Genomic DNA, 113,876 nt, shown 5'->3' with positions numbered 1-113,876 from the left:
CGCAGACCTTCGGCGCGTTCCCTCCGCAGGCCGCGTCGACGATCAAGGACATGGGGCTCGCGGTCTTCATCGCCTGCACCGGCCTCGTCTCCGGGCCGCAGGCCTGGCCCCTGATCAAGCAGTACGGGGCGCTGCTGCCGTTCGCCGGGATCGCGATGGTGCTGATCCCCGCGACGGTCTCGCTGTTCGTCGGCCGCAAGCTCCTCAAGATCGAGAAACCGCTCCTGATCGGCGCCATCGCGGGGCAGCAGTGCTCGACCCCCGCGATCACCGCGGTCACCCAGGTGGCGCAGTCGTCGGTGCCGATGCTCGGCTACACGATCACGTACGCCCTCTCCAACTTCCTGCTCCCGCTGACCGGCCCCGTACTCGTCGGCATCCTCGGCCACTGAGAGGACGTCCCACGGCATGATCGACTTCTTCGTCCGGAACATCTTCCAGCCCTATCCGGAACTCCTCGTCTTCATCACGGTCGCCTTCGGCTTCCTGCTCGGGAAGATCCGCTACAAGGCCATCGCGCTCGGCGCCGTCACCGGCTGCCTCATCGCCGGCCTGCTGCTCGGCGCGTGGACCGGCGTCGAGATCGACGGCACGGTGAAGAGCCTGTTCTTCATCATGTTTCTGTTCGCCCTCGGCTACAAGGTCGGCCCGCAGTTCTTCCGCGGTCTCAAGACGGACGGCCTGCCGCAGGTGCTCAACGCCGTGGTGGTCTGCGTGTCCGGCCTGCTGATCTGCTGGCTCTTCGCCTCGCTGCTCGGCTACGGCCCCGGTCTTTCGGCCGGGCTGCTCGGCGGCGCGCTCACCCAGTCCGCCGTGATCGGTGTCGCGCAGGACGCCATCGGCACCCTGCCGGGCCTGTCCTCCGGGGACGCCAAGCACGAGGCGAACCTCGTCGCGATCGGCTACGCGGTGACGTACCCACTCGGCACCATCCTGTGCGCGATGCTCCTCGCCAACGTCCTGCCGAAGCTCTACAAGAAGGACCTCGCCGCCGAATCGGCGCAGATGGCCAAGGAGTTGGACGCCCCCGACAACGACCCGGACCTGGCCGAGGGCTACTACGAGGTGGTGCTGCGGGCCTACACGATCGAGCGTCCGGACATCGTCGGCCGCACCATCGAGGACTTCGAGAACCAGCAGAAGGAGCTGGGCCACCGCATCTACCTGACCCGGGTGCGCCGCGACGGGAAGATCCTCGACCACACCCAGCAGACCGTGCTGCGCGCGGGCGACGTCGTGGCGGTGAGCGCGCTGCGCGGCTCCCTCGTCGACTACGACGCCCGCACCCACATCGGCGGCGAGACCGACGACGTGGAGCTGCTCGGCTACGAGACGGAGACGCTGCACGTCGTGGCGTCCGAGAAGGCACAACTGGGCAGGACCGTCGCGGAGTTGCGGCGCGAGCCGTTCATGGTCGGCGTCTACATCGACAAGATCTACCGCTCGGGCGCCGAGTTCCCCTACCGGCTTTCGTCGAAGGTCGAGCGCGGTGACACGCTCGTCCTCACCGGACCCAAGCGCCTTGTGGACCCGGCGGGCGCGGCGATCGGCAAGCCGGTGCCCACCTCGTTCGCCACCGACATGATCTGGGTGGGGCTCGGCATCTTCCTCGGCGGCTGCATCGGCATCCCGGCGCTGACCGTCTCCGGCGTCCCCATCTCGCTGTCCACGTCGGGCGGCGCGCTCATCATGGGCCTGGTCTTCGGCTGGATCCGCGGCAAGTACCCGACGTACGGCAATGTGCCGCCGGGCGCCCAGTGGTTCATGGACACGCTCGGCCTGTGCCTGTTCGTCGCCGTCGTCGGGATCAACGCGGGCCCGAGCTTCACCTCGGGGCTCTCCGACGCCGGCTGGGGCCTGCTGGTCCTCGGCGCCGTCGCCACCGTCGTCCCGCTGATCGTCGGCTTCCTGTTCGGCCACTACGTGCAGAAGATGCGCTTCCCGCTGCTCATGGGCGTCCTCGCGGGCGGCCAGACCACCACCGCGGCGATCGGCGCGATCAACGAGGCCTCCCGCTCCCAGGTGCCGACCCTGGGCTACACGATCCCGTACGCCGTCGGCAACGTGCTCCTCACCATCTGGGGCGCCGTGATCGTCCTCCTCCAACACTGAGTCCCCGCACCGCACTTAAGGACCCCTCATGACCAAGACGACGTTCACGCGCGAAGAGATCCAGCAGTACGCCCAGCTCTCCCCCTTCGAGCTGAAGAACATCTTCATCGACCTCGCCGAGCAGGCGCAGGCCGACAAGCCGGGCCAGAAGGAGAAGTCCAGCCGCCAGATGCTCAACGCGGGCCGCGGCAACCCGAACTGGATCGCCACGGGCCCCCGCGAGGCGTTCTACGCCCTCGGCTACTTCGCCCTGGAGGAGTCGCGGCGCGTGTGGACCGCCGACAACCTCGGCGGGATGCCGGAGAAGCACGGCGCGTACGAGCGCTTCGACACGTTCGTGCGCCGCCACCCGGACCTGCCGGGCATCGAACTGCTCGCGCAGTGCGTGCAGCACGGCATCCAGCGCTTCGGGTTCGACAAGGACGAGTGGGTGCACGAGCTGACGGACGGCATCACGGGCGACAACTATCCGGTGCCCGACCGGATGCTCCACCACGGCGAGCAGGTGGTGCGCGGCTACCTCGCGGACGAGATGTTCGGCAAGAAGGCCCCGGCGGACAATCTGTCGCTGTTCGCCACCGAGGGCGGCACGGCGGCCATGTGCTACATCTTCGACTCCCTCATGAAGAACGGGCTGTTGAAGAAGGGCGACAAGATCGCGCTGATGGTCCCGGTCTTCACCCCGTACATCGAGATCCCCGAGCTCGACACCTACGAGTTCGACGTCACGTACATCTCCGCCGGCAGTTTCGCGGAGACCGGTGTGCGCGAGTGGCGGTACCCCGAGGAGGAGGTCGCCAAGCTGGAGGACCCGGAAATCAAGCTGGTCTGCCTGGTGAACCCCTCCAACCCGCCGTCCCTCGCGCTGAGCACGCGGGTCGCGAACCAGATCAAGGAGATCGTCGCGACGAAGAACCCGGACCTGCTGATCGTCACCGACGACGTGTACGGGACGTTCGTCGAGGGCTTCCGCTCGATCGCCGCCGACCTGCCGCGCAACACCCTGCTCGTCTACTCGTACTCGAAGCACTACGGGTGCACGGGCTGGCGGCTCGGCGTGATCGGGCTGCACGACGACAACGTCATCGACGAGCGGATCGCCCGGCTTCCGCAGGCGGAGAAGGACCGGCTGAACAAGCGGTACGGCTCGCTGACCCTGGAACCGGAGAAGATCAGGTTCATCGACCGGCTCGTCGCGGACTCCCGGCAGGTGGCGCTCAACCACACGGCGGGCCTGTCGCTGCCGCAGCAGGTGATGATGTCGCTCTTCTCGCTGTTCAACATGCTGGAGGAGGGACAGGCGTACAAGATGCGGATCCGCTCCATCGTCCAGCAGCGCCTCGACCTGCTCCTCGAAGGCGCCCAGATGAAGATCAGCGACGATCCGCACCGGGCCGCCTACTACATCGAGCTGGACCTCCTGGCCGAGGCCGAGCGGGTCCACGGCCCGTCGTTCGCCCAGTTCCTGGAGAAGAACTACGAGCCGGTCGACGCCCTGTTCCGGCTCGCCCAGTACACCGGTGTGGTCCTCCTCAACGGCGGCGGCTTCGAGGGCCCGGAGTGGTCGGTCCGCGTCTCGCTGGCCAACCTCGACAATCTCGACTACCTGAAGATCGGCCACCATCTGCGGGGCATCTTCGACGACTACGCGGAGGAGTGGCGGTCCTCGCAGACCTGAGCCCCTCGCACGACGGAAAGCCCCGGCCGGATGGGGGGTGAGCCGGTCGGGGCTTCCGCCTGTGGGGGGGCGGTGCTGGTCGGTGGTCAGCCGAGCTTCGCGAACGCCTTCTGGAAGGCGTTCGCCTCCTGCTCGACCGAACTGCACGTCGGCTGCGCCGAGTCGGCGGCCCCGCCCTCGCACTGCTTGTCGCGGGTCGCCGACCACATGGAGAGACCGCCGAGCCCCTTCTCCTGCGCGAAGGAGACGAGCTGCTCGGCGTCGTCGACCGTGAAGACCTCGGACGAGACGTCGTTGACGCCGATCATCGGGGTGAGGGCGACGGCCTTCCAGGCGTCCGCGTCCGACAGGCCGAGCGCCGACTTCACCTGCGCCTGTGTGGCGGTCGCCGCCTGCTCCGCGTAGTCGCCCATGTCGCCGCTGTACGACGCCCCGTAGTCCATCGCCATGATGTTGACGAGGTCGGGCGAGGCGCCGTTGTCCTTGGCGTTCTTGAGGAAGTTCACGCCGTCCTGGGTGAGGCCCTCGGGCATCACCGGCAGCGTCACGGAGACGTTCAGGCCGGGGTTGTCCTTCTGAAGCGTCGCGATCGCCTCGGCGCGCCGGGTGTTGGCCGCCGTGTCGGGCAGCGCGCCGCCCTCGATGTCGAAGTCGACCTTGGTGAGGTCGAACTCGTCGACGACCTTCTGGTACGCCGCCGCCAGGTCGGAGGCCGAGGAACAGGCCTGCGCCAGCTCGGTGCCGGTGGCGCCGCCGAACGAGACCCGCACATCGCCGCCCGCCGACCTCAAGTCGCCTATCTGCGAGGCGACCTTGTCGGCGCCGAGGTCGGTGGCGCCGCCCCACTTCGGCGCGCACGTACCGCCGGAGGTGATGAAGGCGAGCGTGTACTCCTTGACGCTGGTGGCCTTGGCGGAGCCGGCCAGGTCGAACGCCGGGGTGAGCGAGGTGTCGACGTACGGGGAGAAGCCGGCCTCGGCCGTCGGGGCCGCGGACGCGCCGAAGGAGAAGAGGAAACCGCCGCCGCCCACGAGCGCGGCGGCCACGACACCGCCCATCGCCTTCTTCTTGCCGCTGAACCTGCGCCGGTGCGTATTGCTGCTCATGGCGTGCCTGCCTTAGGTGTGCGTGGGGGGTGGACGCGCCCACGAGGACGAGGGGGCGCGGCAGCACGCTAGCGAGCCGGGAACCGGCAATTCGGGCAAGCGGGAAGGGTGTTGAGGATCTTAGGGTTCGCTTAAGTAAGGGATCGGGACCGGTTAAAGGTAGGGACCAATCCCTTGCGTTCCCGGCCGCGCCGACCGTGTCCGCGGCGCCCCGCGGCGGGCCGGTACCCCTCCAGCTGCAGCCAGATCCGCACCTCGGTGCCGCCGAGCACGGACGAGCCGAGGCGTACGTCGCCGCCGGTGGACTCCGCGACCCGGCGCGCGATGTCCAGGCCGAGCCCGGTCGAGCCGATCTCGGCGTCGTCCTTGCCGCGGGCCAGCGCGGCCTCCGGGTCGGCGATGCCGGGGCCCGCGTCGGAGACGAGCACGATCACGGCGCCGTCGGCCCGGTGCACGTCCACGGCGAACGCCGTGCCTTCCGGGGTGTGCCGGAACACGTTGCCGAGCAGCGCGTCGAGCGCCGCCGCCAGCTCGCCGCGGGCGACCGGTATCCGTACGGGACGGTCGACGCCGGCGACGCGCACCTTGCGCCCCTCGTCCTCGGCGAGCGCCGACCAGAAGTCCATGCGCTCACGGATCACCTCGGCGGCGTCGCAGCCCGCGCCGGGCCCGGCCGCCGCCGTCTGCGGCTTCGCCTCCCGCGCGGTGCGGATGATGGTGTCGACCTCGTGCTCCAGCTGCTCGACGGCGGCCCGCGTCTGCTCGGCGGCGGGCCCGTCCCCGAGCGAGGCGGCGTTGAGCCGCAGCACGGTCAGCGGCGTCCGCAGCCGGTGCGAGAGATCGGCGGCCAACTCCCGTTCATTGGCGAGCAGTTGCACCACTTGATCGGCCATCGAGTTGAACGCGACGGCGGCGAGCCGCAGCTCGGTGGGCCCGTCCTCGGGCACCCGCGCCCCGAGCTTGCCGTCCCCCAGGTCGTGCGCGGCGCCCACGAGCCGCTGCGCGGGCTGCACCATCCGCCCGCCGAGCCGGTCCGCGACCGCCACGGACCCGATGATCAGCGCGATCCCGACGCCGCCGAGGACGACCCACGCCGTCGTCACCCCATTGGTGACCTCGGCCTCGGGCACGTACACCTCGACGACGGCGATCTTGCCCGTGCTGACCGCGATGGGCTGGAGCCACACCGAGCCGCCCGGCACGTCCACGACGGCGGCCTGCCGGATGTCGAGCCGGTCCGAATCGACCCGCTGCTTGCCGAGCCGGATCTCCTGGTGCTCGCCCGCGGCGGGGACGTACACCGACATCCGGTCCTCGCCGCCGGTCTGCGCGGTGGCGAGGGCGCGGGCGAGCTGGTCGCGGTCGGTGGTGATGGAGAGGGTGGGGCCGATGGCGGCGGCGGTCCGCTCGGCGTTGGAGAAGGCCCGGTCCCGCGCCATCTCCTTGATCACGAGCCCGAGCGGTACGGCGAAGGCGACCACCACCATCGTCGTGACGGCGAGGCACACCTTCACCAGCGCCCACCTCATGCCGGCGGCTCCAGCTTCACGCCGACGCCGCGCAGGGTGTGCAGATACCGCGGCCGCGCGGCGGTCTCCCCCAACTTCCTTCGCAGCCACGACAGATGAACGTCAATGGTCTGATCGTCCCCGTACGACTGCTGCCACACCTCGGCGAGCAGTTCCTTTCGGGCGACGACCACACCGGGCCGCCCGGCGAGGAAGGTCAGCAGGTCGAACTCGCGCCGGGTCAGATCCAGCGGCGCCCCGTCCAGCTCGGCCTGCCGGCGCAGCGGGTCGATGGCGAGCCCGCCGACCCGGATCACCCGCGAGGGCGGCTCGGCGCCCGCGCTCCCCCGCGAGCGGCGCAGCACGGCGGCCATCCGGGCCGACAGGTGCTCGGGCGAGAACGGCTTGGTGAGGTAGTCGTCGGCGCCGTCGTTCAGCAGCCGCACGATCTCGGTCTCGTCGTCCCGGGCCGTGGCGATGATCACGGGTACGTCGGTGATCCCGCGCAGCATCTTCAACGCCTCGGCCCCGTCGAGATCGGGCAGCCCAAGATCAAGGATCACCACGTCGAACCGGAGATGGGCGACCTCGCGCAGCGCCTCCAGAGCCGTGCCGACACTGCGCACGGTGTGCGCGGCGTCGGTCAGATGCCTGATGAGGGCTGAGCGTACGAACTGGTCGTCCTCGACCACGAGCACACTTGCCATGGGACGGCACCGTACGCCATCCGGCGGTTTTCGGTTCTCTTCCGGGTGACGGGGATCCTCGCGGGACAGCGGGGGCACGTGTGGTGCAGTATGGCCCGCGATGCACGAGAACCCCACACCACCGCCACATCCCGGGTCGACGCAACCGCCCCGGCCCGGCCGTCGGCGACTGGTGCACGGCGCCGCGTGGCTGCTCGCCACCGGGGCCGCGGTGACGCTGTCGTGGTGGGGCGTGCACACGGTGATGTCCGGCACGGTGTACGACCCGCCGCAGGCGCTGCCCGTCGCGGCCACGCAGGACGAGCCGCAGGCGCGGTCGCCGGAGTCCTCGTCGACGCACCGCCCGGAACCGTCGGCGTCGACGCGCAAGCCCTCGGCCACCCCGAGCCGCACGTCACCGCCCCCGAAGCCCACGCCCACACCGCGCACGACGTCTCCCGCCCCACCGTCCACCGGCTCCGTGAAGAGCTATGCGACGGCCGGCGGCCGGGCGGTCTTCGACCTCCAGAAGACCTCGGCGACGCTCGTCTCCGCGACACCCGCGGCGGGCTGGTCGGTGCAGGTGTGGAAGCAGCCGACGTGGATCCGGGTCGAATTCACCTCGGGCGAGAAGAAGGTCTCCGCCTTCTGCACGTGGCACGACCACGAACCGACGGTGGAAATCGCGGACTACTGAGCCGGACACGTCCGGGGCGGAGCCGCGAGGCGTCGGCTAACGGAACACCGAGGGCGGCGGCGCCGGGGACGCCTTGGCCGAGTCGTCGGTCACCGCAACCGCCCCACCCGCGAAATCCACGAGCGCCTTGCCGTGCTCGACCCGCCCGGGATGCGAATCCCCGGCCGCCCGCCGGGTCAGCTCCCCCACGGGCAGCGCCACCGCGGACGCGACGAGCACCGCGTTCCCGAACCGCTTCCCCCGCAGCACCGTCGGATCGGCGACCAGCGCGAGCTCGGGGAAGACGGCCGCCGCGGTGGCGATCTGACCGCGCAGATACGCGAGCGGTGGCCCGTCGGCGACATTGGCGACGTACGTCCCGCCGGGCCGCAGCACACGCCGTACCTCGGTCAGGAACTCCGTACTGGTGAGGTGGGCGGGCGTGCGCGCCCCGCTGAACACGTCGGCCACGAGCACGTCGGCCCAGTCGTCGGGCAGCTTGCCGAGCACCTCGCGGGCGTCGGCGGTCCGCACCCGGATCCGCTGCCCCGGATCCAACGGCAGCGTCCCGCGCACGAGTTGCACCAGCGCCCCGTCGCGCTCCACGACCTGCTGGGTGGAGCGGGGCCGGGTGGCGGCGACGTAGCGGGCCAGGGTGAACGCCCCGCCGCCGAGGTGCACGGCCTGCACGGGGCGGCCCGGATCGGCGGCCAGGTCGATGACGTGACCTATGCGGCGCTGGTACTCGAAGGAGAGATGGGCCGGGTCGTCGAGGTCCACGTGCGACTGCGGCGCGCCGTCCACGAGCAGCGTCCAGCCGGCCGGCCGGTCCCGGTCGGGCACCAGCTCCGCGAGCCCGCCGTCGACCGTCTCGACGACAGCCTCCCGCACCCCACGCCCACGCGCCTGCTTCCCTCGTGACCTTGCCATCCGGCCATTAAGACAGGTCCACCGCCCCCGGGCCACTCCGGGGCCCAGGAGCCCCGCACGCACGGGGTCAGCGGCAGTTGTCGGCTGCTTCGATCGTGCGGGCTGCCTCGTCGAGGGCGGCGCGCAGCACCTCCGGGTCGGTGACCAGGTCCGTGGGTCCCTCCGCGGGGTCCGGCGGGAGCAGCCAGCCCGTGCCCTCGACCGGCGGGTCGGGCCGGGCGCCGAGCGCGAGGCCGCGGCCCTGCGTCTGCGTGCAGTCGCTGCCGGGCACGTCCCAGCCGTCGGCGGTGCCGGGCGGGACGAGGAAGCCGAGGGTGTCGCCGCCCCCGTCGTGCAGCACCGGGCCAACCGTTTCCGTACACCCTCGGCGCAGGATGTCGACCGCTTCGAGGCCCTGCCGGGCCGGCACGGTGACCAGGTCGCAGTCGCCCGGCGGTCCGGCGCTGCACTCCTCGCTCGGTCGATGCCGCGCCGTCGTGGGAGTAGTGGGAAGTGACACCGTGGGCTGGGCTGCGTCCAACACGTCGGCCCCTCCTCGCTCGTGGGGTTTCGCCACATGGTTCAACGTGCGCGCGATGTCAAGAGCAACGGCGGCACGCCGCCGCAAAGGATGGCAGTTCATGGCGGATCGTGGGTGAGATATCCGGTTTGTAGCCAAACCCAGCGTGTCGCGGCCGTCACAGCCGGTACCTTCGAGCCTCGCCGGAAGAAGGAAGTCGCGGCAGCACTCCCGCCCGGGATCCCGGGCGCTCCCCGCTTCCCTGCCGTCCGGCACGGTTCGCACGGGAGGACCCGCTCATGACGTCGTCGCCGATTGTCCCGGACACCTCGACGCCGCAGTCTCCACGACCGAACCTCGCCTTCCGAGAGCTGCGCGGTCAGCGCTCGCCGGGCGAGTTCGCGGCCGCGGTGCGGCGCGCGGCACGGGAGATCGGGGAGCGGGTCAGCTGCGACGCGCGCTACATCGGACGCGTGGAGGCCGGCGAGATCCGCTGCCCCAACTACGCGTACGAGCGGGTGTTCTTGCACATGTTTCCGGGCCGAGCCCTCGCGGACCTGGGGTTCGCACCCCGCTCCGCGGTACGTGGCAGGGGTGCGCGCCCCGCCGCCGCCCCTGACGGTTCGCAGGACACGCGTCCCAAGTACGACGAGGAGAGCGACGTGCGACGTCGCGCATTCATGACCGGCATGACCGGCTCGACGGCCACCGTGGCCGTCGCCGCCCTGGCGCCCTTCGGCGTCCCCACGCTTCCCGCGGACCTCGACCGGCATCCGGCGCGGGCCGGGATCGGTGCCGTCGAGGAGGCGATCCGGCGGATCCGGCTGCTCGACGACCGGCACGGCGCCGACGGACTGTACCGGCGGGCCTCGGCCCCGTTGCGTACGGCCTTCGAGCTGCTCGACGCGGGTACGGGGCACCGTGACGTCACCGAGCGCCTTCAGACGGGGGCGGGTGAACTGGCCATCTCCGTGGGCTGGTTGGCGCATGACTCGGGCCGCTTCGACGACGCGCGTTCGCACTACGCGGAGGCGCTCGCGACGGCGCGGATGGCGGGGGACGAGGCGCTGGAGGCGCACGCGTTCTGCAACACGGCGTTCCTCGCGCGGGACGCGGGGCGCCCGCGCGAGGCCGTACGGGCGGCCCAGGCGGCGACCCGGGTGGGGGCCCGGCTGGGTTCGCCCCGCCTGCTGTCCCTGCTCGCGCTGCGCGAGGCGGGGGGCTGGGCGGGACTGGGCGACCAGTCCTCCTGCGAGCGCTCACTGGCCCGTGCGCAGGCGCTGTTCGCGCGGGGGGCGGCGGACGGGGATCCGGAGTGGATGTCGTTCTACGGCGAGGCCGAGCTGGAGGGTCTTGAGGCGCAGTGCTGGTCGGCGCTGGGCGACTGGGACCGCGCGTCCCGGCACGCGCGGCGCGCGGTGGCCCTCCAGGACCCGCACTTCACCCGCAACATGGCGCTGTACACGGCCGAGTTGGCGGACGATCTGGCCCGCGCGGGGCAGCCCGACGAATCCGCCGCGGCGGGTCTGCGCACCCTCGCCCTCCTCAGGGACGTGCGCTCCTCCCGCATCGAGGGAATGCTGGCCACGACGGCCCGGGTCCTCCTCCCCCACCGCCGAGCATCAGGCGTCAACACCTTCCTGAACGCCCACGCAACCCCCCACCGCACCCGCTGACCCCGCCCCGACGACATTGCGGTCACGGGGCTCCGCCCCGGCCCCCGCTGCTCAATCGCCGCAGGGGCTCGAACTACCGAAACCGACCACGACACGACCTTTGGCCCCGCAGGGCCAAAGCCGTCAGCCCGCGCAGGTCGGCCGCACCCGCCTTGGGCAATCTGCCGCCTTGGGCGGCAGGGTGGGCAAGGCGGCCCCCGGTGCCGCGCAACGAAAACGGCAACCCTCGCCCCGACGACATTGCGGTCACGGGGCTCCGCCCCGGACCCCGCTGCTCAATCGCCGCAGGGGCTTGAATTACCGAAACCGGTCACGGCACGACCTTCGGCCCCGCGGGGCCGAAGCCCCCGGAGGGGGCGGGTGGGAGGGAGACGAGCGAGCCGCGGCCGCACCCGCGAAGGTGTGGGCGCCACCCCGGCACGGCAAGAACCCCGGCGCCGCGCTGGGATCACGACAACCCCGAACCAGCACTCCCTGGCCCCCGTGGGGCCGGAGCCCCCGGAGGGGGCGGGTGGGAGGGAGATGGGCGGGGGGCGGCGCAGCCGGAAAGGGGCGGCTCCGCGCACACGTCACCACTGGCGCCAACCCCGGCCCAGTCGAAGAACCCCGGTGCCGGTCGGCGGCAGACCAGGTCAGCCCGCCGCCAGGTGGCCCGTTTCGTTCCAGGATTCCAGGGCCGGCTCGCCGTATGCCCAGCCGAGTACGGACAGCGACGTCGGGTTCAGGCGGATGCGCGCCGCGAAGTCGAGCGGGAGACCGAGCCAGCGCGCGCCGATCGACCGCAGGATGTGCCCGTGGGCGAAGACGAGGACGTCCCGGTCGGCCGACCGCGCCCAGTCCACGACCTCGTCGGCCCGCGCCGTGACCTCGGCGATCGTCTCGCCCTCCGGCACCCCGTCCCGCCAGATGAACCAGCCGGGCCGAAGCTCCTGGATCTGCGCCGGCGTGAGCCCCTCGTACGCCCCGTAGTCCCACTCCATGAGCGCGTCCCACGTACTCGCCCGCTCCCCGAACCCGGCGAGCTCGCACGTCTCCTTCGCGCGCACGAGCGGCGACGTCCGTACCTCGACCCCGTCGAGCCCGTCGTACGGGGCCCGTCCGAGCCGCTCGCCGAGCAGCTTCGCTCCGCGTCGCCCCTCTTCCAGGAGCGGAATGTCCGTCCTCCCTGTGTGCCGCCCGGACAGCGACCATTCGGTCTGTCCGTGCCGGGCCAACAGGATGCGCGGTGCCATGAGCAGGCCTCTTTCGAAACTACAAGCAACTACAAGGCTTCAAGGGTGAACATGGGGCGAGCGGGAAGGATCGCCCCGTCCATCATCCCGCAACCAGGAGGGGAGCCGCCCGGTGGGCAACCCGCAGCCAGATCGCTGCGTCTAGGAGGGTCAGGGGTCGCCCACACAGAGCCCCACATACACCGTAAAGTGAGGCTGTGGCCAGAGGCCGCCGCGTGAGGGAAGAGGGGGAGCGGCCCGCATGTCGCAGACCGACGAGGCACCGCGCACGGAAGCGATACCCGGCGCCGGGCTCCGCTGGTGGACGGAACTGCCGCTGATCCTCCTGGTGTACGGCGCGTACACGGCCGGCCGGCTCCTCGCGCGCGGCGACGTGAGCCAGGCCGTCGACCACGGCCTCGCGATCCTCCGGGCCGAGCAGGCCGTCGGCCTCAACATCGAGCACCCGCTGAACCGTCTCTTCACCCGCGAACCGTGGCTCGGCGTACCCGCCGATTTCTGGTACGCCTCTCTTCACTACCTCGTCACACCCATCGTCCTGGTCTGGCTGTTCCGCCGCCGCTCCGAGATCTTCCGGGCGGCCCGCACATGGCTGATGACCTCGACGATGATCGGCCTCGTCGGCTTCGTCCTGCTGCCGACCTGCCCGCCCCGGCTGCTCGCCGCGAGCAACGGCTTCGTCGACACGATGGCCCACTACAGCTCGTACGGCTGGTGGGGCGGCGCGGCGAGCGCCCCCAAGGGCATGGGCGGACTGACGAACCAGTACGCGGCGATGCCCAGCCTGCACGTCGGCTGGGCGCTGTGGTGCGGCGTCCTGCTGTGGCGGCACGGCCGCTCCCCGTACGCGAAGGTGGCGGGCGTCGCGTACCCGCTGCTCACCACGGTCATCGTGATGGGCACGGCCAACCACTACTTCTTCGACGCGCTCGCCGGTGTCGCGGTGATGGCCGCGGGTCTCCTCCTGACGCGGCCGGTGCAGCTCCTCGCGGCGCGCCTGAAGGAGCGTGCGTACGTCGTGGTCGCGGCGGTCCGGACCACCCCGTCCGCCCCGCAGGCCCCGATTGTCAGTGGAGAGTGCCAGACTTTCCCGGGTGAGCGAATTCCCCGACAGCGCAAGGCAGCCACGTCGCAGGACAGCGGCGACGGGGCTGCGGCACCGGCTCGCTGAACTGCGCGGCCCGGACCATCCGCCGCGTCCGCTGGACGCCAGGGCCCTGGCCGCCCTGGCGTCGAATCCGGGCTGTCGAAGGCGGGCTCTCCTGGACGGCGCGGGGGTCGACAAGTCGCGCATAGCGGATGCGCTGGGCGCCCCGTCCTCGTTCGGCCAGTCCCAGTTCGCCCTGGCGCGTGGCAATGTCTTCGAGGCGCGGGTGAAGGCGGACGGCGGCGCGGACCTGCTGAAGCTGGTGCACGCACGCGTGGACGCGGCGGCCGCCGAGCCGGTCCCCGATCTCGTACGGGCCCCCGACCTGTCGGCGGTCGGCCCCGAGGGCCGCACGGCGCGCACGGCGCTCGCCCTCCGGGAGGCCGTCGAGTCGCCGGGGACGTGGACGTTCCTGGACCACCCGATGCTGGCGCTCGACGTGGCGGGCAGCCCGGCGTTCCTCGAGCCGGACGCGGTGGTGGTGCATCCGGACGGCAGCTGGACGGTCGTGGAGATCAAGTCCTTCCCGATGATCGACGGCGCGGCGGACGCGTCGAAGGTGGGCGCGGCGGCCCGGCAGTCGGCGGTGTACGTGCTGGCTCTTGAGGACGTCGCGGCGCGGATGCCGGACGCGGACGTCCGGGTGCGGGACCGGATCGTGCTCGTGTGCCCCAAGGACTTCTCGAACCTGCCGGCCGCGTCGGTGGTCGACGTGCGCAAGCAGCGTGCCGTGACGCGCCGCCAGTTGGACCGGCTGACCCGCGTCAAGGACATCGCGGCGGCGCTCCCGCCGGGCACGGTCTTCGACCCGGAGCTGCCGGCGGACGAGCTGACGGCGGCCGTCGAGTCGGTCCCGGCGACGTACGCGCCGGAGTGCCTGGCCGCGTGCGAGCTGGCGTTCCACTGCCGTGACCACGCGCGCGGGGAAGGCGCGGTGACCGCGCTCGGCCGCCCGCTGCGCGCCGAGTTGGGCTCGCTGACCACGGTCGAGGAGGTGCTGGCCGCGGCCCGCGGCGAGTCGGGCGACCCGGCGGACCCGACGGTGGCGGCACTGCGCCGCGCGGCGGCGCTCAGGGCAGAGGTACTCGGAGGCGCGCGGTGCTGACCCGGACCCCGCAGGCACACCCCGGAGAGCGTAAGGAGAGGCGCCGGTGAGCCTGATCAATCACCTGGCCCGGCTGGAAGCCACGGCGACGGGCCGGGCGCAGCGCAGCGCGACCGTGCGCCACCGCCATCTGTCCCAGCGCCCCCTGGTGGTCGTCCCGCTGACGACGGCGGGTGAGACCGGCGCCCCGCTCGGCGCGCTCGTCGGCACGGAGCGCACGTCACCGCGGCTCCTGGTCGTCCCGCAGCCCCGCGACCGCGACCTGCGCTTCGCGTTCCTGACGCACCTGGCCGACGAGGTCCTGCCGTACATCGACACGTACGCGGGCGACGTCGAGGCCGCGGAGCGCAGCGAGGTCGACGCGGAGACCGGCAAGAAGGTCAAGGTCGAGGTCGAACTGTGCGCGGACGCTCCGCAGTTGATCGTGCCGAGCCGCGCGGGCATCGAGTTCGTCCGCCTCCTCGGCCGCTCGATGCGCTTTCGCCGCACCGCGGAGCAGGACCCGGAGACGCCGTACCCCGCGCCGCCGCACGTCCCGCTCCTCGGCCGCTGGCTGACGCACTTCGGGGAGCGCGCCCGCGTCCCCGGCTCGTCCCTTCTCCTCGCGATGACGGACCTGCTGTCGCGGCACTGGGCGACGGGACAGTCGAGCCTGGAGGACCAGCACCTGGGCGCGCTGCTCGCCTGGATCGAGGCCCCGGAGGGCACGTCGGGCGCCGCGGCGGCGCAGAGCGCCGAGCTGGACCGCGACAGGCACGGCCAGCTGCTGTGCCCGCCGGCGGGCCCGGCCACGGACCCCGCGTTCGACAACAAACTGCTGGCGCCCGCGATCGAGCGCTACGACCGGGCCCGCACGCGCCACGCGGCGGCCGAGGACGCGATCGAGGCCGAGGACCGGCTCGCCGAACTGACGGCCGCGGAGCGGGAGATCCACGCCCTGGTCGAATCCCGCACCCGCCCCACGTGGGACGCGGTGTGGCGCGGCCTCGACCAGCTGTGCACGCTGCCCGAGGGGGCGTACGCGGCGGAGCGCTGGACCCGCGACCGCTGGTCGTTCACCGGGCACCGCGACCGGGTGACCGCGGGCGAACCCCCGCAGCCGCGCCGGGACGACGCGGTGACGGCGGCGAACAAGCTGGCGACGCGCGAGCGCGAGCAGGCCCGCCTGGACGCACAGGAGGCGCTCGACGATCCGCTGGTGATGGCGGGCCGCCGCCTCTCCGGCGAGGCGTTCGTCGGTGAGATCACCGAGGTGACACCGGCGTACAACGAGAAGAAGCGGCCCCGCCCGCTCGTCACGCTCCGCACGGACGACGGGCCGCGCCTCGGCGCGGGCGTGAAGGTGTACCGCTCCCTCGAAGGCAAGCCGCAGACCGCGGAGTTCGTGGAGTACGAGGGAGAGGGCGCGGACGCCTCGGTGGTGCTGCGGATCCTGGACAAGATGGGGCGCGGCAAGGAACCGGCCGAGGGCTCGCTGCCGGAGAAGGGCGACCGGGTGTGCTGGACGCTGTTCGAGCACGAGCAGCGCGGCGGGCCCAAGCTGCCGGAGCCGGAGGAGACGCCGTGGACGCACGGCGGCCCGCCGGGGACGGACGCGGAGGCGCCCGACACCGTGACTTCGGAGGACGTACTGTGACCGCCACCGCCACCACGCCCGCCGCCCTCAGCCCGTCGGAGGCGGCCGGGCAGGCCACGGCCGCCATCCTCCACGACACCCTGCACGGCACGGCGCGCGGCGTCGTTGTCGACTCGCCTCCCGGCGCGGGCAAGTCGACCCTGGTGGTGCGGGCGGCGCTCGAACTGGCCGACGTGGGCCGCCCATTGATGATCGTGGCGCAGACGAACGCGCAGGTCGACGACCTGGTCCTGCGCCTGCACGACAAGAATCCGCAGCTCGCCGTGGGCCGGCTGCACAGCAGCGACCCGGACGCGTACGACAAGTCGCTGGACGACCTGCCGAACGTCCGCCTGTCGACGAAGGTCGGCGAGCTGGCCCCGCTGCCGATCGTCGTCTCGACGGCCGCGAAGTGGGCGCACGTCAAGCCTTCCGACGCGGGAGGGCCGTGGCCGCACGCGATCGTCGACGAGGCGTACCAGATGCGCTCCGACGCTCTGCTCGCGGTGGCGGGGCTGTTCGAGCGGGCGCTGTTCGTGGGCGATCCGGGGCAGCTGGACCCGTTCTCGATCGTCGGCGCGGAGCAGTGGGCGGGCCTCTCCTACGATCCGTCGGCCTCGGCGGTGTCGACGCTGCTCGCCCACAACCCGGACCTCCCGCAGCACCGCCTGCCGGTCTCCTGGCGCCTCCCGGCGTCGGCGGCACCGCTGGTCTCCGACGCCTTCTACCCGTACACGCCGTTCCGCAGCGGCACGGACGAGGGCGACCGGGAGCTGACCTTCGCGGTGGCGTCGGACGGTTCGGGCCCGGACCGCGTCATCGACGAGGCCGCGGCGGCCGGTTGGGGCCTGCTCGAACTGCCCGCCGCGCACACCCCGCGCACGGACCCCGAGGCAGTACGGGCCGTCGCCCTGGTGGTGCGTCGACTGCTCGACCGGGAGGGCGTCACCCGTTCCGAATCGGGCGAGGGCACGCTGTCCGCCGACCGGATCTGCGTCGGCACCGCGCACCGCGACCAGGCGGCGGCGGTCCGGGCGGCGCTCGCCGAGCTCGACGTGCACGACGTCACGGTGGACACGGCGAACCGGCTTCAGGGCCGGGAGTTCGACGTCACCGTCGTCCTGCACCCGCTGTCCGGACGGCCGGACGCGACGGCGTTCCATCTGGAGACGGGCCGACTGTGCGTCCTCGCCTCTCGGCACCGGCACGCGTGCGTGGTGGTGTGCCGGGCCGGGGTCGCGGACCTCCTGGACGAGCATCCGTCGGCGGACCCGGTGCAACTCGGGGTGACGGTGAAGTTCCCGGACGGCTGGGAAGCGAACCATTCGGTGCTGGAGCGGCTGGGGAAGCACCGGGTGACCTGGCAGCCGTGACCGGCACCCCGGCAACCGCCCGAATGACGGCGACCCACGCCCTCCGTTCACCGGACGAAGTCCGGCACGCCGCCGGAGGCGGCCAATTGATGCAGCCCGGACGGCTGGGAGGCGAACCACTCGGTGCTGGAGCGGCTGGGGAAGCACCGGGTCGACACCTCGTGACCGTGCCCCCTTGCGGGCCGACGGACAATGGAAGGTGGCCCGGCATCGAACCGCGGGCCACCCCGGCAACAGGAGGCCGCACCATGGCGGAGCCCGACCGTACCCCGCAGCCCCGGCTGCGACCCGCCCCGCTGATCTTCGAACCGGCGGAGGCCGCCGCGGACCCGGAGCACTTCTTCGACCTGGAGTCCATCGAGGACCCCAGCGAACTGCTGACCCGCGCCACGGAGCTGACGCACGCGTTCCGCGCGGCGGCGGACCGGTCGATGGAGTTCCAGGCCGTCGCCGCGGCGCAGCTCGCCGACCCGCGCCGCTTCGACCGGCTCACCACGGCGGACATCGCGGAGCGGGCGGACTGGACCGAGGACTACGCGAAGAAGATGGTGGAGTTCGGCCGCGATCTGCTGCGCGGGAACCAGGAACCGACGACGTAGCGGGGCCGCCCCCAGGGCCGTACCGGGGACGCCGTAATGATCGTTTGGCATATGCCAGCGGGCAAGATACTCCACCCCGCCCCGCCGTGTCCCGATTTTCCGCAACCCTTTGGAACCGCCCCCTCACAAGCTGTAGATGTATGAGGCATGAGCACCGCGCCTTCGTACTCCCCCCACTACGCGCCGGCCGTGTCCCCCGCCGCGCGCGACCACTTCGACATCTCCGACGTCACGCCCGAGGGCGCCGCCTGGCTCGCGTCCACCGGGGCGTACCCCCGCTCCACGCTCGCCCACTGGGGCGCCAGGCCCGGGGCCCCCGTCGTCCTCCCCTGCGGCACCACCTTCGACGTGGTGAACGTGCCCGCGATCTTCGGCCGCCGGATGTTAGACCGGCTCTGGTCCCAGGGGCCCGGCACGGGACCCGTCGCCACGCACCGGGGCCGCATGCTCCTGTTCGCCGCGCCGGGCACGGCACAGCGGCTGCCGTCCCTCCTGCGCTGGGAGGAGTGGGGCGACGCGGTGCCGCCGCTGCTCTTCCACGGAGTGGGCGACGCGGTCACGGTCCCCTCCCCCACGACCTGCGCCGCGCTCCGCCCCGACAAGCACCGGGAGTCCCGCTGGCTGGTGGCCCCCGACACCCGTCACCCCTGGCTGCCGGGGCCCGAGGTCATGCGCTGGGCGTGCGTCCGGGCGGCCCGCGCGAGTGCGCAGGCCGCGGTGCGGATTTCGATTTTTCCTGCCAGGGATCCTGGTGCTAATGTCTACGACGTCAACCGGCGCCATTAGCTCAGTTGGTTAGAGCAGCGGACTCTTAATCCGCGTGTCCGGGGTTCGAGTCCCTGATGGCGCACGTTGTCGGTGGCGGCCTGTATTCGCGGAAAGCGCGAATACAGGCCGCCATCGTCGTTTTGCGCGGCTTCGCCGCGCGTTGTGGGGGCTTCGCCACCCACACCCCCACCAGGGAGTCGGGGTTGGGCCCCTGCTCAGCCGCCCGTGGTCACCTTCACCGTCCACGCCCCCGAACCCGTCCGGCCCTCCGCCTCCACGCGGATGTCCTCACCGGGCACGGTGAACGTTTCGCCGGAGCCGACCGGGGCGTCGGCCAGGGGCGGGTAGACCGATTCGCCGTAGCAGGCCTCCGTGCGGGGGTGGGCGTCGAGGACCTCCATGGGGCCGCCACCGGACGAGGAGTCGCTGCGTACGCGGTACACGAGGACACCCCGGCTGCACGTCGCCGCATCGTTGCCGGAACCCCCACGCGCCTCCAGGGCGATCGCACTGTCGACCCCGGTCCGGATCACGGCGAGCTTCGTACCGTCACCGGTACCGAACGGCGCCCCGGCCCCCCGCGGCGCCGTGCTGAGCGGCTCCAGGGTCAGCCGCGTCTCCCCGCTGCGCTGCACGCACGCCACCTGCCGCCGGTCCAGCCACCCCAGCTTCCACTTGTGCCAGCCGAACAGATCGGGCGAGAGCCCGAACTGGCTGCCCATGACGTCCCAGTCCCCCACGTACGTGTCCCAGTCGCCCTTGCCGTCGGTGGGCCGGTGGTAGAGGTCGGGCAGGTCGAAGACGTGACCGGTCTCGTGCGCGAGGACATTGCGGTCCGGCGGATGCCGCTCGAAGACCGTGACGATGCGCCGGATGTCGGTGCCGTCCGCGCGCATCGGCCGGTCGAAGTTCACGACCTTCGTGGCGTCGGAGTCGACGCCGGGCGCGTCCGGGTCGGCGACGAAGTACACGACGTCGTACTTGCTGAAGTCCGTGTGCGGATCCGCCGCCTTCAGGGCGTCGCTCAGATACGCGCCGCGGTGCCCGGCGTCCCAGTCCCGCTGTATGGCGTACGAGGTGGAGGCGTGCGGCATCTGGATCCACCGCCGCTGCGGGTGCGGCACCAGGGAGAACTTCCCGTACGAGGCCCGGTCGAAGAAGCGGCTGGTGGACGGGAAGTAGTCGGCGGCCAGCTCGTCGGGCGTGGTCAGGGGCCGCGCGTCGGGGAACGACAGGAAGACCATCACGGCGTTCAGGGTCTTCTTCGGCTTCGGGTACGCCGGGTTCCAGGTGTCCAGGCCCTCGGAGTGGTGGGCCGGGGTGCGCTCGAGAGCGCAGGGCCCGGCGAACGGAACGGCCGCGGCCGGCCCCGCGACAAGCCCCGTGGCGGCCATGGCGACAAAGGCGGTGAGCGCTGCCGCGAGCGCGCTTGGGCGGGTCTTGTCCACTCCCCCGAGTGGCTGCGGACGCGGCAAGTCGACCTCCGGGACGGGAATGCGGGGCACCCCACCCAGAGTGTTGGCTTATGCCATGTTTCGCCCTGTTTATCTGGCCCGGACGAGTGAGGGGCCGACACTCCGGCCGATCACGGAACGTCACAGTCGGTCGAGTCTCGATCCAAGTACGAAAGAGGGCGGGAACACCACGAGCAGAAACGATCTGCCGGAGGGAGATCCACCGGTCCGGACCCCCCACGCACCGCGGATCAGGCTGGATAGGCCGTCCGACCTGCCTCTATGATCGGCACACTTTCCTGCAGGGACCCGACCGCAGCAGACCACGCAACCAATCGACGCAACTCGGGAGCGAGCGGTGAGCGCACAGCCCGAAGGGCCCACGACAGCGCGCTGGGTGGCCCCGCCCGGCCGATGCCACGACTACCTCGCGGAGATCTCGGACAGCACGGAGAGTGACGGCGCCGGGGGTGACTGCTACCGGCCGGCGTTCGCCACGTCTCCGCTGGCCATGGCCGTCCTCGACCGCGACGGAGTGATCGTCGGCGCCAATGACGCCGCGTACGTACTCCTGGGCGAGGAGGCCGCCGGGCAGCTGCTCGGCCGCGCCGCCGACCAACTGCTTGACCTGCGCTCGGACGCGCGCACCGCGGACACGTACTGGGAGATCCTGCGCGGACGCCAGGCCCGGCTCAGCCGCACCCGCCGCCTCAAGTACCCCTCGGGCCAGTCGGTGTGGCTGCGCGTCACGGTGTCGCCGCTCCCGGACGCGGACGCCGTGCTGCTCTCGCTCAGCGACATCACCGCGCACCGCGGCCTCCAGGACCGGCTCCACCACCTGGAGCTGCACGATCCGCTGACCCGGCTGCCGAACCGCACCCTGTTCTTCGAGCGCGTCTCCGCGGCCCTGGAGACGGGGGCGTACGAGGGCACGGGGGCGACCGGGCGGGTGGGGCTCTGCCTGCTCGACCTCGACGGATTCAAGGCGGTCAACGACTCCCTCGGGCATCCCGTCGGCGACCGGCTGCTCATCGCCGTGGCCGAGCGGCTCACGCACTGCGCGAACCGCGCGCAGAGCGCCACTGGCGCCCCGCTGGTGGCCCGGCTCGGCGGCGACGAGTTCGCGCTGCTCGTCGAGGACTCCACCGGTACGGAGCAGCTGGCCGAGCTGGCGCGGGCGGTGCTCGACGCACTGCGCGAGCCGTTCGACCTGGCCGGGCACCGGGTGTCGGTCTCCGCCTCGATCGGCGTGGTCGAGCGGCAGGTCGCGGGCACCGGGACGACGGCCCTGATGCAGGCGGCGGACACCACGCTGTACTGGGCGAAGGCGGACGGCAAGGCCCGCTGGACCCTCTTCGACCCGGAGCGCAACGCGCACCGGATGACCCGCCAGGCCCTGTCGTCGAGTCTGCGGCCCGCGATCGAGCGGGGTGAATTCGTCCTGGAGTACCAGCCGTTGGTGGAGATGGCCGACGGCGGACTGCGCGGCGTCGAGGCGCTGGTGCGCTGGCGGCACCCGGAGTTCGGCCTGCTGACGCCGAATCGGTTCATCGGTCTGGCCGAAGAGGACGGCTCCATCGTGGAGTTGGGGCGGTGGGTGCTGCGGACCGCCTGTGCGCAGGCGCGGCGCTGGCAGGTGGAGCATCCCGAGGGGCCGCCGGTGTTCGTCAGCGTGAATGTGGCGGTGCGTCAGGTGTGGGACTCGGATCTGGTGGCGGACGTCGCGCAGATCCTCACCGAGACCGGACTCGCCCCGGAAATGCTCCAGTTGGAGCTCATCGAGTCCGCCGTGATGGGTTCGGCGGGGCGGCCGCTGCAGGCCCTCCGGGCGCTGAGCGACATGGGCGTGCGGATCGCCATCGACGACTTCGGCACCGGGTACTCCAACCTCGCGTACCTCAGCCGGCTCCCGGTGTCGGTGCTCAAGCTCGACGGGGCGTTCGTGCGGGGCTTCGAGGGGGACGGGGACGCGCCCGCCGAGCCGGCGGACGCGGTGATCGTCGAGGCGCTCGTGCAGCTCGCGCACCGGCTCGGGCTCACCGTGACCGCCGAGTGCGTGGAGACCGCGGAGCAGGCCGAGCGGCTGCGCCGGATCGGCTGCGACACCGGGCAGGGCTGGCTCTACTCGCGGCCGGTGGCGGCGGATCGTATCTCTGGGCTGCTTGCCGCACGCCAGTGATCCGCCGCCGTCACGCGGTCGCGGACTTCAGGAGCGCGGCAAACCGTAGGCGTCGGCGATGAGTTCGTAGGAACGCAGTCGTACGTCGCCGCCGTGGGCGTTGGCCGTGAGCATCAACTCGTCGGCGCCCGTGCGCTTTTGCAGGTCGTCGAGGCCCGAGCGGACCTCGTCGGGGGTGCCGTGGATGACGTTGGAGTTCCAGGAGTCGACGAAGTCCCGCTCCATCTCGTTGAACTGGTACGCCTCCGCCTCCTCCGGCGTCGGGACCAGGCCGGGACGGCCGGTGCGCAGGCGCACCATGTTGAGTGCGGCGGCGAGCACCTGGCGGCGGGCCTCGGTGCCGTCGTCGTCGGTCGCGAGGGCCGAGACGCCGATGAGGGCGTAGGGCTCGGAGAGGATCTCCGACGGGCGGAAGTTCTCCCGGTACAGGTCGAGCGCCGGGAGGGTGTTCTGCGCCGAGAAGTGGTGCGCGAAGGCGAACGGGAGACCGAGGGTCGCGGCAAGCCGGGCGCTGAAGCCGGAGGAGCCGAGGAGCCAGACCGGCGGGCGGTTCGGGTCCTGCACGCCGCCGGGGGACGTGGCCTGGACGGGGCCGGGGACGGCGTGGATCCGGGAGTACGGGTGGCCGTCCGGGAAGTCGTCGTCGAGGAAGCGCGTCAGCTCGATCAGCTGCTGCGGGAAGTCGTCGGCGCCCTCGTTCAGACGGTCCGTGCGGCGCAGGGCCGCGGCGGTCGCGCCGTCCGTGCCGGGGGCGCGGCCGAGGCCGAGGTCGACGCGGCCGGGGGCCATCGCTTCGAGGGTGCCGAACTGTTCGGCGATCACGAGCGGGGCGTGGTTCGGGAGCATGACGCCGCCGGAGCCGAGGCGGATGCGGTCCGTGTGGGCGGCCAGGTGGGCCAGGATCACGGCGGGGCTGCTGGAGGCGACGCCCGGCATGGAGTGGTGCTCGGCCACCCAGTAGCGGTGGTAGCCGCGGGCTTCCGCCAGGCGGGCGATGTCGACGCCGGTGCGGAGGGCTTGGCTGGCCGTGCGGCCGGCGCCCACCGTGACCAGGTCCAGGACGGAGAGGGGGGTGGGGGCGGTCCCGAGGGCTGCGCCGCGGATCACTGGTCCTCCTGCGTACGGTACGGCTGTGTGTGACTGGACCCCGCCATAACGGAGGCCCACTCCGCTTTATTCCCGGCACCGCGCCGGAAGCCCCCGTCCCCTCTGCGCGGCCCCGTGCGCCGCTCTCAGACCTGGACCACCGGTTCCTTGGTGAAGAGGGCGCCCAGGGAGGGCGCGTTCACGCGGCGGTCGACCAGGCGGAGGGCCTCCCAGACCGTGACCTGGTTCGCCGTGAGGACCGGCTTGCCGAGATCGGACTCCAGGTCGCGGACGTACGCCGCCGTGTGCAGGGCCGTGTCCGGCAGCAGCACCGCGTCCGCGTCGGGGTGGTCGCCCGCGCGGGCCATGGCGCGCACCTCGTCCCAGCCCCACGTGCCCACCTCGGCCGCCGTGATGATCCCGCTGCCACGGACGGCCAGGACCTCCGCCCCGGCCGCCTTGAGGAACGTACCGAAGTGGTCCGCGACGTCCTCCGGATAGGTCGCGGCGACCGCGACCCGCCGCGCCCCCACCTCCCGCAACGCGTGCGCGAAGGCGAAGGACGTACTGGAGGCGGGCAGCCCCGCCGCCATCGCGAGCCCGCGGACCTGCTCGTGCGCACCGTCCCAGCCGAAGACGAAGCTCCCGGACGTGCATGCCCAGACCACCGCCTCCGCGCCGGAGAGCCGCAGCTCCTCGACCCCTGCGGCCAGGCGGTCCTGCCCGCCCATCTTCAGCAGCGCGTCGACACGGTGCGCGTCCTCCCCGATGTCGGTGTGCACGACGGACAGGCGTACATCGCTGTCGATCAGCATCTCGATGCGCGGGTAGTCGTCCTCAGCGGAGTGTCCGGGGTAGAGAAATCCCAGTGACGTCATGCCCTATGCCCACCCTTCCTGTTCCCTCGGCCGTTCCCGGGGCAGCTCTTTCGGCACCTCCGGAAGCCCCGGAAGTTCCGGCGGGGGCCACACCCGCGCCGCCGGATCGAGCAGCGCCTGGTAGGGCCCCACGGCACGCGTACCCATCCGGGCGAGGGCTGCCCACATGGTGACCTGATTGGCCGAGATCACCGGGATCCGCAGCTCCGCCTCCAGCTGCGGGATGATGTCGTACGTCGGCAGGTTGGTGCAGCTGATGAAGAGCGCGTCGGCCCCGGAGCGCCCCGCCTCCCTGGCCATCGTCGCCACGTCCCGGTAGGGCACCTTCCAGATGTGGCTGGTCAGACCGAGATAGGAGCGCCCGGTGACCATGAAGCCCGCCTCCGCCAGGTACTCCTCGAGGGATTCGGTGACCGAGCGCGTATAGGGCGTGACGAGGGCGACACGGCGCGCGCCCAGTTCGGCGAGCGCCTGGACGAGGGCGCCGGACGTGGTCAGCGCGGGCAGCTCCCCGGCCCGCTGCATCGCCGCGCTGAGCGCCCGCTCCCCCGCGACGCCGCCGACGAAGCTGCCGGAGGCGCAGGCGTACGCGAGGACTTCCGGTTCGGCGGCGCCGAGCGCCCGGACGGCCTCACCGAGCGTCTCGTGCTCGCTGACCAGGCGCGCGAGATCGAGCCCGACGTCGACGGGCACGAAGGGGGTGCGGGTGAGGTGGAGGGAGACATGGTCGGGAACCCAGCGCCACAGTTCACGGTCGAGGGCGAAGTCGAACGGGGCGACGACGCCCACGCCGCACTGTGGTGTCGGTCCCCCCAGGAAAGAGACGTCCATGAGCAGGCCCCAAGTTCAGCTGACTGATCATTGCCGGTGTGATTCTTGAGCCGGCGAACCGCCGGGACGTCGGGACAGCGACACAGCGCGAAACAAGGTGCAGGAACCCAGTTGAGTACCTCTGTTGTCGACGGTAGGTTCCGGTGCCTGCGGGGTCAATCCACACATGTCGGCAGGTGCCGACGATCTTTCCGGTGTTCATGAAATGGCCGACCGTTCCCGACTTCTCGCGTCCAGGAAAGCGGATCTTCATTGCCGGACGGTTTCCCCGCGATGTCCGTGCCTGACGAGGTGAACCCGGGTAGATGCTCGGCAACATGTCGCGATCTCTGGTGGTGGAGGGCGGATGACCAGCGAGCTCATCGGACTGACCGCGCAGGACCTCGTCGAGGGATATCGCAAGGGGGAGTTCAGCCCCGTCGACGCGACCCGCGCGGTGCTCGCCAGGATCGAGGAGACCGAGCCGACGCTGAACGCGTTCGTGCGGGTCGACGCGGAGGGGGCGCTCGGAAGCGCACAGGAGAGCGCGCGGCGGTGGCGCGCGGGCGAGCCCGCGGGTCCGGTCGACGGGGTGCCGGTGTCCGTGAAAGACATCCTGCTGCAGAAGGGGGCACCCACGCTGCGCGGCTCGAAGACCGTGTCGGAGCAGGGCCCGTGGGGCGAGGACTCGCCTTCGGTGGCCCGGCTGCGCGAGCACGGCGCGGTCCTCGTCGGGAAGACGACGACGCCGGAGTTCGGCTGGAAGGGCGTGACCGACTCGCCGCTGTCGGGCGTCACCCGCAATCCGTACGACACCTCGCGCACGGCGGGCGGCTCCAGCGGCGGGAGTGCGGCGGCGGTCGCCGTGGGGGCAGGGCCGCTGTCGCTGGGCACGGACGGCGGCGGTTCGGTACGCATACCCGCCGCCTTCTGCGGGCTCTTCGGCCTCAAGCCGACGTACGGGCGGGTGCCGCTGTACCCGGCGTCCGCGTTCGGGACGCTGTCGCACGTGGGCCCGCTGGCCCGCACGGCGGCCGACGCGGCACTGATGATGGACGTGATCTCGGGCCCCGACCCGCGGGACTGGTCGGCCTCGGGCCCGCCGTCCGGCGGCTTCCGGGACGCGCTGCACGGCGGGGTGCGCGGGCTTCGGGTCGCGTACTCGCCGACGCTGGGCGGGCAGGTGGCGGTGCGGCCCGGCGTCGCCTCGGCCGTGCGCGCGGCGGTGACGCGGCTCGCCGGACTCGGCGCGTACGTCGAGGAGGTGGACCCGGACTTCACGGATCCGGTTGAAGCCTTCCACACCCTGTGGTTCAGCGGGGCGGCGCGCGTGGTGCAGCACCTCCCGGCGTCCCGGCGGCAGTTGCTCGATCCGGGCCTGCGGGACATCTGCACGCGGGGCGCGCGCTACAGCGCACTCGACTATCTGGCGGCGGTCGACGCGCGCATGGAGCTCGGGCGGCGCATGGGCGTCTTCCACTCGACGTACGACCTGCTGGTGACGCCGACGGTGCCGATCACCGCGTTCGAGGCGGGGGTCGAGGTGCCGCGCGGCTCCGGCCTGCGCCGATGGACGGGCTGGACCCCGTTCACCTACCCCTTCAACCTGACCCAGCAGCCCGCGGCCTCCGTGCCGGTCGGGCTCGACGGGGACGGTCTTCCGGTCGGTCTCCAGCTCGTGGCCGCACGGCACAGGGACGATCTCGTGCTCCGCGTCGCGCACACGCTGTACGAGTCCGAGGTCGCGCGGCAGATGAATCCCAACACCGCGTAGATCCAATGAAGTTAGGACATTGCCGGATTGCATTGAATTCAGGTCTCGGCTTTATCAAGGGCTGAAAACGATGGGCATATCTCCGGGGGCTTCGGGTATTGGCGCGCCATGGCTCCACCACTTGGTAACAATGAGGGATTCATCGCCAGACCAGTCCGCCGCCGCTCCCTGCTCTACGGTGCGGGAGCGGCGGCACTGGGTGTGTTCGGCGCCGCGGCCTGTACCCGCGTGCCGGAGGAGGGGAAGGTCGAGGGCGGGGATCTGCTGGAACGCCTGCGCGACGCGGGCGAGGTCAAGATCGGTGTGGCGGGGGAGGTCCCGTACGGATACATCGACGAGAACGGCGAGGTCACCGGAGAGGCCCCGGCGATCGCCAAAGTGATATTTCCGCGCCTCGGCGTGGCCAAGGTGAAAGCGGTGCCGACACAGTTCAGTGCGCTGATTCCCGGGCTGACCCAGGCGCAGCAGTTCGACGTGGTGTCGGCGGGGATGTACATCAATCCGGACCGCTGCGCTCAGGTGCTGTTCTCGGATCCGGACTATCTGATGCCGGATTCCTTCATCGTGCGCAAAGGAAACCCGCACGGCATCAAGACGTACAAGGAAATCGCGGACAAGAAGCTGAAGTTCGCGACGGGCACGGCCTACGCGGAGATCGAGTACGCCAAGGCCTACGGCATCAAGGACATGCTGATCCTGCCCGACCAGGTGGCCGGTCTGGACGCCGTGCGCCAGGGCAGGGTCGACGCCTTCGCCGGTACGGCCGTCACGGTCCGTACGGTGATCAAGGGCGCGAAGGGGGTCGAGGGCGTCGCGCCCTTCCAGCCCATCGTCGACGGCAAGCCGGCCTACGGAGCGGGCGGATTCGCGTTCCGGAGGTCGGAGAAGAACCTGCGCGACGCGTTCAACAAGGAGCTGCACAAGCTCAAGGACAGCGGTGAACTCCTGCGCATCATGGCGCCCTTCGGTTTCACGAAGAAGGAGATGACCGACCTCACGGTCGAGAAACTCTGTCCCCCTGTCGAGGGAGCCGCCTCATGATGTCCGCGAAGTTCTTCGAGAACTGGTTCCTGCCGGGCATCTGGATCACGCTCGAGGTCACGGTTCTCAGCGCGATCATCGCATTCGTCATCGCGTTCGTCATCGGTGTGCTGCGCACGTCCAATGTGTGGTTCGTGCGCTTCCTGTCCGGGGCGTACTTCGAGATCTTCCGCAGCACGTCGTCGCTGGTCTTCATGTTCTGGATCGCGTTCACCGTACCGATGCTGTTCCGGATCCAGTTCGAGCCGATGTTCGCGGGCATCCTGGCGCTCAGCATCACCTACGGCGCCTACGGTTCGGAGATCGTGCGCGGCGCACTCGCCGCGGTGCCGCCCGCCCAGCGCGAGGCCGGCATCGCCCTCAACTTCACGCGCACCCAGCGCCTGCGCCGCATCGAACTCCCGCAGGCCTGGCCGGAGATGATCCCGCCGTTCAACAACCTGCTGATCGAGCTGCTCAAGGGAACCTCGCTGGTCTCCCTGATCGCGGTGGCCGACATGACGTTCGCGGGCAACCTCCAGCGACTCGTCACCAGCGACAGCGCGCCGATCTACACGCTGCTGCTCGTCCTGTACTTCGTGTTCGCCTTCATCTTCACGCGCCTCATGCGGCTGCTTGAGCGGCACGCCAAGAGCCGTATCGGCCAGGCGCCCGCGCAGGGCGGTCTGCGCGTGATCCTCGGCGGGATGCGCTCCAAGTCGACGATCGACGCCGTCACCGGTGCCGGAGGTGCCAAGTGAACTGGGACTGGTCCAACGTCGCGGACTTCATGCCGCAGTTCTGGGACGGCCTGCTCGTCACGCTCCAGGCGCTCTTCTGGGGCGTGATCATCGCCTTCGCGCTCGGTCTCGTGTGGGCGATCCTGCAGCGCTCGGAGACGAAGTGGATCCGCTGGCCGGTGACGGCGGTCACCGAGTTCATCCGGAACACCCCGCTCCTTGTGCAGCTGTTCTTCCTCTTCTACGTCGTTCCCTCCATGGGCATCTCGATGTCCCCGCTGGTCACCGGCATCGTCGGGCTCGGCCTGCACTACTCGACGTACACGTCCGAGGTCTACCGGGCCGGTATCGAGGGTGTGCCCGTCGGCCAGTGGGAGGCGGCCACGGCGCTGAGCCTGCCCAAGGGCCGCACCTGGCGCGCGGTGATCCTGCCGCAGGCCGTGCGCAGGGTGATCCCCGCGCTCGGCAACTACGTGATCGTCATGCTGAAGGAATCGCCGCAGATCATGGCGATCGGCGCGCTGGACATGCTGGGCGAGGCCCAGGGCTTCAGCCAGACCACCTTCACCTACGAGGCCATCAGCATCGTCGGTATCGCGTTCATCGTCATCGCCTACCCGGCTTCTCTTCTTCTGCGAGTTTTGGAGCGTCGTCTTGTCCGCTGACAGCAGCACTTCCCAGGAAATTCCCAATCCTGCCGTCGACGGCAGCGAGCTCATCCGCTTCGACAAGGTCACGAAGCGGTTCGGCAGCAACACCGTCCTGGACGACCTGGACTTCTCCGTCGACTCCGGCAAGCACGTCACGCTGATCGGCCCGTCCGGCTCCGGCAAGACCACGATCCTGCGCCTGCTGATGACGCTGATGAAGCCCGACGAGGGCACCATCAAGGTCGGTGGCGAGTACCTCACGCACGAGCAGAAGGACGGCAAGCTCGTCCCGGCCGGCGAGAAGCACATCCGTGAGATCCGCAAGAACATCGGGATGGTCTTCCAGCAGTTCAACCTCTTCCCGAACATGAACGTGCTGCGCAACATCACCGAGGCACCGGTGAACGTGCTCGGCCTGTCCAAGGACGAGGCCGAGGAGCGGGCCCGCGAGCTGCTCGACATGGTCGGCCTCGGCGACCGCTGCGACGCGTACCCGACGCAGCTCTCCGGCGGCCAGCAGCAGCGGGTGGCGATCGCCCGCGCGCTGGCGATGCGGCCGCAGGTGCTGCTGCTCGACGAGGTCACGTCGGCGCTCGACCCGGAGCTGGTGGCCGGCGTGCTCGACGTACTGCGGGACATCGCGCACAGCACGGACATCACCATGCTCTGCGTCACGCACGAGATGAACTTCGCGCGCGACATCTCGGACCAGGTCCTGATGTTCGACTCGGGGCGCATCATCGAGTCCGGATCGCCGGAGAAGATCTTCAGCGAGCCGGAGCACCAGCGCACCCAGGAGTTCCTCAGCGCCGTGCTGTGACCAGCCGCTCACCGAGTGGTGCATGACTTTGGCATATGCCACGGTGGCGCGTTCCAGCTGAGAGGCATGGAACGCGCCACCAATCTCCCCAACCACCGCCCGCAATCGGGGTGTTGGCGGCTATCGTGGACGCAGCCCAGCTGTCCGAAACGGTTCCATGCAGGGGGATAACCGTGGCGCTGAAGCACGAGCACGGTGCGTCGCCGCACCAGCCGCACGATTCGGTGCAGCACGCGTTGCGCGTGCTGGAGACCGTCGCCCACCGGGGCGTCGGCGTCACCGACACGGAGCTGGCGCGCATCACCGGTTTGCCCACCGATCCGCTGACGACTCTGCTGCGCATGCTGCGCCGCGAGGGGTACGTACGGCAGAACACCGACGGCGCGTATGTCACCGGCGAGACGCTGACCAGCCTCGGCGCCGCCGAGGGCCGCGCCGCCGCCCTCACCGACAAGCTCCAGATCACCCTCGACCGGCTGCGCGACGACGTGGGCGCGGCGGTCTACATGAGCCGCTACGTCGACGGGGAGATCCGGGTCACACAGATGGCGACGGGGCCGGAGACACCCGCGGTCAACGAGTGGGTGGACTTCCGCGTCTCGGCGCACGCCAGCGCCATCGGCAAGAGCCTCCTCGGCCAGCTCGACATGAACGGGCGGCGGGATCACCTCTCCCGCCACAAGATGGCCCGGCTCACCTCGCGCACCATCACCAACGAGAAGGTGCTGCTGTCCCACCTCGCGGCGCAGCCGGCGACGGTGCCGGTGCTCGATCTTCAGGAGTACGCGGTGGGCACGGTGTGCGCCGCCGTTCCCATCACGGCGGGCGCGTCGGTGGGGTGCCTGGCGCTCTCCCTTCCGGTCGAGCATGCGCACCGCCTGCACGACGCGGCGGAGCAGCTCAACAAGGAGGCGGCGCCGGTCCTGCTGTCCTTGGCGATCTGAGGGTTCACCCGGCGACGGGGCTCCACAACCAACGACGAAGGCCCCCGCCGTGGCGGGGGCCTTCGTGTGCTTCTGTGCGCCATCAGGGACTCGAACCCCGGACACGCGGATTAAGAGTCCGCTGCTCTAACCAACTGAGCTAATGGCGCCGGTTGACGAGGTAAATACTACCTGGCCTCAGGGGGTGCTCCTGACCACCGGTGGGGCGGGTGCGATCAGAGGGTCGCGGCCGTGGTCCCGGTAGGCCGTCGTGAGGGTCTCGTGGTCCTTGGAGGTCAGGGGGCGGTAGGCGGGGGTGCCCGGCGGGCGCCACCAGAGGGTGCCGCCGCTCCAGAAGCCCTCGCGGCGCAGCTCCCCGCGGCGGACCTTGTTCGTCGCGGTCACCGGCATCCGTTCCACCACCCGGACGAACCGGGGCGCCATCTTCGTACCGAGGTCGGACTGGGCGAGGAGGAAGGCGTCGAAGCGGGCCGGGTCGAAGGCGAGGCCCTCGCGGAGCGCCACCGTCGCCATCACCTGGTCGCCCGCCACCGGGTCCGGCACCCCGTACACCGCGACGGCCGCCGCGTCCGCCCAGCGGGCCAGGATGTTCTCGATCATGGCGGGGGCGAGGTTCTCGCTGTCGACGCGGATCTTGTCGTCACCGCGCCCGGCGAAGTAGAGGAACCCGTCGGCGTCCCGGTAGAAGTGGTCGCCGGTCCAGTACCAGCCGTGCTCGCGGACGCGCTCGGCGTACGCGGCGTCGTTGCGCCAGTACCCCTCGAAGGGCGAGCGCCCCCGGTTGACCAGCTCGCCTATGGCGTCCGCGCCGTTGAGGAGGCGGCCGCCCTCGCCGAAGAGCGCGGGCGGGCACTCGTTCTTCGTCTCCGGGTCGAGGACCGCGAGGTCGCTGCCGGGGGCCGCCCGGCCGATCGCCCCCGCCGGGGTGTCGGCCGTGCGCTGCACCGCGGCGCCGCCCTCCGAGGACCCGTACCCCTCGACGAGCCGCACCCCGAACCGCTCCTCGAACCGTGCCGCGTCCACGGCCCCCGCCTCCGTGCCGAAGCCGACCCGGAGGGGGTTGTCGCGGTCGTCCGGCCGTTCGTCGGTGGCCAGGATGTACTGGACCGCGCGGCCCACGTACGTGAAGTACGTGGCACCGAACTTCCGTACGTCGCCCAGGAACTGCGACGCCGAGAAGCGGCGGCGCAGCGCGACCCCGGCGCCCGCCGCCACGGCCGGCGCCCAGTCCGCGATGACCGCGTTGCCGTGGAAGAGCGGCATGCAGATGTAGTGCACGTCGTCGGGGCGCACGCCGAAGCTGTCGACCAGGGACTGCCCAGCCGCGGCAAGCCGCCCCTGCGTGCACAGCGCCGCCTTCGGGGCGCCGGTGGAACCGGACGTGAAGTAGAGCAGCATGCGGGTGCCGGGCCCCACCCGGCCGGCGACCTCGGGCCCCGCGCCCGCGTACGGCGCGAGCAGCTCCTCGTACGCACCCGTGTCGGTCACCAGGATCCGTACGCCCGGCAGGTCGAGGCCGTCGAGCAGCGGGAGGTGGGCCCGCTCGGTGACCAGGACGCGGCATTCGGTGTGGGTGATGTCGCGGGCGAGCTCGGCGCCGCGCCGGGTCGGGTTGAGGCCCGCGACGGCGCAGCCGGAGAGGGCGGCCGCGCCCAGCCACTGGGGGAACTCGGGGATGTTGTCGAGGAGCAGGCCGATGTGGGGCTGCGCGGCCCGCGGCAGCAGTTCACCGAGGAGCGCCGCGCGGGCCGCCGCTCCGGCCGCGACCTGGTGGTGGCTGAGCAGCTGATCCTCGTACGCGAGTCCGGGCCTGTGGTCGTCCCACCGGGCCTGGACGAGTTCCGCGAAGGTGCGCGTCATGGATCCCATGGCCGCGCACCATAATTGACGCAGCGTCAGATGTGGAGACCCCGGTGCGCCGTGGGACGGGGCACCGGGGCGGCCTTCGGCTCAGAAGGTGACGTCAGAGCACGCGTAGAAGGCGTTGGCCGTGTCCGCGACCGTCCACACCGCGAGGATCACGTGGTGGCCCGACTTGCCGGAGGGCAGCGTGCCGGAGTGCGAGAGCGTCGCCGGCGGCTGACCGCTGTAGGGGACCGTGAGGAACGGCGCGGTCTGCAGGGCCGACCGGGTCAGCGGCTTGCTCTGGTCCCAGCCGTCCTTGGTGATGTAGTAGCGGAAGTCCGTGGTGGAGTGCCGCGCGGTGAACTGCCAGCGGAAGGTCTGGCTCTGACCGCCCGTCACCTTCGTGGTGGGCCAGGCGTTGCCGTTCGGCTGCTTGGGCTGGTCGAGCGCGCTGAAGTTGCCGTGCCCGGCCGAGCAGATCTTGCCGTCGGCGGGGCCGGCCGCCGGGAAGCCCTTGAGGCCCTCGACGCTCTGCGGCTCCCACTGGATGTCGCCGCAGCCGCTGACACCGCCGCCCGCACAGAGCTTCTGCCTGCTGATGGGCAGGTCGGTGTAGCCGTGGCCGCTGGCGCCGCCCGCGGAGAGCGCGAACGCCCCCGCGGTCGTCAGTCCGAGCAGGGCCGCGTACGCCTTCGTACGCTTCGAGGTCTTTCGCATGCTGCCGCTCCTGGGGGTGTCGTGGTGCCGGAAGCCGTGCGCACAGCGATTGTTCAGGTCTAGACCAACCAATAATCTAGAACCGGGAGTTGAGCATGTCCAGACCAATCGCAATTCCCGGCACCGGCCCTCGGCCACCCGCGGAGCGCCCCGGGGCGGCCCCCCGCTACTCCCCTCGTCCGGTGTAGAAGGCCACCGTCAGATCCTTCACGAGCAACTTGCGCTCGTAGTCGTCGAGATCCACGAGCCCCCGCGCCGTCAGCCGCGTCACGGTGTCCTCCACCGAGTCCACGACCGAGGTGAGGACGGTGTCGCGGTGCCGCGCGTCGAGCGCCGCGATCCGGCGCCGCCGCATCGCCGCGGCCACCTCCGGCTCGTACTCGATGCGGGTGGGCTGCGCGGAGAACACCTCGATGCCGACCGCCCCGGCGTCCTCGGCGATCCGCCGGGTGAGCAGGTCGCCGAGGGCCTCCGCGTTGCGCAGCACCGGCGCGTCCCGGTCGCCGACCTCGGCGGGCAGCCGGGACAGCACCCGCGCGAGACCCGTCTCCACGCATGCGCGCAGATACGCCTCGTGGTCCTCGATCCCCTGCGTCGCCCGCGCCGTGTCCGTGATCCGCCAGGCCACGAGTACGACGACGCGCAGCGCCTCGCCATTGGTGTCGACCGCGGGCAACGGCTCGCTGCGCCAGTGCCGCAGCCGCAGGTCGACCCGGCGGCGCAGGACCAGCGGGTTCAGCCACAGCAGCCCCGCCCTGCGCACGCTCCCCCGGTAGCGGCCGAAGCGCGTGAGCACCCAGGCCCCGCCGGTGCGCCCGCGCGCGAGCCCGCCGACGCCGAACAGGGCGAGCGCGCCGGACCCGGCGAGCGCCGCCCACTGCGCGGGCCCGAACCCGGCGCCCGCGTACCCGTCGAGGCCCGCGAGGTCCGTCAGGATCCGGGGCAGCGCCCCCGCCCAGCCGATCGTGGCCGCCGCCCCGGCCGCGCCCACGGCCCCGCCGGCCAGCCCGAAGACGCCGGGCAGCACCCGCCCGGCACGCTCCGCGAGTTCGGGGTCGACGGACGGCGCGGGGCGGGGCGGGGTGACGGCCACGGCGGGCCGGTTCGTCGTGCGTGGGGCCGTCGCGCCCCGGCGCTCGATCTGGGCCTTGGTGACCACGGCCGGTCGCAGCGGCACCGCCACCGGGTCCGGGTCGTCACGGAAGAGGAGGTGGACCGGGATCTCGGTGGTGGACTCGTTGCGGATGAGCCGCGCGGCGCGCGTCCCTCCGTCGGTTTCGCTCATGGAACCCTCCGCGTTGCGCGTCATGAGAACAGCCGCCGCCAGGTCTCGGGGCCGGGGTAGCCGTCGGCCGCCTTGCCCCGCCAGCCCTGGGCGCGCTGGAAGGCTTCGACGTTGCGCCGGTCCGCCTCGCTCCAGCGCGGTCCCGGGCCCGTCAGGTAGAACTTGCCGAACCCTTTCTTCACGAGCTGCTTGCCGAGCTTCGTGACGTCGGAGTTCTCCGCGCCGGGCCGGAACCTCGCCTTGCCGGGGAAGGCCTCCCCGGACCGCTCGGCACCCGCGCTGCCCCCGCCGGAGATGCTCCTGCCCTGGCCCGACGACAGATACGACCAGGTCGTGGGCCCCGGAATGCCGTCGGCGGCCTTGCCGCGCCAGCCCTGCGCGCGCTGGAACGCGCTCGTCGCCCTGCGGTCGGCATCGCTCCACTTCGGCCCCGGACCCACCCGGTAGTACCGCTTGCCGCCCCGCTCGACGAGCATCTTTCCGAGCCGCGTCACATACGCGTTGTTCTTGCCGGGACCGAAGTACTTGGCTCCGGGGAACTTCGTCGCCGACGGACTCGACCCCGCGCTGCCGCCCGTGACGCCCTTGTACCGCAGCGCGATGTAGCTGTTCGCGTGGCTCCAGTAGGCGTACGGGGTGGCCTGCACCCGTGTGCCGGGCTTGGTCTGCTCGTACGCGATGTACTGCGTGCGGGACGCGTTCGCCCAGCCGCCGAAGATCGTGACGTGCGAGCCCTTCTCCGGGTCGGCCGGGTTGTGGAAGAGCAGGATGTCGCCGGGCTGCAGCTGCGCCTTGGCGATCCGGGTGCCGTACTGGGCGAGGCTCCCGGTCCACTCGTTGCCCGACAGGCCCCACGCCATGGAGACGAAGCCGGAGCAGTCCTGGCGGTAGCCGTCCTTCCAGTACTTGTCCATGTTGTACGGGACCTTGGCCGCGATCCACGTCTTGGCGCGCTCGATGATCGCGGCCCGCGAGGTCTTGCGCAGCGCCGCGGTGCGGGCGAGCGACACGGACGACTGGGAGCCGGCGGCCGGGGCGGGCGAACCGTGCAGCGGGCCCGTGCCGCCCTGCGGGGTCGTGCTGCCCTCTTCGTCGTCCGGGGCCGGGGTGAGTGGTCTGACCTCGTGGTGTTCGGCCGCGGCCGACGGGGTGGTCTGGAGGCCGCCGATGACGGTGCCCGCGGCGGCGGCCAGGACCAGGGCGTGCCGCGCGCCGACCTTGGTCCGCACCGGGTGCGGCACGGCGCGCCGCCACTCGGCGCAGCCCGCGCAGTCGCAGTCGTCGGCGGGGTCGACGTCCTCGAAGACCGGGACGCGGGTCAGCTCCGCCGCGTCCCCGTGATCATTGCGCTCCGTGCGCTCCATGCGATTCCCCTCACACTCCGGTGCCGGACGTTGGAATATCGAGCCTCGATTTCGCACGCACGAAGCGTCTCAACTAACCCGACAAATCGCATGTTGACGGTCTAAATGATGGAAATCCACAGAAATCACCCATCCCACCGGCGTGTCGAGTGGTCAGGAGCACCCCGGAGGGTCGGGTAAAGTTATGCGGGTCGACAGGCGCCATTAGCTCAGTTGGTTAGAGCAGCGGACTCTTAATCCGCGTGTCCGGGGTTCGAGTCCCTGATGGCGCACCTCGCACGAAGGCCCCCCGCGGTAGCGGGGGGCCTTCGTCGTTGCCTTGGAGCCCTTGCGGCGATCGAGCCCCGGGAGCGCAACCACGGCGCGGCGCAAGTGTGGATCAAGGCCGGTAAACACCTTGTTTCGCGCCGTATCGGTCTTGCGATCATGAACCGGGTCACAGCACTCTGTCATGGAGCCATTGGCTCCCAAGATGCTTACGGTACAAGGCAGTTGAAGTGGGCTCCGTGTCATGCCGGGCCCGAGCCGGTTGCCGAGCGCGCGGGGAGGGGGCCCCGCCCATGAACCGATGTCGAGGGGGGCATCATGCAACCGGAAGGCCGCCGTACCAGTCTTATGTATGTAGGTAAGGGTGGGACGGTGGCCCGCCAGTGATACGTCCGGGGAGACGGTCGAGGGGAACCCGTCGTCCGGGCGCAAGACCGACGACCACGCGGTGACGCGTGCGGGGGGATGACTCATGACGTCGACGCCGACGGGCGCCCGACCGGAATTCGACCCGTCCGAGACGACCCAGTTGCGCGTGCCACCGCACCGCACGGGCGGATTCCGGCGCATCAGGAAATCGTTGCCACGGTACGACTACGAGCACTACAGCCGGCTCGCCGGACCGCTGACCCAGCCGGATCCGAACAAGCCGTACAAGGTGCGCTACCGCTCACTGCTCTCACAGGAACCGCACAGGATCAGAGCCGCGCTCATGCTGGGCGCGGCCCCGCTGCTCTCCCTGGTGCTGCTGTTCTGGCTGATGCAGCCCGAGCACTGGACCGAACGGGACTATCCGGCCTACGACTTCCTGCCGGCGCTCGACATAGTGATGCTCGTGGCGATCGGGCTCATCGAGTTCTTCCGCTGCATGAACGTGCTGTCGAACGCGCACGCGACCCTGGTCGCCCGCGACCCGATCCCGGTGGTCCCGGAGACCGGCACGCGCGTCGCGTTCCTCACCTCGTTCGTGCCCGGCAAGGAACCGCTCGAGATGGTGACGAAGACCCTGGAGGCGGCGGTCAAGCTGCGCCACCGGGGTCTTCTGCACGTCTGGCTGCTCGACGAGGGCGACGACCCCGCCGTCAAGGAGGTCTGCGCGCGCCTCGGCGTGCACCACTTCTCCCGCAAGGGAGTTGAGAAGTGGAACCAGCCGAAGGGCCCGCACCGCGCCAAGACCAAGCACGGCAACTACAACGCCTGGCTGGACGCGCACGGCGACGAGTACGACTTCTTCGCCTCCGTCGACACCGACCACGTGCCGCTGCCGAACTACCTGGAGCGGATGCTCGGCTTCTTCCGCGACCCGAACGTCGGGTTCGTGATCGGCCCGCAGGTCTACGGCAACTACGACAACTTCGTCACCAAGGCCGCCGAGTCCCAGCAGTTCCTCTTCCACGCGCTGATCCAGCGCGCCGGAAACCGCTACGGCTCCCCCATGTTCGTCGGCACGTCCAACGCGGTGCGCATCAAGGCGCTCCAGCAGATCGGCGGCCTGTACGACTCCATCACGGAGGACATGGCGACCGGCTTCGAGATCCACCGGCACCGCAACCCCGCCACCGGCAAGAAATGGCGCTCCGTGTACACCCCGGACGTGCTGGCCGTCGGCGAGGGCCCGAGCGCCTGGACGGACTTCTTCACGCAGCAGATGCGCTGGTCGCGCGGTACGTACGAGACGATCCTCAAGCAGTACTGGAAGGGCTTCTTCACGCTCCCGCCGAGCAAGCTCTTCAACTACACGATGATGATCATCTTCTATCCGATGGCGGCCATGAACTGGATTCTGGCGGCGCTGAGTTGTGCGCTGTTCCTGGGTCTCGGCGCCTCGGGTGTGAACATCGACCCGACGGTCTGGCTGATGCTGTACGGCAACGCGTCGGCGCTCCAGATCGGCCTGTACATCTGGAACCGCCGGCACAACGTCTCGCCGCACGAGCCCGAGGGCTCCGGCGGTGTGGCCGGCATGGTGATGTCCGCGCTGTCGGCGCCACTGTACGCGAAGGCGCTGTTCGACTCCGTACTGCGCCGCAAGAGCAAGTTCGTGGTGACCCCCAAGGGCGACTCGGCCAGCCCCGACCGCTGGTTCGGGACCTTCCGCTACCACTGGTACTTCATCCTCATCTTCGCCGCGTCCATCACCGCGGGCTTCGTCTATGGTCACTCCCACCCGGCGATGATCACCTGGGCCACGTTCGCCCTGCTGATCACGGCGGCCCCGATGTTCGCGTGGCGCTACATGCTCCGCCAGGAGAAGAAGAAGCCGAAGCCGGCCGAGGAGCCCGCGCGGCAGGAGCAGCCGGAGCGGGCGGCGCCCCAGCGGGCGCACACCGTGCCGCAGCAGAAGCCGAGTTGGGCCGCGCAGCCGCGCGCCGGGGGTGACGGCGGCAGCGGGGGCGACGGGGGCAACGAAGAGACCATGCAGATTTCCCTGGGGGGACGTAACAAGTGAAAGACGGTGCGAGCCGCCGCCGTGCCCGGCGCATAGTCATCGGCACGGTGGTGGTCCTGGCGCTGGCCGGGATGAACGGACCCTGGCTGTACCGCTTCGGATCGGCCAAGTACCACGAGTACAAGATCAACAGACCGGAGTACAAGGCCGAGAACGGGCACTGGGACGTCATCGACTTCCCTCAGGACATGCGCCTCAACACGATTCACGCGGCGCTGCTCCACACCGGAAAGATCCTGCTGGTCGCCGGCTCGGGGAACAATCAGAAGAACTTCGACGCGAAGAAGTTCGACACCCGGCTCTACGACCCGGTGAAGAAGACCATCAAGAAGATTCCCACGCCGAGTGACCTGTTCTGCACGGGACATACGCAGCTGGCGAACGGGAATCTGCTGATCGCGGGCGGCACCAAGCGCTACGAGAAACTCAAGGGCGACGTCACCAAGGCCGGCGGCCTGATGATCGTGCACAACGAGGACCCGGACGCGCCCAAGACCATCAAGGCGGGCACGGTCTTCTCCGGCAAGGAGAACGGGAAGTCGTTCGTCGCCAAGGACAACATCACGGTCGAGCGCGCCAAGAAGGTCTTCGACAAGGCGACCGGCCGGTTCCTGCGCAATGAGCCCGGCCTCGGCCGGGTGTACGTCGAGGCGCAGAAGTCCGGCGCCAAGTACGAGACCGGCACCCAGGACAACTACCGGGTGCAGGGCCTGACCGGCCAGGACGCCCGCAATGTGTACGGCATCGCGCAGAAACTCGCCCTGGACAAGAAGGACTTCCAGGGAATCAGGGACAGTTTCGAGTTCGATCCGGTCGCCGAGAAGTACATCAAGGTCGACCCGATGAACGAGGCGCGCTGGTACCCGACGCTGACCACGCTCTCCGACGGCAAGGTCCTCTCCGTGTCCGGGCTCGACGAGATCGGGCAGCTGGTGCCGGGCAAGAACGAGGTCTACGACCCGAAGACGAAGAAGTGGACGTACCTGAAGGACGTCCGCCAGTTCCCGACGTATCCCGCGCTGTTCCAGATGGAGAACGGGAAGATCTTCTACTCGGGCGCCAATGCCGGATACGGCCCCGACAACGTCGGCCGCAAGCCCGGTGTCTGGGACCTGACGACCAACAAGTTCCAGAAGATTCCCGGCCTTTCGGATCCCGACATGCTGGAGACGGCCAATACCGTCGAACTGCCGCCCGCACAGAACCAGAAGTACATGGTGATCGGCGGCGGTGGCGTCGGCGAGTCCAAGCTGTCCAGCACGAAGTCCCGGATCGTCGACCTGAAGGACCGCAGTCCGCGGTTCGTGGACGGGCCGAAGCTCGACAAGGGGACGCGGTACCCGCAGGCCTCGATCCTGCCCGACGACTCGGTCCTGGTCTCCGGCGGCTCCGAGGACTACCGCGGGCGCGGCGACTCCAACATCCTCGAGGCCCGGATCTACGACACGGAGAAGAACACGTACCAGCGGGTCGCCGACCCGAACGTGGGGCGCAACTACCACTCGGGCTCGCTGCTCCTGCCCGACGGCCGCGTGCTGTTCTTCGGCTCGGACTCGCTCTACGCCGACAAGGCCAACACCAAGCCCGGCACGTTCGAGCAGCGCATCGAGATGTACACGCCGCCTTACCTGTACCGGGACTCCAGGCCGTCCCTGGAGGGCGGGCAGCAGACGATCCGGCGCGGCGGCTCGGCCACGTACAAGACCGAGCACGCCTCGTCGATCAAGACGGCCCGGCTGATCCGGCCGAGCGCCTCCACGCACGTGACGGACGTGGATCAGACGTCCATCGCGCTCGACCTCAAGAAGGCGGACGGTTCGGTGACGGTGACCGTGCCGAAGAGCCGCTCGCTGGTGGAGTCGGGCTGGTACATGCTGTTCGTCACCGACGACCAGGGGACGCCCAGCAAGGCGCAGTGGGTGCGGGTGCCTTAGGCCGACCGGCGCGGGGCGGAGCTGGTCGTCGGTGACGACTCGGGGCTCCGCCCCGGACCCCGCTGCTCAATCGCCGCAGGGGCTTGATTTACCCACCCGCCAGCTTCAGCGCGTACTCGCCCCACCACTCGCCGGCCTTCGGACCGCCCTTGCAGGTGCCGTCCGACTCGCCCGGCCGCTTGACCCACAGATAGGCCTTCACCTGCGGATCGCCGGTCTTGGTGGTCGGCTTCTCGCCGAGGGCCCGGCCCGGCGGGTTGCACCAGCGCTCGTCCGCGGCGCCGCCCGTGTACGGCCCGTTGCCGTTGCGGCTCGTGTCGACCACGAACGGCTTGTTGCCGATCTTCGCCGACAGCTCCTTGCCGTACTTCACCGACTCCTCGGTGGAGTAGAAGTTCGACACGTTCACCGAGAATCCGTCGGCCTGCTCGACGCCGGACCACTTCAGCGGCTCGTAGATCTGGTCCGGCTTGCCCCAGCCCGCGTTGCCCGCGTCGAGGTAGACCTTCGTGTCCTTCAACGACTTGAGCTTCTCGATGGCGCCCTTGAGCAGGTCGTAGCGCTCCTCGTGGAACTCCTCCGGCGTGCAGTTGTCCACCATGTGCTGCACCGCGTCGGGCTCCAGGATCACCGTCGCGGGCCGGTCCCCGATGCCCGCGGCGACCTGGTCGATGAACTGCCGGTACGCGTTGCCGTCCGCCGCGCCGCCGCCCGAGTACTGGCCGCAGTCGCGGTGCGGGATGTTGTAGACGACCAGCAGCGCGTCGCGGTCCGCCTTCTGGGCGGCCTCGGTGAAGCCGCGCGCCTGGTCCTCCGCGTTCTCCGGCAGAAGCCATTCGCCGCTGGGCTGCTCGGCGATCCTGCGGACCTTCGCGGCGTCCTCGTCCTTGCCGTCCTTCGCGAGGGTCGCCGCGGCCTTCGCCGCCTTGCTGTCGGGATTGACCCAGAACGGGTCCGCGCCCTTGGGCTGCTGCCGCACAGGAGACTGCGCGTCGTTCCCCTCGTCGCCCCCACCGCCTGAGGAGCACGACGAAGCCGCCGCCACGAGCAGAGCCGCCCCCACGACCGCTGCCCCAGCCCTCATTTTCCGGTACATCCACTCCCCCTTGGGTGCACTGCCTGGCTTTCAATCGTGGCACACGCCCCTGTCGTGCCACGAGCTCCGGTCCTGCTTGTCAAAGACCTGTTACAGCGTGCGCGGCACGGGTAGACGGCGGCCAGGAACACTCTGATACGCGGGGTGAAAGGGGGCGTCCCTTGTCCAGTGGGACACCTGAACTGCGCCTGGCCACAGCCCTGTTGGAGTACTTCGACACCATTCGTGACAGCTTCGACCCACCCCGCTATCTGTGCCGGCTGACCGACCACTGCGTGGAACTGCTCGGCGCCCTGGGCGCGGGCGTGCTCCTCGCCCGCCCGTACTTCCCGGCACCGGCCAGCCAGAGCGGCGAAAAGGCCGATTTCATCCAGGAGTTGGTGGCCTCGGACGGTCCCGTGAGTCCGGCGCGCGAAGCCCTGCGGACCGGACGGGCGGTGGCCCCCGTGGACCTGGCCGCCTCGACGACCGCCTCACGCTGGCCCGCGTTCACGACGATCGCCCGGCGCCGCGGGATCGCCACCGCGTACGCGGTGCCGCTGCGGCGGGCCGACGACATGGTGGGGGCGCTCGCCGTCTTCCGGGCCGCGCCGCCCTCGCCCAACGAGGTGGCGATCGCCCAGACCCTCGCGGACGCGGCGACCCTCGGGCTGCACAACCACCGTGCGCACGCCCGGTACCAGGAGCTGACCGAGCAGTTGCGCGGTGCGCTCGCCAGCCGGGTGCGGATCGAGCAGGCGAAGGGAATACTCGCCGAGCGCTGGGAGACCGCGCCGGGCACCGCGTTCACGGAGCTGCGCAAGTACGCGCGCGCCCACCGGCTGCCGCTCGACGACGTCGCGTCGGCGGTGATCCGCGGCACCCTGCCCAACGTCCTGGCGCGCCCCGACTCGGCGTGAACCGTCGGCCACGCTCTGTGCTGGACCGGCAAACAGTTCTAGAGTCGGGGTGAGTGGCCCCAGCCCTTGGCCTGTCCGAACCACCGGACGCACGAAGCCTCCCGCGCCGAGGCCGGGCAACTCCCGCAGCCCCGCCCGCGCGGTCGAGGACCAGTCCGGCCGGCGGCTCCGGGGGGAGCGGGCTGCCGGCCGGACAGGTCTCTCAGCCCGCCGTCCGCGGCGCCCCTTCCACGTCCGACAGATACGCCGACACGACCACGTTCGCCGTGTACGTGCCCGCGGCCTTGTCGAAGGTCCCGCCGCAGGTGATGAGGCGCAGTTCCGCCCGGTCGGCGCGGTGCGGTCCGTACGCCTTGGCCGGGTCGAAGTTCTCGCGGGAGAACACCCGCACGTCGTCGACGGTGAACTCGGCGACGGAGCCGTCGTCCCGCGTCACGCGCACCGCGTCGCCGGGCTCGGCCTCGCTGAGGTGGTAGAAGACGGCGGGCCTGGTCTCGGTGTCGACGTGCCCGACGAACAGGGCGGTGCCCCGCTCCCCCGGCTTCGCCCCGCCGCCGTACCAGCCGACGACGCCCGCCCGCGCGTAGGGCGGCGGGTCCACGGCGCCGCCCGCGTCCAGGCCGCGGGCCACGACGGGCGCCCTGACCCGCAGCGCCGCGATGTCGACGCGCGCCGGGGCCGCGCCCGCGACCGGCCGGTGGGCTGCGGGCAGCTCGACGCCCGCGGGGCGGCCGACGGCGGCCGCGTCCCCGGTGGTCGGCGAGGACAGGCTGACCTCGGTGGCGCCGCGGCCCCACAGCCACAGGCCGAGCAGCAGCACCGCCCAGGCCACTCCCGTCAGGAGCCGCCCGGCACTCTGCGGCCGGTCACCCATGGCGGAGTCAGCGCCTCGTCGACGAACCGGTGGCCTTGCGGCGGCGGACGCTGCGCACGGCCACGGCGACGGCGGCGATCGCGGCGAGGCCCAGACCGATGAGCGCGTGCCGGTCGCCGGGGCCCTCGCTGGGGGCGGCGGACGGGGGGCGGTGGACGGCGAGCGCCTGCCGTTCGGTGGCGGTGCCGCCGCCGCCCGCGTGCACGGGGGCCGTCGGGGTCGGGGTGGGCGTGACGTCCGCGTCGAGGACCTGGACGGTGCCGGTGACCTTGCCCTCGGCGCCGTCGCAGGTCACCGAGATCGGGTAGGCGTCGGGCGCGGCGGTGGAGCTGACGCGGGCCTCCGCGAACAGGGTGGGTTCGTCGGCGGAGGGCGCGAGCCGGGCGGGGGCCACGAAGGCCTCGGAGCGTGCGCTGCCCGTGGTGCCCGCGCAGCCGGTGACCCGCAGGTCGACCTCGGTGCCCGCGGGCGCGGAGCGCGGGGTGACGGTGATCGATCCGCCGCCGTCGGCCGCCGGGGCGGCGGTGGCCGGTGCGGTCGCCAGGACGGCCGCCCCGGTGACACTGACAGCAAGCAGTCCTGCACGCATCGTGAACCTCCTCTAGGCAGGGTCACGCTTCGTGGGGCGTTCCGCATCCCGAGAGGCTCCGGTGGTGCGTTTCACCTGGCGGGGCGGGTGAATACGATGGCAGTCAGTCGATCTGAGCCGAGGAGTCCGCACACATGGCAGAGCACAAGCCCATCGAATCGTGGCTGACCGACATGGACGGGGTGCTCATGCACGAGGGGGTGCCGATCCCGGGCGCGGACGCGTTCATCAAGAAGCTGCGGGACTCCGGCAAGCCCTTCCTCGTCCTGACGAACAACTCGATCTACACGGCCCGTGACCTGCACGCCCGGCTGAACCGGATCGGCCTGGAGGTCCCGGTCGAGAACATCTGGACCTCGGCCCTCGCGACCGCCCGGTTCGTCGACAGCCAGCGGCCGAACGGCACGGCGTACGTGATCGGCGAGGCCGGTCTGACGACGGCGCTGCACGAGGTCGGGTACATCCTGAGCGACTCGGACCCCGACTTCGTGATCCTGGGCGAGACCCGTACGTACTCGTTCGAGGCGCTCACCAAGGCGATCCGGCTGATCAACGGCGGGGCCCGGTTCATCGCCACCAACCCCGACAACACGGGCCCCTCCACGGAGGGCGTGCTGCCCGCGACCGGCTCGGTGGCGGCGCTGATCACCAAGGCGACCGGCAAGGACCCGTACTTCGTCGGGAAGCCGAATCCGCTGATGATGCGGACCGGGCTGAACGCCATCGGGGCGCACTCGGAGTCCAGCGCCATGATCGGCGACCGGATGGACACGGACGTGCTCGCGGGCCTCGAGGCCGGGATGACGACGTACCTCGTGCTGACGGGGCTCACGAGCGAGTCGGACGTCGACCGCTTCCCGTTCCGGCCGACCACGGTCGTCGACTCGATCGCGAACCTCGTCGACCTGGTCTGACGCCGGCCCCGGTACGGCGGCCGGTGCTGCTTCTCAGCTGCCGGTCGCCGTCTTCCAGTCGTCCACGTACGTCTGGAGGTTCTTGGCGACGTCGTTCCAGTCGGGCTCGAAGATCTGCACGCCGTCCATGATCTTGGCGAGGGCGACGGCGTTGTCGTCGGCGGCCTTCACGTCCGCGCGCGGCGAGAAGCCGCCGCCCACCGAACTCACCTGCTTCTGCTGCTCGGTGGCGAGCATGAAGTCCAGGAGCTTCTTGCCGTTGGCGGTGTGCGGGGCGTTCTTCACGAGACCGCCCGCGTACGGCAGGGCGAAGGAGGTCGGCTTGCCGGAGCCCTTCTTCGGGAACCAGATGCCGAGGTTCGGCATGTCCTTGGACTGGGAGTGGTTCATCTGTACGTCGCCGTTGGCGACGAGGAGTTCACCCTTGTCGACCTTGGGGGCGAGCTTTCCGGTGGAGGCGGACGGGCCGACGTTGTTGGCCTGGAGCTTCTTCAGGTAGGCCATGGCCTGCTGCTTGCCGCCGAAGTCGTGGATCGCCTTGACCAGCAGGGCGGTGCCGTCACCCGCGACGCCGGGCGTGGAGTACTGCAGCTTGTTCTTGTACTTCGCGTCGAGGAGCTGCTCCCAGGTGGTGGGCGGCGTCTTCAGCTCCTTCGTGTTGTGGATGAACCCGAAGTAGTTGTTGACGACGGACGTCCAGGTGCCGTTCGCCGCCTTGTCGGCGCCGTCGACCTGGTCCGAGCCCTTGGGCGCGTACTTCGCCAACAGGCCCTTGCTGTCGGCCTGCTGGATGAACGGGGGCAGCGTGACGAGGACGTCGGCCTGGGTGTTGACCTTCTCGCGGACGGCGCGCTGCACCATCTCGCCGGAGCCGCCCTCCACGTACTTGACCTTGATACCGGTCTTCTTGGTGAAGTCCTTGAATATCTTGTCGTACCAGCCGTCGCCGTTCTCGCCCTTGAGGCCGTCGGCGCTGTAGACGGTGACGACCTTCTCGTCGGAGGCGGCGGAGCTGCCGCCGCAGCCGGTCAGGGCGGCGGCGAGGGCGAGGCTGCCGGTGACGGCGGCGACGGTGGTGAGCGTGTTCTTGCGCATGGCGAGGTGAACTCCCTTAGTGCGTCAGGGTCGTTGAGGGGGTCTAGCGGTACGAGGCCTTGGTGCGGATCCGCGAGGCGGCGAGCAGGACGAGCAGCGTGGCGGCCATGAGGATCACGGCGATCGCGGAGCCGGTGAACAGGGAGCCGCGGTCGGTGGTCGCGTAGATCTGCACCGGGAGCGGCATCCAGTCGGGCGGGTAGAGCATCATCGTGGCGCTCAACTCGCCCATGGACAGGGCGAAACACAGGCCCGCGGCGGCGTTCAGGGAGGGCAGCAGCAGCGGCAGCTTCACCTTCCACAGGACGTACGCGGGGCGGGCGCCGAGCGAGGCCGCGGCCTGTTCGTACACCGGGTCGAGGCGCCGGAGGGCGGCAGAGACGGACTGGTAGGCGAACGCGGTGACCAGGATCGTGTGGGCGATGATCACGATCCAGCGGGTGCCGTTGAGCAGCATCGGCGGCCGGCTGAACGCCACGAGGACGGCGAGGCCGACGACCACGGACGGCACGGCGACCGGCAGCATGAACAGGGCGTCCAGCACGCGCCGCCCCCGCTTCCTCAGCGCGGCGGCGGCCAGCGCGGCCCAGCCGCCGACGACGAGCGCGAGCACGCTCGCGGTGACGGCCGTGACCAGGCTGGTGGTCAGGGCGGTGAGGGAGTCGCCACTGGTGGCGGCCTCGTAGTGCCCGCCGGTGAACCCGGAGGGCAGGGCGCCGGACCAGTTCGTGGCGAAGGACGCGGCGACGACGACGAGGAGCGGAAGGGCGAAGAGGGGCAGAAAGAGCACGAAGAAGACGCCCCAGGTGATCCACTTCGCGGGCTTGCTATGCACGAGCACGAGGATTCGCCTCCCGGTGGAACGAGGTGCCCCGAAGGGGCGCGGGGAACTGCGCGACCGGCCACGGCGAAACCGCACTCGGCGTCGAATCAGCCACCGACACGACGGCTCACCACCCGGTAGAGGCCGTAGAGGCCCACGGACACAAGGACGTTGACGACCGCCACGACGCAGGCCCCCGGGTAGTCCGACTCCAGGATGGCCTTGCTGTAGACGAGGGTCGGGAGGGTCGTGACGTCCTTGGCTCCGGTGAACAGGACGATCCCGAACTCGTTCAGGCACAGGACGAGGACCAGCGAACCGCCGGCGGCCAGCGCCGGGAGCGCCTCCGGCAGGATGACCTGCCGCACGATCCGGGCGGGCCGCGCCCCGAGCGACGCGGCGACCTCCAGCTGCCCCGTCTCGACCTGGGAGAACGCGGCGAGCAGCGGGCGCATCACGAAGGGCGTGAAGTAGGTGATCTCCGCGAGCAGTACGCCCCACGGCGTGGTCAGGAACTGGAAGGGCCCGGTGGCGGCGCCCGTGAGATCCGTCCACAGCCCGTTGGCCATGCCCACCTGCCCGTAGACGAACAGCAGGGCGAGCGTGATCAGGAAGGACGGGAAGGAGAGGAACACGTCGATGAACCGGGCGACGGCCCTGCCGCCGGGGAACGGCACGAACGCGACGATCAGCGCGAGCACGAAGCCGAGGACGAGGCAGCCGACCGTGGACCCGACGGCGAGCCACACCGTCGTGCCGAGCGCCTCGCGGAACGCCGAGGACGCGAAGACGTCGGCGTACGGCTTGAGGGAGGTGCCGCCGGTGTCGGGGGTGAGCGACTGCTGGACGACGAGGAAGAGCGGGTAGAGGAAGACGACGGCGAGGGCGGCGACGGGCGGCAGCGCCCAGACCCAACCGCCCTTCCACCTGCGGGCCTTGGTGGCGCCCTGGCGGGGCGCGGTGAGCGCGGCGCTAGCCATGCGTGGCCACCTCCGCCGAGACGCCCGCGCCGAGCAGCACCGCGTCCTCGGGCGCGAAGTGCACGGTGATCCGCTCCCCGAGCGCCGGCGGCTCGCGCAGTTCGCGCAGGTCGGCCTTGACGCGGTGGCCGTCCACGTCGACGTGGAGGCGGTGCGTGGAGCCGCGCCACTGGACCTCGGTGACCTCTCCGGTCAGGGCGTTGGGGCCTTCGCCGAGGCCGACGAGGTGCGGGCGGACGCAGAGCGTGGCCGTGGATCCCGTAGCCGCGTCGCCCTGTGCCGGGACCTTCAGTTCGGTCGGGCCGAAGGAGACCGTGCCCTTTCCGGCCGTGCCGACCGTCACCGGCAGGAGGTTGGCGTTGCCGACGAAGGACGCCGTGAACTCGGTGCGCGGCCTGCGGTACAGGTCCTGCGGCGTGCCGACGTCCTGGAGGCGGGCCTTGTCCATGACGGCTATGCGGTCGGCGAGGGTGAGCGCCTCGACCTGGTCGTGGGTGACGTACAGGATCGAGACGTCGGGCAGCTCGCGGTGGAGCCGGGCGAGTTCGGCGAGCATGCCGGAGCGGAGCCGGGCGTCGAGCGCGGACAGCGGCTCGTCGAGCAGCAGCACTCCGGGCCGCACCGCGAGGGCGCGGGCGATGGCGACGCGCTGCTGCTGGCCGCCGGACAGCTCGCGCGGGTAGCGCTTGGCGTAGGAGGCCATGCCGGTCAGTTCGAGGGCCTCGGCGACCCGCGCGGGAATCTCGCTCTTCGGCGCCTTCTGCGCCCGCATCCCGAACGCGACGTTGTCCTCGACGCGCAGGTGCGGGAAGAGCGCGTAGCTCTGGACGACCATGCCGATGCCGCGCCGGTGCGGCGGCAGGTCGGTGACGTCGCGCCCGCCGAGGAACACCCGGCCGGACGCGGGCCGCACGAATCCGGCGACGGCGCGCAGCGCGGTGGTCTTCCCCGAGCCCGAGGGGCCGAGGAGGGCCATCACCTCGCCGGGCTCGACGGTCAGGTCGAGGGAGTCGAGAACGGTGGTGCCGCCGTACGCGACCGACACCCGGTCGAACCGGATGCCGCTCAGCTTCTGGTCGATGTCTCTCACGGCGGCAACGCTCGTGGCGGCGGGTGTCCCGCGCGAAGCGGTCCGGCAACGGGACGGTGAACTGCCACCCAAGCTTGGACCAGACCCGTTACCTTTCTGTTATGCGAGAGCGGCCGGTGAGGCCAACTCCCCTCAGGAGGGCGGGGGTTACCAGCTGTCAGGGCCCAAACGCGCGGTGAACGAGAACCGGTCCCCCCGGTAAAGCGTCCGCACCCGCTCCATGGCGCGCCGCCCCGTGTCGTACGAGATCCGGTGGAAGAGCAGCATCGGCAGCGCGGGCGGCGTTCCGATGAGCAGCGCCTCGCGCGGCGTCGCGAGCACCGTCTCGATGCGCTCGTCGGCCGAGCCGAACTCGATGCCGAGCCGGTCGTGGACGTAGGAGTAGAACGACGAGTCGGGGTCGAACTCGACGTCGAGGCGCGGCACCCTGGACACGGGGACGTACGTCGATTCGAGGCCGACGCGCTCGTCGTCGGCGAGCAGCACCCGCTCCATGTGCCAGACGGGCTCGCCGCGTTCGAGTCCGACCTCGGCGGCGAGCGCGGGCGGGCACGGGAAGCGCTCCAGGCCGATCAGGGTGCGGCCGGGGCGCCTGCCCTGCCTGCGCACGCCTTCCGTGTACGAGGCGAGGGACAGCGGCTGCGCCAGTTTCGGTCCCGCGGCGACGGTGCCCCTGCCGTGCCGCCGCAGCCGCCCTTCGAGCAGCAGCTCGCGCAGCGCCTGCCGCACCGTCTCGCGCGAAACCTCGAAGCGCAGGGCGAGTTCGCGCTCGGCGGGCAGCGCCTCCCCCTCGTCCAACTCGTCGATGAGCGCGGCGATCCGCGCCTTCACGGCGTAGTACTTCGGGATGCGTCCGTGCTCGGGGATGCCGTCGCGCACGGGGGCGCCGGGAGCCTGGTCGTTCGGGTAGTCCACGCGGGGATGGTCGCAGACGTGGATGAACGGCGGCCTTGCGGCCTGCGGTCCGGCCGCCGCGCTTGTTCGGCTGGGGCGGCGGCCGGACCGGGGTGGGTCGGTGGCTCAGCGTCCGCCGACGCGGAGCCGCCTGGCCCCCACCACGAGGGCCGCGCCGGCGAGGAGGAGGGTGCCGGCCGCGACCCCCAGTCCGAGCATCGCGCGCGGGCCCGTCCGGGCGAGTTCGTCCGCTTCGTCCGCGAGGGTCGGGCCCGTCGGCGCCTCGATGGCGAACGGGTAGTCGTTGGACTCGCCCACCCAGTCGCCGTCGTCGTCCCTGCGGTGGACGAGCGCGGCGTTGGCGGTGACCCGGTCGAGCGGGGTGCCGTCGGTGAACGCGAGGCGGACGTCCACGGAGACCGTCTCGCCCGCGCCGACCGAGAATCCGGGGAAGCCGTCGAACACGCCGATGTTCTCGCGGGCGTCCGTCCGTTCCACGGTCACCGGGCGCCAGCGTCCCGCGTCCCGGAACTCCATCCGGATGTGCTTCGGCGTCAGCTTCCGTGCCTCGTCGACCAGTACGAGGACGGGGTGCAGGTCGGCGCAGCGGGCGGCGGTGGTGTTGGTCAGGTCGAGCGAGAAGTGCCGGGGGGCTTCGCCGGGGCGGTAGGTGGCCGGGCCCTCGCCGATCCGGGTGTCGATCGGGAAGTCGCCGCTCTTGTCGGCGGCGCAGGCCCGTGTGCCGGTGTCGGCGACCGCCCCGGGCGCCGGGCCCGCCGCCGTGAGGGCGAGGGTGGCGACGGCGGTGACGCCGAGGGCGAGCGGTCGGCGGCGCAGTCGCATGAAGGCCCTTCCCGGCGGCAGTCGTGGGCATCGACCTTGCCAGTGCCGTCCGGCGGGACCGGGTGTGTGCGGTGCGCCACGCGCGGCGTTCCCCCGATCGGCCCACGCCGCACCGCGGTTACGGCCTCGGGGCTCCGCCCCGGACCCCGCGCCTCAATCGCCGGCGGGGCTGGAATTGCCGCACCGCGGTTACGGCCCCGCGCCTCAATCGCCGGCGGGGCTGAAAAGATTCGGGGCTCCGCCCCGGGCCCCGCTGCTCAATCGCCGCAGGGGCTTGAATGAGCGGCACCGGCCGATGGCGTCTCGCCTTGGGCAATCTGCCGCCTTGGGCGGCAGGGTGGGCAAGGCGGCACCACGGTGCCGCGCAACAGGGACGACGGGCGCCGGCCCCGGCGCAGCCCCTACGGCGCGGACCGGCCGAAGAGAGGGGCCAGGATCATGTGGGCGGCGCCTTCGACCGCCTGGGTGTCGCCGCCGGGGGCCGCCCGCACCGGGATCGGGGGGCCGCCGCCTTCCCGGCGGGCGCGGGCCGCGACGACCTGTTCCACCCCGCGTACAAAGCGCTCCTCGTGGCCCGCCACCGTCCGCCCGCCGAGCACCACCGCATCGATGTCGAGCAGGCTCACCAGGTTCGCCGCCCCCTCCCCGAGCACCCGCGCCGCCTCGTCGAGCCCCCGGTCCGTGCCGGAGGCCACCGCCGCGAGGCAGAGCGCCTCGATGCACCCCCGGTTGCCACAGCCGCACAGCGGCCCGTCCAGCTGGATCACCTGGTGCCCGAACTCGCCCGCCCCGGTCCGCGCCCCGCGGTACAGCGCGCCGTCGAGGACGAGCCCCGCCCCGAGCCCCGTACCGAGATGGAGGTAGGCGAAGGAGCGCTCCCCCTCGCCCTCCAGTGCGAGGCCGAGCGCCGCCGCGTTCGTGTCCTTGTCCACGACGACGGGGAGACCGAGCCGCTCGGCGAGCGCGTCGCGCAGCGGGAAGCCGTCCCACCGCGGAAACCCGGTGACCCGGTGCAGCACTCCGCCGGCGTGGTCGAGCGGCCCCGGCACGGCGACCCCGACCCCGAGCACGGTCTTCCCGCCGTCCGCCCCGAGCAGCGAGTCCACCTCGCACGCGGCCGCCCCGAGCACCGCGTCGGCGCCCGCGCCGAGGTCGAGCGGGACCCGCCGGGCCGCGACGACGGCGCCGGACAGGTCGGCGAGCACGGTGTGCAGCTCGTCGCGGTCCAGGTGCAGGCCGACCGCGTGCCCGGCGCCCGCGAGCAGCCGGAGCACGGTGCGCGGCTTGCCTCCGGTGGAGGCCCGGCGGCCGGCCTCGACCACGAGTCCGTCGCCGCGCAGGCGCGCCGTGATCTTGCTGACGGCCTGCGGGGTGAGCCCGGTGCGCTCGGCGAGTTCGAGGCGGCTTATCCCGGCCTCCCCCGCCGCGCGCAGCAGATCGAGCACGAGCGCCGCGTTGTGCCCGCGCAGGGCACTCAGATTGGCGCCCACCGTCGCGGCCATGGTCCTCCTCACGTGTGCAGTCACCAGCCCATTGTCCCCCGCGCTTGCACTTTGGCAACACCGTTGCTTAAGTGGAGGCATGACTGGTACGAGTGCTGCTCTCCGCGTGGGCCTGGTCGGCTACGGCCTGGCGGGCTCCGTCTTCCACGCCCCGCTGATCGCCGCGACCGAGGGCCTGACCCTGGACACGGTCGTCACCTCGAACCCCGAGCGGCAGGCTCAGGCCCGCGCCGAGCACGGCGAAGGCCTGCGCTTCGTCGCCTCCCCCGACGAGCTGTGGGAGCACGCGGACGAGCTCGACCTGATCGTCATCGCGTCGCCGAACAAGACGCACGTGCCACTCGCGAAGGCCGCCATCGCCGCGGGCCTCCCGGTCGTCGTCGACAAGCCGGTCGCGGGCACCGCGGCCGAGGCCCGCGAGCTCGCCGAGCTGGCCGAGAAGCAGGGCGTCCTGCTCGCCGTCTTCCAGAACCGCCGCTGGGACAACGACTTCCTGACCCTCCAGAAGCTGCTCGCCGACGGCGAGTTGGGCGACGTCTGGCGCTTCGAGTCCCGCTTCGAGCGCTGGCGCCCCCAGCCCAAGGGCGGCTGGCGCGAGTCCGGCGACCCGGAGGAGATCGGCGGCCTCCTGTACGACCTCGGCAGCCACGTCGTCGACCAGGCCCTGGTCCTGTTCGGCCCGGCCGTCTCCGTCTACGCCGAGTCGGACGTGCGCCGCCCCGGCGCCGAGGCCGACGACGACACGTTCATCGCGATCACCCACGCGAAGGGCGTCCGCTCCCACCTGTACGTCTCCGCCACCACCGCCCAGCTCGGCCCGCGCTTCCGCGTCCTCGGCTCGCAGGCGGGCTACGTGAAGTACGGGCTCGACCCGCAGGAGGCGGCGCTGCGCGACGGCAAGCGCCCGAAGGCCGGTGAGCCGTGGGGCGTGGAGGCCGAGTCGATGTGGGGGCGGGTCGGCTCCGGCGAGTCCCCGCAGACCGGCGGCGGCCGCCCGCTGGCGACGGTCGACGGCGACTACCCCGCGTACTACGCCGCCGTCGCCGCGGCGCTGCGCGACGGCGCGCCCAACCCGGTGCCCGCCACTCAGGCCGCCGCCGCGCTCGACGTCCTGGAGGCGGCCCGCGTCTCGGCCCGCGACGGTGTGACGGTGAAGCTGTGACGACCCCCGCGAAGACCAACCCCGAAAACGCCCCGCAGATCCCCGAGTTGGAGGAGCAGGAGCGCCGCCTGGTGCTCGGCTCCTTCACCCACGACGACGCCTGGGCCCTCGGGAATCTGCTCGTGGACCTCGCGCGCGAGCGGCAGGCGCCCGTCGCGATCGACATCACGCGCGGCGGCCAGCAGCTGTTCCACGCGGCGCTGCCGGGCTCCGCGCCCGACAACGACGCGTGGATCGCCCGCAAGCGCCGCGTCGTCGAGCGCTACCACGCCTCGTCGTACCTGGTCGGCAGCCGTTTCCGGGCCAAGGGCACGACGTTCGAGGACGCCTCGCGCCTCGACCCGGACACGTACGCGGCCCACGGCGGCGCCTTCCCGATCACCGTACGGGGAGCGGGAGTCGTCGGCGCCGTGGTGGTGTCGGGACTGCCGCAGATCGAGGACCACAAGCTGGTCGTGGCGGCGCTGGAGCGGTTCAGCGCGGCGTGAGCCGCAGCCGCACCGGTTCGGCCGGGCGCATCGTGATGCCGAACGCCGTCGCGAGCTCCCGGTCGTCCACGGCCTCGACCTCGTACGACTGAAGCAGCACGGCGAGGCCGAGGACCGATTCGAGCATCGCGAACTGCGCGCCGATGCAGGCGCGCGGCCCGCCGCCGAACGGCATCCAGGCGTAGCGGTGGCGCCCCTTCTCCGCCTCGGGCAGGAAGCGGTCCGGGTCGAAGCGCATCGGGTCCGGCCAGTACGCGGGGTCGCGGTGGGTGACGTACGCGGAGATCGTGACGTCGGAACCGGCCGGCACGAGCATGCCGTCGACCTCGGCGTCGGCGACCGCCCGGCGGCCGGTCGCGGCGGCGGCCGGGTACAGCCGCATCGTCTCCTTGATCACCCGCTCCGTGTACGGCAGGGCGTCGAGGTCCGCGGCCCGCGGCGGACGCCCGTCGGCGAGGACCTTGCCGATCTCCTCGCGGGCACGGGCCTGTACCTCCGGGTTCCGGCCCAGCAGGTGCAGGGCGAAGGTGAGCGAGGTCGACGTCGTCTCGTGCCCCGCGAGCAGGAAGACCAGCACCTGGTCGCGGATCTCGTCCGGCGAGAGCGCCTCGCCGTCCTCGGTGCGCGCCTTGATCAGCAGCCCGAGCAGGTCGCTGCCCGGCTCCTCGGCGGCCCTGCGCTCCGCGATCAGCCTGTCGCACACCCCGTACAGCTCCGTGCAGGCGGAGTCGAAGCGGCGGTTGCGCGGCGTCGGCCAGCCGGGCCCGACGATGCCCGCGCCGTAGGCCCGCCGCAGCGAGGTCTCGCTGATCTCGGGGAAGAAGCGGCGGACGGCGGGCACGGCGGTGTCGATGTCGGCGCCGAAGAGGATCCGGGCGACGGCCCGCAGCGTGAAGTGCTCCATCTCGGCCGCCGCGTCCACGACGTCCCGGCCGTGCCAGCCCTCGGCGGTGGCCCGCGCCTCGCCCACGACGGCGGTGTCGTAGGCGCGGATACCGCGCGGGGTGAACAGCGGCTGGATGAGCCGCCGTTGCCGCAGGTACGTCTCGTCCTGGCTGGTCAGCAGGCCGTTGCCGAAGGTGGAGCGCAGCTCCTCGTAGAAGAGGTTGTCCTTGCGGAAGTTGGCCGACTCGGTGGCGAGGACCTGCTGCGCGGCCTCAGCGGAAAACAGCCCGTACATGGTGCGGCGCAGTCCGGGCGGGCCCGCGAGGAACTTCACCACGTCGCCGTGGGTCTCGCGGGCCCGGAGGAAGGTGCCGAGCGCGTCGCGCTTCAGGTCGAGCATGGAACCGAGGAGCAAGGTCCCTGCGGGTATGGGCACTTGGGTGGTTGCTGTCACACAGGGAAGCGTGCGCGCCCCGTCGCGCACCGGGCAACGGGGCGCGACGGCTGGTGCGCAATCTTTACGATGCCGGTGCGCCGCGATGCCGGTGCGCGGGCCCCGGGTTCAGCCGCGGATGCCGACCCGCCGCCGCCTGCGCGTCAGGTAGACGGCGCCCGCGCCCGTCGCCGCGGTGATCGCCGCGATCGAGCCGAGCACGGCGGCGCCCTCGGAGGACGCGCCGGTGTCGGCGAGGTGGCCCCCGCCGCCACCCGTGCCGCCTGTACCGCCCGTGTCTCCTGTTCCCCCTGTGGTGCCGCCGTTGTCACCGCCGCCGGTGGGCGGTGCCGGGGTGGAATCGGAGGGGGTGGGGGTCGCGGTGGTGTCGCTCGGCGTGGGCGTGGGGGTGAGGCCGGTGTCGCTGGGGGTCGGCGTGGGCGTGGTGGTGTCCGTGGGCGTCGGCGTGGGAGTGGTGGTCTCCGGGTTCGGGTCCGGGTCCGGGGGCGGGGACACCGATTCGTTCGATCCGCACTTCGGCAGGTCGCCCGTGAACGGGTAGGCGTGGATCTCCTGGCCCCCGCCGCCGCCCGCCGCCGAGGTGTGGGTCAGCGAACCCGCCGTGTAGAAGCGGCCGTTGAACCCGGACATGGTCATCGTCGTCGTGCTCGACGGGTTGCCGACCAGCGCGCTGCCGGAGAACTGGGTGCCGCCCGCGAACTCCACGCTGCTCGCGTCCGGGAAGTTCCACAGCAGCCGCTCCCGCAGCTCCGCCGGGAGCAGGTTCTCGTACGTGTTGATCTTCCGTGCGTCGCCGTAGGCGTTGACGAGGACGGTGGCCCCGGCCGGGATGTTGTCGAACCGGAAGCCGCCCATGCCGCCGCCCATGGCCGCCACGTCGAAGTCGATGTCGAAGATCTGGAGCGGGGAGCTGCCGTCGCCGGTGAAGACGGTGGTCTGCCCGTCGGTGGCGGCGGTGCCGGTCGGGGTGCGGCGCATGCCGTTCTCGTACGCGTAGCACTGGCTGGCGTCGGTGAGCTGCTTGCGCAGGTCCTTGTACGGGGCCGCGGCGTCGGGATCGTGGACGGACTTCGACTCGACGGTGCCGTCGAGCGCGGCCGCGTAGCGTGCGACCCCGGACACCGAGGCGTCCTCGACGGCGACCCGCTCCCCCGCCGCGACGGAGAGGTCGCCGCCGGTGGTGAGGAAGTCGGTGCCGTCGTCCGGCGGCACGCGCGAGCCGACGCCCGCGACGCCCACGTTGTAGATCTGTGAGACGCCGGGGTCCTTGTCCTGGTCGAAGTCGCCGAGGGTGACGACCTTGCCCTCGGCCTCGGCGGCGCTCCCACGGACGCGGAAGTCGCCGCCGACGAAGACGTTGATGTTGTTGTCCCGGCCGGCCGGGGCGCCATTGTTCGGATCGGGATACGTGTCGGGGCAGTTGCTCCCCAGGCAGGGCCCGAGGCCACCCGGCAGCGGTTCGGCGTACACGGGTCCGGCGGCGGCCCCCACGACGAGGATCGCGGAGGCGAGCGCCCCGACCGGGAGCCGGGACGCGGACAGAGCGGTGCGAAAAGTACCCATAGTGGCACTATGAGAAGACTTTTCCGCGGCTCCCGGCAGACACGCGCCCCGCGAGGCCGAGGGCACCCCGATCGGGGGTGCCCACGACCTGGCGCCCTCGGCGCGCGGGGAGCGCCTACGCCCCCTTGAGCTCCTGCCGCTGCCGGCCGAGCCCGTCGATCTCCAGCTCCACCACGTCGCCGGCCCGCAGATACGGCTTCGGCTCGGGCTGCCCCATGGCGACACCCGCGGGCGTACCGGTGTTGATGACGTCACCGGGGTACAGCGTCATGAACCGGCTCACGTAGCGGACGACCTCGGCGACCGGGAAGATCTGGTCGGCCGTGCTGCCGTCCTGCTTCAGCTCCCCGTTCACCCACAGCTTGAGGCCGAGCGCCTGCGGGTCCGCCACCTCGTCGGCGGTGACCAGCCACGGGCCGAGCGGGTTGAACGTCTCGCAGTTCTTGCCCTTGTCCCAGGTGCCGCCGCGCTCGATCTGGAACTCGCGCTCGGACACGTCGTGCGCGACCGCGTACCCGGCGACGCAGCGCAGCGCCTCCTCGTGGGACTCGACGTAGCGGGCCGTGCGCCCGATGACGACGGCCAGCTCCACCTCCCAGTCGGTCTTCACCGAGCCGCGCGGCACGAGCACCGTGTCGTCGGGCCCGACGACCGTGTCGGCCGCCTTGAAGAACACGACCGGCTCGGCGGGCGGCTCGGCGCCGGTCTCCGCCGCGTGGTCGTGGTAGTTCAGCCCGATGCACACGACCTTGCCGATCCGGGCCACCGGCGGGCCGATGCGCAGCCCCGCCGCGTCGAGCACGGGGAGCTCCCCGGACGCGGCCGCGGTCCGTACGCGCTCGATCGCGGCGTCGTCCGCGAGCAGCGCCCCGTCGACGTCCGTGACGAGTTCCGACAGGTCGCGCAGGGTTCCCTCGGCGTCGAGCAGCGCGGGGCGCTCGGCTCCGGCGGGACCGACTCGCAGCAGCTTCATGGTGTAACTCCCTCTGCAGTAGGAGGAGCCTCCACGGCCCGGTGCGGCGTGCAGCCATCGGAGGACTGGTCGATCCTCCAAGGAGAACGTCCAGTCCGCAATACCCCGTTCACGGACTGGACCCGGACCGCTGCTCAGAGTGCGGGCGCGGCCTGCCCGGCGGCGTACGGCATGTCCCGGTAGAGCACGGCCCGCTCGATCGAGCTCCACGTCGTCGACGTGACGACGTACAGCGCGGCGGCCAGCGGCACGAAGGCCACCGTGAACAGGGTGAAGAACGACATCAGCGGCATGTACTTGCCCATCGCCGCCATGCCGGGGATCTGCGGCTGCTCCCCGTCGGGCTTCGGGGCCTGCGCCATCTGCCGCTTGGTCCGCCGATAGTTGAAGGTCGCCACGGCGGCGACGAGCGCGAACAGCGCCACGTAGACCAGCCCCTGGTCCCCGAAGAGCCCGCCGTGCGCGAGCGCGTCGTGGAACCGGCCGCCGAGCGGGGCCCCGCCGAGGGTGTGACCGAGCAGGGCGTTGGGCTCACCGCCGATGCTGCGGTTGGAGAACAGGTGGTAGAGCAGGAAGAACGCCGGCATCTGGCAGAGCATCGGCAGGCAGCCGGTCAGCGGGGAGACCTTCTCCTCGCGGTGCAGCTCCATGATCGCCTTCTGCATCGCCTCGGGGTTCTTCTTGTGCTTCTTGCGCAGTTCGGCGATGCGCGGCTGGAGCTTGGCGCGCTCGCGCTGCCCGCGCGCCGCCGCCCGCGACAGGGGGTGGACGAGGAGACGTACGAACGCGGTGAACAGGACGATCGCCGCGGCCGTGGCCGAGGCGTTCAGAAACGGCTGGAGCAGGTCGGCGATGTGCTCGACCAGACCGGCGAAAACGGACATGAACGACGACATGGGTGAGCCCTCCGGGGGTCTCGTCGTGCCTGACATCAAGAAGAGGTGTGTCGGCGTGACGGACTACGAACCGGGGAGGGTTCAGCAGGCCGTCGGGACGGGACGGCCGGGTGCTCGGGGCCTGGGACGCCCTGAGGCGTCGGGATCGCGCTGCGGCAGGAACGCGGTGCGCCGCTCGCGGTCGCGGATGGCGGTGCGCACACGGGTCGGCGCCACGGCGGGCGCGGAGCGCGCGGCCAGCACGGCGCTGGCGGCGAGCGCGGAGCCCGCGGCGGCGGTCGCGGCGAGCGCGACGGCGCCGACGAGGCTGCCGGTGTCGACGAGCGCGGAGCCGAGGAGGACGAAGAGCAGCAGGGCGACGGGCCGCAGCAGTACGGGCCCGCTGGACGTGCGTGCCATGCGCCTGCCTCCTCTCCCGCTCCTGCTTCTCAGCCCTCTGTGGCTTCCTGCCAGTTATACAGGCTGCTGCTCACACCGCGGGAGCGGAGGCCTGGTCGTCCGCGCGCGGGTCGCCGACCGGGTCCCGCGCGAGCACGACCTCGTCCGGCCGCTCGTCGCGGTCGGCGGGACGCGCGTACGTCACGGCCAGCGTCACGACGAGATTGGCGGCGAGCGCGACGATCCCGGCGTTCACCCCGAACACGGGATCGCGCCCGGTGAACACGAGCCCGCACACGACGCCCACTCCCACCACAAGCCCGCTCAACGCCCCCACGAGGCTCAGCCGTCGCCACACCAGGCCGACGAGCAGCATCGGGACGAGCTGCGCCATCCCCTCGTACGAGATGAGGGAGAGCCGTACGAGGGTGTTGGGCGCGGCGTACGTGAGGACGAGGGCGAGCGAGCCGGCCACGACGACCACGACCTGCGACCCGGCCTTCTGCGCCCGCGACGCACCCTCCGAGGATCCCCGCCACCGCGGCACGAGCGACATGACACTGCTCCCCCACATCGTCCCGATGACCAGCATGAACACGGCCATCGGCACGATCGACGACAGCGCGGCCGCGACCCCGACGATCCCGACGACCCACGCGGGGAGCGAATCGACGACGAGCTTGAACAGCGCCAGGTTCGAATCGGCCCCGGTGAGCCCCGGCACGACGAACAGGGCCGCCATCCCGAGCAGCATCGGCACGAACAGCAGCACGTTGTAGGCGGGCAGCCACATGGCGTTGCGCCGCAGCGCGTCGGCGCTGCGGGCGCCGAGGTACCCGGCGACGGTGGTCGGGAAGATGACGACGGTGAGCGCGTTCAGGAAGGTCGTGGTGGCGAACCAGCCTTCGCCGTAGGGCGACCCACCGCTGCCGGGCAGGGTCAGCCAGGCGCTCTTCTCCTCGACGAGCCGGTCGAGGAACGCCCCGTAGCCGTCGAAGTAGTGCAGCGGCACGTAGAAGGCGAGAAAGGCGAGGGTGACGATGACGAGCAGGTCCTTCATCACGGACACCCACGCGCTGCCGCGCAGTCCGCTCACCACGACGAAGAGGGTGGTGACGGCGAAGCCGACGAAGTAGGCCCAGTTGAGGCTGACGGCACCGTAGGAGATCGTCGAGACGACGACGCCCATGCCCGTGATCTGCAACTGGATGTACGGGAGCAGGAAGACGGTGACGAGGATGGCGACCGCGGCGCCGAGCCAGGGCCTGCGGTACCGGTGGGCCACCATGTCCGTGATGCTGACGAGCCCGTGCTGCCGGGCGTACGACCAGAGCAGCGGCCCCACGACGTAGCCGATGGCGTACCCGCACGACATGTAGGCGACGACGTACAGGACGGGGGCGCCGTAGTTGTACCCCCAGCCGGCGGCGCCGAGGTACGAGAAGCTGGTGTACCCCTCCCCGGCCATCAGCACCCAGACGAACACGGCGCCCAGCGACCGCCCGCCCACGGACCACTCCGCGAGCCCGCCGCCGCTGCCCCTGCCGCGTACGGCGAGCAGTCCGAGCGCGACGGTGGCGACCATGAAGACGCCGAACAGGGTGGTGGCGACGGCGGCGTCACTCATCGCGGGCCCCCTTGAGCCGCTGGTCGCCGCGCCAGGTCAGCCAGGCGGCGACGGGCGTCACCAGCGTGGCCCCCAACAGCCACACGAACAGGAACGGCAGCCCGAACACGACGGGTTCGACGCGGTTCACGAAGGGCAGCGCGCCGATGTAGAGCACGAAGGGGACGAGGAGCCAGAGCAGATGGGGCCGTTTGATCACGAAACGGCAGCTTAACGGGGGTGTCGGGCGCTACCGGGGACGCATGGCGGTGAGCTTCCCCCACACCACGAGCCGGTACTTGGACGTGAATTCGGGCGTACAGGTGGTGAGGGTGATGTAGTACCCGGGCTCGCCGTACCCGGCGCCCGGCACGACGCGGCTCCGCGGCACGGGGTTGATCACGCCTCCGTCGGCGGCCGACGTCTGCGCGAGCGTCTTGTCGACGACGTACGTGTACGAGGCGGACTTCGTCCGCACCGTGAGGGTGTCACCGCGGCGCAGCCGGTTGATGTACCGGAACGGTTCGCCGTGCGTGTTCCGGTGTCCGGCCAGCGCGAAGTTCCCGGGGCGGCCGGGCTGGGCGGTGTCCGGGTAGTGGCCCACGTAGCCCTGATTGAGGACGGCGGACTTGCTGATGCCCTGGGCCACGGGGGCGCGCAGGCCGAGGCGGGGGATGCCGAGGATGGCGTAGGCCTGGTCCCAGTCGGGCTGGGGGGCGGGTTTGGCGGGGCGGGTGGTGGAGGGGGCGTCGGTGGGGTCGGCGGTACCGGCGGCGGGTTCGGCGTCCTCGCCGGATCCGCCGGCCCCCGTGGATCCGGTGGCCCCTGTGTCCGGGCCGTCCCCCCACTGGTGTTCGAGCGCCTGCACCTGCCGGTCGGCGCCGGCCCTGGCCTCCCGGTTGGTCCACCACAGCTGATGCACGACGAGCAGCAGTACGACGACGCCGAGGGTGACGGCGGCCTCGGCCCCGTTCCACAGCACGCGCCGCACGGAGGACCGCCGCGAGGCTCCTTGAGCCACGACGGCGGGCCGGTCGGTACGCAGACGCTGCGACAGCACGCGCGCAAGATAGATCGCGGGGCGCGAAGTCACCAGAGGCAGAGCGGGGTGGGATGAGGCGGGCCGAGGTGGTGTGGGGCTGCGGACGTGCGCTCGGGCGTGCGCCCGGGTGTCCGCGACCCGATCGGGCGGGTCCCCGCGCAAGGTTCCGGCAGTACGGTGTCCACCATGCGCCCCGACACCCCTGCCACGCCCGCCGAGAACGCCGAGAACGCGGAGGCCGCCGAGGCCGACCGCGCGAACCACGTCGCGGAAGCCGAGCGCCTGGAGCGCACGGCGGCGATGTATCCGGAGGACGCGGAGCACCTGCTCCTCCAGGCCGCGGCCCATTACGAACTGGCCGAGTCCCGCGACCGCGCGACGACTCTCTACGACAACCTGCTGTCCGCCGAGTCGCCCCAGTCGCCCGCCCTGATCCGCGCGCTCAAGGCGGCGAACCTGTGGGAGTACGGCCACGAGGCGGAGGCACGGGCGATCATCACGGGTGTCCGCACGGCGGCCCCGCGCGACCCGGCGCCGTGGGTGATCGTGGCGGAGTCCCTCGAAGCCCACGACGAGCTGGAACAGGCCCACGAGACGTTCACGGAGGGCCTCGAACTCCTGGTCCCGGCGTCGGAGCAGGAGGCGGGGGTCCCGCTGGCGAAGCACCCCTTGCTCCTCGGCCGCCACCGCGTGCGCCGCATGCTCGGGATGGAGCACGACACGTGGGACGCCCTGGCCGACCAGGCCAACCGCACGTCGGTCTCCCTCGACGAACTCCACGACCCGAAGCGCACCTGGGCGCTCGGCTCCGAGAACCCGGCGGAACTCCAGGCCGAGATCTCCCGCCTCCGCGCGGAGTTGGGCACGTACAGGGAGGCCCTCTCCCGCCCCTTCCCGGTGGCGGTCCTGCACTGGCCGGCATCCGAGTACACGGAACTCCTCGCGGCGTACCCGGCCCTGTCCGCCGAATACCCCTCCTACGAGTCCCACTTGACGTCGACGGAGACGTCCCTGCGGGAACTGGCGGCGTCCGGCACGCAGAACCTCGGCATCGTCACGGGCACGGTCCCGTCCTACGAAGCGTTCGCCGCCTCGGAGGCGTCCTCCCCGAACGAAGCGTCGCTGCTCCCGCAGTACGCGACGACGCTGGCGGCGCGCGGCCTGGCGACGGCGTGGCCTCCGGCAAGTGGGGCGGAGTGCTGGTGCGGGTCGGGCAACACGTACGGGACGTGCCACGGCACCGGCCGCTGAACGGCACCGCCGCTGAGGAGACAGCCGCCCCCATGCCCCACCCCATCCCGTCCAGCGCCGCCGTCTCGGCACGCATGAGCCGCCAGGGCTCCCGCGACACCGCCCCCGAGGTCGCGGTCCGCCGCCTCCTGCACGCCGCGGGCCTGCGCTACCGCCTGAACGTCCCGGTCCCCGGCATGCCGCGGCGCACCATCGACATCACCTTCGGCAAGGACAAGATCGCCGTCTTCATGGACGGCTGCTTCTGGCACGGCTGCCCGAAACACGCGACGAAGCCGAAGTCCAACGCCGAGTGGTGGCGCACCAAACTCGACAAAAACATGTCCCGCGACCTGGAAACCACGCACCACCTGGAGGAGGCGGGGTGGACGGTGTTGCGGTTCTGGGAGCACGAGGATCCGGTGGACGTGGCGCGGACGATCACGGAGACAAGAGGCGACCACAGCACCGCCTGAGGCCCCGCCCCGCCCCTTCCCGGGGCGGCGTTACACATCTGGGACTTTCGCCCCACACATTCCGGGAACCACTTCTCTTCACAACTCGTGCACATTAGCGGCAGAATTGACCAGCTGAACTGGCATGTCCGTGCAAGCCGGAGATGCCCCGCCCGCACGAGGAAAACTGCATGCCGCCCTATCAGCCGTCCACGGACTGGCAGTTCGACATACCCACGAGTGGAAGCAAGCGGCTTCCACCGGCCGCCCGGTCGTTCGAGTCCCTCGCACATCAGGGCTACGGCTTCGAGGCCGCCATCGCCGACCTGATCGACAACTCGATCGACGCCGGAGCGCGGAACGTCGTCGTGAGCTTCCTGCGGGACACGGGCGAGCGCGGCGGCCGTGACCGGCTCGTCGGGCTCCTCGTCATCGACGACGGCACGGGCATGGACGACGCGGACCTGGACACCGCGATGACCGTCGGCGGCCGCGAGACCTACGCGGCCGGGGCCCTCGGCCACTTCGGCGCCGGCCTCAAGGCCGCCTCGCTGTCGCACGCCGACGCGCTCACCGTCATCAGCCGCACCAAGCGCAGCCCCTCGACGGGCCGCCGCTGGCTCACCGCCAGCGCGCGGGCCGACTTCAGCTGCGACATCGTCGACCCGGCGTACTGCCAGAGCCTCGTGGACCGCTACGACGGGATCATCGGCTGGCACGGCACGATCGTGCGCTGGGACCGGGTGCGCGCCTTCGAGACCATCACCGACGGGCAGACCGACCGCTACCTGAACGACGCGATCGAGCGCCTGGAGACCCACCTCGGTCTCTACCTCCACCGCTTCCTGGCCCGCGAGGGCTTCCACATCGACATCGTGGTCGAGGACGTCCACACGCGGGAGGAGCTGGACCACCGGGGCGTGGAGCCCATCGACCCGTTCGGCTACCGCGTTCCGGGCCGCGCGGGTTTCCCCCGTACGTACACGGCGCCGGTCGAGGGCGTCGGCGACGTGGCGCTCACCGCGCACATCTGGTCCCCGAAGTCCCCGCTCGTCGCCTACCGCGGCATCGGCCCGCTCGCCGAACGCCAGGGCTTCTACCTCTACCGCAACGACCGGCTCGTCCAGGCGGGCGGCTGGAACGACACGCGCAGCGCGGAGGGCCACCTCGCCCTGGCCCGCATCGCCGTGGACCTCCCCGCGGAACCGAACGACGTCTTCGCCCTCACCGTCAAGAAGGACGGCGTCCAGGTCACCCCGGCCTTCGCCCGCGGCCTGGAGAAGGCGACGGACCCGGCGACCGGCCACACCTTCGCGGCCTACGTCCAGGAGGCGGAGGCCACCTACCGTGAGGCGGCCCGCCGGCGCACGGAGGTCAGGCGCAAGGACGTCATCCCGCCAGGAAAGGGCATCGACCCGAAGCTGAAGCGCACGCTGCGGGACGAACTGCCGCAGTTGGAGGGCGAGGAGCCAATCACCTTCGCGTGGGCGAAGCTGGACGTGCCGATGGGCGCGAACTCCGACGACCTGCTCTTCACGGTCGACCACAAGGACCGCCGCATCGTCCTCAACAAGGACTACCGGCACGCCTTCACCGTGGGCCGCAAGGTCGGCTCGAACGACGCCCCGGTCCTCAAGAGCCTCCTCTACCTGATGCTCAACGAGATCTTCCAGAAGGAGCGGACCTCCGCGAACCAGACCGACAAGGTCGCGCTGTGGAACAGCGTCCTCGTCGCGGCGGCCCGCGCGGAACTCGATCGCGCCGACGTCTAGTCACCCCACCTCGCCGTGCCCTGCTGTGCCCTGCCGTGCCCTCACGAAGAGAACTCCGAGAGAACACCGAACACGTGACTGTCGAGAACACCTCCGCCCCCGACCACCTCGCCGACCTGCACGGGGAGGTGCTGGCCGCGATGAGCCGCCGGGGCCCCAAGCACTTCGCCAAGCTGGCCTTCGTCCTCGCCGACGCCGACGAACCGGCCGACACCGACCTGTCGCACTTCCGCGACCGCATCGCGCACGCGGGCCCCGGCGACGAACTGCTCACCGTGTGGAGCAGGCAGCTCACCGAATGGGACGCGGCCGCCGCTCCGCCGTGGACCGACACCGCGCCGCGCACCGACGAACGCCGAGCGGCCGTCCACGACAAGCTCGCCTTCGGCGGCGACCTGCGCAAGGCGCTCGACGCGGCCGTGCCCGTCCACAAGGAGCCGGGCCCCGTCACCATCAGCCGGGAGTACGAGCCCTGGTACACGCGGGAGCTGGCCGCGAACCGCTCCTTCTACTGGAAGTCGTACGAGAACCTGCTCCGCCGCAAGGGCTGGTCCGACGCCGCGGTCTCCGGCCTCGACGAGGCCGCCCACGCGGTCGTCGAGCGTCTGGCCTGCCCGAGCCGCGAGGACGCGTACGGCGCGCGCGGCCTGGTGGTCGGCTACGTACAGTCGGGAAAGACCGCCAACTTCACCGGTGTGACGGCGAAGGCGATCGACGCTGGCTACCGCCTCGTGATCGTCCTGGGCGGCACCCTCAACCTCCTACGCGGCCAGACCCAGCGCCGCCTCGACATGGAGCTGATCGGCCAAGAGAACATCCTGGGCGCGGCCGACCCGAACGACCCGGACGCGCTCGTCGACATCGACTACCAGGACGACGAGGACTGGCCCGCCAAGTTCGTCTCGTTCGGCGCCCGCCCCTCCACCCTCGGCGCCTTCGACATCGAACGCCTCACGTCCCGCGACAAGGACTACATGTCTCTTGAACGCGGCATCAGCGCCCTGGAGTTCGAGAAGCCCGACCGCTCGCGCCCGCTCCACGACCCGGCGAACCTGCACGCGTCCCGCGCCCGCGTCATGGTCGTGAAGAAGAACAAGTCGGTGTTGGAGAAGCTGGTCAAGGACCTCAAGAAGATAGGCCCGATCCTCGGCGAGATCCCAGCCCTGATCATCGACGACGAGTCGGACCAGGCCTCGGTCAACACGACGGACCCGAAGAAGTGGGAGGCGGGCAAGGTCACCCGCACGGCCATCAACGGCCAGATCAGCGCGCTGCTGCGGCTCCTGCCCCGCGCCCAGTACGTCGGCTACACGGCGACGCCGTTCGCCAACGTCTTCGTCGATCCGGGCGACGAGGAGGACATCTTCCCGCGCGACTTCCTGATCTCCCTCCCTCGCCCGACCGGCTACATGGGCGTCCAGGACTTCCACGACCTGGACGCCGTGGACGACGACGAGACCGAAGCGGGCGCGGGACCGGCCGAGGCGGCGCACGTCCGCGGCGTCTACGACTCCACGGGCGACCGCCTCCAGGAAGCGATGGACGCCTTCGTCCTCACGGGAGCCCTGAAGCTCTATCGCGCGGCCCACGGCATACCGGAAGACGGCTTCCGCCACCACACGATGCTCGTCCACGAGTCGGTCCGGATGGCCGAGCACGCGGCCCTCGCCCTGCGCATCAGCACGATGTGGCACAACGCCGCGTACACGGGCACCGCGGGCCACGCCCGCCTCTCGTCACTCTTCGACAAGGACTTCCACACCTACGCGGACGGAACGCTGCCCAACCCGGCGACGTACGCGGACCTGAAGCCGTACGTCTCCCGAGCCCGCCAGCTCATCAACACGGGCGGCTCCCCGGTGATCGTCGTCAACGGTGACAGCGAACGCGACTACGCCCAGCCCGACCTGGACTTCGACCGCACCCCGAACGTCTGGAAGATCCTCGTCGGCGGCACGAAACTCTCCCGTGGCTTCACGGTCGAGGGCCTGACGATCACGTACTACCGCCGCACGACCCAACAGGCCGACACCCTCATGCAGATGGGCCGCTGGTTCGGCTTCCGCCCCGGGTATCGGGACCTGGTGCGTCTCTACATCGGCCGCGAGGAATCCCTGGGCCGGGGCCGCACCGCCAAGACGGTCGACCTCTACGAAGCCTTCGAAGCGATCTGCCGCGACGAGGAACTCTTCCGCGCCGAACTGGCCCGCTACGCCCCCTTGGTGGACGGCCGCCCCCAGGTCACCCCATCCCAGATCCCACCCCTGGTCGCCCAACACCTCCCGTGGGTAAAGCCGTCGGCGCGAGGCAAGATGTTCAACGCGGTGCTGGACGAATTCCGATCCCACGGCACATGGGTGGAACCCACGGCGTATCCGAAAGATCCGGCAGACCTCGGCGCCAATACGGAGACATGGCTGCCCGCCTTGAGGACGCTCGACGGCGAGCCGGTGACCCTGAGCTGCACGCTGGAGAAGACCAGCCGCGTCGATACCTACCAAGCCCTCTTGGGAACCCTCCGGCACAACGACCTGCTCAGAATCCTGTGTGATCTGCGCTGGCTGGAACCAGATCAGTTCTCCCCGCATCTTCGAGCGTTGTTGGGCGCAGGAGACGCGCCCGCCACAATCGACGACTGGCTGATCATTGCACCGCAGCAGACATCCGACCGCCGCAGAGAAGGGACCGTTTTCGGCTCACGGCCCCTGTCCATAGCCCGCCGTACCCGACGCGGCGGAGGTGACTTCTTCGGCGCGATCAGCGAACCGCAACACCGCAGCGCCGCGCAGCGCGTAGCCGGCGTGGCGGGCTTCGGCAACGACGTCGTTGAGTCCTTGGTCCGCGATCGTAGAGGGGCCGTCGTCCTGTACCCGGTGATCGAGGACGAGGCCTGTCTTTCTACCGACGGGACGGTCGACCCCCGGCACCTGGTCATGGCGTTCGCCTTCGTCGCACCAGCTCCGGCGGATGGCGTAGCCAGGGCCTATCCACGCTTCCGTACTCGGGACAACACTCGACGCGGCTCCGCGATCGTTGACCATGAGGGCGGCGCGCGATAACAGACTGGAGCCATGCACCAGCGCCACTGCATCGACGGAACATCCTGGGAGAAGGCCCCTTCTCCCTGTTCCGCCGAACCCGACAGGCCGGGAAGTCTTCATTCGGCCGCACCTCCGTCCTCCAACACCGTTTTTTCGCAGATCAGTTGATCGCAAACGCGGGAACGGAAGCAGGTCCAGCCACCTCTGAGACTCTGCATGCGGGTACCCACCGCGGCGTAGTGCTGCTGTACCCAGAAGTCGAGGCGCAGATGGGCGACGAGGGGCAAGGAGCTGCCACCGGAGGCCAGGCCGATCCGACGCGAACCATCATCGCGTTCACGGTGATCCCGCCCAAGGCAGCCATCGACCAAGCGACAGCTCGTCCGCTTCCAGACCAAGGACTCCACACGTCCGGACGCGGCTATCGTCGACGCCCCCTGACAAGCACTTTCAGACCGCAGGCAACATGCTAGCCAACTGCTGTGCATACTCCAAGAGGAGAGACAACTCAACACTAAGCATGAGACCTTCGAACTTCTCTCACATGAATCCCCTTAAGCGTCCACCCCTGAACGCTACGGGCACAACCAAAACCATGGCCACACGTGTCCATGTGTATGACAATGGGTATGCCTCCGCGCGCGCTCCCTGTACGAAGAATCACCAATTAGTCCCAGCGAGCACGCCCCCCCCCCACGCTTGGCACCTGACAACGGAACCGTGGGCATGGATATTCAGATGAGGCAAGCGTACGACCAGTGGCACGAAGTGCTGTCCGAAGAGTTCTTCGGCGCCGCTCACGCGCTGCAGAACACAGTCCTGTACGTCGACGACGAGGTAGAACGAGAACTCGCCGAACGGCACGGCATCGAGACTCCGCTCGCCGATGCCGTCTCCGGCCAGATGTACTGGGAGAGATCGGACCGAGCTCTCCTCTCTCGCATCGTGTACCGGTGCCATCTCTGGTCCGCGGGGGGATGTGTTGGCGCGCCCCCAAGTCTTCCAGTGCTCGCAGCCTCCGTTCTCGCAGCCACACGGATGGCTACGTCCGACGGTATGCGCCGTACGAACTACCGCGGCCGCTGGTACCAGTTGTTCGGTGCATCCCAGGAAGGGCACAAAGCTAACCGGCTCAACCATGCACTGGACGACGTAGCCGCCATGTGGGAGGAACTGGACTCCTGGCTCGACGACGCCGGGGGTCTGTACGGATCCAGCACGGTGAGCACAAACAGCATCTTCTGGCGTGTCGGCTACCCCGTCTCCCAGGCTCTGGTCCGCAGGTCGGACCGCCAGGTACTCACCCGGTTCTTCGCGACAACACGGCTTCGCCCCCGTAACTCAACTGGTGTACCTGGACGGGAACTTCTTCGCCGCCTCATCGCGTGGAGCGCTGGACGCGGGCGTCAGCTCTCCCCGCGCTTCATGGACGAGCTGGACCTTGCCTCCCACGATGGCAAGGATGGTCAAAACATCGACCTTGCCGCCCTCCTTGAGCGCCTCGCTGCGGACTGGGACGGCACTCTCCACGAGCCTGAACGAGATCACCGGCGCCGGGCGGTGGGCCTGCGCCTCGCAGTAACCGAGCGGGGCCGGCGCTTGGAATGGCTCGCAGACACAGCTGAGGGAATCGACGAAACGACAGTCCAAGTCCACGGCGGTCGAACCTTCACCCTACGGTCCGACTACGGCGGCGTGTACACCGGGCTGGAGACTCTAGAGCCGTCTGAGCCTCAACTCCGTCTCGGTTTGCGCCTCGAAGGAAACGACCTAGTCATCGAATGGGTCCCCCAGGAAGTCGTCCTGCTACGTATGCATCCCGACCTCGGAGAATGGGCCAGTACGGAGTACTTCGAACCCGGCGAACAGCACTGGATACTTGCCTCCTCGTCCGAGTCTTCTCAGGTTCGAACGATGCTCAGTTCCCTCGGGTCCAAGACGATCCGGGAGTCTCCCGCACCCGTTCCAGGGTGGGTGCTCTTCAAAGGCGTCCGCGCAGTCGACGCCTCCGCATTCACCAGAACTCTGGACTCAAAGAGCGAACACGTTCACGTCCTGCAGCCTCAGGTACGGCAGGACACAAAGCTCGTCGGCGGATTACGCATCATGCGCGAGTACCGGTCGGGATCTGGCGTGGCCGGTCATTATCTCCGCGGCGGTGAGCCGGACTTGCTGCTTCCGGATGCGCAGACAGCTGACGGGAGGGTTGAGGTAACACTGGACGGTCACACGTCGAAACTGCGGGACGATCCGCGGGTGCCTTTCCCTCTCACCTGCCTGGCACTCGAAGAGGGAAAGCACCAAGTCGGCACTGCATCGAGCAGCCACGTTTTCACCGTCCATGACGGACTTCACGAAGGCCTGCCGGAAGGCACTGGCAGCCTCGGCTACCAGTGCGGCCGCACTGCAGCCCCTCAAGCCAGTGCCGTTCAGGACGGGGAGACGTGCCTCAAAGGGGCTTCCGCGCCATCCACGGTCGAGGTCCCACGGTCGTTGATCGTGAGGAACGAGGTCCTGGAAGCGTTCTTCCTCGACCCCTATGGCGGCACCGTGCCGGTGCGAAGCCAGAGGGCACCAGCATGGCTCACAAGACGTGTGCCCGAAGCCGCCGGAGAGGCCTCCCTGGAAGCCGAAGTCCCGCACAGATCAGTGTGGTTCGTCTACAGGACGCCCCAGCGCTGGTGGGTGAGGCTGCTTGGCACCGACGTCCCCACCCCCGACGTCTCAAGAGACGCATACGAATGGGCGTACATCGTGTGCCGTGCCAACGCCGGGGGCAGATGCGGGGCGCAGGGCTGGTCCCGGTACGTGGCGGCCGCCGAAGCTGTCATGAACGAGCACGACAGGGGGTCGTGTGATGGAGACCGGTGATCTGCTGCTCCGGTGGCTGAGCGAAGAGGGTGCCGGCCAACTGAGCGAAGTGAAGCAGGGGTTGTGGTGGCTCGGCACCAAGGAGTGCCCCGAGATCGGCCCTGGCGCCCCGGGCCGCTGGCTGCGTGATGCGGTCTCTCTTGCCTACATGGACATTGACTGGAACGAGCGCCGATGGTCGGCCGCACCCCCCGTGCTGACGCCTCTGCCCAGAGCACAGGGGCTGGCCGTGCTCACCGGCAGCCGCACTACCGCCTTCGTCCGGCACCTGACCGAGTTCGAGAAAGACGGCCTCGTGAAACTGTACCGGGCTCCCTCGGAGAGGCCTCCCCAGGACATACCGCTCCCAGGTTCACTCCTCGTCCAATTCAGCGAAGAGAGCGAACTAAGCGAACTTGCCGCCGATTTGGGAGCCACTTACGCCACTTGTTTCGCCTACCAGGGCGCGGCGCTCCTTCCTGACAACACCCTCAGGGAACGAACGTCAGCACCCGAGTTCGGAACGCCTTTGGAGCAGTACAACTTCGGCCGTTGTCAGTACGTCCCGGTCCGCCGCCCTCAGACCGACGGCTTGTACCGGCTCAAGCGAAGAGACAGCAAACGAGTCTGCCAAGTCCTGCACGATGGCGCTTGGTACGAGACCTCCCACGAACACGGCGTCTACGCAGTACTCGCCACCCAGAGCACCACCGCCAACGTCTTGCGGTGGCGACCTGAAGAAGACTCCGGCCGCGACCGCATCGGCACACTCTTCGTGGACTGGGGCTACCCGCTCCCGGATCTGCAGCGAAGAGTGGCCGCGATGTGCTCCGGTCTCGCCCCGCGAATCAACGCAGGGGCGGAGAATCTCGCGTACGACAACGTCCCCGAAGTCGTCGCCATGAAGATTGCACGCTCGCTCGGACAGAACCTCGGAGACCAGCAGTGAATGATGTCGCCACGCAGCAGTCGTCAACCTCGCAGCCTCCGGAACTGGACGTTCTCGGATCCTTCGAGCATCTGAAGGATGCGCTCTTCCGGTACTACGACACACCGTTTGGTCTCGCCGACAAGCAGCTCCAGGAAGAGCGCCGACTCCTTTTCGACCGCGACGGCGGAGTCTGGCGGCGTCCGCTGATCGAGGTGCGACCTCAATACGTCTCCTCCGGTATGAGCATCGCCGAATCTGTCAGGACCGCTGGGGCTCATCCGGACCTCGCTGAACTGACCGAGCTAGGTCTCCTCAACGGGGTGCCGTCGCTGTACGAGCACCAGCATCGTGCACTCACCGCAGCCGTACGAGATCTGCGCGACGTGGTCGTTACCGCCGGCACAGGATCCGGCAAGACTGAGTCGTTCCTCCTGCCGATCCTCGCGGACCTCGTGCGCGAATCCGAGTTGTGGCCAGCGACATCCCTTCCGGTGAACAGGTGGTGGGCCACACCCGATGGAGAGTTCCAGGCTCAGCGCCTAGGCGAGCAGGGACGGCACGCTGCGGTGCGCGCTCTCGTCCTATACCCGATGAACGCACTCGTCGACGACCAGATGATGCGTCTCCGTAAGGCCTTGGACAGTGACAACGTCCGGGAGTGGCTCGCCCGCCGCCGTCCTGGTCATCGTTTCTACTTCGGCCGGTACACCGGTGCGACCCCTGTCTCCGGAGAGTTCGGCTCGCCTACCGGAGTCCGCACGCTCCGTGGAGAGTTCACCGAAACCGAGAAGCGCTCGCGCAGGGCTCAGAACCTTGACGGCGACGGGCGCTACTTCATCCCCCGTCTCGATGGCGGAGAGATGCGATCCCGCTGGGACATGCTGCAGGCGCCACCGGACATCATGATCACCAACTACAGCATGCTGAACGTCATGCTGATGCGGCCTCGTGAGTCGTCCATCTTCGACAAGACACGCCGCTGGCTTCATGAAGTCGAAGACGCCCGCTTCACATTGGTAGTCGACGAGCTGCACATGTACCGCGGCACCGCGGGCACTGAGATCGCCTACCTGCTGAGAAACCTCCGGCACCGTCTGGGCTTGGACAACAGGCCGGACAAGTTCCGCGTGATCGCGGCGTCAGCCTCACTCGAAGCTCCGCGTGACCTGGATTTCCTGCAAGAATTCTTCGGGGTCGAGCGTGACCGCTTCGAGGTTCTTGGAGGCCAGGTCGTTCTCCCTGCCAACACAGATACAGACATCTCCTCGTTTGCAGGCGAGTTCGTCCAGCTCGGTGAGCGGCCTACACCCACCGAGGCGGACGAACTGCTCGCACGGTCCAAGGCGGGCGACGCACTCACCAACGCTCTGCGGGACGGCGACCGTCTCACCTCGGACTTCGATGGGGCTGTGGCCGACAAGCTCTTTCCGGCGGCCCAGGGCGACGGGCAGCGAACAGCAGCGATGTCTGGTGTTCTCGCCGCACTGCGCAGCACCACACTGCCAAACGTTCCCCGCCTTCGGGGACATCTGTTTTTCCGTAACATCCCTGGAGTCTGGGCTTGTTCGGACCCAGCCTGCCCCGAAGTCGTCCGACAGCCAGACACCGAACGGACCGTGGGGAAGCTCTACTCACGTCCCACGCCTCGCTGTGACTGCGGCTCCAGGGTCCTTGAGCTGCTCTACTGCCAGAACTGCGGGGATGTCTTCCTCGGGGGCTACGCTCCTGAATCGGCTTTCAGGAAGGTCAAGGGCAAGGGGTTCGAAGCCGGGCTGCTCGCTGACCTACCGGACCTCGACTCCCTGCCCGACGGCGCGTCTCTCGGTGCCAGCGCCGCCAACTACATCGTCTACTGGCCTCGAACCCGAATGCCCTCGGTTGACCAACTGGACTGGAGTTCCAGCTCGGACAAGGGCGCCGTGAGTGCCGGATTTGAGTTCAAGAAGAGCGTCTACGATCCCCGGACCGGCATTCTGCGCAACCACCGGAACCACACCGGCTGGTCCTTCCACGTCGGTATCCCGGAGTCCAAGCGCGGCCGCTCCCGCCTCAAGCCCGAGAGTCTTCCTGCTGCACCGACCAAGTGCCCCGGCTGCGGTGACGACTGGGAGATGCGCAAGGCCGGAACTGAGCACCTCAGCCTGAGCGACCCCCGCCGTATGCGCACCCCCGTCAGGTCCATGCGTACTGGTTTCGAGAAGGTCAACCAGGTACTCACCACCGGCATCCTCTCCCAGTTGCCGCGCCGCCAAGCGGTCGTCTTCTCCGACAGCCGCCAGGATGCGGCCAAGCTCTCGGCCGGCCTCGGGCTACGCCACTATCAGGACCTCCTGCGCCTTCTGCTCGCAGACGAGGTCTCCGGGCAGGGCGATCCCGTGGCTGATCTCGCGGCCCTCCAGGGGTTCTTCCGCAAGAACGTGGAGCCGCCCGTCGGCAGGGCAGACGCCAGGGCTGCGCGCGACCGTCTTCGCGCCCGGGACCCCGAAACCTTCGACGCCTGGCAGAAACTGCTGAAGCCGGACGCAGAGGACAGTCTCGACGACCTCGAGGATGCCCCGGCCCCTGAGACCGAAGAGGAGCTGTACGCGCACCTCAGCCGGATCCCGAGCCTGGACAGCCATGCCGCCACTGTCGCTGAGCAGCTCGTTCGCCTCGGGGTCAATCCGGGTGGGCCTAGCGCGTCCCTCCAAACCACCCGCTATCAGCAGGGCTCCCCAGCCTCATCCTGGTCCTCGCTCTACCGGTGGCCCGAAACCCCTGACGGCAAGGTCCGCGACGAGTCGTTGAGCATGCTCAGTGAACGGCAGCGGAACCTCCGGGACGACATCAGGGAATCTCTTACGAGAGAGCTTCTGATGGGCCTGTTCGGCAGCGCGGGACGGGACTTCGAGTCGCTTGGTCTCGGCTGGCTCACCCTGGTGACGGACAAGACATCCCTCGATGCCCCACGCTCCTCAAACGCGGCTCTCGTTCGCGGCAGTCTGCGGGTGCTGGGCCACATGCGCCGGTTCGCTGGTCTGCGCACCGCTTCTGACACGCCGCCCCGGCCGCTGCGTGACTACTGGCAGACGGTCGCCGAGGCTTCCGGAGGCACGGAGGAAGACGTGCGTCTCCAAGCAGAGCAGGCGTGGGGTCAGGCTGTCATCGGATATGTCATCCAGCCCGAGCTGGTTGCCCTCCGATACGGAGAAGGCAAGGCCTGGACGTGTGGCAAGTGCCGACGAAGGCACCTCCACCCAGGAACTGGCGTCTGCACCAAGTGCCAGAGCGTGCTGCCCCACGAGGCCGTCTCCTTCAGTGCTCCTGACGACGACTACTACGCCTGGATGACCAAGAATCACACCGGTAAGTTCCGGCTCAACACCGCAGAGCTCACCGGCCAGACAGACCGGATTGAGGCCCAAGGGCGCCAGGCACGATTCCAGGGCGTCCTTCTCGACGACGCCGAGAGCGCCCTCCCTGACACTTTGGACGTCCTCTCCGTCACCACCACCATGGAGGCTGGTGTCGACATCGGCCCACTCTCCGTCGTGCTGATGGCCAACATGCCGCCTACCCGCTTCAACTACCAGCAGCGGGTTGGCCGCGCCGGCCGTCGGGGTTCGCCCGTCGCTCTGGCCCTGACGGTTTGCCGCGGCCGCAGTCACGACGAGCACTACTTCCAGGACCCGAAACGCATCACAGACGCACCCACCCCAGCGCCCTATCTCTCCACGGAGATGGAAGACATCTACCGCCGGGTGCTGGCCGCAGAAGTTCTGCGCCGGGCCTTCAACGCGGCCCGCGATGCTACCCCCGATGACGCGGTCCTTGACCCGACTCGCAACGTGCATGGACAATTTGGGCTGACCGAAAACTGGTCGGCCATCAGCCTTCAGGTCGAGAAGTGGATTGCTTCCAAGCAAGAAGAGATCCGCGCGCTCGCAGAGGCACTAGCCGTCCACACCCGCGGCGTGAATACTGCCGAGTCCGCCGTCGAGTGGGTCAGGGACAGCCTCATTTCCCGCGTCACCGCTGTCACGGAGTCGTCCCATGGCCATCGCGATCTAAGCCAGCGGCTCGCGGAAGCCGGAACCCTTCCGATGTTCGGATTCCCGACTTCTGCCCGCTATCTCTACACGCGCAAGCCAAACGACTCCTACCCGTGGCCTCCTCCGGGCGTCGTGGACCGCTCGCTCGACATCGCCATCGCTCAGTTCGCACCGGGCGCGGAGACCGTGAAGGACGGAAAGGTACACACCGCACTGGGTGTCGCCGCCTACGAACCAACCGGCAGATTCCCCCGAGCAATACCCGATCCTCTGGGCGAAGCTCGGCGTATTGGGATGTGCCGCGCCTGTGGGCACCTCGACGAAGAGGCGAAGCCCAGGCCTGAGCCCGAGGCGCCTGACGGCACCCAGGAACAGGACATGCCGTGCCCATCGTGCGAGGCCCACGACGGGTCGTACCGCGAGATCCCGCTTCGCCAGCCGGCTGGCTTCTTCACCGGCGGCAAGGCCCGCGACTTCGACGGCAACTTCGCCTGGCGCGCTCGGTCCCTGTCACCACGCACCGCCGCTGACCTAGAGACCGGCGCCCCTCTACGGCACGCCGAGACGGGCCTGGTTGTCCATGCCGGCAAGGGCCACCGCTACGCCGTGAATGACAACAGTGGACGCCTCTTCCACTTCTCTCCGACCAAGTCGACCGGCAACTGGTCTGGAGCCCTCGTCGAGGCTGAAGCAGCGCTGGTCCATGCTCCATGGCTGGCCTCTGATGGGGGTACGGACAGCGGCACCATCAGCACCGCCATCGGCGCTGTTCAGCGCACCGACCTCTTCTTGCTGGGACCCGCGGCCAGTGAACTCCCGGAACAGGGACTTCGCCTCAGCCTTGCCTCTGTCCCGCAGGCTAGCGGTTTTGCGGACGACCGCTCCGGGCGCCGTGCCGCCTGGTACTCGCTCGCAGCACTGCTCCGGGTGGCCGCAGGCGACATTCTGCAGGTCCAGCCAAACGAGATCGCGGCAGGTATTCATGGCGCCGGTTCAGCGCAGAACCGGGCTCGAACCTTCGCCTTCCTCTCCGACACCCTCGACAACGGAGCCGGCTACTGCACCCACCTCGCTGAGCCGAAGGTCTTCCAAGAGCTGATGGACTCCGCCGACCGCATGTTGGAGAAGTTCCGTACAGGCAGTCACGGTACCGAGTGCGGCGGTTCCTGTTACGAGTGTCTTCGCGACTACACGAACATGGCCTACCACTCGCTCCTCGATTGGCGTCTCGCCAAAGACCTGCTTTCCATTCTCCGCGGTAAACCGTCTGAGGCAGGCATCCAGCCCCGGCAAGCTGGCCGGCTCTTGGAGAACTGGGCGAGCGACTTCCCCCCGGAAGATGTTGAGTTCGTCCCGGACCTAGGCGGAGCGGGACCAGCGGTCCTCTTCGAGGAACGCCTTTGGGTCGCCGCAAAGAGCCCCTTCGAAACCGCTGACGCGGGAACGAAGAATCCCCGAACCTCTCGTGTCAGGCAGGCCGCGGCATCAGACGACAGGGGCGTGGCGCCAGTCGTGTTCATCGATGACTTCCTTCTCGACAAGGCACCGCCTCGGGTGAACGCCCTGGTCACCGGGTTCGAGGGGCACTGAAAGCAACAGCTGTACCGGAATCATCAGCAACTCAGCGAACAGGAAGACGCAATTGCTCCCCTTCGACACGGACGAGGCCGCAGCCGCCTGGATCCCGAGCCAGGAGTCCATGAGGCAAGACTCGGAACTCATCTCAGTCGCCGACCACGTCCGGTCGCTCGATCCGGAAGGGAAGCGGTTCGCCGCAGTACTGCGTGACACCATCGACCAGCTCCTCAACGGTGAGGTGACAGGCCGCTACGACTGGAAGACGCTGTTCAAGACCGAGAAGACGCACGCAGGCACGTTGGTGGAGATCAACCTGCAACGCGAGTTCAAGTTCGATGACGGCGATGAAATGGACTACCAGATCGCAGGCGTGGACGTGGACTGCAAGTACTCCCAGCAGTTCGGCAGCTGGATGATCCCGCCGGAGGCCTTGGGGCACCTGTGTCTGGTGTTGTGGGCCAACGACTACAAGTCCCTATGGAGCGCAGGCATCATACGGATACGCCGCGAGTGGCTGAACGGCGGAAACAACCGGGATCTGAAGCACACGCTGAAGGCCGAACACCGGAATAAGATCCACTGGTTGTGGTTCGACGCCGAGCTTCCCGAGAACGTGCTGCTCCACATGAAGCCTGCCGACCGGACAGAGGTGTTTGCCCCGGCATCCGGGCAGCAGCGCTTGAACGAACTCTTCAGGCGAGCTCAAAGACGTCGTATCGGCCGGAACGTTGTCCGCACAGTCGCTCAGCAGAAGGACTACATGAAGCGCGTCCGCGGCAACGGCGGCTCGCGCTCCGCGCTGCGTTCCGAGGGGATCCTCATCATGGGAGACTACGCCAGCCACCAGGCCATTGCCTCCCAGCTGGGCGTTCCTGTTCCTCAGGAAGGCGAGTTCGTCAGCGCGCGCGTGATCAAAGCCCGGCCCGAGCACGCCTCTCAGCCACGGATCGAACTGGATGGCTTCACGTGGACCTGCGCCAAGCAAGGCGATCCTTACGAGCCCGGCCCGCTGCTCCCGGCACACACCACCCTCAGCGCCGCCTGAGTTCACGGGTGTCCTCTCCATACCAAGCAAGGAAGTTGAGCAGTGCCAGGCGATAGCCATCAGGCCAGCGAGTTGCCGCTGATGAGGCAGTACAGGGACTGGCTGCAGCAGAACCCACCGGACGACAGCCCTGACCGGGCGGCCTTCTTCGCTCAAGGCACCGTCGTACTGGATACGAATGTCCTCCTCAGCCTGTACGAGTACACACCGGATGCGCGGGCCGATGTCCTCCAAGCTCTCGAGTCCGTCCAGGAGCGCCTCTGGCTTCCACACCAAGTGGGTCTGGAATTCGTCAAAGGCCGCCACCGCGTAATCGCGGAGCGACAGAAGACACTGAAGGCCGCCCCGAACTCCATCAATAAGCACATGGGAGAGGCCAACAAGGCGATTATTGCGGCGAGACAGCTCGTGCAGGATTTGCTCGTCAAGTATGCCCGCGACACAGCAGGGAGCGATGAACTTTCCTCGCTCATTTCCAGCCAGTCCATCGATACACTACTTGGGGACTGGAAAAAGATACTCATCGCACGAGTAAAGGATCTGAGCGCAGGCAGCGATATATCTCTGCCCTCCGTCGACGCGACGGACCCAGTCTTGCCAAGGGTGGCCGAACTGTTCGGCGAGAACGTGGCCGCACAGCCCAACTCAGATGAGCTGAGGCAGCGCGTCGAGGAGGCATCCTCATACAGATTCCCTAATAAGATTCCCCCAGGATTCTCCGACGCAGGGAAAGGAACTCCCCTTGATGCGGCAGGTGACTACCTGCTCTGGGAGGAGGTCATTCAATTCTCTCGCACCAGACCAGATCGCGAGCATCTACTTTTCGTTTCCAACGACACAAAAGAAGACTGGTACGAGACAGAGAATGGCCGTAGCGTACGACCATGGCCCTCATTGGCCACGGAAATGAGAAACCGCGCAAAGACCGAGTTGCGCATCGAGACTCCCGGCCAATTCTACCGGGGAGTCAAAGAGTATCTGCATGCAGACATCGCCGAAGCGACATACGAAGAAATCGACCGGGCCGCAGAGACTCCAAGCACCCCTGTCATAACAGACTCTGAAGCGGTTGACGCAGTCGCCCCAGGCGAGTTGGTTCTTGCCGCCACCAAGGCCGCGGGACTAAGCCAGTCAGCCCTGCGCACGATGGGTGACCTGGCCGACGTCCAACGCCTTACATGGTGGCTGATTGGCGTCACTGTTCAACTACGCAGGCGCGCTCCGATCGACGACGAGCCCCAAGTCCTGCTTGAGGCAGCAACCCGCTCCGGAAAGTCCCTCTCTCCCCGCTGGCACCCGGGCGCCGCACTCCGACCAGACGAATGGCCTTACCAACGCGGCACCTGGATCGCGCCTTGGTTTTTCCAGGCCGTGAACAGCACATCACAAAGTGACAGAAGGGCACTCCAATCCCTCGCTGCTCAACAATTGGACTCCAAGTCCGGCTCCTTTTAAACAAGACCTCACCGCATAACCGGGTATGCGCACGCCCTACGCAGAGTCTCCCATTCCACCCGAGCGCACGTGCATGACCAGGCAACTCACACAGGCGGTTAAAAATTGCCCGAAATTGATACTCCCCCGCTACCCCAGCCTGGCTCACCAGAGCTGCAGAGTCTTTTCAACCTTGAGAGTGTGCGCGCGCTTTACGGTTTTCTTTATGAACGTCGCGATTCCCCTCCCACAACACGGGAGATCGAAGAATTCATCGCCGAGAAATTTGGCCAGGGACAGTCGGAATCAATGCGGCGGCTTCGTTCGCTGCGCGACTGCTTTGTGATTGAGCGCACTCAGCAGGGCAAGATCCACCACTACCGGCTCGCGGGCTGGAAGGGTGTGCACGCTGGGGGCATGCGTTCCAATGTGAGTGCCCGGGAGCGCGCCCAAGTGCTCGCCCCGCAGCGTTGCGCTCAGTGCGGTAGAACACCGCTTGACGATCACATCAAACTGGTCGTCGACCATAAGCTACCCGTGGCATGGGGTGGCACTAACGACACCTTTAATCTTCAGCCTCTTTGCGAAGAGTGCAACGGTGGCAAGCGTGACTTTTACGCGACCTACGACGTCTACTCGGAGCAGATCAAGGCCGCGGCGCAGCACGACGAGCCCCATGGCCGCATTGGCGAACTCCTTAAAGCTCTTCCGGGAGAATGGGTTCCCTCCGGACTCATCGGCGTGGTGGCCTCAATGTGGCAGTACCAGGACGACTGGGAACGGAGGTTGCGCGAGCTGCGAGTCCTTGACTGGGTCATCGAGAACCGCGTTCGCCGGCCCTCAGGCATGCCTCATGTCTCCGAGTACCGCCTCGTGCACTGGGAGCCGTGGCCTGAGGACCGCATAAAAGCCGAGATCGACAAGCGCAAGAGGTTGAAATAGCCCTATGGAAAACGGTTGGACTCCGCCGGAAGGATCTTGGGCCTCCTCGGCCGCGAGACGCCGCAACATGCAGGCCATTCGCAGCCGAGATACCAAGCCCGAGCAGTTGGTCCGTCGGCTCGTCCATGCCCAGGGCTTGCGTTACCGCGTGTCTGCCAGACCCCTGCCGGAAGTGCGACGCACAGCGGACATGGTCTTCCGCCCCGCCAAGGTAGCCGTCTTCATCGACGGCTGCTACTGGCACGGCTGCCCCGAGCACTACGTCCAGCCGAAGACCAACTCCGGCTACTGGTCAGACAAGGTGGCCCGGAACATGGCGCGCGACCAGGACACCAACAAGCAGCTCCAAGAAGCCGGATGGCTCGTGCTCCGGTTCTGGGAGCACGAGCCATCCGAGCAGTGTGCGGTTCAGATCGCGAATGAAGTCAGGCGCCGACGCAACGCGTTGAAATCAAGTCAGCGCAAGCCAAGTTAGTTCTTCGCGTCTCGCTCACGCGCCGCCCTAAGTACCTCAATGATCGACTTGCCGACAGCCGCCGCAACGGGCGGAGGGAAGGCGTTGCCGATTTGCCGGTACTGAGCCGTCTTGCCTCCCGAAAATTGCCAATCGCTCGGGAACCCCTGGATGATCGCCGCCTGCTTCACTGTGAGCATGGGACCGTCAGGACCGAAAAGGTCACGGTCCTCGCTCTCCTTCTTCGCGCACATGTCGATGTCGTTGGCAACGCCCATCCCAGATACCCCGAGCTGCTTCCAGGCAGCCTTAGCCCGGCTCGGTCCGAGATCAGCACCACCATGCTTCTTCGAGCCGCCGACAAGCGTGGGCGCGATACCGCCACCCTTTCCCTTCAGCTCGGCATCCCGCTCCTGCGCCTTCTGAAACCAGCGGTTGAACCGCTCACGCGCCCGATCGCCGTGAACACCATCGAAGTACTTGCCGTACCGCTCACGCATCGACTCTTCGAGCGCGGCCGCCACACTCACCGACTCCTCGTGCGTGGGGGTCGGCCACTCGTACTTCACGTCCTTAAGGACGTCTCTCCGGAAAGCCACCAAAATGCTTCGCGGGCGCAACTGCGGAACACCGAAGTCGCTGGCCTCCAGGACATCCCACTCGGCAACCTTGTATCCGATGCCGTCCAGAGTTACGAGCTGGCCGTCCTCTTCCCGGTACATACCGCCTTGCAGTTTCGCCTTGATCCAGTCGCGGTAGTTACTGAACTTCGGGTCCATGAGTCCCCGAACGTTCTCGATCATCACAGCACGCGGCTGGAGCTGCTTCACCAGCTGCAGCATCCGCGGGAACAGGTCGCGATCGTCTTCCTTGCCCAGTTGCTTACCCGCATGCGAGAAGGGCGGACACGGCACCCCGCCGGCCAGCAGATCCAGTCCATGCGCCCGAATCCGGTCCCCACTTGTAGGGAGATGCTTGTCCGGTTCGAAGTCGTTGACGTCGGTGGGAGGCAGAACGTCACAGTGCGTCCGCTCCCACTCCCAACCGCTCCGCTGCTTGATGTTCTCTGCCAGCGTCCTGGCCGCGTACTGATCGAGCTCGACTACCGCCAGGTGTCTGAAACCTGCCTGATGGAGGCCAATGGCTTGCCCTCCAGCACCAGCGCAGATCTCCACCGACGTGAACTCGGGCGGTTCCTTGTGAGTCATGCCCCCTCCTTACCGACTTGCACAGGCGGGCACTCTGAGTGCGACGCCATAACAGAGGGTGACATGACCCACTGACAACGAGACTCGAACCAGTTTGCAGTACCGCCCACGCTTCTCAGAACGCACCCTCCGCCACGCCGAACACTCATACGATATGGAGCATGCCTCGCTTCGACTGGTCTCGGGACGAACTTCTGCTCGCCTGCGCCCTCGTCTCGCGGAACGGCTGGCGTGAGCTGCGGCAGAACGACGAGGCGGTGGCCGACCTCTCCGAACTGCTCCGGTCCCTGCCGACCAACCAGGAAGCCGCCACCGACGACCCTCGGTTCCGCTCGCCCAACAGCGTCAGCCGCAAGACTACGGACATCGCCACGGCTCACCCCCAGCATGTGGGTGCCCGAACGCGGGGTGGTCGGCTGACCAGGGAGGTCGTCGCAGACTTTCTTGAACACCCGGACGAGATGACGGCTGCCGCAGATGCCCTTCGTGCCGGAATCAATTCCGGAGAGCTGCATGCGATCCCGCCTCAGCCCGACGAGATAAGTGAGGACGGAGAGGCTACGGCGCGAGAGGGACGACTTCTCGCCCGGTGGGCCATCTACCGGGAGCGTGACCGGGGTCTGCGCGATCGCAAGATCCGACACGCTCGGCAACGTCACGAGCGGATCTGCTGTGAAGTCTGCGCCTTCGATTTCCAGGACACCTACGGCGAACTGGGCAACGGCTACATCGAGGTCCATCACAAGCTCCCCCTCCACATATCCGGCCCTACGGAGACTCAGCTTGATGACTTGGCTTTTCTCTGTGCCAACTGCCATCGCATGTGCCACAAAACGTTCCGTGGTGAATCCTGGCGCACGCCGGGCGCTCTGCGGGACGAGATAGAGAAGTCCGTTCGCGGCTGATCCCACTACGGCGCTCCCAGCTCGGCCTCGTACCGCATCTGCGCCCAGTCGAGAACGTCGTCTGGACTGCTTCCGCCCGCTGCGCTCCAATGCAGCAGATCGGCGATCAGCCGCACCGCCGAGTCCTCAAGAACCGCCACACGCCCTCGTGGACCACTGGAAGGCAGCACGTCCTCCGCCGCATACCCCTCCAGAGCCGCTGCCGCCCGACGGACGGGACCAGGTTCCTTACTCGGTCCGGCGTTCAGCTCGCACCACGTCACCTTGCAGCCGGCCTTGATCTGCACACCCCATCGGACCGCCAGCGCATCAAGCAGCTTCATGCCGCGCCCGCCTTCGTCGTCATCCGCGGCGTGGAGAAGCGTGGGCAGCGCTCGTAGGTCCGGGTCCCGGACCTCGATACGGAGGAAGGTGCTGTTCATCAGCAGGCTCAGCTCCGTGGGGGTGCCGGTGCCCACGTGAGTGATGACGTTGGACACCATCTCGGTCACGCACAGTTGGGCGCAGTCGACGAGATCGTGCAGGCCCCAGTTCATGAGGTGCATCCGCACGATGCGACGCAGGCCGGCCAGTTCTTCGGGCTCGGCGGTGAAGGCCAGCTCCCAGGGCTTGCGACAGACACAGTTCTGCTGGAGCACAGGCTCGTCCTCTCCGTAGAGGTGCAACAACTCCCGCTTCAGGGGCACGAGTTCGCCGTCACCCCACGCAACACAGCGTGACCTCATCCGATCCCGATGTGCAATTTGCAGAATGGGATTCCTACCAACGAGTGATTGGCAGGCACGCCTCTTGGCGCGGAGACTGAGGCCCGCTATTAGGGAGGTGTCGAGATGGCTGGTTCTCCGACCGCGCGGCGTCGGCGGCTTTCGATCGAGCTGAAGAAGCTCCGCGAAGCAAGCGGGCTGACCTGCGCCCAGGTGGGCGCGGCAGTGGACTGGAGCGGCTCCAAGGTGAACCGGATGGAGACCGGCCACGGGCGCGTACAGCCGTCCGATGTCGATGCATTGTGTCGGTTGTACGAGACCAGCGACGAGATGCGCGATTTCCTCAAGTCCCTTGCCAGGCAGGCCAAGACCAAGGGCTGGTGGCAGGTTCACGGGTCCGGAGTCCCCGAGTGGTTCAACATCTACATCGGGCTGGAGCAGGAAGCGTCCTCGTTCCGGCAGTACCAGTGCGAGCTCGTGCCCGGCCTGACGCAGACCACCGCCTATATGACCGAGCTGCACATCGCCGGATCACACATGACGTCGGAGGACTCGGAGCGCGCGATCCGTGTACGGCAGGAGCGTCAGGAGATGCTGACGCGCGCGGACGCCCCGGACGCCTGGTTCATCATGAGCGAGGGTGCGCTCCGGAACGTCGTCGGTGACCGTGCCGTCATGCGTGATCAGCTCGAACATCTGCTGAATGTGGCCCAGTTGAAGTCCGTCACCTTGCAGGTTCTTCCCTTCGACTCGGGTACGCGCCCGGTGACAGGGGCGTTCACGGTCCTCGGCTTCCCCGACCAGGAAGACCCGGACGTGGTCTATCGCGACGGGATCACCGATGCGGTCTACCTCGAAGGGGACCATCATGTCCGTGAATACACGCGAGCGTTCGACGGACTGATGGCAGCCGCCCTGAGTCCGCAGCGTTCCCTCTTGCTGATCAAGAATCTGGTCAAGGAGTACGCAGGATGACCGCGAACCATTTCGAGGGCGAAGCTCAGATGGAGCGTGCGGGGCGACTCGCCTGGCTCAAGTCGTCGTACAGCAACGGCGCCGGGGGCGAATGCGTCGAGTGCGCTTCCGACGGCGGCGGTGACGTACTTGTGCGGGACTCCAAGCGTGCGGACGGTCCCGTGCTCGCCGTTACAGGTGGCGCCTGGGCCGGTTTCCTCGGCGGCCTCGGCAGCATGGAGTAGTCGGGTCCGGGCTCCTGGCACCCACTCAACCGCGATCACCGAGAGTTGTGAGGGCGTGGCGTGGCGTCCGGGTAGCTGACGGCACGGCGTTGGCGGGCGGCCATCAGCAGGCTTGCGGCGAGGCCGTAGACGTCGCTCGCCGGGGTCGGTGATGCCTGCCCTTCTTCGACGTCGTCCGACGCACCATCGGCACGGTGGCCGTGACGAGGGTGACGACGAAAGCAACGGCCTGGTCCGCGATCATCTCGGCTCGGGCACGGGGCTCCTTGTCCCGATACATCGTTCGTAGACTCTCAGCGCTGCGTGCCGACCTCACGTCGCTGGACGGAGATCCTCGGGTCAGTGAACTTGACGATGAGCTGCGGTTGTTGGCCGCAAGCTGAAGCAACGATGAGAGGTGGCAGCGTGAGCGACATCGAGGGTGGCAAGGTCTTCCGCGAAGCTTGGATCGCCGGAGTGAACAAGCACTTTCCTGGTGATCCGAAGGCGTCCTACGTCACGCCGTGGGACGACACACCGGAGTGGGAGCGCCAGGCCGCAGGGGCGGTGTTCGACCAGGTCGTTCAGTTCCTGGAGCTGTCGGAGCGGAATGCCACCCGGCTGAGCCGCGAGCAGAAGGGGCGTTTCGTCGCCACCTGCTGGACGGCGCAGATGTACAAGCACTTCGGCGACCCGAAGCCCGCCTACGTCGCCGACTGGCCCGGCCTTCCGGAGTGGCAGCAGGAGACGGACGCCGACATCTTCGAGGCGATTGAGCAGGTCTGAGCGCACACGACGCGCGGAGTTGAGGGCCTTGGCCAGAGATTGCCAAGCCGCAACCCCTGTGTCACTCTCCGTTCATACAAGTTCACACGACACAGGCGACCCCCGCGAGGCGGCAACCTCCGGGGGTCCGGCACAGGAGAAAGCACCTCCCATGCAGGTTCATCGTATCCGTCGGCATGACCGGGACTTCACCGTCATCGCCAACAAAGCCATCCGTGATCCGCGGATCTCCCATACTGCGCGCGGGATTCTCGCGTACGTGCTGTCGCTGCCGAGCGGCGCACAGGTCAACGTCCGGACTCTCAGCGACGGTTTCCCGCAGGGGCGGCTTGCCGTCTCCAAAGCCGTCAAGGAGTTGCGGGAGATGGGGTATTGGGTCACTCGGACCGAGCGGGACTGTCGCAGTAAGCGGATCGTCTCCAGCGTTGATGTGTACGAGCTTCCTGAGCTTCGTGCTTCTACGGGGGCCGGTGAGCCGGTTCCCGGCCGGGTGGGAACCGGGGAACCGGGAGCGAATTCCCCTGGCGGGGAGGACTTCTATAAGGACGGGAGGAAGGACCCTCCCCTCCCTCCCGTGGCCACCACAAAACCCGAGGCCGAGAACGAAGTTGGCCGTGATCCGCGTGCCGACGAAAGTGCCCGTATCCTGCGGCGGCTCGGTGGCGTCGACGCTCGGTTGCGGCTCTCCGAGCGGAGTGTGCGGGAGTTGGTGCCCGAGGTGTCGAGGTGGCTCGATCGGGGGGCCTCCGCCGTCGAGATCATCGATGCCGTGAGCGCCGGGCTGCCCGCCAAGGTGTACTCGGCCGCCCGGCTCGTCGGGGATCGGCTCGTGCGGAAGCGGCCTGAGCGGAAGCGGGTCTGGCGGGCGGTCTTCGAGTGTCCCGAATGCCGCGATCCGTTGCCCTGGGGGCAGGAGGGCGGCATGTGTCGGTCGTGCAGGGTGAGTTCGGGTGAGGCTGTACACGCCCGCTGCGTCGCTGCCGGAGGCTGAGCCAACAGGGGAGGCGCAGATTGTGGGGGTCTCCATCTTTCTACTTCCTTCGGGTTCCTCTGGCAGAAGCACCTATCCAGCCGCGACGAGAGCCGTAGCTTTCTGAGGAGGGGCAGGGTGTGGGAAGGAGGGTGCTCGTGATGGGGGTCGACTATGTCGCGAGTTTCCGGCGGGAAGTGACGGCCTTCGAGGCGTGTGTGCGGGGCGGTGTGGGGCGTGACGTTTCCCTGGTGTCGTCGTCGCGTCCCGGGTGGTCGGTGGCGGATCTCGTTCTGCATCTGGGGGTCGTGCACCGGCAAGTGGCCCACATCGCCGGGGCCGAGACCTCGCAGCGGCCCGAGCGGCTCGAGGACGCATCCCTGCTGCGGTTACCTGCCGTCCCGGAGGGCGGAGGGGTGTCCGGGGAGCTGCTCGACTGGTTCAGGGACGGGGCCGACCGGCTCGAGAAGGTGTTTGCCGCGCGGGATCCGGCCGAGCCGGTGTGGTCGTGGGCGGTCGGGCCGAGCAGGACGAGCGGGCCGGAGGCCGATACGGATGGGGGTCCGTTCAATCGGCGGTCCGTCGGGTTCTGGTTGCGGTTGCAGGCCATCGAGGCAGCCGTGCACCGGTGGGACGTCGAGGCGGCCGTCGGTGAGCCCGCGCCCGTGGAGACCTGGCTCGCCGCCGATGCCGTCAGCCACGCATTCGAGGTGCTGGCCCCGGCGCGGCGGGCCTGGGGGCAGATGGTGCCGGGGCGGGGCGAGCGGCTGCGGTTCACGCAGCTCGACGGGTTCCGCAGTTGGATCGTGCAGGTCGACCCAGAGGACGTGCTGCTCAATCAGGGGTCCGGGTGCTGCCTCGTCGAGCTGGCGGGTTCGGTGTCCGACCTGATGCTGCATCTGTGGCAGCGCATTCCTCGTACGGCGTTGAGGGTGCGCGGCGACGAGGCGCTTCTCGACCGGTACCTCCCCTCACCGGCGCCGTGGGCGTCCACCGAGTGCTGTCCACCGGTCACACCGGTACCCCGCGGACAGGACCCCGCCGCCGGGCCGAGTGCCTACCCCTGAGCACCGGCCCGCCACCGGCCGACAGTCGACCCGACACCCGTGAGACCCACGTCACACACCCCCGTGTCACACCCCCGCTCCCCGCTCCGTCACATCTACGTAGCCACCAAGCAGGCACGTACACGACGAACCCAGGAGCCCGCCATGGAAGCCCGCCTCAACCCCTTCACCAGCCCGCTCGCCGGGAAGGTCATCAAGCACATCAACTCCGCCGGGAAGGTCGTCGCCGAGTCCGGCGTACCCGCCGCCACGCAGGAGCTCGTGAAGATCCGGGCCAGCCAGATCAACGGGTGCGGGTTCTGCACCGACATGCACACCAAGGACGCCGCGCACGCGGGTGAGGACGTGCAGCGGCTGCACCTCGTCGCGGCCTGGCGCGAGGCCACCGTGTTCACGGACGCCGAGCGCGCCGCCCTTGAGCTGACCGAGCAGGGGACGCGGATCGCCGACGCGGCCGGCGGCGTGCCGGACGAGGTGTGGGCGAACGCCGCGAAGCACTACGACGAGGAGCAGCTCCTCGCCCTCGTCTCCCTCATCGGCCTCATCAACCTCTACAACCGCATGAACGTCATCGTTCAGATGCCCGCCGGTTCGTACCAGCCCGGCCAGTTCGGCTGATACGAACCGGCGGGGCAGGCCCGGGCGCGACCCCCGAGGGCCGCGCCCGGGCCGCCGGGCGTAACCTCACAAAAGAGACACGCCTCAAGGCAACCCGAAGACCCGAAGACACCGGAGGTTCACCCCATGGCCCGCACCCTCCCCACCGCCCCGATAGCCGCCGCCGGACTCGTCGGTGGGTACGCCACCGCCCGGTTCACCAAGAAGCGGCCGCTCGGTGGGGCCGTGCTCGCCGTGGCCGGGGCCGCCGCCGCGACGCAGTGGACGAAGACGCGGGGCGGGAAGGTCGCGGGCGCGCTCACGGGGGCGTACGTCGCCGCGTTCGCGGGGTCGCACCCGCTGGCCAAGAAGGTGGGCGCGTGGCCCGCAGTATTCGGGGTCGCGGGTGCCGTGGCCGCCGCGTCGTACGTCCTCGTGGACCGCAAGGCCGCCTGAGGTCACTCCTGACGGGCGTGCGTCAGGACGTTCACCACCTTGCCCTGCGGGTCCCGTACGAAGAAGCGGCGCACGCCCCACTCCTCGTCCCGCAGGTCGTGGACGATCTCGGCGCCCGCCGCGAGCATCGCCTCGTACACCGCGTCGACGTCGTCCACCTCCACGCTGATGTCCGGCACCACCGCGGCCGTCGCCTCGTGCGTGAAGAACTGGATCTGCGCCGTGGGGTTGGAGGGCGAGACCAGGGTCATGATCCAGCCCATGTTCGCGGCCTCGCGGAAGCCGAGCGTGCCGTAGAAGTCACGGTTCACCGCCATCGCCGCGTCGTCGGAGACGGTCACGTTCGGGACTGCTCGGCGTACTGTGCGGATGTGCGCGTCGTCGGTCGCCATGCCGGTCATCGCCCCCTGAGTGTCGCCATGGCGGTCATCGTCCCCTGAATGTCGCGCGGTACGCCCCCGGCGACACCCCCAGCAGCGCCTGGAAGTGCTGGCGCAGGGACGTGCCGGAGCCGAAGCCGGTCTCCGCCGCCACGCGGTCCACCGTGTGGTCCGTCTGTTCCAGCAACTCGCGTGCGCGGTCGACCCGTTGGCGGTTGAGCCAGGTCATCGGGGTGACGCCCGTCTCCTCGCGGAAGCGGCGGTTGTACGTGCGGACCGACATGGCGTCACGGGCCGCCAGCTGCGCCAGCGTGAGCGGCTCCGCCAGCCGTGCCTGCGCCCACTCCCGGGACGCCGAGGTCGAGGTCGCCCCCGTCTCCTCGGCCGGGACCGGGCGCTGGATGTACTGGGCCTGGCCGCCCTCCCGGTGCGGGGGCACCACCGTGCGGCGCGCGACCTCCGCCGCCACCGCCGCGCCGTGGTCCTCGCGGATCATGTGCAGGCACAGGTCGATGCCCGCCGCCTCCCCGGCCGAGGTCAACACCCGTCCCTCGTCCACGTAGAGGACGTCCGCGTCGACCGTCACCGACGGGAACGTGCGCGCGAAGTGGGCCGAGGACATCCAGTGCGTCGTCGCCCGGCGGCCGTCCAGGAGGCCCGCCGCCGCGAGGACGAACGAACCCGTGCAGATGGAGGCGACGCGGGCGACGCCGGGTGAGCGCAGCGCCTCCGTCAACTCCGGCTCCAGGCCGCTCGGTTCGAGATGTTCGTCCGTCTCGTGCGAGGCCGGGACCAGGACCGTCTCCGCCCGCGCCACCGCCTCCAGGCCGTGCTCCGCGTAGATCGGGAAGTCGGCGTCGGTGCGGACGCGGCCGGGGCGGGGCGCGCACGTCGTCACCTCGTAGAGCCGCTCCCCCGTGGACGGGTCGCGGGCCGTGCCGAAGAGCTGGTGGACCAGGCCCAGCTCCATGGGCAGCACGCCGTCCCGCACCAGGACCGCGACCTGCCCCGGCTCCCTCCCCCTCGCCCTCTCACGTCGAGTCATCATGGCCATGGCCAGATTCTTTCACACCATGACCATCTGGCCAGTCGTGCCGCCCCACCCTCCCGGCGCAGGGTCGTAGGCATGGACAGAAAGTGGATCGTCGCCAGTGGCGCCGCCCTCGCCATCGTCGTCGCCGGATCCTTCAGCACGCTGGCCGGGCTGCTCGTCGGGCCGCTGCACGAGGAGCTGGGGTGGTCGCGCTCGGCCATCGGGTTCGGCTCACTCGTGAACATGGTCGTGTACGGGGCCACCGCGCCCCTTGCCGCCGCGCTCATGGACCGGATCGGGATGCGGCGGGTCGCCACCGGAGCACTGGGGCTCGTCGGGCTCGGGACGCTGCTCGCCACCACCATGACCGCGCCCTGGCAATTCGCGCTCTACTGGGGTGTGTTGGTCGGCGTCGGGACCGGGGCGACCGCCACCACCTTCGCCGCCACCGTCACCGAGCGGTGGTTCGTGACGCGGCGGGGGCTCGTCGCCGGGATCCTCACGGCGGCCGGCGTGGTGGGGCAGTTCGTGTTCCTGCCGTTGCTGTCGTGGGTGATCGACGGGTGGGGGTGGCGGGTCGCCGCGTACGGGCTCGCGCTCGCCGCCGCGGGCGCGCTGCCGCTCGTGTACGCCGCCGTACGCGATCCGCGCGCCACTCCTCGTACGGAGACGATCCCGCGGCCACACGTCAACTTCCTGCGCAGCGGCGCCTTCTGGCTGCTCGCCGGCACCTTCGCCGTCTGCGGCGCCTCCACGAACGGCGTCATGTGGACCCACTTCGCGCCCGCCGCGCACGACCACGGGATGCCGACGACCGTCGCCGCCTCGCTGCTCTCCCTCATCGGGATCTTCAACGTCGCCGGGACCATCGGCTCCGGATGGGCCACCGACCGCATGGACCCCCGGCGGCTGCTCGCCGCGTACTACGCGCTGCGGGGACTGTCCCTCCTCGCGCTTCCCCTGCTGCTGAGCGCGAGCGTGAATCCGCCGCTCGTCGCGTTCACCGTCGCCTTCGGGCTGCTCGACGTCGCCACCGTGCCGCCGACCATCGCGCTCGCCCGCGCCCACTTCGGCTCCGCCGCCCCCTTCGTCTTCGGCTGGGTGAGCGCCGCACACCAGGTGGGCGCGGGCTCGGTGGCGTACGTCGGAGGCGCGGTCCGGGACGTCTTCGGCTCGTACGACCTGGTGTGGGTGGGGGCGGGTGTGCTGTGCGCGGCCGCGGCCCTGCTCGCCCTCACCATCGGGCGCGAGGGCGCGGTCGACGTGTGCGCGGAGCGCCGGCCGTACGCCGGTGCCCGCTGATCAGACGGGCGCCCCCTCCCGCGGCCGCGCCGCCGACAGCGGCTGGGCGATGTCCTCCAGGGAGCGCCGCTCCGCCCGCACCGCGAACACCGCCGCGACCAGGCCCGCCACGCACATCAGCGCGGCGCCGATCTGGAAGGCGAGGACCGTGTCGCCGACCTTGCCGGACTCCGTGAGGCCCGCGAACAGCAGCGGACCGCTGATGCCGCCGGCCGCCGTACCGACCGCGTAGAAGAAGGCGATCGCCATCGCGCGGGTCTCCATCGGGAAGATCTCGGAGACCGTGAGGTACGCGCTGGAGGCGCCGGCCGACGCGAAGAACAGGACCACGCACCAGCAGGCCGTGAGCGTCGTCGCGGTCAGCGAGCCGCGGTCGAACAGCCAGGCCGTGCCGAAGAGGAGGAGACCGGACAGGAGGTACGTCGACGAGATCATGATGCGGCGGCCGACCGTGTCGAAGAGCTTGCCGAGCAGCAGCGGGCCCACGAAGTTGCCGGCCGCGATGACCGCGAAGTAGTAGCCGGTCGAACCGGTCGGCACGTCGAAGAACGTGGTGAGGATCGCACCGAAGCCGAAGGTGATCGCGTTGTAGAGGAACGCCTGGCCGATGAAGAGGGAGAGCCCCAGAGTGGTGCGGCGCGGGTACGAGCGGAAGACCGTACGGGCGATCTCCACGAAGCCGATGCTCTTGCGCTGGTGGATGGTGATCTCCCCGGCGGGCGGCGGGAGTTCGGCGTCGCCCCGCTCGGCGCGCACACGTTCCTCCACCCCCGTCACGAGCGATTCGGCCTCCTCCGCCCTGCCGTGGATGAACAGCCAGCGGGGACTCTCGGGGACGTTGCGCCGCACGAGCAGGACGACCAGACCGAGGACGACGCCGAGACCGAAGGCGAGCCGCCAGCCGACGTTCATCGCGAACAGGTCCGTGTCGAGCGCGACGATCGAGAGCAGCGAGCCGCCGATCGCGCCGAGCCAGAAGCTGCCGTTGATGATCAGGTCGACGCGGCCGCGGAAGTTCGACGGGATCAGCTCGTCGATGGCCGAGTTGATGGCCGCGTACTCACCGCCGATGCCGAAGCCGGTGAGGAAGCGGAAGAGGAAGAACCACCAGGAGGAGAAGGAGAGGGCCGTGAGGGCCGTCGCCGCGAGGTAGACCGCCAGGGTCACCAGGAAGAGCTTCTTGCGGCCGAACCGGTCGGTGAGCCAGCCGAAGAACAGCGCGCCGACGCAGGCACCCGCCACGTACAGCGCGGCGGCGACGCCGGTGACCTGCGCGGACGAGATCGGCAGTCCGCTGCCGGACTCGGAAAGACGGCCGGCGATATTGCCGACGATCGTGACTTCGAGGCCGTCGAGGATCCATACGGTGCCGAGGCCGATCACCACCATCCAGTGCCAGCGCGACCACGGCAGACGGTCGAGGCGGGCCGGGACGGCCGTGGTGACGGTGGCTCCGCCGGTTCGGGGGGCGGGTTGCTTCCGGGGCTTCTGGTGCGCTCGGGACATCGACCCTCCTCGTTGAGGGAATGGGTCGTCCGAGTCCCCCGCCCACCAGGGGTTACGCCCACGGGGCTCCGCCCCGGACCCCGCTCCTCAAGCGCCGGAGGGGCTGGATATTCGCCGGGCGGGGGCCGGGTATGGCGCTACGCCCCCAGCGCCCGCGACACCGTGTAGATCAGCAGGCCCGCCAGTGAACCCACCACCGTGCCGTTGATCCGGATGAACTGCAGGTCGCGGCCGATGTGGGCCTCGATCTTGCGGGTCGTGTGCTCGGCGTCCCAGCCCGCCACCGTGTCGGTGATGAGAGACGTGATCTCCGCGCGGTACGTCGTCACCACGTACACCGCCGCGCCCTCCACCCAGCCGTCCACCTTCGAGCGGACGTCCGGCTCCGACGACATCCGGCGGCCCAGCGACAGCAGCGACGCCCGCACCCGCAGGCGCAGCTCGCTGCGCTCGTCCTCGGCCGCCGCGACGATCATCTGGCGGACCGCGGACCAGGCGGAGGCGATGATGTCCTGCACCTCGGAGCGGCCCAGGATCTCCGACTTCAGGCGCTCCACCCGGTCACGGGTGTCGGTGTCGCCCTGCAGATCGGCCGCGAAGTCGCCGAGGAAGCGGTCGAGCGCGCCGCGCGCCGGGTGGCCCGGCATGTCCCGCATCTCCGTGACGAAGCGGAGCAGCTCCTTGTAGACGCGCTCGCCCACCCGCTTGTCGACGAACCGGGGCGTCCAGCCGGGGGCGCCGCCCTGCACGGCGTCCATCACCGAGTCGGAGTGCAGCACCAGCCAGTCGTGCGCGCGGGCGCACACCAGGTCGACGATCCGCTTGTGGCCGCCGTCCGCCACCACCTTCTCCAGCATCTTGCCGAGGCCCGGCGCGATCTCCGCGTTGTCGGCGCGGCGCGTGATGGCCTCGCCGACGATCGCCTGCACGTCCGAGTCGCGCAGCACGGTCAGGGCGCCCCGCAGCGCCGTCGCCGCCTCCGCCGTCACCCGATCGGCGTGCTCCGGCTCGGCGAGCCAGGTGCCGAGGCGGCTGGCGATGCCGACGGAGCGCAGCCGGTCCCGTACGACGTCGCCGGAGAGGAAGTTCTCCCCGACGAATTCACCGAGCGAGGCGCCCAGCTGGTCCTTCTTGGTGGGGATGATCGCCGTGTGCGGAATGCGCAGGCCCAGCGGGTGGCGGAACAGGGCGGTGACCGCGAACCAGTCGGCGAGCGCGCCCACCATGCCGGCCTCGGCCGCGGCCGCCACGTAACCGGTCCAGGCGCCCGCGCCCGTGTGCTCCGCCCACGTCGTGAGGACGTAGACGAGCGCGACGAGGACCAGCAGCCCGGTCGCCGTCAGCTTCATCCGGCGCACGCCGCGCCGCTTCTCCTCGTCCGCCGCGGTGAACTCGGCGACGAAGCGGCGTGCGGGGCGGGTGGTTCCACTGGTTCCGGCGTGGCCGGATTGGCCCGATGTGGCGCGGGAATGCTGTGTGTTGTCCGCTTCAGAACGTTCAGGGCTTTCGGACCGTTCGGAACCTTCGACTGCTTTACCGGCCACTTCGACCGCCTTGTCCGCCGGGGCGCCCGAGGCCCCGCTCCCGGCGCCGCCCGTCCCCTGCGCCCCGCGCTTCACGTCGCCGTCCACTCAGCCCACTCCACATCGGTCATCGGCCCGTCTCGTCGACTCCGGCTTCGACTGTCGTTCGCCTCACACATTCTCCCTTCCTGACCGACTCCCGGAACGAACCAAAGGTTCCCGGCGTCTGACTGTCCGGAGGGGGGCAGTGTCGGCCCCATCCCGCCCCATGACGCATCATGGGTTCATCACACCGGAGCCTCGGGCTCCCCCTGCTCGAGGAGACAGACACCGCATGACCAAGCGTCACGGTTATGCCTTGTTGGCCGCGCTCGTGGCGGTCGTCGTGATGTTCTCGGCCGCCATCTACGTGGGATTCTCCGGATTCCTCGGCGGCGACGACGACAATGTCGAGGCCGGCGGCGCACACCCGCGCGGCTCCGCCGCCCCCGCCTCCACCGGAACCTGGGCCGGCAGCTGGTCCGCATCCCCCGCCGGCGGCGAGCCCGGCACGGAGCGGAACGGGTTCTTCGGCCACTCCATCCGCAACATCGTGCACACCAGCGTCGGCGGCAACGCCGCGCGCATCACCCTCTCGAACCTGTACGGGCAGTCGCCCCTGCGCATCACGCACGCCTCGATCGCCGTGGCCTCGGCGCCCAACAACCCGACGGCCCTGTCCGACACGATGCGCCGCCTGACGTTCTCCGGGAACACCTCGGTCGTCATCCAGCCCGGCGAGCAGGCCGTCAGCGACGCGCTGCGGATCACCGTGCCGAGCGACTCGGACATGCTGGTCACCTCGTACTCGCCGACGCCGTCCGGACCGGTCACGTACCACCCGCAGGCCCGCCAGATGTCGTACGTCGCCCGTGGCGACCGCACCGAGGACCCCAGCGGCACGCTCTACAACCAGCAGAGCCCGTACTGGCGCTACCTGAGCGCCCTCGACGTGCTCAGCAACGAGGCGCAGGGCACCGTCGTCGTCGTCGGCGACTCCCTCACGGACGGCATCACGTCCACGATGGGCGCCAACCGCCGCTGGACGGACATACTCGCCGAGCGACTGCGCACCGAGTCGGACGCGCCGCGCTACGGCGTCGTCAACCAGGGCATCAGCGGCAACCGGATACTGGCCGACGGCTTCGGCCGCCCCGCCAACAACCCGAGCGGCCTCTCCCGCTTCGACCGGGACGCGCTCGGCCGCTCCGGCGTCCGGGCCGTCATCATCGACCTCGGCATCAACGACATCCTGCGCACCCCGCAGCAGACCGACGCCACGAAGATCGTCGACGGCCTGCGCCAGATGGTCCGCCAGGCGCACGCGCGCGGCCTGCGGGTCGTCGGGGCGACGCTCATGCCGTTCCAGGGCCACCCCGGCTACCGCCCGAACCTGGAGGCGGTCCGCCAGGGCGTGAACCAGCAGATCCGCGCCGGCAAGATCTTCGACAGCTACGCGGACTTCGACCGCGCCCTGCGCGACCCGTACAACCCCCGCCGCCTCCTGGACCAGTACGACTCCGGCGACCACCTCCACCCGAGCGACGCGGGCTACCGCAAGATGGCCGAGTCCATCGACCTGTCGTCGCTGCGGGGGTCCACGGGAGCGGAGCTCTAACCGGGACGGGCCGAGAGGCCGACGACGTACGACGAAGGGCGCCCTCGCTGACGGGGGCGCCCTTTCGTGTGTGCGGCTGGAGGGACTCGAACCCTCACGGGATTTCTCCCACGGGCTCCTAAGGCCCGGGCGTCTACCAATTCCGCCACAACCGCAACAAACCAGACATTGCGCCTGGCTGGCGCGTTCCGCCCCGTCAGTGTACGGCGATGTTGCTCGACACGGGAGCTCGCCTGGCTCCACGGCACCAAGTTCTGGTCAGCGCATGACAGTTGGGGCACAGGTAACGCAGGTTTCCCCGGCGGTTGTCCAGCGAGTCTGCGTTGATGTGGTCGATTTCCAGGACCAGCCTCTTCCCGTGCCACGACTCGCCCTGGCCGCATTCGACGCACGCGCGTGGCACGCCGATCTCGTCGAGCGCGCGGCGCAATAGATGCGAACGCGTGCGGCGCGCCCCCGCCCCCTGGAGAACCAGGATCTCTTCGGCATGCCTGCGCCTCGGCGACCTGACTCCAGCATAGTGACCTTGCCCGACAAAGTGCTCCGTGGAGAGCCCGTACTCGTCGATGCTGCGTGCAGCCCGAGCACGTGCCGCCCCGTTGTAGGCATCGAAACCCAGGCGACGCATGAGGTTGGCCAGGCTGTGCGAAGCTGCGACAGCCGCCGTGAGCTCCCGCTCGGGCAGGAGGTCCTGGCAGCGCCGCGCGCGCGGTGGCACGAAGTGGCTGATGTCGATGTCGAAGTGAGCAAGCCTCCGCTTCACGTGCTGATACGGGCCATCCTCGGGTGGGATGCCCATGTGGACGAACATCTCCCGGATGCTGGTAGAGCGCGATGCAGCTTCGGCGAGCACCTCCTTGGCGTACGACCGCTTCGGACGTGTGGGGAGCGGTTCCTCCTGAAAATGGGACGTGTCGATCCCGTAGTGGACCAGGCGCTGCCGCAGATAGTTGTAGGGCTTGCTGCCCACCGGCGCACCGACGCGGCGCATCAGATCGACCAGGCTGGACGATTCCCTGGCCACCTCCACCAGCACAGAGCGGGGGTACTTGCTCATTCCGCGCCCCGCTTCCGGCCGCGATAAGTGTCCGTCACCGTATGACAGTTGGGGCACAGCAGCCGCAGGTTCTCCGGGCGGTTGTCCCACCACGCGCCACTGAGGTGATCGACCTCGAGCGGAATCGGTTGCCCTTGCCACCGCGACAGACCACACGCCACACACTGCTCCGGGACACCGAGTCGTATCAGTTCCCGACGAAGACGAACCCCGGGGACCCGCCCACCCTCCGGGGAGCGCAAGGTCAGTGGGCTCGTCAAATCCTTGTTGGCCTTCTGCCTCGGCGAAGTGAAGTGCGAGGTATCGATCCCGAATGCCGCGATCCGGCGACCGATGTGAGCCTGATTGCCGCCAACATCATTGATGCCCAGGCGTCGCACCACCTCCCGGACGCTCCGCGATTCTGCAACGGCCGCCCGCAACGCCTCCTCCGTATGCCGCACCGCCCCGTGCTGGAAGTGCGAGGTGTCGATCCCGGCCTCGGCCATCTTCCGATGCAGGTACCGCTTGCTGTATCGCGTCGGCTCACCCCCGAAGAGCCGAACCGCCTCGTCCCACGACCCCGCGCTCCGCGCCGCCGCCTCAAGCAGCTCCCGCGTGTACCGCTGCCCACCCATGTGAACCCTCCCCTTTCGGCCACCCGTTCGCGGCCTCGTACAGGGCAACGAAACGAAAATCGGACCGTCACGCATGAAATGCGGAACGATCCGATCCTGTGTGGCCGGGCCACATAAGGGGGTGGCCCGGCCATGTAAAGAAGGGGGCAGGGGTGGGTCAGAACTTTGGGGTGGGGGCCTGGGACTCGACCATTTCGGCGGCCTCTTCGTCCGTCTCCACCGAGGGCGGGGAGCCGATCAGGGGCTGCTTGGCCGTTTCCTTCATGCAGGCCACCGCGATGACACCGACGAGCGCCGCGGCCATCGAGTAGTACGCGGGCATCATGTCGGAGCCGGTCAGGCCGATCAGGGCGGTGATGACGAAGGGGGTCGTGCCACCGAAGATCGACGCCGAGAGGTTGTAGCCGACCGAGAGGGAGCCGTAGCGGACCTGGGTCGGGAAGAGCGCCGGGAGCGCCGCCGACATGGTGCCGAGGAGGCAGACCAGGGAGAGGCCGAGCAGCAGCATGCCGAGCGCGACGGCCCACAGGGCGCCGTTCTTGACCAGGAGGAAGGACGGGACCGAGAGCAGGAAGAAGCCGATCATGCCGGCCATCAGGAGCGGCTTGCGGCCGAAGCGGTCGGAGAGCTTGCCGACCTGGTTGATGATGCACATCAGGACGATCATCGTCACGATGAGGATCAGGAGGCCGTGCGTCTCCGAGTAGCCCATCTCGTCCGACAGGTATGTCGGCATGTACGAGAGCAGCATGTAGTCGGTGATGTTGTAGGCACCGACGAGGCAGATGCAGAGGATCAGGGTCGGCCAGTAGTCGCGGAAGATCTTCGCCAGGTCGCCCTTCGCGGTCGCCTCCACGGAGGAGGCGGCGTCGGTCGCGCGGTGCGAGGACTCGTCCTCCAGCTTCTGGAAGGCCGGGGTCTCGTCGAGGCGCAGTCGCAGGTAGAGGCCGACGAGGCCGATGGGGCCCGCCACGAGGAACGGGATGCGCCAGCCCCACGACTCCATGCCGTCGCTGCCGAGGACGGCGGTGAGGATCGTGACCAGGCCCGCCGCGCCGACGTAGCCGGCGAGCGTGCCGAACTCCAGGAAGCTGCCGAAGAAGCCGCGCTTCTTGTCGGGCGCGTACTCGGCGATGAAGGTGGAGGCGCCGCCGTACTCGCCGCCCGTGGAGAAGCCCTGGACGAGGCGGAAGAGGATCAGCAGGACCGGGGCCCAGAAGCCGATCGAGGCGTAGGACGGGATCAGGCCGATCGCGAACGTACCGATGGCCATGAGGATCATGGTCAGCGCGAGGACCTTCTTGCGGCCGACCTTGTCACCCATCGGGCCGAAGACCATGCCACCGATCGGGCGCACGAGGAACGAGACCGCGAAGCCCGCGAACGAGGAGAGCAGCTGGGCCGTGTCGCTCCCGGACGGGAAGAAGACATGACCGATGGTGACGGCCAGATAGGAGTAGATACCGAAGTCGAACCACTCCATGGCATTGCCGAGCGAGGCCGCCTTCACCGCCCGCTTCACCGCGGCGTCGTCGGTGACGGTGATGTCGGTGCGGCGCAGCGGCGGGTTCTTGCGCCGCCGGACGGCGCGGAACAAGGCGCGGTGACGCTTGACCGCCTCCGGGTCGGGCACCAGCCCTTCCTCGGTGTCGGTGGTCATGGGGTGGATCCCTTCTCTGACTGCAAAGCGCTTCCAGGTTCCACCTGCTCACGGACGTAAGTTGCAAACGAAAGTCCCGAGCATTCGGGACCTTCGTCACAACCTTTCGTCCCTAACTTCCGGCAATGCCCGAACTTTCGCACGCGGAACTGCTCCGGAGGGTGCGGGAATTCTCAGATGCCGAGATCCTTGATGATCTTGGCTACGTGCCCGGTCGCCTTCACGTTGTAGAGGGCGCGCTCGACCTTTCCGTCCTCGTCGACGACGACGGTGGAGCGGATCACTCCGGTGACGACCTTTCCGTACAGCTTCTTCTCGCCGAAGGCGCCGTAGGCCTCGAGAACCTTCTTCTCGGGGTCGCCCACCAGGGTGACCTTGAGGTTTTCCTTCTCCCGGAACTTGGCGAGCTTCTCCGGCTTGTCGGGGGACACGCCGATGACGTCGTAGCCGGCCTCGGCGAGCACATCGAGGTTGTCGGTGAAGTCGCAGGCCTGCTTGGTGCAGCCGGGGGTAAGAGCGGCGGGGTAGAAGTAGACGATCGTCTTGCGGCCCTTGTGGTCGGCGAGGGAGACCTCGTTGCCGTCGGCGTCGGGCAGGGTGAAGGCGGGCGCGGTGTCGCCGGGCTGCAGTCGCTCGCTCATGGGGGCCTCCTGGGGCGTCGTGCACATGTGGACTCGGTTGAGCGTAATGGGGGTGCCGGGGGGTGGTGGAGGCGGCGAGCTGACAGACTGTCCATTACTCATACGCAGTTACTCATACGCAGTGCGAGCAGCGACCTTGGAGGCAGCGCGGTGTCGGACAAGTCCAGCACGTCGGATACCCCGGACACACGGACCCCGGCTCAGATCGAGGCGGACATCAGGCGTCGCCGCGAGACCCTGGCCGAGACGCTCGACGAGATCGGTGTCCGGGTGCACCCGAAGACGATCGTGGGTGACGCGAAGGCCAAGGTCGCCTCGCAGGTCGACCACACCCTCGGCCGGGCGTACGTCGGGGCGAACCGGCTGGTCTCCGAGGTGAAGGGGCAGCTGGTGTCGGAGGAGGGCGCGCCGCGTCTGGAGCGGATCGTGCCGGTCGCGCTCGTCGTGGTCGGTGTGACCGGGCTTCTCGTGGTGGGTTCGCGGCGGCGCAAGCGCTGACCGGGCGGGCATCGAGGGGCGCCCCGGCGGCGTACAAGGACGCCCGGGGCAGGTAGGTTCGTCGGCGTGAGCACCCATTCCGATAAGCACAGCAGCCAGCACGACGACAAGCTGCCCATCCGGATGCTGCACGACCGCGTGCTCGTGCGGCAGGACTCCTCCGAGGGCGAGCGGCGCAGCGGTGGCGGCATTCTGATCCCCGCGACGGCTGCCGTCGGCAAGCGTCTGGCCTGGGCCGAGGTCGTCGCCGTCGGGCAGAACGTGCGGGCCGTGGAGCCGGGTGACCGGGTGCTCTTCGATCCGGAGGACCGGGCGGAGGTCGAGGTGCGGGGTGTCGCGTACGTGCTGATGCGCGAGCGGGACCTGCACGCGGTGGCGGCCGACCGGTTCGAGGGTTCCGAGGACTCGACGGGCCTGTACCTGTAGCCGCCCGCGGCGCCTGCGCAGGAGGGCTGCAAGAGGGCTGGTGACCACTGTCACCAGCCCTTTTCGCTTTCCCCTTGCTACCTTTGAGGGACCCCGACGAGACGCGCCGTACCGGGCCGAGCACTGCTCCGCAAAGACGACGCACCCCTGTTGAGAACCACTGACGGAGGTGCCAGTCATGGCCTGGATCCTGATCGTTGTCGCCGGCCTTCTCGAAGTCGCCTGGTCGATCGGCATGAAGTACACCGAAGGCTTCACACGCCTTTGGCCGAGCGTGTTCACGGGCGCGGGAATCGTCGCCAGCATGGTGCTGCTCTCCTACGCCGCCAAGTCCCTGCCCATCGGCACGGCATACGGCGTGTGGGTCGGCATCGGCGCCGCGGGCGCCGCGATCGTCGGCATGGTCGCCCTGGGCGAACCCACCTCAGCAGCCCGAATCGGCTTCATCGCCCTCCTCCTCGTGGCCATCGTCGGCCTCAAGGCGACGTCGGGGCACTGAGGGGGTTGAGGTCGGTATCCCCGCCGTTCTGGCCGCCGGTGGCGGGGGGTTCGGTGGTCTGTTCGCCGTCCGTCGGCTCCTCGGACGGAGGTGCCTCGCTCGTCGGTTCGTCGGAGGGTGACGGCTCGTCCGAGGGGGTCGCGGAGGCGGTGTCCGAAGGGGACTCGGTCGTCGGTTCCGTGGCGGAGGACTCCGGGGTCGAGGGCAGCGGTTCCTGCTCGGCGCCGCTCTGGAGGTCCAGGTCGAAGTCGTTCGCCGGGGTGCCGGAGAGGGCCGCCTGCGTGAACTGGGCCCAGATCTGCGCCGGGTACCCGCCGCCGTTGATCCGGGGGAGGCCCGTCGCCCCGTACAGCGGGGTCTGCACGCCGGAGGTCGGGTCCTGGCCCATCACCGAGACGACGGTCGCCAGGTCCGGGGTGTATCCCGCGAACCAGGCCGCCTTGTCCTCCTCCGCGGTGCCGGTCTTGCCGGCGGCGGGGCGGCCGGCGGCCTTGGCGGCGGTGCCGGTGCCGCCGTCGACGACGGACTTGAGGATGGACGTCGTGGTGTCGGCGGCCTCGCGGGGCACGGCCTGCCGGGTCTGCCGCTCGGGCAGTTCGACCTTCTCGCCGTTCTTGGTGATCGAGTCGAGCATCGTGTACGTGCCGTGCTCGCCGTGGTTGGCGAGCGTCGCGTAGGCCTCGGTCATGTCGAGGACGGAGGCGGTGGACGGGCCGAGCGCGATCGACGGCGAGGCCGTGAGGTCCGGGGTGTTGGAGGGGATGCCGAGGTCGAGGGCGGTCCGCTTGACCTTGTCGGAGCCGACGTCGACGGCCATCTGCGCGTACACCGCGTTCACGGACTTGTCGGTGGCGGTGGAGACGGTGATGTTGCCGTAGGAGCGGTCGTCCTCGTTGGCGGGGGCGTAGCGGCCGCCGTCCCAGCCCTGGACGGGGCGCTTGTTGGTGCCGTCGTAGATGGTGCTGGGGGTGATCCTGCGGCCGTCCTGGGTGGTCGAGGCGTTCTCGACGGCGGACGTGAAGACGAACGGCTTGAACGTGGAGCCGACCTGGTAGTCGCGGCGCGTGGCGTTGTTGACGTACTGCTTCGTGTAGTCGACGCCGCCGTACATGGCGCGCACCTTGCCGTTCGACGGGTCGATGGCGGCGCCGCCCGCGCGGACGTTCTTGTCGATGTCGCGGGACTTCTTGTCGAGCCTCGACATCAGCTGGTCGTCGACGGCCTTCTTGAAGGCGTCCTGTTTCTTCTTCTGCAGCGTGGTGGTGATCCGGTAGCCGCCGGAGGCGAGGGTGTCCTCGTCGAGGATCTTGTTGTCGATGATGTAGTCCTTGACGGCCCGCACGAGGTAGCCGCGCTGCCCGGACAGGCCCGAGGGAGCCTTCGCCTGGTCGGGCGTCGGGAACTTCATGTTGTCGCGGTCGGAGGAGTCGAGCCAGCCCTCCTTGACCATGCCGTCGAGCACGTAGTTCCAGCGGGCGGTCGCCGCGTCCTTGTTCTCCGGGTGCGCGGCCACGTCGTACGCGCTCGGGGCGTTCACCAGGGCCGCGAGGTAGGCGCCCTGAGCGGGCGTCAGGTCCTCGACGTCCTTGCCGTAGTACGCCTGGGCGGCGGCCTGGATGCCGTACGCGTTGCGCCCGAAGTAGCTGGTGTTGAGGTAGCCCTCCAGGATGTCGTCCTTGGACTTCTCGCGGTCCAGCTTGATGGAGATGAAGAACTCCTTCACCTTCCGGGAGACGGTCTGCTCCTGGCCCAGGTAGTAGTTCTTCACGTACTGCTGGGTGATCGTCGAGCCGCCCTGCGTGCCCTTGCCGGTGAGCGTGGACCAGGCGGCCCGCAGCATCGCCTGCGGATCGACCGCGGACTCGGAGTAGAAGTCGCGGTCCTCGGCGGCGAGCATCGCGTGCTGCACCGACTTGGGGATCTGGGTGAGGCTGACGTTCTCGCGGTTGACCTCGCCGTCGCGGGCGATCTGGCTGCCGTTCGAGTACAGGTACACATTGCTCTGCGCGGTCGCCGCCGAGTTGGCGGCGGGGATGTCCACGAGGAAGTAGCCGAGCGCGAAGAGGCCGACGCACAGCAGGATGAAGCCGACGAGGCCGCCGAGCAGCATCCGCCAGGTGGGGATCAGGCGCCGCCAGCCGGTGCGCTTGGGACGCTTGCCCTTGGCGGGCGCGGCGTCCGGGGAGGGCGCGGTTTCGGGCGTGGACGTCCCTTCGGACTGCTCCGGCTGTTCGGACGGGTGCGGCTCGTCGCTGCTCATGTCCTGTGGAACTCCTGATCGGCTTCGTACGTCACGTACGCCTTGTATGACACATATGACCTCCAAGACTGCTACATCGCGTCGAAAATCCGTGGCAGGCGACGCGCGTGCTGGCTAGGCTCCTGCGCTTCGGCCCATTTCAGTTCGGCTCTTCGGGGGGATCTTTTCGTGGAAGCAGTGCGGCTGTACACGACCGTCGCCGCCGGAGGTTTCCGCAGATACGCCACCTATCGCGGCGCGACCCTCGCCGGTGTCTTCACGAACACCGTGTTCGGTCTGATCATCGCCTGCACGTATATCGCGCTGTGGGACGAGCGGCCGCACCTCGGCGGGTACGACCAGGCGCAGGCGCTCACGTTCGTGTGGATCGGGCAGGCGATGTTCGCCGTGATGATGCTGCAGCTCGGCGGCGGGTTCGAGACCGATCTGATGGAGCGGATCCGCACCGGGGACATCGCCGTCGACCTGTACCGGCCGGTGGATCTGCAGTGCTGGTGGCTGGCGCAGGACCTCGGGCGGGCCGCGTTCCAGTTCCTGGGGCGCGGGGTCGTGCCGATGGTGGTGGGAGCGCTCGTCTTCGAACTGGCTCTGCCTACGGACCCGTTGAGATGGCTGGCGTTCCTGCTGACGCTGCTCGCGGGTGCGTGCGTCAGCTTCGGGATCCGCTATCTGGTGTCGCTGTCGGCGTTCTGGCTGATGGACGGCACCGGGGTCACGCAGATGGCGAGTCTCGTGTCGACGTTCCTGTCCGGGATGCTGCTGCCGCTGAACGTGTTCCCCGGCGGCTTCGGCGAGTTCGCCCGCGCGCTGCCCTGGTCGACGATGGTGCAGGTACCGGCGGACGTCCTCCTCGGCGAGCGGGGCGCGGCCGGGGCGCTGCTGTTCCAGGGGGCGTGGGCGGTGGGGCTGATCGGCGCGGGGCGGCTGCTGCAGTCCGCGGCGACGCGCAGGGTGGTGGTCCAGGGTGGCTGAGCGCACGGTGCTCGGGGAGGGCTTGCGGACGTACCGGATGGTCGGCGGGATGTGGATCCGGTCCACGATGGCGTACCGCGCGTCGTTCCTGATGACGGCCTTCGGCAACTTCGCGGTGACCGGACTCGAGTTCGTCGGCATCCTCCTGATGTTCACGCAGGTCGACCGGCTCGGCGGGTACGGGCTGCCCGAGATCGCCTTCCTGTACGGGGCTGCGGGCGCCTCCTTCGGCCTCGCGGACCTGGCGTTCGGTTCGGTGGGGCGGCTCGGGCAGCGGGTGCGGGACGGCACGCTCGACACGTTCCTGGTGCGGCCCGCGCCGGTGCTCGCGCAGGTCGCGGCGGACCGGTTCGCGCTGCGCAGGCTGGGGCGGATCACGCAGGGCGTGGTGGTGCTGGGATGGAGCCTGACGGCGATCGACGTCACGTGGACGCCGCTGAAGCTGCTCCTCGTCCCCGTGCTCGTGGTCAGCGGCGCCGCCATCTTCTCGGCCGTGTTCATCGGCGGCGCGGCCTTCCAGATCGTCGCGCAGGACGCCTCCGAGGTGCAGAACGCGGCGACGTTCGGCGGCAACGCGATGCTCAGCTATCCGCCCACCGTGTTCGGCGACTCGCTGCTGCGCGGTGTCACCTTCGTCCTTCCGCTCGCCTTCGTGAACTGGCTGCCCGGCCTCTACATCCTGGGCCGCCCCTATCCGCTCGACCTGCCGCGGTGGGTGGCGTTCGCGCCGCCGCTCGTGGCGGCGGCCTGTCTGGCCCTCGCGCTGCTCGCCTGGCGGGCGGCGCTTCGTACGTATCGCAGCACGGGGAGTTGAAGGGGACATGGGCTCCATGGGTGACGAGTTCATTCGGCTCGACGGGATCGAGAAGGTCTTCGACGTACGCCGCAGGACGGGCTTCATGCGGCGGGAGCGGCGCGAGGTGCGGGCCGTGGACTGCTTGAGTTTCACGGTGCGGCGCGGCGAGATGGTCGGCTACATCGGGCCGAACGGCGCCGGGAAGTCCACGACGATCAAGATGCTGACCGGCATCCTCACCCCGAGCGCGGGCCGGCTGCGGGTCGCGGGCATCGACCCGTCACGGAACCGGGCGAAGCTGGCCCAGCGGATGGGGGTGGTCTTCGGGCAGCGGACGACGCTGTGGTGGGACCTGCCGCTGATCGACTCGTACCGGCTGATGCGGCGGATGTACCGCATCGAGGAGCACAGATACACGGAGAACCTGAACAGGTGCGTCGAACTCCTCGACCTGGGCGACCTGTTGGAGACACCGGTACGGCAGCTGTCGCTCGGGCAGCGGATGCGCGGCGACATCGCGGCGGCGCTGCTGCACGACCCCGATGTGCTGTACCTGGACGAGCCGACGATCGGTCTCGACGTGCTGTCCAAGGTCAAGGTCCGGGGATTTCTGCGGGACTTGAACGCGGAGCGGGGCACGACGGTGCTGCTCACGACGCACGATCTGACCGACATCGAGCAGCTGTGCCGCCGCGTGATGGTCATCGACCACGGGCGGCTCATGTACGACGGGGAGCTGGAGGGGCTGCACGGGACGGGCGGGGCGGCGGCCGAGCGTACGCTCGTCGTCGACCTGGAGCGTGAACTGCCGCCGCTGGACGTCGATTTCGCGCGGGTGGTGAAGGTGGAGGGGGCGCGGCAGTGGCTGGCGTTCCCGGCCGGGGAGTCGGCGGCGCCGCTGGTGGCGCGGATCGCCGAGCGGTACCCGCTGGTCGACCTGTCGGTGCGCGAGCCGGACATCGAGGCGGTCATCGCCCGGATGTATGCGCGCGACACGTCCGTAGCGCCTTGACGCCGGTCCTCCGTACGCTGACCCCTATGACGGACGAATCCCGCCCCGAGCCCTCCGCCGCCACCCCCGAATTACGCGCCTCCGACGCCGACCGCGAGCTGGTGGCCGAGCGGTTGCGGGACGCCCTCGCGGAGGGGCGGCTCGACATGGAGGAGTTCGGGGAGCGGCTCGACGCGGTGTATCAGGCGCGTACGTACGGGGAGTTGGCGCCGCTGACGAAGGACCTGCCGGTGGGGGCGGCCGCTTCGGGGGCCGTGAGCTTCGTGAAGGAGCCGCTGCCGGAGGGGGCCGTCGACTGGCGTACGCGGATCCGGGGCGAGGCGGGCTCCACGTGGGGCGTCGGGATCATGTCCGGGTTCCAGCGCAAGGGGCGGTGGACGGCGCCACGGCGGTTCAACGGGTTCGTGTTCTGGGGCGGCGGTGAGATCGATCTGCGCGAAGCGGACTTCGAGGCGCCCGAGGTCGTGATCAACTGCGTGGCGGTCATGGGCGGGATGAACGTGGTCGTGCCGCCGGGCGTGGAGGTCGTGGTGCGCGGCATCGGCATCATGGGCGGGTTCGACCACAGCGAGGAGGGGGTGCCGGGTGACGTGGGCGCCCCGCGTGTGGTGGTCACCGGGTTCGCGTTCTGGGGCGGGGTCGGAGTGGAGCGCAAGCTGACCCGCGCGGAGAAGCAACGCCTCAAGGCGTCCCGCCGCCGCGAGAAACTGGAGCGCCGCCGCTCCGACCGGGCCGACGACTGACCCCCGTCCGCACGCTTCGGCCTGCGCCGCGCTTCTGAGCGATTCGGGGTCGCCGCCGGCCCCCACCCTTGCCCGGCACCGGAGCCTTACCGTGACCGGCCCCCGTCGTCACCATTGCGCGGCACCGTGACTCTTTGTCCCGCACCACGCCGGCCCACATCGTCACCATTGCGCGGCACCGGGACTCTTTGTCCTGCACCGTGGCCGGACCCCGTCGTCATCATTGCGCGGCACCGTGCGCCGCCTTGCCCACCCTGCCGCCCAAGGCGGCAGATTGCCCAAGGCGGGTTGCGGCCCACCGCCAGGGGTGGGGAGCCGACCCCGCGGCAGATCACCCAAGGCGGGGGTGCAGCCCACCGCCAGGGGCGGGGAGCCGGCCCCGGGGCGGATTGCCTTAGGCGGGGGCGCCCCCGCCGTTTCGGGTGGGGAGCCGTGTTCGGCGGCAGATCGCCCGACGCGGGTTGGCGGCACCCCGTGAGGCCGACGCCCCCGGAGGGGGCGGGTGGGAGGGAGATGGGCGGGGCGCGGCGACTGCCTGCGGAGAGCGGGCAAATCAAGCCCCTGCGGCGATTGAGCAGCGGGGGCCGGGGCGGAGCCCCGAGGCTGTGACGACGGTGCGGTGAATCGAGCTCCGCCGGCGGTTGAGGGGCGGGGCCCCGTGGCGTAGGGGTGGTGGGTGCCACGGGGCAGGGGGCTAGCCCAGGAGTTCCTGAACCGCCGGGACCAGCGCACGGAACGCCTTGCCCCGGTGCGAAATCGCATTCTTCTCGTCGGCCGTCAACTCCGCCGTCGTCCGCGTATCCCCCTCGACCTGAAGAATCGGGTCGTACCCGAACCCACCCGACCCCGCGGGAGCGTGCCGCAGCACACCCCTCAGCTGCCCCTCGACCACCCGCTCCGTACCGTCCGGAAGGGCAAGCGCCGCCGCGCACGCGAAGTGCGCCGTGCGATGGACGTCGTCGTCGATGTCGGAGAGCTGGGCGAGGAGCAGGTCGAGGTTGGCCTGGTCGTCGCCGTGCTTCCCGGCCCAGCGGGCGGAGAAGATGCCGGGCGCGCCGCCGAGCACGTCGACGCAGAGGCCCGAGTCGTCGGCGACGGCGGGCAGCCCGGTGGCCTTGGCGAGGGCATGGGCCTTGAGGAGGGCGTTCTCGGCGAACGTCACACCGGTCTCCCGGACGTCCGGGACCTCGGGGTACGCGTCGGCGCCGACCAGCTCGTGGGGCAGGCCGGCGTCGGCGAGGATGGAGCGGAGTTCGACGATCTTGCCGTTGTTACGGGTGGCGAGGATGAGGCGGGTCATGCCACCCAGTGTTCCAGGAGGGCCGCTACGACGACGTGCAGACCTTCGTCAGTTCGCCCGCGGCGTCCGTCACCGGGGTGACGTCCGGGGTCTCGTCGCCGTTCTTGATCGACGTACGGACGTTGCCCACCGCCTTGTTGAGGTCGCCAACGGCCTTGGAGACATCCGCGTTGTCGGTCTTGTCGCCGATGTCGTCGAGGTTCTTGTCGATCTTGTCGAGGGCCTGATCGGCCTGCGTCGGGTCGTTCGACGCGTTCTCGACGGCCTGCTGGAGGTCGGTGACGCTGTCGGCGATGGAGTCGGCGGTGCGGGCACAGTCGAGTGCCTTGTCGACGGCCGAGCAGCCGACGACGGCCGGGACCGCGACGAGTGCCGCGGTGGCGGCCAGTATGGCGAGACGGCGGTGACGCGCGGGCATGGAAGGGTCCTCCCCCTGAAGTACGGACGAGCGGACGGCAGTTGGTGTCGTACGCCGTCCGCCCACCCGTAGTGACGCAGTCGGTGGCTGCGCGGTTGCTGTGCCCGGCCACCCTACTTGGGGAGTTCTTTACCTCGGCGGCCCGTTACGCGAGGTCTTCCTCAAGGGCCTTGCGCTGCACACCGGCCAGCTCGTCGCAGCCGGAGACGGCCAGGTCGAGCAGCGCGTTGAGCTCGTCGCGGGCGAACGGCTCGGCCTCGGCGGTGCCCTGGATCTCGACGAAGCGGCCGTCGCCGGTGCAGACGACGTTCATGTCGGTGTCGGCGCGCACGTCCTCCTCGTAGGGGAGGTCGAGCATGGGGACGCCGTCGATGATGCCGACGGAGACGGCGCTGACGGTGCCGGTGAGCGGCTTGCGGCCCGCCTTGATCAGCTTCTTGCCCTGCGCCCAGGCGACGGCGTCGGCGAGGGCGACGTAGGCGCCGGTGATGGCGGCCGTGCGGGTGCCGCCGTCGGCCTGGAGGACGTCGCAGTCGAGGACGATCGTGTTCTCGCCGAGGGCCTTGTAGTCGATGACGGCGCGCAGCGAGCGGCCGATCAGCCGGCTGATCTCGTGCGTGCGGCCGCCGATCTTGCCGCGGACGGACTCGCGGTCGCCGCGGGTGTTCGTGGAGCGCGGCAGCATCGAGTACTCGGCGGTGACCCAGCCCTCTCCGCTGCCCTTGCGCCAGCGCGGGACGCCCTCGGTGAAGGAGGCGGTGCAGAGCACCTTGGTGTCGCCGAAGGAGACGAGGACGGAGCCTTCGGCGTGCTTGCTCCAGCCGCGTTCGATGGTGATCGGGCGGAGCTGTTCGGGGGTGCGGCCGTCGATGCGAGACATAGGGGTGAGCGTATCCGGTACGCCGAAGGCCCCACCCCCTGCGTTCGGGGGTGGGGCCTTCGTGCGGGTGGCCGGTGCCGGTCAGCGGCGGGTCACATCATGTCTTCGATGTCGGCGGCGATGGGGTCCGCGTCGGTGCCGATGACGACCTGGATCGCGGTGCCCATCTTGACGACGCCGTGGGCACCGGCGGCCTTGAGCGCGGCCTCGTCGACCTTGGAGGGGTCGACGACCTCGGTACGCAGACGGGTGATGCAGCCCTCGACCTCTTCGATGTTGTCGAGCCCGCCGAGCCCGGCGACGATCTTCTCAGCCTTCGTGGCCATTTCGTTCTCCCTGTTGTCTCCGGGCCCGCCTATGGGCCGCTTTGTCACGGTAACCCACGGTTGGCCCATCTTCGCGAGCGGTGACTCCGCCCTTGACGAAAGATGACGAGCACGGACCGACCCGTCCCCGCAACTGGTCTACACCAGTATCCAACGACCGCCAACCGTGGCTTGTTCCGGGAGGACGCCCATGAGCGCCAATGCTGCTGCCGCGCCGAGGCCGAGCCCCTGGAAGAACTTCTTCCAGGGGCTTCAGAAGATGGGGCGCAGCCTGCAGCTGCCCATCGCGGTCCTGCCCGCGGCCGGCATCGTCAACCGCCTCGGCCAGGACGATGTCTTCGGTCCGGACGGGCTGAACTGGCCCGATGTCGCCAGTGTCTTCAAGGGCGCGGGCGGCGCGCTGCTGGACGCCGACATCGGTCTGCCGCTGCTGTTCTGCATCGGTGTCGCGATCGGCATGGCGAAGAAGGCCGACGGGTCCACGGCGCTCGCCGCCGTTGCGGGCTTCCTCGTCTACCGCGGCGTCCTGCACCAGTTCCCGGAGGACTGCGCCGACGGGGCGAAGGCGGTGGTGACCGGCTGCCAGGCGGCCGACGGCACCGTGGCCGCCTTCACGTACCAGAATCCGGGCGTGTTCGGCGGCATCATCATGGGCCTGCTGGCCTCGTTCTTCTGGGTCCGCTACCACCGGACCAGGCTGGTCGACTGGCTCGGCTTCTTCAACGGCCGCCGGCTCGTCCCGATCATCATGGCGTTCGTCGGCATCGTCTTCGCGGTGGTCTGCCTGTGGATCTGGCCGCCGATCGGCAGCGGCCTGGAGTCGTTCTCCAACTGGCTGCAGAGCCTGGGCGCGATCGGCTCCGGCATCTTCGGTGTCGCCAACCGCGCGCTGCTCGTGATCGGCCTGCACCAGTTCCTGAACACCCCGCTGTGGTTCCAGTTCGGCACGTACACCAAGCCGGACGGCACCGAGGTGCACGGCGACATCAACATGTTCCTCAGCGGCGACCCGACCGCGGGCATCTACCAGTCGGGCTTCTTCCCGATCATGATGTTCGCGCTCCCCGCGGCCTGCCTGGCGATCGTGCACTGTGCGCGGCCGGAGCGGCGCAAGGCGGTCGGCGGCATGATGATGTCGCTCGCGCTGACCTCGTTCGTCACGGGCATCACCGAGCCCATCGAGTACTCCTTCGTCTTCATCGCGCCGGTACTGTACGCGATCCACGCGGTGCTCACGGGTGTGTCGATGGCGGTGACCTGGGCATTGGGGGTCAAGGACGGCTTCAGTTTCTCCGCGGGTCTGATCGACTACGTGATCAACTGGGGTCTCGCCACCAAGCCATGGATGATCATTCCGATCGGTCTCGTCTTCGCCGTCCTCTATTACGTGATCTTCCGTGTCGCGATCACCAAGTGGGATCTCAAGACACCGGGTCGCGAACCGGAGGAAGAGGTCGAGGACATCACCAAGGCATAACGCTTTTCGGCTCCGCAGCGAAGGGCCCCCGGACCATTCGGTCCGGGGGCCCTTTGCCGCGAGAATCGACGACGGGAATCAAGGGTTCCTTATCCCGCCTTCACCGTGCTACAACAGGTCTACACCACTGAGTGGTGTAGACCATCTGCTTTTGCATGGAGGAAGTTGATGAGCACCGCCAGCGCTACGGCGGCCCCCGCAAAGAAGCGGGGTTCCGGCCTGTTCCAGGGCCTCCAAAAAGTGGGCCGCAGCCTGCAGTTGCCGATCGCGGTGCTCCCCGCCGCGGGCATCATGGTGCGACTCGGCGCCGACGATGTCTTCGGCAAGGACGGCCTGGGCTGGGGCACCGTCGCCACGGTCTTCGCGAACGCCGGCTCGGCGATCACGGACAACCTGCCCATTCTGTTCTGCATAGGCGTGGCCATCGGCTTCGCCAAGAAGTCCGATGGCTCGACGGCGCTCGCCGCCCTCGTCGGCTTCCTCGTCTACAGCAAGGTCCTGGAGGCCTTCCCGGTCCACGAGGCCGTCATCAAGAAGGGCGAGGACGTCGCCGCCGTCTACAACAACCCCGGTGTCCTCGGCGGCATCATCATGGGTCTGCTGGCGGCGGTGTTCTGGCAGAAGTACCACCGCACCAAGCTGGTCGACTGGCTCGGCTTCTTCAACGGCCGCCGCCTCGTCCCGATCATCATGGCCTTCGTCGGCATCGTCGTCGGCGTCTTCTTCGGCCTGATCTGGGAGCCCATCGGCGACGGCATCACCAGCTTCGCCGAGTGGATGACCGGCCTCGGCGCCGGCGGTTCGGCCCTGTTCGGCCTGATCAACCGCGGTCTGATCCCGATCGGCATGCACCAGTTCGTCAACACGGTGGCCTGGTTCCAGCTCGGTGACTTCACCAAGCCCGACGGCTCCGTCGTGCACGGCGACATCACGCGCTTCCTCGCGGGCGACCCCTCGGCCGGCATGTACCAGGCCGGCTTCTTCCCGATCATGATGTTCGGCCTGCCTGCCGCCGCCATCGCCATCGCGCACTGCGCGCGCCCCGAGCGCCGCAAGGCCGTGATGGGCATGATGGTCTCCCTCGCGCTGACCTCGTTCGTCACCGGTGTGACCGAGCCGATCGAGTTCACGTTCATGTTCATCGCGCCGCTCCTGTACGTGCTGCACGCGATCCTGACCGCCATCTCCATGGCGGTCACCTGGGCCCTCGGCGTCCACGCGGGCTTCAACTTCTCGGCGGGCTTCATCGACTACGCCCTGAACTGGAACCTCGCGACCAAGCCATGG

At 69.5% G+C, this 113,876-nt stretch carries 101 protein-coding genes, 4 tRNA genes and 1 riboswitch (2 of these 106 only partly in view); of the genes, 56 read left to right on the top strand and 49 right to left on the bottom strand.

Annotation, left to right across the window (positions count from 1 at the left end):
• The 3 genes in view from aspT (ACY34M_RS01015) to ACY34M_RS01005 are tightly spaced (at most 28 nt apart) and all read left to right on the top strand, a layout consistent with a single transcriptional unit that may run on beyond the window.
• On the top strand, nt 1–392 hold the 3' portion of the coding sequence (gene aspT / locus ACY34M_RS01015; protein WP_462719112.1) for an aspartate-alanine antiporter. Its footprint begins 1,285 nt before the window's first position; 392 of the gene's 1,677 nt are visible here — the last part of the coding sequence; the start codon falls outside the window, past its left edge; its stop codon occupies nt 390–392.
• 16 nt (nt 393–408) lie between these two features.
• A complete protein-coding gene (gene aspT, locus ACY34M_RS01010) occupies nt 409–2,112 on the top strand; it encodes an aspartate-alanine antiporter (RefSeq protein WP_462719111.1) in 1,704 nt (567 codons plus the stop codon).
• A gap of 28 nt (nt 2,113–2,140) precedes the next feature.
• Nucleotides 2,141–3,790, top strand: coding sequence for a bifunctional aspartate transaminase/aspartate 4-decarboxylase (locus ACY34M_RS01005; RefSeq protein ID WP_462719110.1), 1,650 nt, complete (start codon nt 2,141–2,143; stop codon nt 3,788–3,790).
• Nucleotides 3,791–3,876: 86 nt separating this feature from the next.
• Here the strand turns inward: ACY34M_RS01005 and ACY34M_RS01000 are convergent, their stop codons facing one another.
• The 3 genes from ACY34M_RS01000 to ACY34M_RS00990 form a co-directional block, all read right to left on the bottom strand.
• On the bottom strand, nt 3,877–4,896 hold the full coding sequence (locus tag ACY34M_RS01000) for a chitinase (protein WP_462719109.1): 1,020 nt from the start codon (nt 4,894–4,896) through the stop codon (nt 3,877–3,879).
• Nucleotides 4,897–5,027: 131 nt separating this feature from the next.
• Nucleotides 5,028–6,425, bottom strand: a complete 1,398-nt coding sequence (locus ACY34M_RS00995) for a sensor histidine kinase (RefSeq protein ID WP_462719108.1) — start codon at nt 6,423–6,425, stop codon at nt 5,028–5,030.
• A complete protein-coding gene (locus ACY34M_RS00990; RefSeq protein WP_462719107.1) occupies nt 6,422–7,111 on the bottom strand; it encodes a response regulator transcription factor in 690 nt (229 codons plus the stop codon). The genes ACY34M_RS00995 and ACY34M_RS00990 overlap by 4 nt, the downstream gene beginning before the upstream one ends.
• A gap of 100 nt (nt 7,112–7,211) precedes the next feature.
• Between ACY34M_RS00990 and ACY34M_RS00985 the strand changes: the two genes are divergently transcribed.
• Nucleotides 7,212–7,787, top strand: a complete 576-nt coding sequence (locus ACY34M_RS00985) for a hypothetical protein (RefSeq protein ID WP_462719106.1) — start codon at nt 7,212–7,214, stop codon at nt 7,785–7,787.
• Between the two features lie 36 nt (nt 7,788–7,823).
• Here ACY34M_RS00985 and ACY34M_RS00980 read toward each other — a convergent pair whose 3' ends face one another.
• A complete protein-coding gene (locus tag ACY34M_RS00980) occupies nt 7,824–8,696 on the bottom strand; it encodes a spermidine synthase (RefSeq protein WP_462719105.1) in 873 nt (290 codons plus the stop codon).
• A 67-nt stretch (nt 8,697–8,763) separates the two neighbouring features.
• Complete coding sequence (locus ACY34M_RS00975; protein ID WP_462719218.1) at nt 8,764–9,216, bottom strand: hypothetical protein; 453 nt, start codon at nt 9,214–9,216, stop codon at nt 8,764–8,766.
• Nucleotides 9,217–9,494: 278 nt separating this feature from the next.
• Between ACY34M_RS00975 and ACY34M_RS00970 the strand changes: the two genes are divergently transcribed.
• Nucleotides 9,495–10,871, top strand: coding sequence for a tetratricopeptide repeat protein (locus tag ACY34M_RS00970; protein ID WP_462719104.1), 1,377 nt, complete (start codon nt 9,495–9,497; stop codon nt 10,869–10,871).
• A gap of 632 nt (nt 10,872–11,503) precedes the next feature.
• On the opposite strand, the gene ACY34M_RS00965 is transcribed toward ACY34M_RS00970, so the two are convergent.
• Nucleotides 11,504–12,103 carry a histidine phosphatase family protein gene (locus ACY34M_RS00965; RefSeq protein WP_462719103.1) on the bottom strand — a complete coding sequence of 200 codons (600 nt, stop codon included), beginning with the start codon at nt 12,101–12,103 and terminating at the stop codon, nt 11,504–11,506.
• Between the two features lie 241 nt (nt 12,104–12,344).
• Here ACY34M_RS00965 and ACY34M_RS00960 point away from each other — a divergent pair, with 241 nt between their 5' ends.
• The 7 genes from ACY34M_RS00960 to ACY34M_RS00930 all read left to right on the top strand — a co-directional run bounded on the left by ACY34M_RS00960 (nt 12,345) and on the right by ACY34M_RS00930 (nt 18,792).
• Nucleotides 12,345–13,274: a phosphatase PAP2 family protein gene (locus ACY34M_RS00960; protein WP_462719102.1), complete on the top strand. Its 930-nt coding sequence runs from the start codon at nt 12,345–12,347 to the stop codon at nt 13,272–13,274.
• A complete protein-coding gene (locus ACY34M_RS00955; protein ID WP_462719101.1) occupies nt 13,198–14,355 on the top strand; it encodes a hypothetical protein in 1,158 nt (385 codons plus the stop codon). Before ACY34M_RS00960 ends, ACY34M_RS00955 begins: the two co-directional genes overlap by 77 nt.
• A gap of 46 nt (nt 14,356–14,401) precedes the next feature.
• Entirely contained in the window at nt 14,402–15,991 is a 1,590-nt protein-coding gene (locus ACY34M_RS00950) for a hypothetical protein (protein ID WP_462719100.1), read from the top strand.
• Complete coding sequence (locus tag ACY34M_RS00945) at nt 15,988–17,343, top strand: AAA domain-containing protein (protein WP_462719099.1); 1,356 nt, start codon at nt 15,988–15,990, stop codon at nt 17,341–17,343. Before ACY34M_RS00950 ends, ACY34M_RS00945 begins: the two co-directional genes overlap by 4 nt.
• 248 nt (nt 17,344–17,591) lie before the next feature.
• The gene (locus ACY34M_RS00940; RefSeq protein WP_462719098.1) at nt 17,592–17,942 is read left to right on the top strand and encodes a hypothetical protein; all 351 of its coding nucleotides are present in this window, start codon (nt 17,592–17,594) and stop codon (nt 17,940–17,942) included.
• A gap of 147 nt (nt 17,943–18,089) precedes the next feature.
• Nucleotides 18,090–18,728, top strand: coding sequence for a bifunctional DNA primase/polymerase (locus ACY34M_RS00935; RefSeq protein ID WP_462719097.1), 639 nt, complete (start codon nt 18,090–18,092; stop codon nt 18,726–18,728).
• Nucleotides 18,719–18,792: transfer RNA gene (locus ACY34M_RS00930), tRNA-Lys, on the top strand. Before ACY34M_RS00935 ends, ACY34M_RS00930 begins: the two co-directional genes overlap by 10 nt.
• Before the next feature lie 133 nt (nt 18,793–18,925).
• Here the strand turns inward: ACY34M_RS00930 and ACY34M_RS00925 are convergent.
• Nucleotides 18,926–20,215, bottom strand: a complete 1,290-nt coding sequence (locus ACY34M_RS00925; RefSeq protein WP_462724103.1) for a M6 family metalloprotease domain-containing protein — start codon at nt 20,213–20,215, stop codon at nt 18,926–18,928.
• A gap of 460 nt (nt 20,216–20,675) precedes the next feature.
• Between ACY34M_RS00925 and ACY34M_RS00920 the strand changes: the two genes are divergently transcribed.
• Entirely contained in the window at nt 20,676–22,343 is a 1,668-nt protein-coding gene (locus ACY34M_RS00920; RefSeq protein ID WP_462719217.1) for a putative bifunctional diguanylate cyclase/phosphodiesterase, read from the top strand.
• A gap of 27 nt (nt 22,344–22,370) precedes the next feature.
• On the opposite strand, the gene ACY34M_RS00915 is transcribed toward ACY34M_RS00920, so the two are convergent.
• The 3 genes from ACY34M_RS00915 to ACY34M_RS00905 form a co-directional block, all read right to left on the bottom strand.
• The gene (locus tag ACY34M_RS00915; RefSeq protein ID WP_462719095.1) at nt 22,371–23,450 is read right to left on the bottom strand and encodes an LLM class flavin-dependent oxidoreductase; all 1,080 of its coding nucleotides are present in this window, start codon (nt 23,448–23,450) and stop codon (nt 22,371–22,373) included.
• 125 nt (nt 23,451–23,575) lie between these two features.
• Nucleotides 23,576–24,307, bottom strand: coding sequence for a maleate cis-trans isomerase family protein (locus tag ACY34M_RS00910; RefSeq protein WP_462719094.1), 732 nt, complete (start codon nt 24,305–24,307; stop codon nt 23,576–23,578).
• A gap of 3 nt (nt 24,308–24,310) precedes the next feature.
• Nucleotides 24,311–25,138 (bottom strand): maleate cis-trans isomerase family protein, encoded by an 828-nt coding sequence (locus ACY34M_RS00905; protein ID WP_462719093.1) that lies wholly within the window; start codon nt 25,136–25,138, stop codon nt 24,311–24,313.
• A 346-nt stretch (nt 25,139–25,484) separates the two neighbouring features.
• Between ACY34M_RS00905 and ACY34M_RS00900 the strand changes: the two genes are divergently transcribed.
• The 6 genes from ACY34M_RS00900 to ACY34M_RS00875 all read left to right on the top strand — a co-directional run bounded on the left by ACY34M_RS00900 (nt 25,485) and on the right by ACY34M_RS00875 (nt 31,065).
• Nucleotides 25,485–26,891, top strand: coding sequence for an amidase (locus ACY34M_RS00900; protein WP_462719092.1), 1,407 nt, complete (start codon nt 25,485–25,487; stop codon nt 26,889–26,891).
• A gap of 108 nt (nt 26,892–26,999) precedes the next feature.
• Entirely contained in the window at nt 27,000–27,932 is a 933-nt protein-coding gene (gene ehuB / locus ACY34M_RS00895) for an ectoine/hydroxyectoine ABC transporter substrate-binding protein EhuB (RefSeq protein WP_462719091.1), read from the top strand.
• The gene (gene ehuC / locus ACY34M_RS00890; RefSeq protein WP_462719090.1) at nt 27,929–28,672 is read left to right on the top strand and encodes an ectoine/hydroxyectoine ABC transporter permease subunit EhuC; all 744 of its coding nucleotides are present in this window, start codon (nt 27,929–27,931) and stop codon (nt 28,670–28,672) included. The genes ehuB and ehuC overlap by 4 nt, the downstream gene beginning before the upstream one ends.
• On the top strand, nt 28,669–29,316 hold the full coding sequence (ehuD, locus tag ACY34M_RS00885; protein WP_462719089.1) for an ectoine/hydroxyectoine ABC transporter permease subunit EhuD: 648 nt from the start codon (nt 28,669–28,671) through the stop codon (nt 29,314–29,316). The genes ehuC and ehuD overlap by 4 nt, the downstream gene beginning before the upstream one ends.
• On the top strand, nt 29,306–30,121 hold the full coding sequence (gene ehuA, locus ACY34M_RS00880) for an ectoine/hydroxyectoine ABC transporter ATP-binding protein EhuA (protein WP_462719088.1): 816 nt from the start codon (nt 29,306–29,308) through the stop codon (nt 30,119–30,121). The genes ehuD and ehuA overlap by 11 nt, the downstream gene beginning before the upstream one ends.
• 173 nt (nt 30,122–30,294) lie before the next feature.
• Complete coding sequence (locus ACY34M_RS00875) at nt 30,295–31,065, top strand: IclR family transcriptional regulator (RefSeq protein ID WP_462719087.1); 771 nt, start codon at nt 30,295–30,297, stop codon at nt 31,063–31,065.
• A gap of 75 nt (nt 31,066–31,140) precedes the next feature.
• Here the strand turns inward: ACY34M_RS00875 and ACY34M_RS00870 are convergent.
• The 5 genes from ACY34M_RS00870 to ACY34M_RS00850 all read right to left on the bottom strand — a co-directional run bounded on the left by ACY34M_RS00870 (nt 31,141) and on the right by ACY34M_RS00850 (nt 36,276).
• A tRNA-Lys gene (locus tag ACY34M_RS00870) sits at nt 31,141–31,214 on the bottom strand.
• A gap of 28 nt (nt 31,215–31,242) precedes the next feature.
• Entirely contained in the window at nt 31,243–32,934 is a 1,692-nt protein-coding gene (locus ACY34M_RS00865) for an AMP-binding protein (RefSeq protein WP_462719086.1), read from the bottom strand.
• 81 nt (nt 32,935–33,015) lie between these two features.
• The gene (locus tag ACY34M_RS00860; protein ID WP_462719085.1) at nt 33,016–33,627 is read right to left on the bottom strand and encodes a lytic polysaccharide monooxygenase auxiliary activity family 9 protein; all 612 of its coding nucleotides are present in this window, start codon (nt 33,625–33,627) and stop codon (nt 33,016–33,018) included.
• A gap of 166 nt (nt 33,628–33,793) precedes the next feature.
• The gene (locus ACY34M_RS00855; RefSeq protein ID WP_462719084.1) at nt 33,794–34,912 is read right to left on the bottom strand and encodes an SPFH domain-containing protein; all 1,119 of its coding nucleotides are present in this window, start codon (nt 34,910–34,912) and stop codon (nt 33,794–33,796) included.
• Nucleotides 34,913–34,932: 20 nt separating this feature from the next.
• Entirely contained in the window at nt 34,933–36,276 is a 1,344-nt protein-coding gene (locus tag ACY34M_RS00850; protein ID WP_462719083.1) for a peptidoglycan-binding protein, read from the bottom strand.
• Between the two features lie 198 nt (nt 36,277–36,474).
• Here ACY34M_RS00850 and ACY34M_RS00845 point away from each other — a divergent pair.
• The 3 genes from ACY34M_RS00845 (at nt 36,475) to glxA (ending at nt 40,926) form a co-directional block, all read left to right on the top strand.
• Nucleotides 36,475–36,548 (top strand) — tRNA-Lys (locus ACY34M_RS00845).
• Between the two features lie 467 nt (nt 36,549–37,015).
• Nucleotides 37,016–38,992, top strand: coding sequence for a glycosyltransferase family 2 protein (locus ACY34M_RS00840; RefSeq protein WP_462719082.1), 1,977 nt, complete (start codon nt 37,016–37,018; stop codon nt 38,990–38,992).
• On the top strand, nt 38,989–40,926 hold the full coding sequence (gene glxA, locus ACY34M_RS00835; protein WP_462719081.1) for a radical copper oxidase GlxA: 1,938 nt from the start codon (nt 38,989–38,991) through the stop codon (nt 40,924–40,926). Before ACY34M_RS00840 ends, glxA begins: the two co-directional genes overlap by 4 nt.
• Nucleotides 40,927–41,014: 88 nt before the next feature.
• On the opposite strand, the gene ACY34M_RS00830 is transcribed toward glxA, so the two are convergent.
• Nucleotides 41,015–42,010 carry a glycoside hydrolase family 6 protein gene (locus ACY34M_RS00830; protein ID WP_462719080.1) on the bottom strand — a complete coding sequence of 332 codons (996 nt, stop codon included), beginning with the start codon at nt 42,008–42,010 and terminating at the stop codon, nt 41,015–41,017.
• Nucleotides 42,011–42,183: 173 nt separating this feature from the next.
• Between ACY34M_RS00830 and ACY34M_RS00825 the strand changes: the two genes are divergently transcribed.
• On the top strand, nt 42,184–42,921 hold the full coding sequence (locus ACY34M_RS00825) for a GAF and ANTAR domain-containing protein (protein WP_462719079.1): 738 nt from the start codon (nt 42,184–42,186) through the stop codon (nt 42,919–42,921).
• A gap of 202 nt (nt 42,922–43,123) precedes the next feature.
• On the opposite strand, the gene ACY34M_RS00820 is transcribed toward ACY34M_RS00825, so the two are convergent.
• Nucleotides 43,124–43,795 carry a class F sortase gene (locus tag ACY34M_RS00820; protein WP_462719078.1) on the bottom strand — a complete coding sequence of 224 codons (672 nt, stop codon included), beginning with the start codon at nt 43,793–43,795 and terminating at the stop codon, nt 43,124–43,126.
• A 7-nt stretch (nt 43,796–43,802) separates the two neighbouring features.
• Nucleotides 43,803–44,384, bottom strand: coding sequence for a hypothetical protein (locus ACY34M_RS00815; protein WP_462719077.1), 582 nt, complete (start codon nt 44,382–44,384; stop codon nt 43,803–43,805).
• 134 nt (nt 44,385–44,518) lie between these two features.
• Here ACY34M_RS00815 and ACY34M_RS00810 point away from each other — a divergent pair, with 134 nt between their 5' ends.
• Nucleotides 44,519–45,298 (top strand): HAD-IIA family hydrolase, encoded by a 780-nt coding sequence (locus tag ACY34M_RS00810; RefSeq protein WP_462719076.1) that lies wholly within the window; start codon nt 44,519–44,521, stop codon nt 45,296–45,298.
• 33 nt (nt 45,299–45,331) lie between these two features.
• Here ACY34M_RS00810 and ACY34M_RS00805 read toward each other — a convergent pair whose 3' ends face one another.
• The 7 genes from ACY34M_RS00805 to ACY34M_RS00775 form a co-directional block, all read right to left on the bottom strand.
• Nucleotides 45,332–46,393, bottom strand: a complete 1,062-nt coding sequence (locus tag ACY34M_RS00805) for a 2-aminoethylphosphonate ABC transporter substrate-binding protein (protein ID WP_462719075.1) — start codon at nt 46,391–46,393, stop codon at nt 45,332–45,334.
• Between the two features lie 43 nt (nt 46,394–46,436).
• On the bottom strand, nt 46,437–47,234 hold the full coding sequence (locus tag ACY34M_RS00800) for an ABC transporter permease (RefSeq protein WP_462719074.1): 798 nt from the start codon (nt 47,232–47,234) through the stop codon (nt 46,437–46,439).
• 89 nt (nt 47,235–47,323) lie between these two features.
• Nucleotides 47,324–48,196: a 2-aminoethylphosphonate ABC transporter permease subunit gene (locus tag ACY34M_RS00795; RefSeq protein WP_462719073.1), complete on the bottom strand. Its 873-nt coding sequence runs from the start codon at nt 48,194–48,196 to the stop codon at nt 47,324–47,326.
• A complete protein-coding gene (locus ACY34M_RS00790; RefSeq protein WP_462719216.1) occupies nt 48,189–49,277 on the bottom strand; it encodes an ABC transporter ATP-binding protein in 1,089 nt (362 codons plus the stop codon). The genes ACY34M_RS00795 and ACY34M_RS00790 overlap by 8 nt, the downstream gene beginning before the upstream one ends.
• A 156-nt stretch (nt 49,278–49,433) precedes the next feature.
• Nucleotides 49,434–50,201 (bottom strand): GntR family transcriptional regulator, encoded by a 768-nt coding sequence (locus ACY34M_RS00785; protein ID WP_462719072.1) that lies wholly within the window; start codon nt 50,199–50,201, stop codon nt 49,434–49,436.
• Nucleotides 50,202–50,306: 105 nt separating this feature from the next.
• Nucleotides 50,307–51,023 carry a hypothetical protein gene (locus ACY34M_RS00780; RefSeq protein ID WP_462719071.1) on the bottom strand — a complete coding sequence of 239 codons (717 nt, stop codon included), beginning with the start codon at nt 51,021–51,023 and terminating at the stop codon, nt 50,307–50,309.
• 401 nt (nt 51,024–51,424) lie between these two features.
• Nucleotides 51,425–52,525 (bottom strand): ROK family transcriptional regulator, encoded by a 1,101-nt coding sequence (locus ACY34M_RS00775; RefSeq protein WP_462719070.1) that lies wholly within the window; start codon nt 52,523–52,525, stop codon nt 51,425–51,427.
• Between the two features lie 79 nt (nt 52,526–52,604).
• Here ACY34M_RS00775 and ACY34M_RS00770 point away from each other — a divergent pair, with 79 nt between their 5' ends.
• Both ACY34M_RS00770 and ACY34M_RS00765 read left to right on the top strand, forming a co-directional pair.
• On the top strand, nt 52,605–53,687 hold the full coding sequence (locus ACY34M_RS00770) for a Gfo/Idh/MocA family oxidoreductase (RefSeq protein ID WP_462719069.1): 1,083 nt from the start codon (nt 52,605–52,607) through the stop codon (nt 53,685–53,687).
• The gene (locus tag ACY34M_RS00765) at nt 53,684–54,175 is read left to right on the top strand and encodes a heme-degrading domain-containing protein (protein ID WP_462719068.1); all 492 of its coding nucleotides are present in this window, start codon (nt 53,684–53,686) and stop codon (nt 54,173–54,175) included. The genes ACY34M_RS00770 and ACY34M_RS00765 overlap by 4 nt, the downstream gene beginning before the upstream one ends.
• On the opposite strand, the gene ACY34M_RS00760 is transcribed toward ACY34M_RS00765, so the two are convergent.
• The 8 genes from ACY34M_RS00760 to ACY34M_RS00725 form a co-directional block, all read right to left on the bottom strand.
• Complete coding sequence (locus ACY34M_RS00760) at nt 54,162–55,514, bottom strand: cytochrome P450 (protein ID WP_462719067.1); 1,353 nt, start codon at nt 55,512–55,514, stop codon at nt 54,162–54,164. The two genes, ACY34M_RS00765 and ACY34M_RS00760, sit on opposite strands and share 14 nt — an antisense overlap.
• A gap of 108 nt (nt 55,515–55,622) precedes the next feature.
• Nucleotides 55,623–57,077 (bottom strand): choice-of-anchor A family protein, encoded by a 1,455-nt coding sequence (locus tag ACY34M_RS00755; RefSeq protein ID WP_462719066.1) that lies wholly within the window; start codon nt 57,075–57,077, stop codon nt 55,623–55,625.
• A 115-nt stretch (nt 57,078–57,192) separates the two neighbouring features.
• Complete coding sequence (locus ACY34M_RS00750) at nt 57,193–58,050, bottom strand: fumarylacetoacetate hydrolase family protein (protein ID WP_462719065.1); 858 nt, start codon at nt 58,048–58,050, stop codon at nt 57,193–57,195.
• A gap of 134 nt (nt 58,051–58,184) precedes the next feature.
• Nucleotides 58,185–58,946, bottom strand: a complete 762-nt coding sequence (locus ACY34M_RS00745; RefSeq protein WP_462719064.1) for a YidC/Oxa1 family membrane protein insertase — start codon at nt 58,944–58,946, stop codon at nt 58,185–58,187.
• 81 nt (nt 58,947–59,027) lie between these two features.
• Entirely contained in the window at nt 59,028–59,345 is a 318-nt protein-coding gene (locus ACY34M_RS00740; protein ID WP_462719063.1) for a DUF6412 domain-containing protein, read from the bottom strand.
• Nucleotides 59,346–59,415: 70 nt separating this feature from the next.
• Nucleotides 59,416–60,951 carry a sodium:solute symporter family protein gene (locus ACY34M_RS00735; RefSeq protein ID WP_462719062.1) on the bottom strand — a complete coding sequence of 512 codons (1,536 nt, stop codon included), beginning with the start codon at nt 60,949–60,951 and terminating at the stop codon, nt 59,416–59,418.
• Nucleotides 60,944–61,150, bottom strand: a complete 207-nt coding sequence (locus ACY34M_RS00730) for a DUF3311 domain-containing protein (protein WP_462719061.1) — start codon at nt 61,148–61,150, stop codon at nt 60,944–60,946. Before ACY34M_RS00730 ends, ACY34M_RS00735 begins: the two co-directional genes overlap by 8 nt.
• Nucleotides 61,151–61,180: 30 nt before the next feature.
• Nucleotides 61,181–61,990 (bottom strand): class E sortase, encoded by an 810-nt coding sequence (locus ACY34M_RS00725; protein ID WP_462719060.1) that lies wholly within the window; start codon nt 61,988–61,990, stop codon nt 61,181–61,183.
• Between the two features lie 168 nt (nt 61,991–62,158).
• Between ACY34M_RS00725 and ACY34M_RS00720 the strand changes: the two genes are divergently transcribed.
• From ACY34M_RS00720 to ACY34M_RS00670, 11 genes are all read left to right on the top strand, one after another.
• The gene (locus tag ACY34M_RS00720) at nt 62,159–63,223 is read left to right on the top strand and encodes an SEC-C domain-containing protein (protein WP_462719059.1); all 1,065 of its coding nucleotides are present in this window, start codon (nt 62,159–62,161) and stop codon (nt 63,221–63,223) included.
• A 32-nt stretch (nt 63,224–63,255) separates the two neighbouring features.
• On the top strand, nt 63,256–63,678 hold the full coding sequence (locus tag ACY34M_RS00715) for a very short patch repair endonuclease (protein ID WP_462719058.1): 423 nt from the start codon (nt 63,256–63,258) through the stop codon (nt 63,676–63,678).
• Nucleotides 63,679–63,848: 170 nt separating this feature from the next.
• Nucleotides 63,849–65,429 carry an ATP-binding protein gene (locus ACY34M_RS00710; protein WP_462719057.1) on the top strand — a complete coding sequence of 527 codons (1,581 nt, stop codon included), beginning with the start codon at nt 63,849–63,851 and terminating at the stop codon, nt 65,427–65,429.
• Nucleotides 65,430–65,569: 140 nt separating this feature from the next.
• Nucleotides 65,570–68,488, top strand: a complete 2,919-nt coding sequence (locus tag ACY34M_RS00705) for a Z1 domain-containing protein (RefSeq protein WP_462719215.1) — start codon at nt 65,570–65,572, stop codon at nt 68,486–68,488.
• 708 nt (nt 68,489–69,196) lie between these two features.
• Nucleotides 69,197–71,341, top strand: a complete 2,145-nt coding sequence (locus tag ACY34M_RS00700) for a hypothetical protein (RefSeq protein WP_462719056.1) — start codon at nt 69,197–69,199, stop codon at nt 71,339–71,341.
• Nucleotides 71,328–72,269 carry a hypothetical protein gene (locus ACY34M_RS00695; RefSeq protein WP_462719055.1) on the top strand — a complete coding sequence of 314 codons (942 nt, stop codon included), beginning with the start codon at nt 71,328–71,330 and terminating at the stop codon, nt 72,267–72,269. The genes ACY34M_RS00700 and ACY34M_RS00695 overlap by 14 nt, the downstream gene beginning before the upstream one ends.
• Nucleotides 72,266–77,872 (top strand): DEAD/DEAH box helicase, encoded by a 5,607-nt coding sequence (locus ACY34M_RS00690; RefSeq protein ID WP_462719054.1) that lies wholly within the window; start codon nt 72,266–72,268, stop codon nt 77,870–77,872. Before ACY34M_RS00695 ends, ACY34M_RS00690 begins: the two co-directional genes overlap by 4 nt.
• A gap of 52 nt (nt 77,873–77,924) precedes the next feature.
• Nucleotides 77,925–78,905, top strand: coding sequence for a NaeI family type II restriction endonuclease (locus ACY34M_RS00685; protein WP_462719053.1), 981 nt, complete (start codon nt 77,925–77,927; stop codon nt 78,903–78,905).
• 42 nt (nt 78,906–78,947) lie between these two features.
• Nucleotides 78,948–80,360: a PIN-like domain-containing protein gene (locus ACY34M_RS00680; RefSeq protein ID WP_462719052.1), complete on the top strand. Its 1,413-nt coding sequence runs from the start codon at nt 78,948–78,950 to the stop codon at nt 80,358–80,360.
• 180 nt (nt 80,361–80,540) lie between these two features.
• The gene (locus ACY34M_RS00675; RefSeq protein WP_462719051.1) at nt 80,541–81,281 is read left to right on the top strand and encodes an HNH endonuclease; all 741 of its coding nucleotides are present in this window, start codon (nt 80,541–80,543) and stop codon (nt 81,279–81,281) included.
• 4 nt (nt 81,282–81,285) lie between these two features.
• Nucleotides 81,286–81,756 (top strand): very short patch repair endonuclease, encoded by a 471-nt coding sequence (locus ACY34M_RS00670; protein WP_462719050.1) that lies wholly within the window; start codon nt 81,286–81,288, stop codon nt 81,754–81,756.
• Here the strand turns inward: ACY34M_RS00670 and ACY34M_RS00665 are convergent.
• The gene (locus tag ACY34M_RS00665) at nt 81,753–82,943 is read right to left on the bottom strand and encodes a DNA cytosine methyltransferase (protein ID WP_462719049.1); all 1,191 of its coding nucleotides are present in this window, start codon (nt 82,941–82,943) and stop codon (nt 81,753–81,755) included. The two genes, ACY34M_RS00670 and ACY34M_RS00665, sit on opposite strands and share 4 nt — an antisense overlap.
• A gap of 161 nt (nt 82,944–83,104) precedes the next feature.
• Here ACY34M_RS00665 and ACY34M_RS00660 point away from each other — a divergent pair, with 161 nt between their 5' ends.
• Entirely contained in the window at nt 83,105–83,848 is a 744-nt protein-coding gene (locus tag ACY34M_RS00660) for an HNH endonuclease (protein WP_462719048.1), read from the top strand.
• A 5-nt stretch (nt 83,849–83,853) separates the two neighbouring features.
• Here ACY34M_RS00660 and ACY34M_RS00655 read toward each other — a convergent pair whose 3' ends face one another.
• A complete protein-coding gene (locus ACY34M_RS00655) occupies nt 83,854–84,486 on the bottom strand; it encodes an ATP-binding protein (RefSeq protein ID WP_462719047.1) in 633 nt (210 codons plus the stop codon).
• A 192-nt stretch (nt 84,487–84,678) separates the two neighbouring features.
• Between ACY34M_RS00655 and ACY34M_RS00650 the strand changes: the two genes are divergently transcribed.
• From ACY34M_RS00650 to ACY34M_RS00620, 7 genes are all read left to right on the top strand, one after another.
• Nucleotides 84,679–85,527, top strand: coding sequence for a helix-turn-helix domain-containing protein (locus ACY34M_RS00650; protein ID WP_462719046.1), 849 nt, complete (start codon nt 84,679–84,681; stop codon nt 85,525–85,527).
• Nucleotides 85,524–85,751, top strand: a complete 228-nt coding sequence (locus ACY34M_RS00645; RefSeq protein WP_462719045.1) for a DUF397 domain-containing protein — start codon at nt 85,524–85,526, stop codon at nt 85,749–85,751. The genes ACY34M_RS00650 and ACY34M_RS00645 overlap by 4 nt, the downstream gene beginning before the upstream one ends.
• Nucleotides 85,752–86,156: 405 nt before the next feature.
• On the top strand, nt 86,157–86,516 hold the full coding sequence (locus ACY34M_RS00640) for a hypothetical protein (RefSeq protein WP_462719044.1): 360 nt from the start codon (nt 86,157–86,159) through the stop codon (nt 86,514–86,516).
• Between the two features lie 151 nt (nt 86,517–86,667).
• On the top strand, nt 86,668–87,507 hold the full coding sequence (locus ACY34M_RS00635; protein WP_462719043.1) for a hypothetical protein: 840 nt from the start codon (nt 86,668–86,670) through the stop codon (nt 87,505–87,507).
• Nucleotides 87,508–87,647: 140 nt separating this feature from the next.
• Nucleotides 87,648–88,553 (top strand): maleylpyruvate isomerase family mycothiol-dependent enzyme, encoded by a 906-nt coding sequence (locus ACY34M_RS00630; RefSeq protein WP_462719042.1) that lies wholly within the window; start codon nt 87,648–87,650, stop codon nt 88,551–88,553.
• Between the two features lie 144 nt (nt 88,554–88,697).
• Complete coding sequence (locus ACY34M_RS00625; protein ID WP_462719041.1) at nt 88,698–89,171, top strand: carboxymuconolactone decarboxylase family protein; 474 nt, start codon at nt 88,698–88,700, stop codon at nt 89,169–89,171.
• 126 nt (nt 89,172–89,297) lie between these two features.
• Nucleotides 89,298–89,606, top strand: a complete 309-nt coding sequence (locus ACY34M_RS00620) for a hypothetical protein (protein WP_462719040.1) — start codon at nt 89,298–89,300, stop codon at nt 89,604–89,606.
• Between the two features lie 2 nt (nt 89,607–89,608).
• Here the strand turns inward: ACY34M_RS00620 and ACY34M_RS00615 are convergent, their stop codons facing one another.
• Together ACY34M_RS00615 and ACY34M_RS00610 are read right to left on the bottom strand one after the other, a co-directional pair.
• Entirely contained in the window at nt 89,609–89,998 is a 390-nt protein-coding gene (locus tag ACY34M_RS00615) for a VOC family protein (RefSeq protein ID WP_462719039.1), read from the bottom strand.
• Between the two features lie 34 nt (nt 89,999–90,032).
• Nucleotides 90,033–91,040 carry a GlxA family transcriptional regulator gene (locus ACY34M_RS00610; RefSeq protein WP_462719038.1) on the bottom strand — a complete coding sequence of 336 codons (1,008 nt, stop codon included), beginning with the start codon at nt 91,038–91,040 and terminating at the stop codon, nt 90,033–90,035.
• A gap of 72 nt (nt 91,041–91,112) precedes the next feature.
• On the opposite strand from ACY34M_RS00610, the gene ACY34M_RS00605 reads away from it, so the two are divergent.
• Entirely contained in the window at nt 91,113–92,321 is a 1,209-nt protein-coding gene (locus ACY34M_RS00605) for an MFS transporter (RefSeq protein WP_462719037.1), read from the top strand.
• Here ACY34M_RS00605 and ACY34M_RS00600 read toward each other — a convergent pair whose 3' ends face one another.
• Nucleotides 92,322–93,827, bottom strand: a complete 1,506-nt coding sequence (locus ACY34M_RS00600) for an MFS transporter (RefSeq protein ID WP_462719036.1) — start codon at nt 93,825–93,827, stop codon at nt 92,322–92,324.
• Between the two features lie 137 nt (nt 93,828–93,964).
• Nucleotides 93,965–95,458, bottom strand: coding sequence for a DUF445 domain-containing protein (locus ACY34M_RS00595; RefSeq protein ID WP_462719035.1), 1,494 nt, complete (start codon nt 95,456–95,458; stop codon nt 93,965–93,967).
• A gap of 226 nt (nt 95,459–95,684) precedes the next feature.
• Here ACY34M_RS00595 and ACY34M_RS00590 point away from each other — a divergent pair, with 226 nt between their 5' ends.
• Nucleotides 95,685–97,007 (top strand): SGNH/GDSL hydrolase family protein, encoded by a 1,323-nt coding sequence (locus ACY34M_RS00590; protein ID WP_462719034.1) that lies wholly within the window; start codon nt 95,685–95,687, stop codon nt 97,005–97,007.
• A gap of 71 nt (nt 97,008–97,078) precedes the next feature.
• On the opposite strand, the gene ACY34M_RS00585 is transcribed toward ACY34M_RS00590, so the two are convergent.
• The 5 genes from ACY34M_RS00585 to bcp form a co-directional block, all read right to left on the bottom strand.
• A tRNA-Leu gene (locus ACY34M_RS00585) sits at nt 97,079–97,162 on the bottom strand.
• Nucleotides 97,163–97,203: 41 nt separating this feature from the next.
• Nucleotides 97,204–98,064, bottom strand: a complete 861-nt coding sequence (locus ACY34M_RS00580; protein ID WP_462719033.1) for an HNH endonuclease — start codon at nt 98,062–98,064, stop codon at nt 97,204–97,206.
• Nucleotides 98,061–98,681 (bottom strand): HNH endonuclease, encoded by a 621-nt coding sequence (locus ACY34M_RS00575; protein ID WP_462719032.1) that lies wholly within the window; start codon nt 98,679–98,681, stop codon nt 98,061–98,063. Before ACY34M_RS00575 ends, ACY34M_RS00580 begins: the two co-directional genes overlap by 4 nt.
• Before the next feature lie 157 nt (nt 98,682–98,838).
• A complete protein-coding gene (proP, locus tag ACY34M_RS00570) occupies nt 98,839–100,341 on the bottom strand; it encodes a glycine betaine/L-proline transporter ProP (protein WP_462719031.1) in 1,503 nt (500 codons plus the stop codon).
• A 173-nt stretch (nt 100,342–100,514) separates the two neighbouring features.
• Nucleotides 100,515–100,982 carry a thioredoxin-dependent thiol peroxidase gene (gene bcp / locus ACY34M_RS00565; RefSeq protein WP_327663139.1) on the bottom strand — a complete coding sequence of 156 codons (468 nt, stop codon included), beginning with the start codon at nt 100,980–100,982 and terminating at the stop codon, nt 100,515–100,517.
• A 150-nt stretch (nt 100,983–101,132) separates the two neighbouring features.
• Between bcp and ACY34M_RS00560 the strand changes: the two genes are divergently transcribed.
• The 3 genes from ACY34M_RS00560 to sugE all read left to right on the top strand — a co-directional run bounded on the left by ACY34M_RS00560 (nt 101,133) and on the right by sugE (nt 102,405).
• Entirely contained in the window at nt 101,133–101,480 is a 348-nt protein-coding gene (locus ACY34M_RS00560) for a DUF3618 domain-containing protein (RefSeq protein WP_462719030.1), read from the top strand.
• A gap of 123 nt (nt 101,481–101,603) precedes the next feature.
• Nucleotides 101,604–101,906, top strand: coding sequence for a GroES family chaperonin (locus tag ACY34M_RS00555; protein WP_266718636.1), 303 nt, complete (start codon nt 101,604–101,606; stop codon nt 101,904–101,906).
• 66 nt (nt 101,907–101,972) lie between these two features.
• Nucleotides 101,973–102,052: riboswitch (guanidine-III (ykkC-III) riboswitch) on the top strand.
• A gap of 32 nt (nt 102,053–102,084) precedes the next feature.
• Complete coding sequence (gene sugE, locus ACY34M_RS00550) at nt 102,085–102,405, top strand: quaternary ammonium compound efflux SMR transporter SugE (protein ID WP_462719029.1); 321 nt, start codon at nt 102,085–102,087, stop codon at nt 102,403–102,405.
• Here the strand turns inward: sugE and ACY34M_RS00545 are convergent.
• Nucleotides 102,383–104,665, bottom strand: a complete 2,283-nt coding sequence (locus ACY34M_RS00545; protein ID WP_462719028.1) for a transglycosylase domain-containing protein — start codon at nt 104,663–104,665, stop codon at nt 102,383–102,385. The two genes, sugE and ACY34M_RS00545, sit on opposite strands and share 23 nt — an antisense overlap.
• 177 nt (nt 104,666–104,842) lie before the next feature.
• On the opposite strand from ACY34M_RS00545, the gene ACY34M_RS00540 reads away from it, so the two are divergent.
• From ACY34M_RS00540 to ACY34M_RS00525, 4 genes are read left to right on the top strand one after another with little or no spacing between them, the layout of a single operon-like run.
• Nucleotides 104,843–105,637, top strand: coding sequence for an ABC transporter permease (locus tag ACY34M_RS00540; RefSeq protein WP_462719214.1), 795 nt, complete (start codon nt 104,843–104,845; stop codon nt 105,635–105,637).
• Between the two features lie 37 nt (nt 105,638–105,674).
• Entirely contained in the window at nt 105,675–106,451 is a 777-nt protein-coding gene (locus ACY34M_RS00535; RefSeq protein ID WP_462719213.1) for an ABC transporter permease, read from the top strand.
• A 16-nt stretch (nt 106,452–106,467) separates the two neighbouring features.
• Nucleotides 106,468–107,445: an ABC transporter ATP-binding protein gene (locus ACY34M_RS00530; protein WP_462719027.1), complete on the top strand. Its 978-nt coding sequence runs from the start codon at nt 106,468–106,470 to the stop codon at nt 107,443–107,445.
• 26 nt (nt 107,446–107,471) lie between these two features.
• The gene (locus ACY34M_RS00525; RefSeq protein WP_462719026.1) at nt 107,472–108,188 is read left to right on the top strand and encodes a DUF1707 SHOCT-like domain-containing protein; all 717 of its coding nucleotides are present in this window, start codon (nt 107,472–107,474) and stop codon (nt 108,186–108,188) included.
• A gap of 694 nt (nt 108,189–108,882) precedes the next feature.
• Here ACY34M_RS00525 and rdgB read toward each other — a convergent pair.
• From rdgB to ACY34M_RS00505, 4 genes are all read right to left on the bottom strand, one after another.
• Nucleotides 108,883–109,488 (bottom strand): RdgB/HAM1 family non-canonical purine NTP pyrophosphatase, encoded by a 606-nt coding sequence (rdgB, locus tag ACY34M_RS00520; RefSeq protein WP_462719025.1) that lies wholly within the window; start codon nt 109,486–109,488, stop codon nt 108,883–108,885.
• A 25-nt stretch (nt 109,489–109,513) separates the two neighbouring features.
• On the bottom strand, nt 109,514–109,906 hold the full coding sequence (locus tag ACY34M_RS00515; RefSeq protein WP_462719024.1) for a hypothetical protein: 393 nt from the start codon (nt 109,904–109,906) through the stop codon (nt 109,514–109,516).
• A 145-nt stretch (nt 109,907–110,051) separates the two neighbouring features.
• Nucleotides 110,052–110,786, bottom strand: a complete 735-nt coding sequence (rph, locus tag ACY34M_RS00510; protein WP_462719023.1) for a ribonuclease PH — start codon at nt 110,784–110,786, stop codon at nt 110,052–110,054.
• A 92-nt stretch (nt 110,787–110,878) separates the two neighbouring features.
• Nucleotides 110,879–111,112 carry a glucose PTS transporter subunit EIIB gene (locus ACY34M_RS00505; protein ID WP_018531827.1) on the bottom strand — a complete coding sequence of 78 codons (234 nt, stop codon included), beginning with the start codon at nt 111,110–111,112 and terminating at the stop codon, nt 110,879–110,881.
• A gap of 190 nt (nt 111,113–111,302) precedes the next feature.
• Here ACY34M_RS00505 and ACY34M_RS00500 point away from each other — a divergent pair, with 190 nt between their 5' ends.
• Together ACY34M_RS00500 and ACY34M_RS00495 are read left to right on the top strand one after the other, a co-directional pair.
• Entirely contained in the window at nt 111,303–112,589 is a 1,287-nt protein-coding gene (locus tag ACY34M_RS00500) for a PTS transporter subunit EIIC (RefSeq protein ID WP_462719022.1), read from the top strand.
• 168 nt (nt 112,590–112,757) lie between these two features.
• Nucleotides 112,758–113,876 carry the 5' portion of a PTS transporter subunit EIIC gene (locus ACY34M_RS00495; RefSeq protein WP_462719021.1) on the top strand. The gene runs 132 nt beyond the window's last position, so the window shows 1,119 of its 1,251 coding nt (coding positions 1–1,119); its start codon is at nt 112,758–112,760; the stop codon falls past the right edge of the window.

The sequence above is a fragment of the Streptomyces sp. EDA2-14 genome, from assembly GCF_054963755.1.
This window is presented reverse-complemented; position numbering and strand designations above follow the sequence as displayed.

Bases quoted from the DNA above. Each gene is read 5' to 3' on its own strand.
- ACY34M_RS00935 (WP_462719097.1), top strand. From the start codon at position 18,090: ATGAGCACCGCGCCTTCGTACTCCCCCCACTACGCGCCGGCCGTGTCC.
- ACY34M_RS00625 (WP_462719041.1), top strand. From the start codon at position 88,698: ATGGAAGCCCGCCTCAACCCCTTCACCAGCCCGCTCGCCGGGAAGGTC.
- ACY34M_RS00965 (WP_462719103.1), bottom strand. From the start codon at position 12,103: ATGGCACCGCGCATCCTGTTGGCCCGGCACGGACAGACCGAATGGTCG.
- ACY34M_RS00795 (WP_462719073.1), bottom strand. From the start codon at position 48,196: ATGGCTAGCGCCGCGCTCACCGCGCCCCGCCAGGGCGCCACCAAGGCC.
- ACY34M_RS00635 (WP_462719043.1), top strand. From the start codon at position 86,668: ATGCAGGTTCATCGTATCCGTCGGCATGACCGGGACTTCACCGTCATC.
- ACY34M_RS00755 (WP_462719066.1), bottom strand. From the start codon at position 57,077: ATGGGTACTTTTCGCACCGCTCTGTCCGCGTCCCGGCTCCCGGTCGGG.
- ACY34M_RS00775 (WP_462719070.1), bottom strand. From the start codon at position 52,525: ATGGCCGCGACGGTGGGCGCCAATCTGAGTGCCCTGCGCGGGCACAAC.
- ACY34M_RS00580 (WP_462719033.1), bottom strand. From the start codon at position 98,064: ATGAGCAAGTACCCCCGCTCTGTGCTGGTGGAGGTGGCCAGGGAATCG.
- ACY34M_RS00990 (WP_462719107.1), bottom strand. From the start codon at position 7,111: ATGGCAAGTGTGCTCGTGGTCGAGGACGACCAGTTCGTACGCTCAGCC.
- rdgB (WP_462719025.1), bottom strand. From the start codon at position 109,488: ATGACCCGCCTCATCCTCGCCACCCGTAACAACGGCAAGATCGTCGAA.
- ACY34M_RS00830 (WP_462719080.1), bottom strand. From the start codon at position 42,010: ATGAGGGCTGGGGCAGCGGTCGTGGGGGCGGCTCTGCTCGTGGCGGCG.
- ACY34M_RS00530 (WP_462719027.1), top strand. From the start codon at position 106,468: ATGGGTGACGAGTTCATTCGGCTCGACGGGATCGAGAAGGTCTTCGAC.
- ACY34M_RS00720 (WP_462719059.1), top strand. From the start codon at position 62,159: ATGCGCCCCGACACCCCTGCCACGCCCGCCGAGAACGCCGAGAACGCG.
- ACY34M_RS00645 (WP_462719045.1), top strand. From the start codon at position 85,524: ATGACCGCGAACCATTTCGAGGGCGAAGCTCAGATGGAGCGTGCGGGG.
- ACY34M_RS00970 (WP_462719104.1), top strand. From the start codon at position 9,495: ATGACGTCGTCGCCGATTGTCCCGGACACCTCGACGCCGCAGTCTCCA.
- ACY34M_RS00545 (WP_462719028.1), bottom strand. From the start codon at position 104,665: ATGAGCAGCGACGAGCCGCACCCGTCCGAACAGCCGGAGCAGTCCGAA.
- ACY34M_RS00850 (WP_462719083.1), bottom strand. From the start codon at position 36,276: ATGGAGCGCACGGAGCGCAATGATCACGGGGACGCGGCGGAGCTGACC.
- ACY34M_RS00665 (WP_462719049.1), bottom strand. From the start codon at position 82,943: ATGACTCACAAGGAACCGCCCGAGTTCACGTCGGTGGAGATCTGCGCT.
- ACY34M_RS00670 (WP_462719050.1), top strand. From the start codon at position 81,286: ATGGAAAACGGTTGGACTCCGCCGGAAGGATCTTGGGCCTCCTCGGCC.
- ACY34M_RS00740 (WP_462719063.1), bottom strand. From the start codon at position 59,345: ATGGCACGCACGTCCAGCGGGCCCGTACTGCTGCGGCCCGTCGCCCTG.
- ACY34M_RS00855 (WP_462719084.1), bottom strand. From the start codon at position 34,912: ATGAGCGAAACCGACGGAGGGACGCGCGCCGCGCGGCTCATCCGCAAC.
- ACY34M_RS00820 (WP_462719078.1), bottom strand. From the start codon at position 43,795: ATGGGTGACCGGCCGCAGAGTGCCGGGCGGCTCCTGACGGGAGTGGCC.
- ACY34M_RS00600 (WP_462719036.1), bottom strand. From the start codon at position 93,827: ATGTCCCGAGCGCACCAGAAGCCCCGGAAGCAACCCGCCCCCCGAACC.
- ACY34M_RS00615 (WP_462719039.1), bottom strand. From the start codon at position 89,998: ATGGCGACCGACGACGCGCACATCCGCACAGTACGCCGAGCAGTCCCG.
- ehuB (WP_462719091.1), top strand. From the start codon at position 27,000: ATGGCTCCACCACTTGGTAACAATGAGGGATTCATCGCCAGACCAGTC.
- ACY34M_RS00995 (WP_462719108.1), bottom strand. From the start codon at position 6,425: ATGAGGTGGGCGCTGGTGAAGGTGTGCCTCGCCGTCACGACGATGGTG.
- ACY34M_RS00505 (WP_018531827.1), bottom strand. From the start codon at position 111,112: ATGGCCACGAAGGCTGAGAAGATCGTCGCCGGGCTCGGCGGGCTCGAC.
- ACY34M_RS00805 (WP_462719075.1), bottom strand. From the start codon at position 46,393: ATGCGCAAGAACACGCTCACCACCGTCGCCGCCGTCACCGGCAGCCTC.
- sugE (WP_462719029.1), top strand. From the start codon at position 102,085: ATGGCCTGGATCCTGATCGTTGTCGCCGGCCTTCTCGAAGTCGCCTGG.
- ACY34M_RS00815 (WP_462719077.1), bottom strand. From the start codon at position 44,384: ATGCGTGCAGGACTGCTTGCTGTCAGTGTCACCGGGGCGGCCGTCCTG.
- ACY34M_RS00695 (WP_462719055.1), top strand. From the start codon at position 71,328: ATGGAGACCGGTGATCTGCTGCTCCGGTGGCTGAGCGAAGAGGGTGCC.
- bcp (WP_327663139.1), bottom strand. From the start codon at position 100,982: ATGAGCGAGCGACTGCAGCCCGGCGACACCGCGCCCGCCTTCACCCTG.
- ACY34M_RS00715 (WP_462719058.1), top strand. From the start codon at position 63,256: ATGCCCCACCCCATCCCGTCCAGCGCCGCCGTCTCGGCACGCATGAGC.
- ACY34M_RS00745 (WP_462719064.1), bottom strand. From the start codon at position 58,946: ATGTCGTCGTTCATGTCCGTTTTCGCCGGTCTGGTCGAGCACATCGCC.
- ACY34M_RS00515 (WP_462719024.1), bottom strand. From the start codon at position 109,906: ATGCCCGCGCGTCACCGCCGTCTCGCCATACTGGCCGCCACCGCGGCA.
- ACY34M_RS00525 (WP_462719026.1), top strand. From the start codon at position 107,472: ATGACGGACGAATCCCGCCCCGAGCCCTCCGCCGCCACCCCCGAATTA.
- ACY34M_RS00860 (WP_462719085.1), bottom strand. From the start codon at position 33,627: ATGCGAAAGACCTCGAAGCGTACGAAGGCGTACGCGGCCCTGCTCGGA.
- ACY34M_RS00770 (WP_462719069.1), top strand. From the start codon at position 52,605: ATGACTGGTACGAGTGCTGCTCTCCGCGTGGGCCTGGTCGGCTACGGC.
- ACY34M_RS00910 (WP_462719094.1), bottom strand. From the start codon at position 24,307: ATGACGTCACTGGGATTTCTCTACCCCGGACACTCCGCTGAGGACGAC.
- proP (WP_462719031.1), bottom strand. From the start codon at position 100,341: ATGACCACCGACACCGAGGAAGGGCTGGTGCCCGACCCGGAGGCGGTC.
- ACY34M_RS00650 (WP_462719046.1), top strand. From the start codon at position 84,679: ATGGCTGGTTCTCCGACCGCGCGGCGTCGGCGGCTTTCGATCGAGCTG.
- ACY34M_RS00900 (WP_462719092.1), top strand. From the start codon at position 25,485: ATGACCAGCGAGCTCATCGGACTGACCGCGCAGGACCTCGTCGAGGGA.
- ACY34M_RS00700 (WP_462719056.1), top strand. From the start codon at position 69,197: ATGGATATTCAGATGAGGCAAGCGTACGACCAGTGGCACGAAGTGCTG.
- ACY34M_RS00865 (WP_462719086.1), bottom strand. From the start codon at position 32,934: ATGGGATCCATGACGCGCACCTTCGCGGAACTCGTCCAGGCCCGGTGG.
- ACY34M_RS00985 (WP_462719106.1), top strand. From the start codon at position 7,212: ATGCACGAGAACCCCACACCACCGCCACATCCCGGGTCGACGCAACCG.
- ACY34M_RS00575 (WP_462719032.1), bottom strand. From the start codon at position 98,681: ATGGGTGGGCAGCGGTACACGCGGGAGCTGCTTGAGGCGGCGGCGCGG.
- ACY34M_RS00710 (WP_462719057.1), top strand. From the start codon at position 63,849: ATGCCGCCCTATCAGCCGTCCACGGACTGGCAGTTCGACATACCCACG.
- rph (WP_462719023.1), bottom strand. From the start codon at position 110,786: ATGTCTCGCATCGACGGCCGCACCCCCGAACAGCTCCGCCCGATCACC.
- ehuC (WP_462719090.1), top strand. From the start codon at position 27,929: ATGATGTCCGCGAAGTTCTTCGAGAACTGGTTCCTGCCGGGCATCTGG.
- ACY34M_RS00750 (WP_462719065.1), bottom strand. From the start codon at position 58,050: ATGAAGCTGCTGCGAGTCGGTCCCGCCGGAGCCGAGCGCCCCGCGCTG.
- ACY34M_RS01005 (WP_462719110.1), top strand. From the start codon at position 2,141: ATGACCAAGACGACGTTCACGCGCGAAGAGATCCAGCAGTACGCCCAG.
- ACY34M_RS00555 (WP_266718636.1), top strand. From the start codon at position 101,604: ATGCTGCACGACCGCGTGCTCGTGCGGCAGGACTCCTCCGAGGGCGAG.
- ACY34M_RS00940 (WP_462719098.1), top strand. From the start codon at position 17,592: ATGGCGGAGCCCGACCGTACCCCGCAGCCCCGGCTGCGACCCGCCCCG.
- aspT (WP_462719111.1), top strand. From the start codon at position 409: ATGATCGACTTCTTCGTCCGGAACATCTTCCAGCCCTATCCGGAACTC.
- ACY34M_RS00735 (WP_462719062.1), bottom strand. From the start codon at position 60,951: ATGAGTGACGCCGCCGTCGCCACCACCCTGTTCGGCGTCTTCATGGTC.
- ACY34M_RS00630 (WP_462719042.1), top strand. From the start codon at position 87,648: ATGGGGGTCGACTATGTCGCGAGTTTCCGGCGGGAAGTGACGGCCTTC.
- ACY34M_RS00500 (WP_462719022.1), top strand. From the start codon at position 111,303: ATGAGCGCCAATGCTGCTGCCGCGCCGAGGCCGAGCCCCTGGAAGAAC.
- ACY34M_RS00920 (WP_462719217.1), top strand. From the start codon at position 20,676: ATGGCCGTCCTCGACCGCGACGGAGTGATCGTCGGCGCCAATGACGCC.
- ACY34M_RS00905 (WP_462719093.1), bottom strand. From the start codon at position 25,138: ATGGACGTCTCTTTCCTGGGGGGACCGACACCACAGTGCGGCGTGGGC.
- ACY34M_RS00620 (WP_462719040.1), top strand. From the start codon at position 89,298: ATGGCCCGCACCCTCCCCACCGCCCCGATAGCCGCCGCCGGACTCGTC.
- ACY34M_RS00535 (WP_462719213.1), top strand. From the start codon at position 105,675: ATGGTCGGCGGGATGTGGATCCGGTCCACGATGGCGTACCGCGCGTCG.
- ACY34M_RS00780 (WP_462719071.1), bottom strand. From the start codon at position 51,023: ATGCGACTGCGCCGCCGACCGCTCGCCCTCGGCGTCACCGCCGTCGCC.
- ACY34M_RS00610 (WP_462719038.1), bottom strand. From the start codon at position 91,040: ATGGCCATGATGACTCGACGTGAGAGGGCGAGGGGGAGGGAGCCGGGG.
- ACY34M_RS00810 (WP_462719076.1), top strand. From the start codon at position 44,519: ATGGCAGAGCACAAGCCCATCGAATCGTGGCTGACCGACATGGACGGG.
- ACY34M_RS00960 (WP_462719102.1), top strand. From the start codon at position 12,345: ATGTCGCAGACCGACGAGGCACCGCGCACGGAAGCGATACCCGGCGCC.
- ACY34M_RS00605 (WP_462719037.1), top strand. From the start codon at position 91,113: ATGGACAGAAAGTGGATCGTCGCCAGTGGCGCCGCCCTCGCCATCGTC.
- ACY34M_RS00660 (WP_462719048.1), top strand. From the start codon at position 83,105: ATGCCTCGCTTCGACTGGTCTCGGGACGAACTTCTGCTCGCCTGCGCC.
- ACY34M_RS01000 (WP_462719109.1), bottom strand. From the start codon at position 4,896: ATGAGCAGCAATACGCACCGGCGCAGGTTCAGCGGCAAGAAGAAGGCG.
- ACY34M_RS00590 (WP_462719034.1), top strand. From the start codon at position 95,685: ATGACCAAGCGTCACGGTTATGCCTTGTTGGCCGCGCTCGTGGCGGTC.
- ACY34M_RS00705 (WP_462719215.1), top strand. From the start codon at position 65,570: ATGAGCCGCCGGGGCCCCAAGCACTTCGCCAAGCTGGCCTTCGTCCTC.
- ACY34M_RS00980 (WP_462719105.1), bottom strand. From the start codon at position 8,696: ATGGCAAGGTCACGAGGGAAGCAGGCGCGTGGGCGTGGGGTGCGGGAG.
- ACY34M_RS00840 (WP_462719082.1), top strand. From the start codon at position 37,016: ATGACGTCGACGCCGACGGGCGCCCGACCGGAATTCGACCCGTCCGAG.